This is a genomic window from Longitalea arenae, assembly GCF_016924755.1.
GTDB lineage: Bacteria > Bacteroidota > Bacteroidia > Chitinophagales > Chitinophagaceae > Niastella > Niastella arenae.
Genome location: NZ_JAFFJX010000017.1, coordinates 1 through 113738, shown reverse-complemented (window position 1 = coordinate 113738; position 113738 = coordinate 1). Strand labels below are relative to the sequence as shown.

Annotated in this window: 69 protein-coding genes; 21 read left to right on the top strand and 48 right to left on the bottom strand. The window is 45.8% G+C overall.

Annotated features, from left to right (window positions below; translation table 11 throughout):
• Positions 1 to 67: 67 nt before the first annotated feature.
• The gene (locus tag JT717_RS24200) at positions 68 to 433 is read right to left on the bottom strand and encodes a nuclear transport factor 2 family protein (protein WP_205513621.1); all 366 of its coding nucleotides are present in this window, start codon (positions 431 to 433) and stop codon (positions 68 to 70) included.
• A gap of 22 nt (positions 434 to 455) precedes the next feature.
• Positions 456 to 1238 (bottom strand): SDR family oxidoreductase, encoded by a 783-nt coding sequence (locus tag JT717_RS24195; protein WP_205513620.1) that lies wholly within the window; start codon positions 1236 to 1238, stop codon positions 456 to 458.
• Between the two features lie 133 nt (positions 1239 to 1371).
• Here JT717_RS24195 and JT717_RS24190 point away from each other — a divergent pair, with 133 nt between their 5' ends.
• Positions 1372 to 1785 (top strand): winged helix-turn-helix transcriptional regulator, encoded by a 414-nt coding sequence (locus JT717_RS24190; RefSeq protein WP_205513619.1) that lies wholly within the window; start codon positions 1372 to 1374, stop codon positions 1783 to 1785.
• Between the two features lie 402 nt (positions 1786 to 2187).
• On the opposite strand, the gene JT717_RS24185 is transcribed toward JT717_RS24190, so the two are convergent.
• The 3 genes from JT717_RS24185 to JT717_RS24175 are packed head-to-tail and all read right to left on the bottom strand — an operon-like array spanning position 2188 to position 5681.
• Positions 2188 to 2871 carry a LytR/AlgR family response regulator transcription factor gene (locus JT717_RS24185; protein ID WP_205513618.1) on the bottom strand — a complete coding sequence of 228 codons (684 nt, stop codon included), beginning with the start codon at positions 2869 to 2871 and terminating at the stop codon, positions 2188 to 2190.
• Positions 2868 to 3893 (bottom strand): sensor histidine kinase, encoded by a 1026-nt coding sequence (locus JT717_RS24180; RefSeq protein WP_205513617.1) that lies wholly within the window; start codon positions 3891 to 3893, stop codon positions 2868 to 2870. Before JT717_RS24180 ends, JT717_RS24185 begins: the two co-directional genes overlap by 4 nt.
• A gap of 3 nt (positions 3894 to 3896) precedes the next feature.
• On the bottom strand, positions 3897 to 5681 hold the full coding sequence (locus tag JT717_RS24175; RefSeq protein WP_205513616.1) for a serine hydrolase: 1785 nt from the start codon (positions 5679 to 5681) through the stop codon (positions 3897 to 3899).
• A 667-nt stretch (positions 5682 to 6348) separates the two neighbouring features.
• Between JT717_RS24175 and JT717_RS24170 the strand changes: the two genes are divergently transcribed.
• Both JT717_RS24170 and JT717_RS24165 read left to right on the top strand, forming a co-directional pair.
• Positions 6349 to 7587 carry a cation:proton antiporter gene (locus tag JT717_RS24170; RefSeq protein WP_205513615.1) on the top strand — a complete coding sequence of 413 codons (1239 nt, stop codon included), beginning with the start codon at positions 6349 to 6351 and terminating at the stop codon, positions 7585 to 7587.
• A gap of 86 nt (positions 7588 to 7673) precedes the next feature.
• On the top strand, positions 7674 to 8570 hold the full coding sequence (locus tag JT717_RS24165) for a diacylglycerol/lipid kinase family protein (RefSeq protein WP_205513614.1): 897 nt from the start codon (positions 7674 to 7676) through the stop codon (positions 8568 to 8570).
• Between the two features lie 110 nt (positions 8571 to 8680).
• Here the strand turns inward: JT717_RS24165 and JT717_RS24160 are convergent, their stop codons facing one another.
• The 8 genes from JT717_RS24160 to JT717_RS24125 all read right to left on the bottom strand — a co-directional run bounded on the left by JT717_RS24160 (position 8681) and on the right by JT717_RS24125 (position 25991).
• Complete coding sequence (locus tag JT717_RS24160) at positions 8681 to 10276, bottom strand: GH39 family glycosyl hydrolase (protein ID WP_205513613.1); 1596 nt, start codon at positions 10274 to 10276, stop codon at positions 8681 to 8683.
• A 120-nt stretch (positions 10277 to 10396) separates the two neighbouring features.
• Positions 10397 to 11608, bottom strand: a complete 1212-nt coding sequence (locus JT717_RS24155; RefSeq protein ID WP_205513612.1) for a glycan-binding surface protein — start codon at positions 11606 to 11608, stop codon at positions 10397 to 10399.
• Between the two features lie 85 nt (positions 11609 to 11693).
• A complete protein-coding gene (locus JT717_RS24150; protein WP_205513611.1) occupies positions 11694 to 13265 on the bottom strand; it encodes a RagB/SusD family nutrient uptake outer membrane protein in 1572 nt (523 codons plus the stop codon).
• 11 nt (positions 13266 to 13276) lie between these two features.
• Positions 13277 to 16459: a SusC/RagA family TonB-linked outer membrane protein gene (locus JT717_RS24145; protein ID WP_205513610.1), complete on the bottom strand. Its 3183-nt coding sequence runs from the start codon at positions 16457 to 16459 to the stop codon at positions 13277 to 13279.
• A gap of 18 nt (positions 16460 to 16477) precedes the next feature.
• Positions 16478 to 19333: a TIM-barrel domain-containing protein gene (locus tag JT717_RS24140; RefSeq protein ID WP_205513609.1), complete on the bottom strand. Its 2856-nt coding sequence runs from the start codon at positions 19331 to 19333 to the stop codon at positions 16478 to 16480.
• A 287-nt stretch (positions 19334 to 19620) separates the two neighbouring features.
• The gene (locus JT717_RS24135; RefSeq protein WP_205513608.1) at positions 19621 to 23727 is read right to left on the bottom strand and encodes a hybrid sensor histidine kinase/response regulator transcription factor; all 4107 of its coding nucleotides are present in this window, start codon (positions 23725 to 23727) and stop codon (positions 19621 to 19623) included.
• A 167-nt stretch (positions 23728 to 23894) separates the two neighbouring features.
• On the bottom strand, positions 23895 to 25556 hold the full coding sequence (locus tag JT717_RS24130) for an alpha-L-fucosidase (protein ID WP_205513607.1): 1662 nt from the start codon (positions 25554 to 25556) through the stop codon (positions 23895 to 23897).
• A 51-nt stretch (positions 25557 to 25607) separates the two neighbouring features.
• Entirely contained in the window at positions 25608 to 25991 is a 384-nt protein-coding gene (locus tag JT717_RS24125) for an L-rhamnose mutarotase (protein WP_240348398.1), read from the bottom strand.
• A 126-nt stretch (positions 25992 to 26117) separates the two neighbouring features.
• On the opposite strand from JT717_RS24125, the gene JT717_RS24120 reads away from it, so the two are divergent.
• Complete coding sequence (locus tag JT717_RS24120; RefSeq protein WP_205513606.1) at positions 26118 to 26996, top strand: helix-turn-helix domain-containing protein; 879 nt, start codon at positions 26118 to 26120, stop codon at positions 26994 to 26996.
• Between the two features lie 10 nt (positions 26997 to 27006).
• Here the strand turns inward: JT717_RS24120 and JT717_RS24115 are convergent, their stop codons facing one another.
• From JT717_RS24115 to JT717_RS24075, 9 genes are all read right to left on the bottom strand, one after another.
• A complete protein-coding gene (locus JT717_RS24115; protein ID WP_205513605.1) occupies positions 27007 to 29439 on the bottom strand; it encodes a glycoside hydrolase family 2 TIM barrel-domain containing protein in 2433 nt (810 codons plus the stop codon).
• 10 nt (positions 29440 to 29449) lie between these two features.
• Positions 29450 to 31408 (bottom strand): sialate O-acetylesterase, encoded by a 1959-nt coding sequence (locus tag JT717_RS24110; protein ID WP_205513604.1) that lies wholly within the window; start codon positions 31406 to 31408, stop codon positions 29450 to 29452.
• Positions 31409 to 31420: 12 nt separating this feature from the next.
• Positions 31421 to 33634: a glycoside hydrolase family 3 C-terminal domain-containing protein gene (locus JT717_RS24105; RefSeq protein ID WP_240348397.1), complete on the bottom strand. Its 2214-nt coding sequence runs from the start codon at positions 33632 to 33634 to the stop codon at positions 31421 to 31423.
• 116 nt (positions 33635 to 33750) lie between these two features.
• Positions 33751 to 35688 (bottom strand): glycoside hydrolase family 97 protein, encoded by a 1938-nt coding sequence (locus tag JT717_RS24100; protein ID WP_240348396.1) that lies wholly within the window; start codon positions 35686 to 35688, stop codon positions 33751 to 33753.
• 76 nt (positions 35689 to 35764) lie between these two features.
• On the bottom strand, positions 35765 to 38974 hold the full coding sequence (locus JT717_RS24095) for a T9SS type A sorting domain-containing protein (RefSeq protein ID WP_205513602.1): 3210 nt from the start codon (positions 38972 to 38974) through the stop codon (positions 35765 to 35767).
• Positions 38975 to 39062: 88 nt separating this feature from the next.
• Positions 39063 to 40511, bottom strand: a complete 1449-nt coding sequence (locus JT717_RS24090; protein ID WP_205513601.1) for a cellulase family glycosylhydrolase — start codon at positions 40509 to 40511, stop codon at positions 39063 to 39065.
• Positions 40512 to 40791: 280 nt separating this feature from the next.
• A complete protein-coding gene (locus tag JT717_RS24085) occupies positions 40792 to 41616 on the bottom strand; it encodes a hypothetical protein (RefSeq protein WP_205513600.1) in 825 nt (274 codons plus the stop codon).
• 31 nt (positions 41617 to 41647) lie between these two features.
• Complete coding sequence (locus JT717_RS24080) at positions 41648 to 43237, bottom strand: RagB/SusD family nutrient uptake outer membrane protein (RefSeq protein WP_205513599.1); 1590 nt, start codon at positions 43235 to 43237, stop codon at positions 41648 to 41650.
• Positions 43238 to 43255: 18 nt separating this feature from the next.
• Positions 43256 to 46468, bottom strand: coding sequence for a SusC/RagA family TonB-linked outer membrane protein (locus JT717_RS24075; protein ID WP_205513598.1), 3213 nt, complete (start codon positions 46466 to 46468; stop codon positions 43256 to 43258).
• Positions 46469 to 46704: 236 nt separating this feature from the next.
• Here JT717_RS24075 and JT717_RS24070 point away from each other — a divergent pair, with 236 nt between their 5' ends.
• Positions 46705 to 49089, top strand: a complete 2385-nt coding sequence (locus JT717_RS24070; RefSeq protein ID WP_205513597.1) for a glycoside hydrolase family 127 protein — start codon at positions 46705 to 46707, stop codon at positions 49087 to 49089.
• Between the two features lie 75 nt (positions 49090 to 49164).
• On the opposite strand, the gene JT717_RS24065 is transcribed toward JT717_RS24070, so the two are convergent.
• From JT717_RS24065 to xyl3A, 9 genes are all read right to left on the bottom strand, one after another.
• Positions 49165 to 50205, bottom strand: coding sequence for a DUF5627 domain-containing protein (locus tag JT717_RS24065; RefSeq protein WP_205513596.1), 1041 nt, complete (start codon positions 50203 to 50205; stop codon positions 49165 to 49167).
• A gap of 70 nt (positions 50206 to 50275) precedes the next feature.
• The gene (locus JT717_RS24060; RefSeq protein WP_205513595.1) at positions 50276 to 52027 is read right to left on the bottom strand and encodes a RagB/SusD family nutrient uptake outer membrane protein; all 1752 of its coding nucleotides are present in this window, start codon (positions 52025 to 52027) and stop codon (positions 50276 to 50278) included.
• A 22-nt stretch (positions 52028 to 52049) separates the two neighbouring features.
• Entirely contained in the window at positions 52050 to 54863 is a 2814-nt protein-coding gene (locus tag JT717_RS24055) for a SusC/RagA family TonB-linked outer membrane protein (RefSeq protein ID WP_240348395.1), read from the bottom strand.
• 33 nt (positions 54864 to 54896) lie between these two features.
• Positions 54897 to 56711, bottom strand: coding sequence for a RagB/SusD family nutrient uptake outer membrane protein (locus JT717_RS24050; protein WP_205513594.1), 1815 nt, complete (start codon positions 56709 to 56711; stop codon positions 54897 to 54899).
• Between the two features lie 11 nt (positions 56712 to 56722).
• Complete coding sequence (locus JT717_RS24045) at positions 56723 to 59893, bottom strand: SusC/RagA family TonB-linked outer membrane protein (RefSeq protein ID WP_205513593.1); 3171 nt, start codon at positions 59891 to 59893, stop codon at positions 56723 to 56725.
• A 321-nt stretch (positions 59894 to 60214) separates the two neighbouring features.
• Positions 60215 to 61558: a family 43 glycosylhydrolase gene (locus JT717_RS24040; RefSeq protein ID WP_205513592.1), complete on the bottom strand. Its 1344-nt coding sequence runs from the start codon at positions 61556 to 61558 to the stop codon at positions 60215 to 60217.
• 77 nt (positions 61559 to 61635) lie between these two features.
• On the bottom strand, positions 61636 to 63558 hold the full coding sequence (locus JT717_RS24035; protein ID WP_205513591.1) for an alpha/beta hydrolase-fold protein: 1923 nt from the start codon (positions 63556 to 63558) through the stop codon (positions 61636 to 61638).
• A gap of 33 nt (positions 63559 to 63591) precedes the next feature.
• Positions 63592 to 65124: an alpha-L-arabinofuranosidase family protein gene (locus JT717_RS24030; RefSeq protein WP_205513590.1), complete on the bottom strand. Its 1533-nt coding sequence runs from the start codon at positions 65122 to 65124 to the stop codon at positions 63592 to 63594.
• A gap of 63 nt (positions 65125 to 65187) precedes the next feature.
• Positions 65188 to 67800: a xylan 1,4-beta-xylosidase gene (xyl3A, locus tag JT717_RS24025; protein ID WP_205513589.1), complete on the bottom strand. Its 2613-nt coding sequence runs from the start codon at positions 67798 to 67800 to the stop codon at positions 65188 to 65190.
• A 168-nt stretch (positions 67801 to 67968) separates the two neighbouring features.
• On the opposite strand from xyl3A, the gene JT717_RS24020 reads away from it, so the two are divergent.
• The 4 genes from JT717_RS24020 (at position 67969) to JT717_RS24005 (ending at position 74250) form a co-directional block, all read left to right on the top strand.
• The gene (locus tag JT717_RS24020) at positions 67969 to 72060 is read left to right on the top strand and encodes a hybrid sensor histidine kinase/response regulator transcription factor (RefSeq protein ID WP_205513588.1); all 4092 of its coding nucleotides are present in this window, start codon (positions 67969 to 67971) and stop codon (positions 72058 to 72060) included.
• Positions 72061 to 72271: 211 nt separating this feature from the next.
• The gene (locus tag JT717_RS24015; protein WP_205513587.1) at positions 72272 to 72805 is read left to right on the top strand and encodes a DinB family protein; all 534 of its coding nucleotides are present in this window, start codon (positions 72272 to 72274) and stop codon (positions 72803 to 72805) included.
• A 2-nt stretch (positions 72806 to 72807) separates the two neighbouring features.
• Positions 72808 to 73608: a helix-turn-helix domain-containing protein gene (locus tag JT717_RS24010; RefSeq protein ID WP_205513586.1), complete on the top strand. Its 801-nt coding sequence runs from the start codon at positions 72808 to 72810 to the stop codon at positions 73606 to 73608.
• A 96-nt stretch (positions 73609 to 73704) separates the two neighbouring features.
• The gene (locus tag JT717_RS24005; RefSeq protein WP_205513585.1) at positions 73705 to 74250 is read left to right on the top strand and encodes a dihydrofolate reductase family protein; all 546 of its coding nucleotides are present in this window, start codon (positions 73705 to 73707) and stop codon (positions 74248 to 74250) included.
• 359 nt (positions 74251 to 74609) lie between these two features.
• Here the strand turns inward: JT717_RS24005 and JT717_RS24000 are convergent, their stop codons facing one another.
• Positions 74610 to 75695, bottom strand: a complete 1086-nt coding sequence (locus JT717_RS24000) for an SMP-30/gluconolactonase/LRE family protein (RefSeq protein ID WP_205513584.1) — start codon at positions 75693 to 75695, stop codon at positions 74610 to 74612.
• A gap of 217 nt (positions 75696 to 75912) precedes the next feature.
• Here JT717_RS24000 and JT717_RS23995 point away from each other — a divergent pair, with 217 nt between their 5' ends.
• Positions 75913 to 76785: an alpha/beta fold hydrolase gene (locus JT717_RS23995; protein ID WP_205513583.1), complete on the top strand. Its 873-nt coding sequence runs from the start codon at positions 75913 to 75915 to the stop codon at positions 76783 to 76785.
• 5 nt (positions 76786 to 76790) lie between these two features.
• Here JT717_RS23995 and JT717_RS23990 read toward each other — a convergent pair whose 3' ends face one another.
• From JT717_RS23990 to JT717_RS23965, 6 genes are all read right to left on the bottom strand, one after another.
• Complete coding sequence (locus tag JT717_RS23990; RefSeq protein ID WP_205513582.1) at positions 76791 to 77582, bottom strand: SDR family NAD(P)-dependent oxidoreductase; 792 nt, start codon at positions 77580 to 77582, stop codon at positions 76791 to 76793.
• 54 nt (positions 77583 to 77636) lie between these two features.
• Positions 77637 to 78122, bottom strand: a complete 486-nt coding sequence (locus JT717_RS23985) for an SRPBCC family protein (RefSeq protein ID WP_205513581.1) — start codon at positions 78120 to 78122, stop codon at positions 77637 to 77639.
• A gap of 228 nt (positions 78123 to 78350) precedes the next feature.
• Positions 78351 to 82106, bottom strand: a complete 3756-nt coding sequence (locus JT717_RS23980; RefSeq protein ID WP_205513580.1) for a T9SS type B sorting domain-containing protein — start codon at positions 82104 to 82106, stop codon at positions 78351 to 78353.
• A 178-nt stretch (positions 82107 to 82284) separates the two neighbouring features.
• On the bottom strand, positions 82285 to 84240 hold the full coding sequence (locus JT717_RS23975) for a T9SS type A sorting domain-containing protein (protein WP_205513579.1): 1956 nt from the start codon (positions 84238 to 84240) through the stop codon (positions 82285 to 82287).
• 475 nt (positions 84241 to 84715) lie between these two features.
• Positions 84716 to 86914: a B12-binding domain-containing radical SAM protein gene (locus JT717_RS23970; protein WP_205513578.1), complete on the bottom strand. Its 2199-nt coding sequence runs from the start codon at positions 86912 to 86914 to the stop codon at positions 84716 to 84718.
• An 82-nt stretch (positions 86915 to 86996) separates the two neighbouring features.
• Complete coding sequence (locus tag JT717_RS23965; protein ID WP_205513577.1) at positions 86997 to 87290, bottom strand: hypothetical protein; 294 nt, start codon at positions 87288 to 87290, stop codon at positions 86997 to 86999.
• Between the two features lie 238 nt (positions 87291 to 87528).
• Between JT717_RS23965 and JT717_RS23960 the strand changes: the two genes are divergently transcribed.
• From JT717_RS23960 to JT717_RS23940, 5 genes are all read left to right on the top strand, one after another.
• Positions 87529 to 88116: a biliverdin-producing heme oxygenase gene (locus tag JT717_RS23960; RefSeq protein ID WP_205513576.1), complete on the top strand. Its 588-nt coding sequence runs from the start codon at positions 87529 to 87531 to the stop codon at positions 88114 to 88116.
• On the top strand, positions 88100 to 89623 hold the full coding sequence (locus JT717_RS23955) for a GAF domain-containing protein (protein ID WP_205513575.1): 1524 nt from the start codon (positions 88100 to 88102) through the stop codon (positions 89621 to 89623). Before JT717_RS23960 ends, JT717_RS23955 begins: the two co-directional genes overlap by 17 nt.
• Entirely contained in the window at positions 89620 to 93741 is a 4122-nt protein-coding gene (locus JT717_RS23950) for a chemotaxis protein CheB (RefSeq protein WP_205513574.1), read from the top strand. Before JT717_RS23955 ends, JT717_RS23950 begins: the two co-directional genes overlap by 4 nt.
• A 12-nt stretch (positions 93742 to 93753) precedes the next feature.
• Positions 93754 to 94158 (top strand): response regulator, encoded by a 405-nt coding sequence (locus JT717_RS23945; RefSeq protein ID WP_205513573.1) that lies wholly within the window; start codon positions 93754 to 93756, stop codon positions 94156 to 94158.
• Positions 94159 to 94252: 94 nt separating this feature from the next.
• Positions 94253 to 95452: a hypothetical protein gene (locus JT717_RS23940; protein ID WP_205513572.1), complete on the top strand. Its 1200-nt coding sequence runs from the start codon at positions 94253 to 94255 to the stop codon at positions 95450 to 95452.
• A 25-nt stretch (positions 95453 to 95477) separates the two neighbouring features.
• On the opposite strand, the gene JT717_RS23935 is transcribed toward JT717_RS23940, so the two are convergent.
• From JT717_RS23935 to JT717_RS23925, 3 genes are all read right to left on the bottom strand, one after another.
• The gene (locus JT717_RS23935; RefSeq protein WP_205513571.1) at positions 95478 to 96602 is read right to left on the bottom strand and encodes a hypothetical protein; all 1125 of its coding nucleotides are present in this window, start codon (positions 96600 to 96602) and stop codon (positions 95478 to 95480) included.
• Between the two features lie 128 nt (positions 96603 to 96730).
• Positions 96731 to 97954: a hypothetical protein gene (locus JT717_RS23930; protein WP_205513570.1), complete on the bottom strand. Its 1224-nt coding sequence runs from the start codon at positions 97952 to 97954 to the stop codon at positions 96731 to 96733.
• A 400-nt stretch (positions 97955 to 98354) separates the two neighbouring features.
• The gene (locus JT717_RS23925; protein ID WP_205513569.1) at positions 98355 to 101204 is read right to left on the bottom strand and encodes an NACHT domain-containing protein; all 2850 of its coding nucleotides are present in this window, start codon (positions 101202 to 101204) and stop codon (positions 98355 to 98357) included.
• 203 nt (positions 101205 to 101407) lie between these two features.
• Here JT717_RS23925 and JT717_RS23920 point away from each other — a divergent pair, with 203 nt between their 5' ends.
• Positions 101408 to 102517, top strand: coding sequence for a glycoside hydrolase family 18 protein (locus JT717_RS23920; protein ID WP_205513568.1), 1110 nt, complete (start codon positions 101408 to 101410; stop codon positions 102515 to 102517).
• A gap of 1 nt (position 102518) precedes the next feature.
• On the opposite strand, the gene JT717_RS23915 is transcribed toward JT717_RS23920, so the two are convergent.
• Positions 102519 to 104474, bottom strand: a complete 1956-nt coding sequence (locus JT717_RS23915) for an ulvan lysase-like protein (RefSeq protein WP_205513567.1) — start codon at positions 104472 to 104474, stop codon at positions 102519 to 102521.
• Positions 104475 to 104841: 367 nt separating this feature from the next.
• On the opposite strand from JT717_RS23915, the gene JT717_RS23910 reads away from it, so the two are divergent.
• On the top strand, positions 104842 to 105519 hold the full coding sequence (locus tag JT717_RS23910; RefSeq protein WP_205513566.1) for a hypothetical protein: 678 nt from the start codon (positions 104842 to 104844) through the stop codon (positions 105517 to 105519).
• Positions 105520 to 105623: 104 nt separating this feature from the next.
• Here JT717_RS23910 and xth read toward each other — a convergent pair whose 3' ends face one another.
• The gene (gene xth, locus JT717_RS23905; RefSeq protein ID WP_240348393.1) at positions 105624 to 106397 is read right to left on the bottom strand and encodes an exodeoxyribonuclease III; all 774 of its coding nucleotides are present in this window, start codon (positions 106395 to 106397) and stop codon (positions 105624 to 105626) included.
• Positions 106398 to 106469: 72 nt separating this feature from the next.
• Positions 106470 to 107315 (bottom strand): class I SAM-dependent methyltransferase, encoded by an 846-nt coding sequence (locus tag JT717_RS23900; RefSeq protein WP_205513565.1) that lies wholly within the window; start codon positions 107313 to 107315, stop codon positions 106470 to 106472.
• 198 nt (positions 107316 to 107513) lie between these two features.
• On the opposite strand from JT717_RS23900, the gene JT717_RS23895 reads away from it, so the two are divergent.
• Both JT717_RS23895 and JT717_RS23890 read left to right on the top strand, forming a co-directional pair.
• Positions 107514 to 107717 (top strand): hypothetical protein, encoded by a 204-nt coding sequence (locus tag JT717_RS23895; protein WP_205513564.1) that lies wholly within the window; start codon positions 107514 to 107516, stop codon positions 107715 to 107717.
• A gap of 223 nt (positions 107718 to 107940) precedes the next feature.
• A complete protein-coding gene (locus JT717_RS23890; RefSeq protein ID WP_205513563.1) occupies positions 107941 to 108096 on the top strand; it encodes a hypothetical protein in 156 nt (51 codons plus the stop codon).
• A gap of 410 nt (positions 108097 to 108506) precedes the next feature.
• Here the strand turns inward: JT717_RS23890 and JT717_RS23885 are convergent, their stop codons facing one another.
• From JT717_RS23885 to JT717_RS23875, 3 genes are all read right to left on the bottom strand, one after another.
• A complete protein-coding gene (locus JT717_RS23885) occupies positions 108507 to 109334 on the bottom strand; it encodes a formylglycine-generating enzyme family protein (protein ID WP_205513562.1) in 828 nt (275 codons plus the stop codon).
• Between the two features lie 137 nt (positions 109335 to 109471).
• On the bottom strand, positions 109472 to 110203 hold the full coding sequence (locus tag JT717_RS23880; protein WP_205513561.1) for a glycoside hydrolase family 11 protein: 732 nt from the start codon (positions 110201 to 110203) through the stop codon (positions 109472 to 109474).
• Positions 110204 to 110414: 211 nt separating this feature from the next.
• Positions 110415 to 111374 (bottom strand): App1 family protein phosphatidate phosphatase, encoded by a 960-nt coding sequence (locus tag JT717_RS23875; RefSeq protein ID WP_205513560.1) that lies wholly within the window; start codon positions 111372 to 111374, stop codon positions 110415 to 110417.
• A gap of 51 nt (positions 111375 to 111425) precedes the next feature.
• On the opposite strand from JT717_RS23875, the gene JT717_RS23870 reads away from it, so the two are divergent.
• Together JT717_RS23870 and JT717_RS23865 are read left to right on the top strand one after the other, a co-directional pair.
• The gene (locus JT717_RS23870; protein WP_205513559.1) at positions 111426 to 112313 is read left to right on the top strand and encodes a diacylglycerol/lipid kinase family protein; all 888 of its coding nucleotides are present in this window, start codon (positions 111426 to 111428) and stop codon (positions 112311 to 112313) included.
• A 63-nt stretch (positions 112314 to 112376) separates the two neighbouring features.
• Positions 112377 to 113315: a YihY/virulence factor BrkB family protein gene (locus JT717_RS23865; protein ID WP_205513558.1), complete on the top strand. Its 939-nt coding sequence runs from the start codon at positions 112377 to 112379 to the stop codon at positions 113313 to 113315.
• A 52-nt stretch (positions 113316 to 113367) separates the two neighbouring features.
• On the opposite strand, the gene JT717_RS23860 is transcribed toward JT717_RS23865, so the two are convergent.
• On the bottom strand, positions 113368 to 113738 hold a 371-nt coding region (locus JT717_RS23860), incomplete at its 5' end, for a putative sulfate exporter family transporter (RefSeq protein WP_205513557.1).

The window sequence follows — 113738 nt, the reverse complement described above, 5'->3', positions numbered from 1 at the left end:
CAACAGGCACAAATACCTTAAGTATCTCCTTTTTTTTAATTACTCCCATTCCAATAGCTTCAAAGAACTAATGCAAATGTATGCTCCTTGGTAATTGCTTTGGTAATGTCGAGGACCGAATGGTTACAGTTTGAATAAGTCCATCTTTTATATCAAAATGAAATTTTAAGATAATTGGACTTCCATCAAATGTTCCTGAACACTCTGCAGATAAAACGCTTGTTTTACCTTCATGAGCTATTGACAGAGGCTTCATTACCGATTTATACTTTTTATTTGCTTCTTCTATCCACTTCTGGATAGCTTTTCTTCCAGTATGCGTTTTCCCTTCGTCAAACGCAACAGCTGTTTCAGTAAAACAGTTAGCATAAGCTAGACTGTTGTATTGGTTTTGAGCCGTTATTAAGTCAGCTATTACTTTTGGTAAATTCATGATTTGTTATTTTTATTGGATATTAAATTGTTGGTAGTGTGCCGCCATCGATGACGAATTCTGTCCCTGTTAGATAGTTCGCTCTCGGAGAAACCAGAAACCCAACCAGTTCAGCTACTTCTTCGGGCTCTGCTGGTCTTCCGAAGGGTATTCCACCCAAGGCATCTATAACGCTTTGTTGAGCCTCCTCAATAGAACAATTTGAACTCTGGGCGATCCGTTCCAGAAAATATTTAACATTTTCAGTCCTGATCCATCCTGGAGAAACTGTCAGTACCCGCACCCCTTTAGAAGTCACCTCTTTCGATAACCCTTTGCTGTAATTGATCAGGCCAGCCTTAGCTGCCGCATATGGAAGCGTTGCATCATATAAGGGAAGCCGCCCCTGGATAGAAGCAATATGAATGATCACCCCGTTTTTCTGCTCAAGCATTTGCGGTAAAAATCCCCGGTCTAATCTCACTGGTGCCAGCAGATTTGTTTGCAAGGTTTTCTCCCAGTCTTTATCGGTCAAAACCCCAAAACCACCTCCCGGGGTTTCCGATGCTCCCAGGTTGTTTACAAGGATGTCGAGCTTTTTGTGTTTTGACAAGACTTCGTTCACCACTTTTTGTGTTCCCGATTCCGTACTCAAATCTGCTGAAATAAAATGCAGATCTTTGGTGAGATTTTCAGGTGCGTTTCTTGCAGTAATAATAACAGATGCGCCAGCCTGTAGCAGCCTTTCTGCAATTGCCCTTCCGGTTCCCTTTGTTCCTCCTGTTACCAATGCAATTTTACCATTTAACTCATTGTTGTAATTCATACTGTTTTCTTTATTAAATTGATACTGCAATTTCAGACGTATGAGCTGCTTAAACAATTACGGGGAATCGAATTGCATAGGGATAAATTTGTCCCATATTGTATTTATAAGAACATTAGGTTACTTTTATACAATGCGCGAAAGAAAAACTCCTTTAAATTTGAATTGCGGCCTTGACCTGATAGGCGAGGTTTTGTATGGCAAATGGAAGATCCGTTTACTTTGGTTTATTAACGAAGGGCATAAGCGTCCGAGTGAATTACAAAGAAAAATCCCAGATGCTTCACGAAGAGTTTTGAATGTACAGCTAAACGAACTCGAAGCTCATGACTTAATTAAAAAGAAAGTGTTCGCAGTGGTTCCTCCAAAAGTGGAATATTCTTTGACACCTTTTGGAAAAACAATAATTCCTATCATTGGGGCTTTAGGTAAATGGGGCAATGAAAACGAGAAAAGATTACGTGATCTTATCCTAAATAGTAAAACAAAACTGCATGCAGAGAATTATAACAGTATTAAACAACGTAAAGCCATCAAACATGATTAAGCAATTTAATGCAAGACTCCATCATTACTGCTCCATATTAGCCACACAAACTGGTTGAAATTCAGGCAGCTATTGCCCCTGGAAAAATATCAATCTTGCTGCCCTGATTAAAACGTCCGAATTGTACGGCCTTGCCCTCCCCAGGTATTTCAATGACAACATCCACATTGTGCATGTATTCGTTCGCTCCTCTGGCCGAACCGGTCTCCTGGCATTACATATTGATTACTACTTAAGTCTTGAATTTCAACAAGGGTTTCTATAAACTGGTTCGACATTTGTCCAGCCGCCCGACTTAAATCTATTAGCCCCTTCAAGTCATTGGATTTTAAGGGGCTTTTCGTTCGAAGTATTCTTGTGAAGCTCTTTATTCTCCTCTAATATTATCTGTTCAGCACAACACTACAAAAGCGCCTTATAAAAGGCTTTCCGATAGGTTTCAGAAACAGGAATTCTTTCCTTGCCTATGAGAATACGATCGCCCTCTACAGCTTCTATTTTGGAAAGCGATACTATAAATGATTTATGAACTCTGCAAAACACAGATGAGGGTAAACGTTCCTCCAGATCACCGAAGGTTTCAGACGTTAAAAGTTTATCCTTTATACAGTAAATTTTCCGGTAATCCCGTGCACCTTCAATAAAAAGAATGTCTTCCAGGTTAATTTTTTCCAGGCGGTAAGCAGTTTTGAAAAACAAATAGCCTGGTATATTTTTTAAAGAGGGTTGTATCCACTTCTGTGCTTTCAATACCGCAGATAAAAATCGTTCAAATGAATAAGGCTTAAGCAGGTAATCAACCACTTCCATTTCAAATGCTTTAAGCGCGAATTGCTCATAAGCTGTAGTTAGAATGACCCGCGGAGGCTGAGGTAGCGCTTGTAGCAACTGAATACCAGTGAGCCCTTCCATTTGAATATCCAAAAAGAGAAGATCCACCTCGTTTCCCTGCAGTACAGGCAACGCTTTCAAAGCGCTGTCGTAGGTTTGCAACAAGCGCAAAAAAGGGATCTGCTGCACGTACTCCTTTGTACGTAGCATTGCAAGCGGTTCATCCTCGATTATAATACAACTCAATTGTTTCATAAGTTGATGCTGCATTTGACAATAAAGGTATTTTGCAGGGGCTGAACTTCCAAGCTGTAACGCCCGGAATACAGTAATTCTATTCTTTGCCGCACCAGGGGCAATCCAAGGCCGCTACCCACGGCTGAAGTAACTTTATTGACAGAATAATTATTCCGGCAATAAAAGTTTACCATTCTTTCTTTTGTCTGTAATTGTATCAGGATCGGTTCCGCCCCTTCGCTTGTAACTCCATGTTTTAAGGCATTCTCTATAAATGGCAGAAATAATAAGGGGGCGATCCTGAGGTCGCTCATATCGCCTTCAACCTCCAGCTTTATCCAATCATCGGAAGTTTTTCGGATTTTCTGAAGTTCTATATAATACCGGACGAATTGTATTTCCTCTTCCAGGGGAATACTATCCAGTGCCCCCTTGTAAAGCATGTATCGCAACATCCCGGAAAGCTGTTGAAGATACATAGATGCCTTAGCTGGTTCCTTTCCAATAAGCACATCTATATTGTTAATCGTATTGAACAAAAAATGAGGTTGCAATTGCCCTTTTAATAACGCCAATTCTGTTTCAAGATTCTTTTTTTGAAGCGCCTCTTTTGCGCGCAGTTCCAGGTACCAGTGAAAAAATCCCCTGAGCGCGGTGGCCGCAATGCCATGCACCAGGGAATACAGGAAGAAGACGATTAAAAAAGGCCATATCAATCCTTTTTCTATGACATTCGTAAAATAATAAAGGATACCAATAATGAGGACTGTCATGAAGAGGGAAACACAGGCACCCGTAAGCAGGCCGGCTATTATAAATGCATTCAATTTCCTTAACGCCAGGTAGCGCAGGAACCATATCCGGTAAAATGGATAAAACGAAAGCATGGCGGTTAGAAGACAAACAAACAAATAAGCCAGCACATCTTCATCTAAAAACATATTCTTTCCGCCTCGGCCAAGAAAGAGGAGAAAAATACACAGGCATCCATATAGCACCCAGTAAAGCAGGTGGCCAATAAAAACAGCATATCGATTCATAAACTATTTGATTAGCGTGGCTTTTAGCGTTTCTTTCGGCAGTTGTAACAAAAAACCTGTTACCGCATTTTTCCTGTCCTTTAAAAACCTGATCGAGCTTCCTTTTTCACCGGAAAGTATAAAAACGTTTTCCTCTATGGGAAGCAGCTGATAGTACTCCGTCGCAGAAACCGACAGATTTAATTTGCCATTTTCTTTTAAAGATACATTGATAGTATCCCCTACCAATTCATAGCAACCTGTATAAGTCTTAAATGCTGGTTGCGCTAGGGGTTGCGATAAAACCTGTTTCATAAACCGTATTGGTGCTAAAGTTGGCTCAAAAGGTATGGAAAGACTTTCAATATATCCATTCGGGTGCATCTGGAATTGCAAAAGCTGTGTTGGCTGGTTAAGATCGGGCAACTCTTCAATGGTAAATTCTACTCCCCGGAATGCGTCATACTGCTGTGGCCATAGCCACCATGTGTGGGTGCCCAAGTAGGCAAAAAGGGAGTCAGCCCGTTGCGAAATAGTGAGGTGGCCATAACCGGGATGTTCATAAGAACCAGCGTAACACTCCAACGGATGCGTAGGAGGAATGACTTCTTCTGCAGCGGACGTTTTTTTTGAAAGATTTTTGTAATTGTTCCTGCTTGGTTTCGATGCTGTTGATCGGCTTATGGCAGGCAATTGCAAAAAATAATCGGCGATCGTATTGCGCACGAGAGCGGGCAACTCAGACCCGTCACGGTTGCAGAGCACTATTATACCCAGGCTGTCTGTAGGAAAAAAACAGGCATTGCTTGTAAACCCATCAATATTGCCGCCATGCTCTACCCTGTAATGTCCCCGGTAGTTTGACAACCACCATCCAAAACCATAGTTGGACAAATACGAGTCTGGCTGATCTTTCGTGGGTAGTGCGGCTTTCGTGACAATTTGCGATGAAATGGCTTGTGCACGAAAAGGAGCCGGGATGATGGCATTGCCATTTATCCAACATGATAACCAGCGTGCCATATCCAGCACCGTACTGTTAAGCCCTCCTGCCGGAGCCATCAGTTGGATCGTAGCATGGTAAGGTACTTGTCTTATTTTGTTATTAACCGTTTTATAACCAAGCGCTGCTTCTTTGTCCTGTAACAGGCTGTCGCGCCAGAAATAGCTTCTTCGCATTTGCAAAGGTCCTAATATGTATTGCTGGATGGCCGCTTCATAAGGCAGACCGGAAACTTTCTCAGCAATCATACCCAGCAAAAAGTAACCCCAGTTATTGTACTGCCACTTTTCCCCGATCCTTGCATTGGGTTCAAGGTATGCCAAACGTTGGATCATGCTATCGCGGGTGCGGGCTGCCAAAAAATACCAGGAAAACTCATGGCGTGGAAGCCCGCTACGATGACAAAGCAGGTCTCTGACTGTTATTCGCTCATTCATCTCTTCGTTGTAAAATCTACATTCCGGCAAAAGATTGCGCACCGGAGCATCCAGTGTAATGTTGGGGCTCAGGGAGCCTATTAAAGCGGCCGTCATAGCTTTGGTTATGGAACCAACCGGGAAAACCGTTTCACAAGTGACGGGTAGGCGCCGTTGAAAATCGCGGTACCCAAATCCGCGGGCATAAATTAAACTGTCTTTTTGTATAACAGCAACAGCAATGCCCGGCTCTCCCCTCTTTTGCACCATGCGCAGTAATATGCTGTCGAGGCCAATAGTTGATTGCGCCGTTGTGCATTCATTACAAAATAAAAAAAATATACTTGCTATAAAGCTTTGAAAGAAAGGTTTGGCATTGGAAAGTCGCATATCTTTATTTTGCAACAATTTGGCTCACGGAACCGATTGTGCAAACTTGCTTCTGCGTATAGTTCATTATTTCCTGCAAAAAGAGATTATCAGCCTGCAAAATTTATCGATGGCAGCCTGTAATTGCAATGATCTACAGGCTTTTTTATACTTCCTCGTATTAAATACTATCAGAGAAATCAAATTTCGGTTGACTGTCGCTGGTCTCCAGCCAATAAGTATACCCCACTCCCCTGACCAGCAAACGGCAACGGGCACTTGTCGATCCATATTTTTCAGTGATCCAAAACGGCTAATGCTAACAGCGCCTCTACCATTTTTAATATTTGCTCACTCTCATAAAAAAAGAAATTGTCCAAGTTTGATTTCAGCGGCAAAAAAGCATTTTTCTCAACAAAAATATATCCTGCGGTTTAGACCGCATATTCGTTCGGGTATGTGGTCGCGGGCGTTAACCGTTAGCTCTGTGCCAAGCTGTACGGAAAGATAAACTACCGCCATCGCCAGCCCAAAACGAAAACAAAAAGACAACCTCCATAAGCTGTAGCAGATACATACCGGTATAGAGGGAATAAACCGTTTAATTCAATTATTATTGAGTTTTTTCGGAGAGATTCATATTTCATGCGTGGCCCATTTTTAGCATAAATACGTATTAAATAAATAAATGGAATACCTGGTATGGGTGGTGACAATAGGTATTGCTGCTTTAGGTATGGCCTGGATGCCGACCGTCAGTAACCTCATTCGTATTTCCTACTCAATAGTGTATATCCTTTTGGGTATCTTACTGTTTTCAATAGTACCCATGCTGCCATATGCAGATCCACTCTATTATTCTCAGTTTACCTTGCATTTAACCGAAACCGTTGTTTTAGTTGCACTTATGGGATCGGGACTCAAGATCGATCAGCCATTCTCTTTTAAGGAATGGAGGTACCCATTAAGACTGGTAAGTGTGGGTATGATAAGCTGCATTGCAGTTACGGCTTTGGCAGCCTGGGCAGTCACCGGTATGGATCTTGCCTCGGCCTTGCTGCTAGGCGCCATACTTTCACCTACTGACCCTGTGCTTGCTTCTGATGTTCAGGTTGAGCCCCCACATGAAGGAGTAAAAGATACTGTAAAGTTTACCCTTACTGCTGAAGGCGGAATGAACGATGGAACAGCCTTTCCTTTTGTATGGCTCGGCATTTTAATGGCCACCGGTTCATTTGCCGAACCAGGCGCATGGATGGAATGGACTGGCTTTTACTTTCTGTATAAGCTGCTTTGTGGTTTGGCAGTTGGGTTCCTCCTGGGAAAGGTGTTCGGGTACGTTTTGTTCTCATTACCAGAAAAATACCGGGCGGCACGCATCGAGGACGGGTTTGTGGCTCTTTCCATTACGATGGTTGTATACGGCTGTACCGAGCTATTGAACGGGTATGGTTTTATTGCCGTTTTCACATGTGCCGTAACGCTTAGAAATTATGAGATGGGCCACGCGCTGCATCGCACTTTGCATGCTTTCAGCGACCAAATTGAACGTATGCTGGTGGCCATTGTACTGCTACTTTTTGGGGGAAGCCTCGTAAACGGAATACTGAACCACCTAAGCTGGCCTCAGGTTATTCTGGGAGTAAGCTTTTTACTCATTATACGCCCAATAGTCACATGGCTTACCCTTAGCAGAACAAAACTGAAATTCCGGGAAAGGTCTTTCCTTAGCTTTTTTGGGATTCGCGGTGTTGGCTCATTATATTATATGAGCTTTGCGACGCAACAAATTTCTTTGCCCTGGCTTACATCAATGTGGTCAACTGTTGCATTCGTTATTCTGCTCTCTGTTGTTATCCACGGCCTTACTGCTTCTGCAGCGATCAGCAAACTGGAAAATTTTCGAAAAAAAAGTAAGATCAATTGAGGGCACCTATTTTTTATCCGGCAAGGACACACTAACAGTACTGAGTGAAGCCTGGTATGCTTTTATATTATGTAAGTATAAAGACAATGAAACAGGTAATACTGATACACAATCCTTCAGCAGGAAATGAAGAGCATAGCCGCGAAAAGCTGGTGGAACAGATCGAAAAAGGAGGTCTTTCGTGTAGATATTACTCTACAAAGGAACAAGAGTGGAAGGATATTGATTACCATGCTGATATACTTGCCATTGCGGGCGGCGATGGAACTATAAGAAAAGTGATAAAGCAAGTGCTTAAACAAAAGCATAATATCCCGATAGGCATTCTGCCACTAGGAACGGCCAATAATATCGCCAAATCACTTGAGATAAGCGGCGCTACCAAACAAATCATCCGGTCATGGAAATCGGCCTCCATAAAAAAAATAGACATTGGCTGGTTATACAATGTGCCGGAAGAAAGTTTTTTCCTGGAAGGTTTTGGCTTTGGCATCTTTCCCTACCTTATGAAAGAAATGAAAAAAAGGGATATCCAGTACAAGGCTCCGGAAGACGAACTAAAAGGAGCATTGAAGATCTTATATGAGATACTGTTATCTTATGAGCCCCGCAAATGTCATTTGGAAATCGACGGCACAGACCATTCCGGCAAGTTTTATATGGTGGAAGTAATGAATATTCGGTCCATTGGGCCGAATCTGGTATTGGACCCTTACGCAAATCCTGGTGACGGAGAACTGGAGGTGATCCTGATCTCAGAGGCCCATAAGGACAAATTTGCTGCATATCTTTTGCAGAAGCTGGCGAATGGTGAGGACGAATACCAGTTCCATACATTAAAAGGTAAACAGATAAAGATCAGGTTTGACGGCAAACATCTTCATGCAGACGATAAACTCCTGAAGGTAGAGAAGGAGACCGACATCCTTATTGAGATAAAGGAAAAATTTCTGGAGCTGCTGGTTCCCACCGGTAATGTTTAATTCATTGTGTAAATTGGTTAAGTAACTGTTTTAAAGAGAACAGTCCGCAGGCAACGTGAATCGAAGTGAGACGGAGTTGACCCGCAGGACCGATGACTTATAGCCGGGTTTTACAACCTCACCACATTCACAAAATAAACATCATTTTCTCTCAGCTCCAGCTCCTTTAAAAAAATCATCCCGCTGTTTACTGAAATGATCTCTGTGAACACCGGTGATCCATTATTTTCTTTCTTTATTTGTTCTACCTGCTGCCTGTTAAGCTGCGAAGGCTTTTGCATCGACAAATAGGTGGAATAAGCATCATTGCTCCGGTAACCTACTTTATACACTTCAAGCGAATACATACCGGCCGGGAGATTCGCAATATTGACCTTTAATTTTCCCTTAGTTTTTGCGGGCAGGTCGCGGATATAATAATCCTGGTTATGAACTGAATCGCCGGGATGGGTGTTGGTGAAATCCCAGGCCAGTATTTGCATATTCCCGGATGCATCTTTGCATACCCAGGAAGCGGAATCCGTATTCAGCAATTCGATATTCCCCAGCCGGTTCAGGAACTGATAGGCATAGAACACCGGCTTATTAATGCCCTGGATGGTCAACATGCCAAAGCCGCCATGAAAAGGGGTAAAGCGCGGCCCGGCTTCTTCAAAAATATCGGTGAACACCCAGTACGACATGGAGTTTGCTGCATTGCCAACCTGTTTCAGCTTTTGCAGCACATAAGCCGCTTCGTGATAGCTGTCGTGAATAGGATCTGCCGGCGTATAGGATGCACTCCATTCCGTGTAATGCAGTTCCAACTGCGGCAATGGTGACGCTGCGATCTCTTTGCGCGACTGTAGCACATCTGCACTAACGCTCATAGGATTTTTATCGAGTACGGTTCCTGAGTTACCAAACTCATCCAGGTATCCCTGTTTTACTCCATAGGCATGGGTGCTTATAAAATCGATGGGTACATTATTCTTATGACAATAGGCAATCAACTCAGGTTCCCAGGCGGCGCCAGCCGTTCCTGGTCCACCAACGCGGTATTCCCTGTTCACATCTTTAACTGCCAAGGCGGTATACTTGTACAATTTGAAATAATCTTCCTGGGTTCCGCTCCAGAATCCGGGTGATAAATTGGGTTCGTTCCATACTTCAAAATACCAGGTCTTTACCTCATCGGCACCATAACGTTCTGTGAAATGTTGGGTAAGCGTTCGAACCAGGCCAGCCCACTTTTCGTGATCTTTCGGCGGCGTTACATTCCCCCGCCACCAAAAAATTGTTTGATCACCGCTGGCAAGCGCTCCGGGCATGAAGCCCAGTTCTACAAAAGGCTTCATGCCTATACTGTGCAGAAAATCGAACAGCGCATCGATGTACATGAAATTGTACTCCGGGTTCCCCCGTTTATCTTCTTTGTAAACAGCCATATCGTCTGTTAAAAGCCCATGCATCCGGATATACCTGAATCCACATTCTTTTTTCACATATGCCAGTTGCTGCTGCCAGTCGGCCCGCAAACCTTCATTTGCCCGGCCGGCGCCTACACATGCTTTGAACATCGTGTTCAAAGGGCCTTTTTGCCGGTTGTAATCAATACTGATTCGCCTTTCGGGTATTTCCACCTTTTTGCCAGCTCTGTTTTGGGCAAAAGCAAAATTACCTGCCACAGCGGCAAGCACAAATAAAATGATCCTGTTTTGTTTCATATAAAACCTTTATATCTTCTATTGCAATTCCTGATCGATAAAAGCGCCCCGATTACATCGGGACGCTTTACGATCTCCTTTTTTTCAGCGTTCATAGGGGTACAAAAATGTGTTCTTATATTACCTGATCTTTACAACCCTGATATTGTCAAATGCAGCGTTGAATCCCGTGGCGGTGGCCGAAGGGGAATTATTGATCAGCCAGATATTTACACTGCCAGAAGCGGAACTGCCTAATAGCGCTGTCAACGAAGCCGCTGCTGTACCGGTGCCATTATTCGTAAGGAACATCGAGAGCGGGATAGTAACGGTTTGCCAGCCTGTGGTCGAATAATTAAAGTTGTTTCCGTCTGCATCTTTCCAGGGCTCATAGCGGCCTACATAGGCGGTATTATAGTCCTTTACAACAAAAATAGACCCGCCATTCCAGGGACCTGGAACATTCACTTCAAACTTCAACGCATAATCACCTATTGGCACATTCAAACTATCGGTTGGCACCCATTGAACGCTATTGGTGTTGATGCTCCTCCCGCCATTCCACCAGCTCCACTCGTTCGGATTTAATGGCGGATCGGTCATGATCGCATAATTACCCCTGTTGCCGGTAAAAAGCGAGTTGTTGTTGCTGGTACTCGTGGCTCCCCAGCTATAGGTGTTTACATCATCAAAATTGCAAAGGGCGCCGGTCTTAACATCGTTCATATTATATACAGTAGCCGCAGTACCAGATGCCGTGGTGATCACCAATGGTGCGCTTTGGCTGAGGGAAGGCACAATAAACCCTACCGATGTGCCGTCATTGGCTTCCTGCCAGGCGGCTACGGGCGAACCGGCGAATGTGATACTTTTTATAAAAAAGAAATTCAACCCATATACGCGAACAGAATCACCGGCATTGGCATTCTCGTTTGAAACGCTTTCTATAGTGGGTGGCGGCGCCACTATATCGAATGAAAATGTAGTAGATCCGTTGGGCGTAACATACCGTATTGTATTGAGCTGATCAGCAGCAATGGAAGGAAAAGGGATCACCGCTGGCACCTGTACGGCGGCGCTGGTGTCTGAGAACAGGGCACTGTTGAAAGAAGCAGGCACGCCATTGAAAAATATTTGCGTAGCCCCCTGCAAATTATGCCCCAGCAACACGATCCATTGCCCGGGTATCATGCTGTTGAGTATTGAGTCGCCGGGAGCAAGCGCAAAATTGCGTACGCCCGTTATCACCGGCGTATTCGAGGTTTCTTTTTTGCATGCCGGCAGCGATGCAGCTATTACCAGCAGGCATAACAGTAAGCAGCAGTGAACAGATCTATATAATATCTTTTTCATTATTATCACTTTTTTTGTTTGACAGGAAAACCCACCGAGGGATGCCACACACTTCTATCCGCATAGTACATGTGTGGCCAGCTGGTTAATAATAAGCCACCGGCGGCTCCGACAATTTCGGATTGGCCGTTAGTTCGGTAGACGGAAGAGGCAATGTAAATGTGTTGACAGTGGCTGGCGTAATGGCTACATTGTAAGGGGTTGGTGTAGCAATGCCATTGCTGTAGGTAAACAGTTGCCGCTTCTGGTTATTGATAGCATCAATGGCTTTTTGCGGGTTGTAATAGGAAAGTCTTACCAGGTCGAACCAGAAGTGGCTTTCATAGGCCAGTTCAATCCTTCTTTCCCTGAACAGCGTATCGGCCGTGATCAATGGTGCCGGATCTACGCCCGCCCTGGTCCTTACCTTATTGAAGAACTTCAGGGCTTCCGCATCGGTGGTAGAAGCATTATTGCCCAAAATGGCTTCTGCATATACAAGATACACATCGGCTAAACGCAGAATAGCATTATGCTCGATAGACGACCAGCCATCCATGGTTGGTGAATTGTTATCGGCAGCGGTGCCCACAATATGTTTTTTAAGATTGCATCCGGTTGCTTTGTAGCCACCACCGGCTGCATTCAGTTCGGGATAAAAATCGCCGGTGAGCATAAAAGACGCTTTTCGCCGTATTGAATCCTGTTGTGTATATAAAGTATACAGGTCGTAGGTGGGCCCGATGGCGCCGCCCCAGCCGCCACTGCCTGTTACCAGGTCGCTGCTGGGCGCAAATTGCGCCTGGAGCGCATTGCCATATGCATAACCAACGCCCGGCGACCATTGCAATGCAAATAAAGATTCCGGGTTATCGTTGTACTGGGTTCTGAACAAATTATAATAGCTGGGCAAAAGCGTTAAACCGCTTTTATTGCACACATTGCCTGCATATAGCTTCGCGCTGTCTAACAAAGCCTGGTCACGGGTTATATGCTGGTCGAGACCTGCCCAGGTTAAATACACTTTGCTCAACATGCCCTGGGCCGACCAGGTAGTTAGTCTGCCTGCTGCATCTGAAGCGGGCAGATGTTGCGCCGCAAAGGTTAAATCGGAAGCAATGAACTTATATACATCGGGCACCATATTACGGCGTAATAATGGGGAATCTATCAATTTGGTATTGTCTTCTATTACCGGTACTGCTCCCCATAACTGTACCAGGTGAAAATAAGCGGTAGCCCGAATGAACCTGGCTTCGGCCAGTGCCGCATTCACATCTTTAGCAGGAATGCTGGCAGGCGCCTTTGCGCTGATGGCATTGATGGTAACATTGCATTGCGCTACGATCTTAAAAAAACCACGCCATGTATTGGCAAGCTGGCTGTTGTCGCCTGTAATGGAAAAGGTAGTGAACTGTACGAGGTCGGCATTATAAGGCTGCAGCAGATTGCCGCTTAAGATATCGCCAATTCCCAGGTAAGGGAAATAATTCCAGTCGAACCAGATCGGACCGCCATACAGGGCGGCTGTAGCGAGCCTTAGATCAGCCGTGGTCTTATAAAAATTATCTGATGTAACCTGTGAGAGCGAGGGGCGGTCGAGAAAACGCTTCCCGCAACTTACTATACCTGCCAGCACAAACAGCAGTGGAATAAATATCTTATATGTTGATTTCATCTTGATCTTGTTTACTTGGTTAATGCGAGGTTTGCTCCTATTGTAAATACACGTGGCTGGGGATAAAAGCCATTGTCTACACCTGCCAGGAGGGGGTTCCAGGAACCGATCTCGGGGTCCATACCTTTATAGTTTGTAATAATAAAGGCATTGGTCACATTCACGTATACCCTCAGCGAATGCATATGCACTTTTTCCAGCAGCCTGGCGGGCAATGTATAACCCAAAGAGATGTTTTTACACCGTACGAATGCACCATCTTCAATGAACCGGTCAGAGATACGCTCGTTGTCGTTACCGCTGCTCTGGCTTATTCTTACAATTTTTGTTGAGGGGTTCGCCACGTATACATTATTCACATCAGTTGCAGATCCGTTCGGATCGATCATTTCGAGCCGCGCATAGTCGAGCACCGATTTAAAATAACCGAAGTTCTGATTGGGATTATCGCCGGTGATGCGCAATGTGTTCAATACCTTGTTGCCGATATTGGCGCTGAAGAAAAGGTTCAGATCAAAATTCTTATATGAGAAAGTATTATTAAAACCCAGCTGGAATTTCGGGATCGGAGAACCTAAATAGGTTTGATCGCGCTGGTCAATAAGGGTATCGCCATTGAGATCGCGGAATTTAACATCCCCTAACCAAACACCACCTGTAGTGGGCGTTATAGGTATTTTTACGCCGGTAGTAGGGTTCACCGGAATAGCGGGATGGGTTTTAAAGTCTTCTGCGCCGGTAAATAGTCCGTCTGTCTGGTATCCCCAGAATTCCCCTATGGAACGGCCTACTACCGATTTCGCAGCGATCGTATTTCCATAGTAGCCATACAATGCCGCTCCCTCTGAATTAAGCGCCAGGATCTTATTGGTGTTATGCGATACGGTCACATCGGTTTTCCAGGAAAAATGATTGTTCCTTACATTCACGGAACTGATGCGCAGATCAAATCCTTTGTTGCTGACCGCTGCAATGTTCTTGTAAGGGGCCGACAGCGAGCCGGGCGACCAACCGGTAGAAGGTACGCTGCCAGAGTATAAAGGCAGGGGCAGGCTTAATAATAGGCCATCTGTTTTGCGGTCATAATAATCTACTGAAAAGCTGATCCTCCAGTTAAACAATGCACCATCGAGACCGATATTTGAATATTTAGTTTTCTCCCATTGTACCAGGGGATTTGGTAGATTTCCCGCCAACTGGGCAATACCCGATAAACCGGTGGAAACGGTGTTTAAAGAAGCTACATAGCTGTTATCGGCAATATTCTGGTTATTGGTGAGCCCATACCCTACCCGCAGCTTCAGTTCATTCACAAAGCTTACCTGCCTGAAGAAATCTTCGTTATTGATCTTCCAGGCCAGGGCGCCAGACCAGGTAGCTACCCAGCGGTTACCAGGTGCAAATTTCGAAGAGCCATCGTAACGGATATTTCCCGTAAACAGGTACCTGTCGTTATACGCGAAATTAAGCCGCCCGAAATACGACTCCTGCGCGTTTTGCCCTTTATCGCCGGTATTGGTTGCCGTGGTGGCATCGCCGCTGTTGATCGCCTGCACATTGTTTGAAGGAAAGTTTTTGCGGGTGGCCGAAACATTTTCGAATGTGCTTAACTGTGCTTCGTGCCCCAGTAAGGCATTTACATTATATTTAGTAGCAAAGAGACGGCTATACGTCAAATAGTTCCTGAGTGTGGTGTAATAGTTCTGCCCGTAATTGTACGTGGAGAAATTAACTTTATTCACCACATTGCCCATCGTGTAAGTAGGCGTAAAGTGATCCTGCGTTCCAAAATCAAAACTTCCCGATACTTCGTTCCTCAGCGAGAGGTCGCGGGTAAAGCTTATTTCAGCATACGCGTTTCCAAAAATCTGGTTCCTTTTTTTCTGATCTTTTATGATAAGCGCTATTGCATAGGGGTTCTGGGCATAGGCGCCATATATGTTGGGGTCATTACCACCCCAGCTTCCGTCGGCGTTCTGCACATTTACGTCAGGCGTTTGCATAAGGGCTGTTTGTATGACGTTCGAGTTGGTAGTGTTCACCTTTTCTCCTATACGGGCTAACTGCAGGCTGATGCCGGTCTTGAGCCAATTGGTAGTTTTATTATCGAGGTTCAGGCGCACAGATGTGCGGGTGAAGTTGGATCCCAGCGCAATACCTTCCTGTTGGAAATAAGAACCGGACAAGAGGTATTGTGTTCTGCTATCGCCACCGGCTACCGTAACGTTATGATTTTGCATAGGGGCATTTCTGAATAACACCTTTTGCCAGTTGGTGCCTTCGCCGAGATATTGCGGATTGGTAAATTGCGGCCGGAGATCATAACCGATCACCGCCGATTTTTCGTTCATGAACTGCGCATATTCGCGAAGGTTCATCGTAGCATAGTCTTTCGGCAATTGCTGTTGGCCGGCATATACATCGTAGGTTATTTTTGGCGGACCGACCTGGCCTCTTTTCGTGGTGATAATGATGACCCCATTGGTGGCCTGTGAACCATAGATGGCTGTGGCCGAAGCATCTTTCAACACATCGATCGATTCAACTTCAGAAGGATTGATACCGGCCAGGGGGTTACTGCCGCTTCCGCTGACACCGGTTCCGCCGATAATAACGCCGTCTATCACATACAGCGGTGGATTATTGCCAAAGGAAGACAAACCGCGGATCTGGATAGAAACTGCACCACCCGGTTGTCCGGATACCTGTTGCACCACAGCGCCGGGCACCTTTCCCTGCAGGGCCTGGTCGAGGGTAACCGGCTGTACTTTTCTGATCTCATCGCCGGTAACGGAAGATATGGCGCCTGTAATGTCTTTGCGTTTTGCTCTGCCATAACCAATAACCACCACGTCATCCAGCTTCAATACATTTTGTTCGAGCTTTACTTCCAGGGTGTTATTCTTACCTACCCTTACTTCTTTCTTCTGGTAACCGATCATGCTAATGATCAATACATCGCCTTCTTTTGCTTCAATGGTAAAGAAGCCGTTGTGATCGGATGTGGCACTGGCGTTTGTTGCGGTGATGAAAATGGTGGCATCCTGAACAGGCTTATTGCCGTCGGAAGTGACTATTTTTCCGGTGATCTTTTTGGGGCGGCCAGTTTCCTGGCCCAGGCTGTTTATTGTGATCAGGCAACAGCAAACCCATAGCAGCAGTTTTCGCAAGCGAATCGTTTTGGTTCGTTTCATATGTAAATGTTTACTTGACTACATTCTTATCGTTAGTTTTTTTCCTTCATAGATCACTTCCTTATCGCCCCTTAGATCAAAATCAAGGTCCTTTGCCTTTGCGGGTGTTATGAGGTTGATCCGAAATGTTCTTTTCTGCAGCATTCCATTGAACGATCCCTCGCGATCGCCAATGGTAACCGTTCTGGCCGCTTCATTATATTTTATAGATATAGTGGAAAATGCGCCTTTTTCGTAACCATAATTCGTTCCTTCATCTTCATACAGGTTGAAAGAAGCATCTGCGCCGGCGTATACGTTCAGGGTAATGGTGTCGGCCGGTTTTTCAGACGTGTACTGCAGCGCCGGTCCGAAAGGAAGGATGGATCCCGCTTTTACCAGCACAGGCATACGTTCATATGGCGCTTCAACGTTTATTTTACGGCCGCCTGTATAATACCTGCCCGAATACAGGTCGTACCAGCCTGCGCATTTTGGCAAATACAATTCGCGGCTGCGTTGTTTATAGTTGTACACCGGGTTAACCAGCAGCGAAGGACCGAACAGGTACTGATCACCCGTATTAATAACGGATGTATCCTTTGCAAAATCCATTACCAGTCCGCGCATGATAGTGCCATTCTCATGGTAGGCTGCACCTGCCAGGGAATAGATATAAGGCAGCAGCCGGTAGCGCAGTTTATTATAGTACAAAATGCTTTTATAAGCGGCATGATCATCGGGAGCGATGTTGAAGATCTCGCGGTAAGGGAACTGGCCATGTGCACGGAACAAAGGAACGAATGCACCGAACTGGTACCAGCGTGTATTCAACTCGCGCCATTCTTCCAGGTTTTCAGCATCGGGTCTTTCAAATTTTTCGGGCACTACAAAACCGCCAATGTCCATGGTCCAGTAAGGAAGGCCCGACATGGAAAAATTGATCCCGGCGGCAATCTGGTTCTTCATATCCTGCCAGGTAGCGCCGATATCACCACTCCAAATGGCAGCAGCATACCGTTGTGACCCTGCAAAACCGGAACGGGTGAGCAGGAATACTCTTTTATCAGGATCCTGAGAACGTTGTCCTTCATAAATACCTTTTGCATTTTGCAAAGGATAGGCATTCAGGTATTCGGCTGCACTGCCCAATGCCGTGGGCGTCATTTGCCATTTTCTTTTTTCAGGACTTACGTTGGAAACTATGTCGGGTTCGCTTGCATCCATCCACCAGGCGTCAATTCCCTTACTGTAAATCTTATCGCTGATCAAATTCCAGAATCCTTTCCTGGCATCTGCATTGAATGCATCGTAAAACGTGGAAACATATCCTTTACCGATCCAGTCTCTTTGCCGGTCGGCGATATTCCGTTTGTAAAGCCATCCTTTTTTGTCGAACTCATTGTAGGTTGGCAGGCCTTCATAAAATTTGGGCCATACCGAGATCATAAGCCGGGTATTGTACTTTTTGTGCAATACATCGATCATGCTGTCGGGGGAAGGGAAACGGGCTTCATCGAATTCCTGGCTGCCCCAGCCGGCTTCTTTCCAGTAACTCCAGTCGAGCACTATATTGTCGAGGGGGATCTTTCTTTTACGAAATTCATCTACGGTGGCCAGTATTTCATCCTGCGTTTTGTAACGTTCCCTGCTTTGCCAGAAACCCAGGGCCCATTTGGGAACGATCGGCGCCCTGCCTGTAAGATGCCGGTACCCGGAAATCACTTCATCCATATTGGTGCCATAGATGAAATAATAATCGATCTGCTGACCAGCTTCGGAGGAAAACCCAAAGCTGTTCTGTTCGGCTGCGCTCAATGGTTCCTGCCATTTCAAAGAACAATAAGATTCGCCGCCTTCGGGTATCCATTGAATTTTGACAGGTATTTTTTCTCCTTTTTTTAATTGGACAGGGATCAGGGCCGGCGCCGGGTTCCATGCTTTTCGCCAGTGATCCAGCACCAGTTTTCCATTGAGCCATACTTTCAGCGAGCCGCCAAATGTGAACCGGAACTGATGGCAACCTGAAAGATTGCTGGCAAGACTGCCTTCCCAGCTTACGACGCCGGTTCCAGGCGCAAACATGGCAGGAAGCTGAACCTTCGATTCGCCCAGGAACTGCATATCGATGTTTGTCTCCGCTCTTTCTGTGATTACCTGCTGCGGATGTAATTTGTCATTGGCATAGGAAGCGGTCAGCCATCCCGCCTCTCCGTTTTTTGAAAACAGCTGTAAGGCAGAAAGCTGGTGTAAAGGTTTGGTATCCCCTGCCCGCGTAAGTGAGTAGTTATCCCAAAGGATACCATAATTCCTGCGGGAGATCAAAAAAGGAATGGCCACTTCTGTATTGTTTTGAAAAAAATCAACCTGGTGACCCCGGTAATTATAGATCCCATCCTGGTGCTGGCCCAATCCGTACCATGCATCATCCGGGGTGGTTTGAAAAATTTGCTCCAGTTTAAAAGAGCGTTTGCCTTCAAATACTGCAGGTTGAAAATGCCGGCCCAGCGGCTGTTTTTCTGCGAGTATTTTTTCACCTTTCGAATCGCGGAAAGAAACGGCGCCTGTTTTCAGATCTACGACCGCTGTGAGGTTTTTTGTTCTGAGGAGGAGGCTGGTTTTTGAAGAAATGATATTCCAGGAAAGACCTGGCCTTTTGGTGTAAACAGTAACAAGGCTCTGCGTGGCAGCTATTTCATTGCCCGGGGCGGCAATTACCCTGATAATATTATCTGATACCACTTCAAGTTTTACGGCATTGGAGGTACCGGTGAAAGCCGGGTCAGTAAAAACAAGTACTCCGTCCTTTGTTTCAATATAGGATGGAGGCGCTGCCAAGACGTCATTAATAGCAAAAACAAATAAGTAGCTAACCAGTAGCAGGTATCTTTTCATATACAGCAATCTTTGGTCTAAACGAATGCTGTAAAACTATTGCAGCACCAAAGAAAACATGGGAGCCAAATGATGCAGATAGCGACCTGCAATGATGCAGGCAATTGATTCTCAAAAAATCCAAAGAGACTTTCAGGGCGCCCGTGCAGCTGCGGGATAGCAGCAGGCCCGCCGTTTAACGGTTTTTCAGGCCGGCCGGAGATGACGGGCAACTGATGGCCTGCTCTGCCGAAATGACTGCAAAAAGCGCCGGCGCCTGAATGGCCAGCCCGCTAATTCTCCGGTAACTATACGTCTTCTTCCTTTTTGCTGGCTATAAATTGTGAAGGCGTAACCTTAAACTCTTCTTTAAAAGTTTTCGTGAAGTTCTTGGGGTTATTGAATCCCACCTCATAGGCAACCTCGGCGATGGACATACCGCTTTTCAGCAGTAACTGGGCAGCCCTTTTTAATCGTATGGAACGAATAAACTCAATGGGCGTTTTGCCTGTCAAAGAAAGAATTTTTCTATACAAGGTGGAACGGTCCATATGCATGTTCGTACTGAAATCCTCTACTGAAAACCCGGGGTTATCCATGTTTTTTTCAACAACGGTCAAGGCCTGTTTAAGGAACTTTTCGTCAACAGAGGTTACCGTTATTTCTGCCGGGTTTACCTCGATTTGTTTATGGAACTTTTTCTGCAATAGCTGTTGCTGGGCCAAGAGGTTCCTGATGCGTGAAGCCAGGATATCGAAAGTGAAAGGTTTCGTAATGTAATCATTCACGCCGGCTTTCAGGCCTTCGAGCTGTTTTTCCTCACTTCCCATGGCAGTAAGCAGGATGACGGGAATATGCGCCGTGAGGGTTTCGGTTTTAATTTTTCTGGCCAGTTCAACCCCATCCATCAGGGGCATCATAATATCGCTAACCACCAGATCGGGATACAGTTGTTTGGTTTTTTCCCAACCTTCCTTTCCATTGGTGGCTTCTTCAATATGATATTGCCCTTTCAGATTATCTTTTAAATAAAAGCGCAAATCCTCATTGTCTTCCACTATCAGGATCGTTTTCCTCTTACCGTTCTTTGGACTTTCTTCCGGTATTATTTGCTTCCCCTCCTCTTCAACAGTTGGGATAGTGGCAGTTCGGTTGATGGGCCTGTAGATCTTCCTGGCAGGAAGCATCACTGAAAAACAGGTCCCCTTCTCGGGTTCGCTTTTTACGGTTATGATACCGTTATGCAATCTTACAAATTCTTTGGTGATCGCCAGTCCGATTCCTGTGCCCTGGTTCACCATACTTTCCGGCACATCGGTTTGAAAGAACCTTTCGAAGATCTTCTCCTGCTGATCTGCAGGGATGCCGATGCCTGTGTCCTTTACTTCTATGACAAGTATTCCATCGCCTTCGCCGTTTTCAGCCGGGTTGTACACAAGGTTGAGGCTTACCATTCCGTTATCATGCGTATATTTAAACGCGTTGGAAAGCAGGTTGAACAAGATCTTTTCGATTTTATCTTTATCAAAATAAATCTCGAGGCTCTCAATGTTCGTCGAGAAAGAAAACCGGATCTTTTTCTTTTCGGCAATATCCAGGAAAGATTGGTTGATATCCCTGATGAATAAAATGATATCTCCTATTGAAGGGTGCAGTTTTATCTCCTGCACCTCCATCTTCCGGAAATCGAGCAGTTGGTTCACCAGGTTCAATAAGCGCTTTGCATTACGCTGCACGAGATTCAATTGTTTTTTCTGTTCTTCGTCGGCAGCCCGGTCAATGATCTTATCCAGGGGGGAAATGATCAGGCTTAAGGGCGTACGGAACTCGTGACTTACATTGGTAAAAAATTTTGTCTTTAGCTGTTCCAATGCATGCGCCCTTTCCGCTTCCATCCGTTGCTGCCGAACTTCAAAGCGCATACGCATTCTGTCCAATGCTATCTTACGCCATAAGAGCAAGAAGCCTGCAGCGCATAGTGCATAAACAATAAAGGCAAGCGGAGTTAACCAAAATGGCGGTTCAATATTAATGCGCAAAGTATTCACATCACTCCATGAACCATTCCGGCCTAAAACTTTTACTTTGAAAGTATAACGGCCCGGGCCAAGGTTTGTGTAGGTGGCCCTTCTTTGATTGCCGCTGGCGTATAACCAGTCTGCATTGAACCCCTCGAGCATATAGGCATACTTTTCACGGGCGCCATGGCCGAAATCGAGTGAGGCAAATTCTATAGAGAATACATTTTCTTTATACTTCAGGTTTATACTTTCCAGGTTGGGTAAAGATTGCGGTAGCAGAACGCGGTCATTGATCAATTCACCGGGTTCGATATCCTTATTCAGTATCTGCAAACCGGTGAAAACTATTTCAGGATGATCCGGCGGCATCTTTATTTTATCCGGATCAATGATATTGAAACCGGAAGGCCCCCCAAAGATCAGCTCACCTGCTTTTGTTTTAAGTGCTGCATTATCATTGAACTCATGGTTTTGAACATTGTTCATTTCATCGTAACAAATGACCGAATAAGCCGTCCGGTTACCGTTTTGTTTCGGAATGAGATTACACAAACCGCCGGGCGTTGACAGCCAAAGTGTTCGATTATCATCTTCCAGAATATTCAGGATCAAATTATCTGGTAAACCATCCGATGTGGTGAACGCCTGAAAACTTTTCGTTTGCTCATTAAAGCGGTTGAGGCCTTCGCGGGTTCCTACCCAGATATTTCCCTGGCTGTCTTCCAGGAGGCAAATAACATTACTGCTGCTTAAGCCATTTGTATCATTTGTCTGGTGATAAAAAGCCGGCTTGTTTGTACCGTTTTCAATAACAGCAACGCCGTTTTCTGCACCTATCCACAAATTTCCTTTCCGGTCCTGAAGAATGGCCGTAATATACCTGGATGGATAAGGGGGTTTCCCTCCTATGATAGGGTACTGTTGAAACCGGTTTGTTTTCCTGTCAAAAAGGTTGAGCCCACCGCCTAAGGTACCGATCCATAAATTATGTTCCCTGTCTTCAAAGATCTCCCACACGTTATCATTTGCCAGGCTTGAAGAGTCCTGATCATTATGCCTGTAATGCCTGAATTCCCTGCCGTCGAAACTGTTAAGGCCGCCGAAATAAGTGCCTATCCAAAGCAAACCCTGGTGATCGATACACAAGCTGACGATCACATTATTACTCAGGCTTTTTTTATTGCCGGGATCGTGCAGGTATTGTTTGAATGTATTGTTCTGCCTGTTGAAATAGATCAACCCGCCTCCATTGGTCCCGATCCAGATATTCCCCCACTTATCTTCAACGAAGCGGTTTACATCGTCAAAGGGAAGACTTTTTACATTTGATTCCTGGTTACGATAAAAAGGAAACTGTACGATATTGCCATTGAAATAGTTAACCCCCTTCTTATACGTTCCCAGCCATACGATGCCTTTATCATCCTTATATAAGGCCGTGATGGAATTTTGACTCAGGCTTTTCAGGTCTTTCGGATTGTTCATGAGGTAACTGGCTCTGAACTCATTTGCTTTGTCGATCAATGTGACACCACCATGGTCGGTGGATACCCAGATCAGGCCTTTGTCATCCTGAACTATTTGACTGACCAGGTTGGAACTTAAACGGCAGAGACCGGAACTTTCGTTAAATGCTTTAACCTGGCCATTTTCAGCATTGAACAAAAAGGCGCCATGGCCGTAAGCCCATACCCATACATCTCCATCACTGTCAGTAAAGAGACCATTAACATTTTCGCCTTTAGTCAATTGACGGATAGGAAAACCTGAGAATATGGTTTTACCGGAGCTTAGATCGTATCCCTGCAATAGCCCATTTCTGCAGACGAACCATAACCTGCCATCCCTGGTTTCTTTAAGCGAAGAAATTTTATCAGTGGGATTTATATTTAATTTTTGTCTGAACGGCATTGCTTTTTTTTCCGGAACCGAATACAGGTATAGCTCAAGATTATCGTACAAAAACCAATACCGCCCGTTATGTCCTTTTACTATATTGATAATAATTCCGGAAGGCAAACCAAGGGCTTGTAAATAATTATTATAACCGGCAATAAATTTATCGGTTTTCGAATTATAAATGCAGGGGCCGTTCCTGGTTTCCACCCACATTTTTTCATCGGGAAGTTCGTACAAGGAGAGGATACAATTATCGTACAGCGAAGTGCTGTCATTATGTTTGTTGCGGTATACTTTAAAAGAATATCCGTCATAACGATTCAGTCCCGACATGGTGCCAAACCATATAAATCCCCTGGGATCTTTCAAAATTGCGTTAACCTGGTTATGTGAAAGACCGGTATATGTATCGAGTTTGGAAAAATTATAGTGCTCGCTTTGAGCATACACAGAAAGCGAAACTACGGCCAACACAATCGATATAAGCAAACGCATCACAAAGGGTTTAACTCAGGAAAAACATTTTGCCCCATGCAGCCGGGAATCAGCACTGCATCGGGCAAAACCGGCCATCAAGATAATAAAATTACAGAATAAAGGATTTGGTTTTATACCGCGTACTATTGCCTATGCCAGCAGGCAAGTTTCTTGAACTCTGTACGCTATGAAAGGATCTTTATCACATTTGCGTACATAAGCTCATCGGAAGTTTTTTCCGGCAGCTGAACTATCAGGGCGTCCTCCCTTCTTTCGAAGGATAATGATCGTTTGGTGCTTAACCATTCCACTTTCTGAATGGTGTTTGGAAAATGCTGAGTGCCCTTTGCCAGGCTTTTTATAACCATCTTCCCATCCTGGGGCCAACCCATGGCAGTGGCATAGAGCACATCCCCTTTTATCGCAAAGCGAATATCCTCATGGGTAAATGGCTTTCCTTTTCCTTCATTAAAACCCTGTGCACTCAATTGGGCGGCGGCCTCCTGTGCTGGTCCTTCTCCAAATATTTTCCATGGTCTGGTACCATAAATGCTTTCACTGTTCACTTTCATCCATGCTCCTATTTCATCAACGATCTTTCTTGCTTTTTCGTCGATGGTTCCATCGCCGCGAACAGGTATGTTCAACATTAAATTACCATTTTTGCTCACAATATCAACCAGGGTTTGAATCACCGTCTTCGCTGTTTTGTAACCATTGCGTTCATACAATCCACGATCATAATGCCAGTTTCCTATGCAGGTATCAGTTTGCCATGGCAGTGGCTGGATCTCGTTAGCCTGCCCCCTTTCAATATCCCATACCATCGCCTTGCGTTGGTTATCATCCAGGATCTTTCCGTTGATCACTGCGCGGAGCACTCCATGTTCCTTAATGCTTTTATTATACAAATGAGCGGCAATGCGCAGGCCGGCATCACTCACCGGCCATAAAGGCAATTGCGAATCATCGAAATAGAGTACATCGGGATCATACCTGTTTATGAGATCTATTGTTCTGTTGTAAAATTTTTCGATGTAGGCTTTACTGGGTGGATAAGCGCCATTGCCCCAGTTCCACTGTTTGTGGATCGAATGGTCCTGTAAACTGTCCTGGCTCAAAGGATGGTCTTGTGCATATAATTCCTGGGGGTCCAGTCCTTCCCACCATTTGCCTTTGCCATCTGCTTTGGTAAGCTTTCCATCATAAGGGATGCCTGCATACTCACCGGTTCTATCTGCCCGTTGCGCCACTTCAAACCAGCGCCATGCATGTGATGCATGTACACTTACACCAAAGGGAAGTCCATTGTTCCGCGCTGCCTTTGCCCAACCACCGATCAGATCTTTTTTAGGGCCCAATTTGGTAGCGTTCCAATGCTTTTGATACTTGCTATCGTACAGGTCGAAATTGTCGTGGTGATTGGCCATGGCCATAAAATACTGCGCACCGGCACTTTTATATAAACGCACTAATTCCTCAGGATCCCAGTTTGCTGCTTTCCATTCGTTGATGACGTCTTTGAATCCAAATTTTGAAGGATGCCCATATTTTTGCAGATGGATCTTGTATTGCCAGGATCCTTCTTCGTACATGCCCCTGGCATACCAGTCACCCGCTTCGGGTTGGCATTGCGGCCCCCAGTGCGCCCACATACCAAACTTGGCGTCCCGGAACCAGTCTGGCGTTTTATAATTCTGCAAAGATTCCCAGGTGGGTTTGAATGGCCCTTTGGCCATAAGCTCACCCCAAAAAGCTTCTTCAAAAAAATTGTCAGCTAATGCCCGGGAAAACCATAAAGATGGCAAACTGGCGGCCATCCCTTTTATTAATGTTCTTCTTTTCATATGTGCAAGATGTACATTTATGTAAAGTGTATTGACAGTGTAGTGTTGTAATTACAATTGAAAGATTTTATCCATTACTATCCACTTCTCACCCTTTTTTGCCCAGGGCAGGGGTTGTTGAAACTTCCACATCAATTGTTCCCATTCCTGAACCTGGGGATTGTCATTATCCATCGCCGCTTTTCGTTCGAAGCTGAAACTATCATCAGTTTCCATGATCATGAACAAGCGGTTGCCTGTTCTATAGATCTCCATATTGATAATGCCCGAACCGGCGATACTTTTTGTGACCGCGGGCCAGGCATTTTCTTTTTTGTGCCAGTTTTCGTATTCAGCAATTAATTGCGGATCATCGATGAGGTCAACGGCCAGGCAGTACTTCTTGATCTTGGAAACATGAGCAGCTGTGAGATCTTCAGGCAGTGATGTATTCATATGGCAATGCGTTATGATGGAATGGAACCAGTAACAAATTTATTCGCCGGCCACCCGTTTTTCATTGCTCTAAAAAGACTTTGTTTTGTTCAAATCCGACTTTTTCCGAACTTTAGGTTTTCCAAAATGAGCAGAAGATTCCCAGGATATAATTTCTCGCTGTTACATGTAGACTATGTCAAGCTCAATGAAAAATGGAACTATCCCAATGTGATCAGTCCCTACTTCCGCATCTATTATATTGATGAAGGGGATGGAATTATTTCAACCAGGGAGGAAAAAATAAAATTGGAACAAGGCTATTTGTACATCATCCCCAGCTTTACTGTGTGTCACTTGTTCTGTAAACAGTATTTAAGCCAGTATTTCCTTCATTTTTTTGAAGAATCGGCAGAAGGCATTTCGCTTTTTGAGCAGAACAGAAAAGTTATAAAAGTGGCCGCCTGCGATACAGACATTGTAAACTTCAAAAGATTACTGGAAATAAACCCCGGCAGGGGCATTAACCGGTCAGACAACCCAACTGTTTACGAAAAAAATGCCTATTACAAAAGCTACCAGGAACTTAATACTACAGTTAGCGATGCGGTTTACTTTGAGACGCAGGGAATAATGTTCCAGTTAATTGCCCGCTTTTTACATTCAACCCGGTTCAGGAACAATAACCCTGATCCAATACCTTCAAAGATCGTAGAGGCCATCAGGTACATCCAGTTAAACCTGAAAGAAAATCTCACAGTCGCCTATTTAGCTGGCCGGGCCAACCTCAACGAGGATTATTTCTCGCGGCTGTTTTTCCGGTATACCGGACAAAGGCCATTGACCTATTTACATGAGAAACGAATAGAACGCGCCCAGTATCTGATTGCCACTACCTGTTTGTCATATACGGAAATTGCCGAAAAGACCGGATTTGAAAGCCTCTCCTACTTTGCAAAAATTTTTAAAAGGGTTACCGGTCTTACCCCTGGTGAATATAAAAAGCAAAACGGGTTCATCTATTAAACGGGACCAGTTATTCCGCTTTCAAAACAGTGCTTGCTACCGGAAGCGATCCGCTCCTTGCCGTAATGGTGATTTCGCCTTTCCTGTCTGTCGATTGTATAATAGCGATACATTTTCCCTGCCAGGCTTCTATCTGGTTTCCCTTTAAGGGAGTATGACTTTGCTGATCGCCGTTTCCTACTGCTGCCAGTTTACCTGCCCCGCTCACTTCGAACCTGATCTTATTATTGGCAAAAGGCACCGGCACGCCATTGGCATCTACGAGCTGTACTGCCACATAACTCAGGTCCTGCCTGTTCGCCTTCAGCACTTTCCTGTCGGGCGACAGTTTTATTGCCGCTGGTTCGCCGGCGGTTTGCACAGCAAAGGAAACTGTTTTTCCATCCGTTGTTCTGCCGATGGCTTCCAGCCTGCCCGGTTCGTAGGGCAGTTCCCAGAAAAGAAAAGCTTCATTGCTCAGGTTCCATTTGCGGGTTCCCAATGACCTGCCATTCAATTTGAGCTCTACTTCAGGAACATTGGTATATACATGTACGGCCAGGGTATCGCCTTTTCTGTCATGATTCCAGTGCGTTTCCACCTTTGGCCAACTCCAGAAAGAGCAACGGTTTCTGTCCCTTGCCGATGGATCGGTTTGTACAGCAAGGTGTACCATGGGCTCTTTATTCCAAAGCGCTTTTCTGAACCAAAACGCGGGTTTGGGAAAGCCGCACATATCGATCACGCCGCAATTGGCGCCACGCCAGGGCCATGTAGGCCATTTCTCCCAGAATTTGCAGCCCGTGCCTACATCGCCAATGCCCGCTTCACCGATGTAATCAAAGCCTGTCCAAAGGAATTCGCCGGCCACATAATCTTTCAGCTGACCTTCCAGCCATTGCTCATAAGAACGCAATTGCCAGCAATCGCCGGGATGGTAAGGATAGATCACCGTTTCAGACCCAAAAATCACCCGGTTGGGATATTTTTCGTGATCTGCTTTATAATAGGCCTCCTGGTAATTGTAACCAACTATATCCAATAGATCTGCCATTCCAAAGGAATTGACGTTAAGGATCTCGTTACAGGCTGCGGTAAAGGGACGTGTCGTATCATGTTTACGCGCCGCATCGATCAGCATGCGGGTGATCTTTAATGCATTTTCCTTATTATACTGCTCTCTTACCTCGTTGCCAATGCTCCAGGCAATAACAGAAGGATGGTTGCGGTCGCGCCGGATCCAGTTCTCCACATCCTTCTCGTACCACTCTGAAAAATGAGGCGCATATCCGGCCGGCGTTTTCCCGTCCATCCATTCGTCGAAGATCTCGTCAATGACCACAAAGCCCATGCTATCGGCAAGCGCTAACAATTCCGGCGAAGGCGGGTTGTGGCTCATGCGGAGTGCATTACAGCCCATACTTTTCAATATTTCCAACCGGCGTCTATGCGTAGCAGGTAAAACGGCGGCGCCCAATGGTCCCCCGTCGTGATGGTTGTTCACCCCTTTTAATTTCACTTGTTTCCCATTTAACAAAAAGCCTTTGTTGGCATCGAAATAAAAGGTTCTGATGCCAAAAGGCGAAACATACTTGTCGACCAGTTTTCCGGCCGATCTTACTTCTACCTCTAACTGATATAAACGGGGTTGGTCAACAGACCATAACACTGGTTTCTCAATAATTATACTTTGGTCGATCGTCAGCGTTTGGCCGGCTGTAAGCTTCAGATTCGATGCAGCCCTGCCGGTTTCCTTACCTGCCGCATCAATGAGCTTTGTGCTCACGGTGCAGGACTGACCGGCCGTATTTTGGTTGCGCAATGCGATTGAAATACCGACGCTGGCCCTTTCATTGGTTGCAACTGTTGTGCGCGCAAAAACGCCCCATTGATCAATGTGCAGCTTGTTTTTTGTTACCAGCCATACATGCCGGTAAATTCCCGAACCGGTGTACCATCTTGAATTGGGCTGTTCGCTGGTATTCACTTTTACAGCGATGATATTGTCGAGGCCTGCTGGTTTCAAATAAGGTGTCAGGTCATAATAAAAAGAAGAATAGCCATAAGGGCGAATACCCAGGTAATGCCCGTTGATCCATACTTCGCTGTTGCGGTAAATGCCGTCGAACAGAACAGAAACCTGTTTGCCGGAAAACTCCGGCCCTGTTTTGAAGTGTTTCCTGTACCAACCTATGCCACTATACGTATAGCCCCCACCCGCTCCTGTTTTGTATGCAGAATCGAAAGCATGTTCGATACTGTAATCATGAGGAAGGTCCAATAGCCGCCATTTGGAATCATTAAAAGCAGGGCGCTCAGCGCCGGGATGGTCGTTTAAAGCAAAGCGCCAGTCAAGATCGAAAGGAATGCTGTTCTTTGCAATCACCTGCGCTCTTGCACCTGAAACACTGCCTGTAAAAACCACCCATAGTATAAGCCACGAAGTCCTGATGATATTCAACATTTCAACCGCTTTATTTTTGAGTAATTCCCTTCCAGGTATCCGTTCTGAAAGGAATGGCAGGCAGGTTTGCTGAATTTACGAGATTACAGTCGGGATTGTCGGCCCAGGCATAACGCACGGCTACCGGTTCAGCCACTTTATCGGAAGACACGATCACCTGGTCTCCTTCAATAATGGCTTTGGCCCAATAAAATTTTTTGTCTTTCCCTGCAATGGCAAAACCTGTCAGTTCCTTTCCATCTTTTGTTGAAAGGCCGGAACCCGTGTTTGTAAAATTAATGCGGATACGATTTCCCGATTTCCGAAAACCCGAATACATTGGGCCTGATGCGATAAGCGCTTGTTTGTACACCATTTTATTGGCAATCAATGCCAGGCGGCGGCCGACCTCCTGCTTGTTTTTGGGATGAATATCATTTGCTTCACCTATATCTATGGTGCAGGCCATGCCGGTATTGGGTTGTGATAATGTAAGCGTTTGCGCTTCTCTTAATTCGGCCCAGTCACTCTCGCCGGGAAGCGGTTCTGCCTTTTTGAAATTCGCCAGCTGAACAAATAAAAAGGGAATATTGCCCTGTTTCCAGCGCTGCCGCCAATCGGTGATGAGCATTGGAAATAATGTTCTGTAATGGTAAGCCGCCCCTGCATTCGATTCGCCCTGGTACCAGATAAATCCTTTGATGCCATATGGAATAAGCGGGTTGATCATGGCATTGAAGAGCACGCCGGGATAATGCTGATAGTTGTGTATTTTCGGAAATGCGGTTTCAAGGTCTTTCTTATACAACCATTTTCCGGCCAAAGAAATGGTTGACGCACCATCGGTAAGATAAAGGTCATCGGCCGGAGGATTCAAACCGCCGCCGCCCCATAACATGGCCACCCTCAGGGCAATAGTATTCTCTCCCGGCTGTACCAGGGAGGCCGGAATAGTATAAGTATGGCTGGGATTGGCATTCCAGATATTCTTACAAATTTCCTTACCATTGAAATAGAGTGAATAGTTCATCTCCGGATGGCCCACATTCAAGGTCAGCTCTTTGCCGGCAAAAGATGCGGGCAAGGATAGCTTTTTGCGTAGCCAAACCATTCCTTCATAATATCCTATTCCGAAATCCCTTAGCACATTGGGCATTTCAATATTTGTCCAGTCAGCATCATCATATCCCGGAGCCGGGATGATCTTATCCGCGTCAGACTGCGGATTTAAAACAATATCCCAAATGCGGATCCAGTTCAAACTATCGGCCACAAAATCTTCACGATCCAATTTGAGCGTATCATTACTGAGTGTTCTTGCTCTGGTGATGGGCGATGTAAGCAACATGTCGCGGCTCGTCCAGGCTTCTACCGGTGTTCCGCCCCAGGTGCTTTGAATAATACCGACCGGAACCTTATGGTCACCATGCAGCTTACGCGCAAAATAATATGCAACGGCGGAGAACTCCTTTACATTGGCGGTATCACAAAGTTTCCATTCGCCGGCATGGATATCGGACTGTGGCGATAATTTTTTGTCTTGCTTCACCACCAGAAAACGGATCTGAGGAAAACCAGCATTCTCAATTTCCATGCGTGCGTCCCGGGCCTGCTGCACCTGCCATTCCATATTCGATTGTCCCGACGCCAGCCATACATCGCCGATAAGGATCCCTTTCAGTTCAATGCCGGTATCTGGTTTTCCTGCTTCCCCTATTTTGAGGGTGTAAGGACCTCCTGCTTTACACTTTGGAAAACGAAGCATCCATTTTCCGTCTTTACCGGTTTTTGCAGTGGCACGTAAACTGCCCAGTTCTCCTGTTATCAGTGATCCGGGAACCGCCCTGCCCCAAACAGGTATTTCCATCTCTCTTTGTAAAACCATATTGTCGCCAAAGACTTTTGGCAAACTGACCTGGGCATAACAGAAAGCACTGCATAAAAAGAAGGCTATAAAAAGCGATGTACTGATTGCTTTATTTATGTTCATGGAAGGATCGTCTTACTTAACTGAAATTTTTATTTTTTGAAAAATAGCGCGCGAGGAATTACCTAACTGCAGGATGTATTCGCCCGCTTCTGTGTTCCATGCTTTTTTTGATTCATCATAAAATGCCAGATCGGCCACTTTCACGGGTATTTCTACCGTTTTTGTTTCACCGGGTTTCAAAAAAACCTTTTGAAAGGCTTTCAATTCTTTCTCCGGACGCAATACGGAACAAACCGGGTCGCTTACATATAACTGTACTACTTCAGCTCCATAAACACTGCCTGTATTTTTGATGGTGAATTTCACCCGGATGGTTTCATTTTTTCCATAGCTCGTTCTATCAGTTGAGAAATGGCTGATGGAAAAGTTCGTATAGGAAAGCCCGTAACCAAAAGGGAACTGCGGCTGGATCTTCTTGGTATCGAACCAGCGGTAGCCCACCAGGATATCTTCTTCATAATTCACTTTCAGATTGCTGCCGGGAAAATTACCCAGCGCATGGGCAGGCGATTGTGCAAGGGATACCGGCAGCGTGAACGGTAATTTACCGGAAGGGTTTACTTTGCCACTCAGCACATCCACAACGGCATTTCCTGCTTCCATTCCCCCAAACCAGGACCATACAATAGCCGGCACGCGATGAACAATGCCTGCCAGTTCTACCGGAGAGCCGGCAATAATAACCACTACTGTTTTCGGATTTGCTTTGGCCACTTCATGGATCAAAATTTCCTGGCCGTACGGCAGATCCATATTTTGCTTATCAGAAGATTCGGTATCAAAATCATGGTTTAATCCACCAAAAAACAGCACCAGATCCGATTCCCTGGCAAGGGCCACCGCTTCATCGATCAGTTTCCAATTCACTTTGGAGGAACCGGACTGGCCAGAGTTATTGCCTTCCCTGAATGTCGATTGCTTTTCATACCCCTGCGCATAGTTTATTTTTACCTGTGCGCCGAACTTTTGCTGCAGGGCCTGCAGGGGCGTTATTTCATATAAGGTCTTTACCTCTGAACTAAGCCCGCCGCTGCAATGTTTACGGGTAGCGTTGTCGCCAATGACGGCAATTGATCTGATCTTATCAAAATGCAAGGGAAGCAGTTTACCATTGTTCTGTAATAACACAGCCGCCTCTGCAGCCGAATTATACGCGGCCTGCTGATGCTCCGCGGTATTCATTATTCCTTTTTCGCGCTTTTGTTCATCAAAGACCTTTGTATGGAACATCACCCGCAATACATTCGCCACTTTTTCATCAACCACCGATACAGGTACTTTTCCTTCTTCCACTGCCTTTATCAAAGGGTCGGCGAAATACCATTCGTTGTAATCTTTTTTATCGGTGCCCATTTCCAGGTCGAGCCCCGTTAAGGCCGCTTTCACGGTTGTATGGGCGGCAGACCAGTCAGTCATTAACACCCCTTTGAAATCAAATTCTTTTCTGAGGATCTCCCGGTTCAAATAATCATTTTCTGAACACCATTCGCCCCTGAACCTGTTGTAAGCTGCCATCACCGTATAAGCGCCTCCTTCCATTACCGATGCTTTAAATGCAGGCAGATAAATTTCCCGTAAAGCTCTTTCGCTCATGGTTACGTCAACAGAATCGCGGTGTTCTTCCTGGTTATTGGCCAACCAGTGTTTTACGCTGGCCGCCACATCTTTTGACTGCAACGCTTTTATATAGGCAACGGCCATCCTTGAAACCAGCAAAGGATCTTCGCTCATGTATTCAAAGTTCCGGCCACACAAGGGAGAACGGATGATGTTGACGCCGGGGCCAAGTAAAATATCTTTTTTGCGAAAACGGGCTTCTTCACCCAGCACCAGTCCCTGCTTATAAGCCAAAGCCGGATTCCAGGTAGCTGCCAGCGCAGTTCCCGGAGGGAAACAGGTAGCAGAATCATTTGTCCACCCGGCATAAGCCCAATCGTGGCGGTTCACTTCAGCACGTACGCCATGCGGCCCGTCGCTCAGCGCCCATTCCGGAATGCCGAGTCTTTTTATGCCTGATACATTAAACTTCGAATTGCCATGCAGCAGGCTTACTTTTTCGCGCAATGTCATTTCGCTTATCAGGGCACGGATCTTTTGCTCGGTAGTTATACCGGCTTTTTCAGACCGCTGCGCATAACCAGCACATACCATCGATAATAAAAGGGCGGAAAAGAAAGTTCTCAGGGAAAAACTCCGGAACAGCGCCGGCAGGGATAGTAATTTCATACAACGAACAGTGGTTAATTGAAAGCAGTAAAAGTATTACCGGGTTATTGCTAACCAGGGAGGCAAATGTTTCAAAATGGGTGATCAAATGTTGCAGGATGCTTTACGATCAAATATCACTCAAGCACCATTACAAATCCGCTGTTTGCGTTCAGGAGCAGATCAAGTTTCTTTTGTTTTGTTGTATTCAGGATCGTTTTTGAGAACAATTCACTTTTTTTGCCGTCTGTGAACAGCGTTGCCTTGCTCTTCCTGAATAAGGCCATGTCAAGATCAATTTTCTTTTCGGTTTTGTCTCCATTAATACCCGCGATGTACCACCGGTTGCCGCTTCGCCTGGCAAAAACCGCGTATTTGCCGGGATAACCTTCCAAAAATTTTACATCGTCCCAATTTTCAGGAAGTTTTCTTAAAAGCGCTTTTACATCATCCGGTACCTGCAGCATTCCTTCCGGCCCCTGCGCATAATGTTGTATGCCGGACAGGAATAATACCGAAAGAGCCAATTCAAAAGCGGGCGAAGTTTTCCGGGTGCAATTAGACGAGGTAAGCCCCGTAAGGTTCATGGGGGTAAAATCCATAGGGTCGAATGCGTTCCTGGTGAACGGCAGCATGGCGCAATGGTTGGCCTGTTTATCGGCTGCCTGCTGGTCAAATGTGACCATCTCCATTCCGTAAATTGCTTCGGCGGTCATTAAATGAGGATATGTTTTTTGCCAGCCTCTTGGCAATGTAGCGCCATGGAAATTTACCAGCAGCTTATATTTTGCAGCATCATTCAAAATGTCAATATAGTATTGGATCATGCTCTGGCCATCTCCACCGAAAAAATCGATCTTTACACCTTTAATGCCCATTGCCTGCAGGCGGCTGAATTCTTTTTCCCTTCCTTCCTTAGTGAGCAATTTATCCTTTGGGTGATATGCGATCGTGTTCCAGTCACCTGCAGAATTATACCATAACAGCAATCCGACATTCTTTTGTTTTGCATACGCCGACAGTTCAGCTACTTTCTCATATCCGATCTTCGTATCCCAGTCTGCATCGATTAGGCAATACTGCCAGTGCATGTCACAGGCATAGTCAATATATTTTTTTTGCTCACTGAAAGTGATGCTGTCATCCTTGCTATTGATCCAGCTCCAACTGGCTTTTCCGGGCTTTACAAAAGAGGCATCCTTTACCAGGGCGGCCGGCGCCAGATCGGTACCCAATGTTGATTCTGCAATGGTTTTTAAACTGCCGATCGTTATAATACGCCAGGGTGTAAACCAGGGTTTGTTATTTTTCGGTAAATAGCCGCCGCCTGTAAACACTTCTCTCGGATCGGCAAAGCCGATTGAATACACCGGCGAGGCAGGATCATTGATCAATCTTGTGCCGCAATAAGTGCCATCAAGTGCTGCTTCGGTGATGAGGACCCATGTATCATTTGTTTTAAACAATGCGGGGTACACCCAACCTGATTTTAGCGGCGATGGGGTGCCAGCAGGAATGTCCTGCAAATAATGTTCTTCATAAGATGGATGACATTGCTGCCAACCTGTTTTTGCTTCGCTCATCGGCTGCAACCAGGCGCTTGTGTTTTTGTCGAATGCAAATGAGGAAAGTTCTTTAACGATCGTTTCATGATCGTTTATCCAGGGAAAATAATAGCGGAAAGCCGCCCCATCGTTGGACAGCCGGAAAATGAGATCCATTTTTTTCTCTTCTCCATTGGCAAAAGACATCACCAGCTGATTGGCCTGGTAAAGAATGCTGCTTTTTTTTGCATTCCTCGTTTGATAGTTCTCGGTTATACGTACCGGCTTTGATGTTTTGAGCAGCTTCAAAGCTTGTGTAAAATCATGCCCTTTCATCATTACGCCTAAAGCGGAAGGCTGAATCACGTTAACACCGGATCTTTGTATCTCGTATTTGATCTCACCTGCAGCAGATAAGAAGACCTGTAGCGAAATGGACTTGTCCGGACTTTCTAATTGAGCAAGCTGCTGTGCCTGTAACTTATTAAACGTTCCAATAAAGCCCCAAACTAAAAGAATTGCGTTTTTCAAATTCATTTTTAAAACTATCATTATTAATAAAAAAGGAATGCTTCCAGTGAAGCATTCCCATATGGTGAAAGATCTGTTATTTAACGATCAGCTTCCTGGTGATAGCAGATCCTTTCGAATTTATTCTGACATGATACAGCCCTGCCTTCAACCGCGCATCGATCTCAATCCTGTTATTACCTTTAGCGACCTTTTCGTAAAGCATTCTGCCCAGGTTATCATAAATTCTTACGACCGCATTTTCGGTAATTTCTGGAAGAAGGATCGTAAATCTTCCCTTGCTGGCGGGATTCGGATACAGGCTAATACCAGCTTCATTCATGTTCACCTGCGTTGATATTCTGGCAGTACCTTCTGCGCCCGGAATAAAGGGTGAAAGATAGTTTGCGGCAATTACCTGGCGTGTTATACCGGGACCCTGCCAGGCTACAGCTACATTATCTCCCCCGCTACCTTCCTTGTGAAGCACTTCAATGTAGTATTTCTGTCCGGCAACCAGGTTAATGGCGGCGGACTGCTGTGTGCTGTATTTAGTCCATTCTCGCGAATTGGTCCATCCATTAACGTAGGCTATCCTTGCTGCGCCAGCCGGGTTGTCGCTGGTGCTCAGGTATAATTCCGTGTTGTCATCGCCCGCTAGCCAGAAGGTGTAGCTTCCACTTGCAGTTGGATGGATATATCCGCGGACCCTGGTGCCATAGTTATCCGCCCAGTTGGTTGGGCATTCGAGGCTGGTTAGCTGCTGCGTACCTGACGGGTTGTTTGGATAATTGGTATTGGAGGTGAGGTTGCTGATCGCAGTTCCGCTGATTCCTGTCCAGTATTGCCTGAGTATAGAGCCCGTCACGGTGATGTTAAAGGTCTGTGTACTTTGGCACCCGCCGCTATTGGTATAGGTGGCCACATAGTTCCCGGCCTGGTTCACCTGGATATTTGAAATGCCTGCTTCACGCGTAGTGGCGCCGAAATTATTCGGACCGCTCCAGCTCCACGAGCCTCCCTGTACAGGCTGGGGGCCAAACAAAATGCTACCCCCTGCAGCTACAGTAGCATTGGCTGTCTGCTGCCAGGTTCCGCCATTGAGTTGTACGTACGGGGTAATGGCGGTAGGTGTACAGGCAGCAGGCTCCCAGTAAATCAAACCTCTTCCGCCGCCGGCGCTCATGTATACCCTTCCGGCAACGTTCATGTCACCGATGAGCAATGGCGCGCCTGCGAACTGATGGGCGTCATCATTTAACTTGAGCCAGGTAGCCCCCTGATCTGTTGATCTGAAAAGGCCTGTTACGCCAGACACTGTTCCCCAGATAAAGACGGTAGGATAGCTGGCCCCGGGCATCGCCTTTCCTATTCCGATGGCTTTGCAATAAGTTACATTGGTAAGAGTTGTATAAGCCACCCCGCCGTTGGTGGAATATTTTAATCCATTGCGGCCCAGGGGTATCCAGATATGGCCTTCAAGACCGGGTACGGTTCGGGCCAGGGCTGATTCCCAGGGATGGTTTGCGGTTGATGCGCCCGGCGTGCCTGCTACGGTAAAGCTCACGCCCTTGTTGGTGCTTCTGAACAGCTGCCCGGTGGATGGATGGTATATATAGAAATGATTTGAATTCACCTGGTCAGCTACCGGAGCAGCGTCTGCCAGTGATACACCTGAACAACTGGACCAGCTGGCTCCGTTATTCGACGTATAATAGGTCGTTGAGGAACCTGCTGGGCAATGCAATATGGTGCCTCCGTCTGCACTGACGGCCACCCTTCCTGCTGCACCCATATTGGTAGCGGCTGCTGTCCATGTGGCGCCCTTATCGTTGGAATAGTAAACAACGCTTCCCTCGTTAGCAACTCTTACTACTTTGTTTGGGTTGGCGGCAGCATAAGCAATGCTATTGTTATTGTAACCACCTACAGGAGAAAGTTTTGATGCCGGATAAGCAGTCAGCGGCTCATGCACAAAGCCGGATACGTCGCCGAAAGAGGAAATAAACGGCCCGCCTGGAATGCTTATACCGTCGAGCAATGCTGTTTCTTCAATGCCGATGACATCATATTTCCAGGTAGGATTTGCGGCGGTGATGTCGGGACAGGTAAATACGCCGCCTCCGCCTATTACCCGCACCCTGTTAACATTATCCTGGTCAAACTCGATACAGTCCATCCAGTTGATCGCACCTCCCCTTGACCATTCCATGCCGTTGGCATCATAGATAGCGTTCGTCCCATTCTTAAGGGTCCAGGTCGATCCGCCATCGGTACTTAGAAAAATAAAGTCGGCCCAGCCGGTACCAAACTGGTTGTTCCAATATATGCCACTGGTAGAAACGATTACTCTGTTCACATTAGTAGGGTCTATACTTACTCCGCCGTAGCAATAATCCTTTGAATGAACAGGGGTAACGTTTGTCCATACACCGGTAGCGGTGTTGAGCTTATATACCTTGCCATCTCCATTAGTAGATTGCGGACCCTCATTATCAGAATAGGTAACATACATGGTAGTCCCCTGCAAGGCTGCCCGGTGTGGCATAAAACCGGTGGTAGCGGTAATGTCGGTAAAGGTGGCGCCACCGTCGGTGCTCCTGTAAATATTCCCGGCGCCGGTGCGGGAAACACCGATGTAAATGGTTTGAGTGGCTCCATTCACTACGCTGCTTGAAGGGTCAAAAAGCACGAAACAAATACCGTTGCCGTTGGCAGTGGTAGTTACACCGCTCCAGGTCTGGCTCCAGGTTACGCCGGCATCTGTACTCTTCCACAATCCGTTCGCCCTTGTTCCACAGAATAATATATTACTATTTTTGGGGTCAACTGCCAACCGTTCACCGTTACCGCGCCCACTTCCATTTCCATGCACTTTAAACGTAGCGGTAAGGTCTGTATAAGTGAACGTATTTCCTTTATCGGTGGACTTTAATATAGCCGACTTCCCGTCGCCAACATAATTGGTTCCGCAGAGCATATACACATTATTCGGATTTTGCGGATCAAGCGCCAGGGCCTCAACTCCATAAAGGTCACTTTGTGAATCGCCAAGCCAATCGAGCAGTTGAACCCATTTGTTGTTCGCGGCATCCCAGCGGTAAGCGCCGCCCACATCGGTGCGGCAATACCTGTCGCCCGATGTTTTGTGGGTAACGATGCCGGTTACAAATCCGCCACCGCCAATAGGTGCATGCTTATATACATATCCTGTGGCTTGCGAGAATACGTTAACGCACATTATGAGTCCGGAAACAAAAAGTAATGTTACTTTTTGTTTACATAGTGATAGTAATTTTTTTTTCATAAAGTTTCAATCGTTTAAGTGAAATAAGCGCATTGCAGCACTGCCAGCCGTCTGATGCCCTGGCAGCAGCATCGTTTATGAGATATCTCTATTTGGCGCCTGCCAAAAGAGCGTCAATCGTTCGTTGGTCCTTTACTGTGTTGGTTCTTCTATCCAAAGCGCCGCCGGTATCCCACCAGAAAGGTTTTACGCCATGGGCCAGTGCTTCTTTTGTTGTAAACGTTATCCAATAATCCACTGAAGCGTTATGCAGGGCCAGCTCTTTGGGCACATGTGCTGAATTATCGCGCCTGTAAGCGCCATACTCACCCATGATAACCGGGATGCCTTTATCAACAAATTTTGTTTTCAGCTTATTGTAGTCAGCGATGTGGGCGTCTTCTTCTCCGTATGTAGCGTTACGATCGGTTTCAATGGTTGAATGATACCCTTTGCCCCAGTAGTAAGCCATTTTACCCCAGCTTACGTCCTCATTCAGGATACAGAACTGTGATGGCGTATAGTTATGCACTTCCACCATGAGGCGATTGGCAGTGGGGTCTTTAGGAAGTGTGTTCATCAATTCAGCAGTCAAAGTTGCGTTTGTATTTGGCCCCTGAACGATCAGCACGCGGTGGCTGTTCTTTCCACCCGTAGCACGAACTGCGTTAACGAAGGTTTGGTGGTATGAAGCCAGGACTGCCATTTTCTCGGCATTATCAGCAGCCGGTTCATTGGCGCTGGCGAACATCAGATGCTCATCAAAGTCGCGCATAGTGGTAGCAATTTGTTCCCATAATGCTTTTTGTTTCGCATTGACAGAATCATGCTTCAGTTTGCTGATGTTATTTTCCAGCCAGCCGCCATCCCAATGAATATTCAACATAACATACATGCCGTTATTGACACAATAACCAACGACCTCTTTTACCCGGTTCATCCAGTTTTGATCTATGTGTGCCGTGGCTTTATTGTCAAGATGGATATCCCATGCACATGGTATACGAATAGCAGTAAAGCCCAATTGCTTCACCGCTTTTACATAGGATTCGGTGATCTGGGGATTGCCCCAGGCCGTTTCTCCGCCAATCGCTTCCAATGTGTTACCAATGTTCCAGCCTAATTTAAACTTAGCAGCCAGTTGCACAGCGGTACTCATGCCTATTGAATCAGGCGCCTTAGGGGAGGTATTATATGAGGGATACAACTCGGCAGCTTGTGAAACCCTTACACTTCTTGCCTGACCGTTCTGAGCAGTTACTGTGAGTACTGCCGAACGCGAGGCACCCGTGCCATTAAAACCTGCGGTTAATTTGACTGTACTGCTGCCGTTATTGCCGGATGATTTGTTTAATTGCAGCCAGAGCGCAGCGTTGCTGATGCTCCAGTCTGCATTACCCGTAATTGTGAGATCGGCCGTTCCGCCTGCTGCGGGAAGATTGATCTGTGATGGAGCCGCGGAGAGTTCCGGAGCGACCGGATTCGCCTTTTTTTGGCAGCTTGATATAAACAGTACAGCAATGAGAAGCCTTAGCGTTGGCAGCAATCGTGTTTTCATACAGTATTCTTTTCTTAATTGAATGCTGTAAAGCTAGCCGGATGTTCTTTCAGTCAGGGTTCCGGATTGTTGCAGATGATGGTAAAAAATGTTGCCGGATGCTGATTTTCATCACTTTCACGGGTCTTTTTCTTTTTAGCGGTAGGCCGGCGCCGGGATAAATTCTTATTTCAGGGTTATCCTATTGCTGCCGTCCGTACTGAAATGACCCTACTCCGGAAAAGAAAATAAAAAAGGCCGCCCAAAATTACTTTTGAGCAGCCTCCTTACCTGAATAGCTCTAATGTGTGTCGTAGTACTCCTTTGTTATATAATTGTAGATGTACCAATTACTGGCATCCTTTTTAGCAATAAGTTGCATTGTACTGTCGGTAAGTGTTTTCACTGTCATTTTTGCAAACCAGTTGGCAACCTGGCCACCTTGTGCTTTATCATGTAAAACCTGGGCATCAACAGTTGACAATTCATTCGTAGCCGGGTACACCATGAATTTACCCGTACCTGACAGGTCAGGAAACATTTTATTATCAGATTTGAAATTTGCATTACCTACCAAATCAAAAGTCATGGTGCCATAATCGCCTGCAGAAACGCCAGCCCAGGGAATATCTTTAAATGCAGGGTCCCATACCCATCCCGGACCTGCAAAGTAAAATGGACCTTTAAAATATTTGCTCACCCCGTTTGCATCCAGATCCAGCACCCATGTTCTCGATTTTCCTAACCCACCACCTGTGAGTTTAATCCACATCGGGTCGCTTACGGTCTTTTCATCAATAGTAGTTATAGTTACGACAGTTGTATCAGTGACAAGACCACCTGCACTTTCAACACCATACACAAAGTTGTAAGTTCCGGGGAATGGAACATTGGTAGTATCTTTTGACTTTGTGGATGGTCCGTAAGGAGTAATCCAAAATGGAGTAAGACCCGGCGTTAAACTTGTTAAAACAATATCATTAGGGTTTGTGGGCGAAGGTGCAATGGTGAATTTCAGATCAGCCTTGTTGCCTAATGCACCTAATTCAAATATTTCAGGCCTGCACGAAGAATACAGCAGGGCTGATCCTAAACATGCAAGTGCAATTATTAAATTGATTTTCATTTCCTTTAATTTTTTGGTTATGACATGTCTGTTACCAGCCGGCATTTTGTTTCAGCATACCTGAGGATAAAGTGATTTGGTCGTTAGGTATTTGCTGAAAACCGCGGGTCACTTTAATATTTGCCGCTAATTGTGAGGCAGAGGGTGGATTTGCAGTACCATCCTGGAAGAATGAAACAGTTGTATTTGCAGCAATGGTGGAAGCCGCTACATCAATACCCTGGCGCAATACATCCCAGTAACGAATACCTTCACCCGCAAATTCCAGCCTGCGTTCGGCTAAAATATCAGCTTTGGTTACAGCGGTGGCCGGGGCAGTTGAAGCATCTGCCCGATGGCGTACCTGGTTGTAATAACTTACCGCGTTGGGACTTCCCAATTCGGCAGCCATCAATAAAACATCTGAATAGCGAATAACGAAAAGGTCCTGGGATTGACCTGTCATAAAATTAGAAGCAAGGGAATTTCCATTCTTATCACATTGCATCGCATATTTTTTCATAAAATATCCTGTGTAACTGCGGCAATCACTTGATTTGGTGTAAGCAAGATTTTCGTCAGCTATAGAAATGATGGTGGCAAAACGCCGTGTATCAGTTGAACGATAAACGTTCCAAAGCTTAGGATCAACAGTACACGCACCCCATCCAGCCTGGTAAGGATAAATGCTTTGCGAACGTATTCCTTCCATTACCATCCACCTGTTCCCGGTAGCGTCTGCAGACCAGTTATCGGTTGATGAATATTTAATGGCAAAGACCACTTCCGGATTATCTTCACCCGCATAAGTAACATTTTTTGCTGTTGAAGCTGCCGGCCATAATGTGGTGAAATCGCTTACCAATGAATGTCCGCTATGGGCAATTACATCTTCTACGGCAGCCAAAGCAGTAGCGGCTGTTTCGCCGGCAATAGTACTTTTCTCATAAAAGCCAGCGTAGAACAGATAAGCACGTGCCAATAAAGATTCGGCAGCCCATTTGGTTATTCTTCCGCTGGGTACGCTTTTGTAAGAAGCTGAAGGAAGACTATCCGCAGCTTCCCGTAAGTCCTTCATGATCTGGGCGAATGTTTCATCCGGATTGGCTTGCGGCACATTGGCTAAGGTGGGGGTTGTCACCAGGGGAACATTTTCGAACAATCGAACCAGATCCAAATAACAGTAAGCACGAATGAATTTCGCTTCGGCAGCATATTTTTGTCTTAACGCAATACTGTCGCCCCATGCTACCTTATCGATGTTCTGCAGTAACACATTGCAGCGGTAGATGGTCTGGTAATACGCTTTCCAGCCTCCACCATGAAAAGAAACATCCGAAGGGGAAATCGATTTATCAAATTCATCTACCATTGCCCATCCATACCCGTCGAAAGTGCCCGTACCGCCAAAACTGTTGTCAGAGAAAACTTCCAGCAAAGCAGGAATCTGATCATTGTTATAGATCTGGTTAAGTCCGTTATAGCAACCTACCAGGGCAGTATAAGCTTCAGAAGGCGTTTTATAATATGAGAGTGTTGTCTGCTTGGCATCCGTCAATTCACTCGTAAGAAATTTTTTGCACGAACTGAATGTTATTATCGTAGCAACTGCAGCAATGATAATTCTATATCTTTTTTTCATGATTTTTCTTTTTCTCAATTAGAAAATAATGTTCACCCCTGCCATGTACACCCTGGGGCGTGGATAAAACCCATTATCAACACCCTGTCCAAAAAAATAAGTACCGCTTGCATCGGCAGAAGAAGCACCAACCTCAGGATCCATGCCGCTGTATTTTGTAAACGTGATCAGATTTTGAGCGGCCAGGTATAAGCGGAACTGGCTCAAATACCTCCATCTGATAACCTTTGCCACATCGTACCCAAGCGTAATATTTGAAACTCTTAAATAGCTTCCATCATGAATATAGAGATCAGAAAATTCTACCCAGTTAGAACTGTTTTGAGTTATGCGGGGCATCTTATTCGAAGTGCCCTCACCATGCCAACGGCTAAGAATATCAGTTGTTGAGTTAGCCCACTGACCAGGCGAACGATAAGACTGAACGATCTTATTACCTGCTACCCCATTGGTTGTAACAGAAAGATCGAAGTTTTTATAGTTGGCTGAAAACCGGAAACCAAAAATATGATGCGGATTGGGATCACCGATATTGGTTTTATCTTTCACGTCAATGACTCCATCTCCATCAACATCTACCAATTTCAGGTCACCGGGTTTTGCATTGGGCTGAAGTAATCCGTTCTTACCCTGCCATGCCTGAACATCGGCGGCATTCTGAAAAATCCCGGCGGTTTTATACCCCCAGAAATAACCGATAGGATTTCCGGCAGCAGCCCGGAAGAATTCAGGGCCATTAACATATAAACTGTTTGTACCACCGTGAATGATCCCATCGGCAGTTGGAATATTGTTCACCACATTTTTATTGTAGGCATAAGAACCGGAAACGTTGTAGGTAAAATCTTTCCCTACATTTCCGTTATAAGCCAACTGCACTTCGATTCCTTTATTGGTAACATCTCCACCATTAATATATGGGTTTCTGCTTACACCTGCAGTTGCTAATAAAGGGGCTGCAATTAACCAGTCTTTTGTGGTCTTGTTGTAAAAATCAAGATTGACGCTCAATTTATTATTTAAGAATCCCGCATCAATACCGATATTGGTTTGACGGGAACTTTCCCATTTGGTGTTTTCTACCCCAATTGTTTCAGGATATGAACCCTGGGTTAAAGTGGTATTATCATTCCCAAAATTGTATCGGGCATTTGATAAGGAAATTAAATACAGGTAATTAAAAGGAGAAATACCATCATTACCATTAGAGCCCCAGCTTGCTCTTAGTTTCAGAAAGTTGAGCCAGTTTTTAGTGGATGCCATGAAATCTTCATTGCTTGCTACCCAACCGGCAGAAAATGATGGAAAATATCCCCATTGATGACCGGGCGCAAACATGGTAGAACCATCAGCACGGAAAATAGCAGAAGCCAGGTATTTTTCTTTAAAACTGTAATTTATTCGACCGAAAAAAGAAGATTGTGCATACACTGCATCGGCATTTCCGCTAAGCGACATGGTATTAGTGACGGTTTGCCTGTTGGCTGCCGAAGTATCCGCACTCATTGTAATAGTAGTTACCATGGAATTACTCAGATAGCCACGATCAAAAGAACCGAATAAAGTAGCACCTGTATTACTTACGTTCAGCCATGTTCCCTGATATTTTCTGACTGCGCTACCGGCTAAAACATCAAATTTGTGCTCTTTGATGTTGAAAAGGTAGTTGATCGTATTATCAAAGTTCCAGGTGTAACCCTGGGAACCACGCTGGCTGATGTTTTCATAATCGTTAAAAGCATATATTGACAACTTACCGTATACAGGCCTGTAGCTATGATAAGCCGAAGAAGAATAGTTCAAACCGATAACTGACCTTATTCTTAAGTTTTTGATGGGCTGAAGCTCTGCATAAATATCTCCCACCAACCTCTGTGTTTTGGTCTGATTCTGATTATTGTATTGCATCAATGCATAAGGATTCGCTTCGGTATTATTCCAAACGCCGCCATTATATACTGTAGCATCGAGACTGCTTAAATATTTGCCCTTTTCATCGTACATAGCTAACAAGGGACTTGTACCTATAGCAGCGGCCAGCACATTACCTGAATAAATACCACCATCAGCAACGCCTTTCTGATCAATAAATGAAAAAGTGAGATGCTCACCGATCTTCAAAGCACCCTCGTACATTTTACGTTCAGAATTTGCCCGTAAGTTGATACGTTTATAATTTGAAAGCTGTGAACCACCGATGATCCCACCCTGTTCGGTATATGACCCACCCAATGAATAAGATGATAGGTCAGATCCGCCATTAGCAGCTATCGTGAAATTCTGAATGGGCACATCGGATGAAAACATTTGGTCTAACCAGTCGGTTCCATGAGCGGGCAAAATGCTGCTTCCTTTGGCCAACTCGTCGATCTGTGCCTGGGTGAAGAGCGGTGCTTTGCCACTATTAATGGCGGCTTCATTTTGCATGGTAGCATATTGCTCAGCATTCAGTAAAGGCAGTTTACGGGCAATGTTTTGAACACCGTAATAAGCATCAATTGAAATTTGCCCGTCTTTTTTACCTGATTTTCCACTTCGTGTGGTGATCAAAACAACACCGTTTGCACCATTGATACCATAAATGGCGCATGATGCTGCATCTTTTAGAATGTCAACGGAAGCAATATCAGCATTGTTTAAGTAGGTAATGTCGTTGGTGATCACCCCATCTACGACATAAAGGGGATTTGAATTCCCAATAGTTCCTGCACCGCGGATGTTTACCTTAAAACCGCCGCCAGGCTGCCCTGAGGTAGAGGTAATGTTAACACCGGCTGCCTGCCCCTGCAATGCCTGTAAAGCATTCGTTGTGTTCAATTTAGCAAGGTCTTCCCCTTTTACCTGGGAAGTAGCGCCTGTAACTAATTTTTTCTTTTGTGTGCCATAACCGATCACGATGACGTTTTCGAGCTGGTTAATGGCTTCCTGTAAACGGACCGTCAGGTCGCCGGAACCAACTTTAATTTCCTGGCTGGTAAAGCCAACAGCACTGATCTCAAGAACGTCATTAGGTGATGCATCGATCAGAAATTTTCCGGCAGCGTCTGTAACAGTTGAACGGTTGGTTTTTTTTACCGTGACCGTTGCCCCCTGAACCGGTGCGGCATGTTTGTCTAGTATGGCGCCACTCACCTTTGCTGATTGCGCAAAAGCATGGGTGTTTGCGAGGAATACCAGTAAAATACTCCACAGCATCAATTTTCGCAAGCGAATCGTTTTGGTTGATTTCATATTTGGTTATTTAGCTTAACTGCAATCTTTCCGCTGTCTTTTGGCCGAATATTGTAAAGCTATCGCCATGGGGTGTAAACCAGGGGCCACAAATGTTGCAGATTATGGTAAGAAATGTTGCAAGCGAGTGGTTTTCAAACTTTTTCTTCTGAACATTTGAAGCAGAAAAATATTGAAATGTACCATGCCATACAGGAAATATGCGCGATTTTTACCGGCTAGCTAACGATTTAAACATGAATAGATCTCTCAACGCTGTGAAACTTATCAGTTTCATACTCTTATTACCTTATACCGGCATTTGCCAGCCCCGCCTTTATTCCAACACCTTTCCTTTAGCGGATGTAACCTTATTGGACGGCCCCTTCAAACAGGCGCGTGACCTTAACATTAAAACCCTGTTACAATATGACGTAGACCGGCTTTTACACCCTTTTTTGAAGGAAGCCGGACTTACACCCAAGGCAACTGGTTATGCAAACTGGGCCGGGCTCGATGGTCATGTGGGCGGGCATTATCTATCAGCCCTTGCCATGAATTATGCAGCCACCGGCAATGCTGAATGCAAAAAGCGTATGGAATATATGCTCGGGCAACTTAAGACCTGCCAGGATGCCAATACCATTAATCAGCCCGATTGGGGCGCCGGGTATGTTGGCGGCGTTCCTGACAGTAAGAAAATCTGGCAGGCTTTAAAGAATGGGAACCTTGGGCCATACCGGGCGGCCTGGGTGCCCTGGTACAACGTACATAAATTATATGCAGGGCTGCGCGATGCCTGGCTATATGCCGGTAGTGAAGATGCCAGAAAGATCTTTTTGAAATTTTGCGACTGGGGCATTGAGCTAACCGCCAAACTGCCTGATTCACAAATGCAATCGATGCTCGATGTTGAACATGGCGGAATGCCGGAAGTATTTGCCGACGCCTGGCAAATGACCGGTGATGCCCGCTATATGTTAGCAGCAAAACGGTTCTCTCACCATATGTTGCTCGATGCAATGGCTGCCGGTAAAGATGAACTGGATAATAAACATGCCAATACCCAGGTGCCAAAAGCAGTTGGCTTTCAGCGCATAGCCCAACTTTCACAGGATAAAATTTACAGTAAAGCAGCCGGCTTCTTTTGGGAAACGGTTACTAGAAATCGCAGCCTGGCTTTTGGGGGTAACAGCCGGCGTGAAATTTTTCCTGCGGCGGCCGCCTGCAGCGATTTTATCAATGATGTGGAAGGGCCGGAAACCTGTAACTCCTATAATATGCTAAAGCTAACGGAGGATCTGTTCAGGACGGAACCGGCAGCAAAATATGCTGACTATTACGAAAGAACCGTATACAATCACATTCTTTCAACGCAACATCCTGGTCATGGCGGTTACGTTTACTTTACGCCTGCCAGGCCCCGTCATTACCGCGTTTACTCTGCTCCCAACCAGGCTATGTGGTGTTGTGTTGGCAGCGGCATGGAAAATCACGCTAAATACAACCAGTTCATATACACTCATCAGCACGATTCGCTTTTCATAAACCTCTTCCTTGCTTCGTCCCTGCAGTGGAAAGAAAAAGGGATCGTAATAAAACAGGAAACCGGATTTCCTTATGAAGAACAAACCAGATTAACGGTAACGGAAGGCTCGGCGGCTTTAGCGCTGATGGTTCGCTATCCGGCATGGGTAAAAGAGGGCGCCTTACAAATTACAGTGAACGGAAAGAAATTTATCCATAAAGGGCATCCATCATCCTATGTAAGCATAAGGCGAACCTGGAAGAAGGGGGACGTAGTTGAAGTGCAGTTACCCATGCATACCACTATTGAACATTTACCCAACTTACCTGATTACATAGCATTTATGCACGGGCCCATTTTACTTGCCGCCAAAAGCGGCACAGAAGATATGGCAGGCCTTGTTGCCAATGACAGCCGCTGGGGTCATATCGCCGGCGGGAAACGTTTGCCGGTTGATAAAGCGCCCATCATTATTGAGAATGATGTGGCTGGCAAGGCTACGAAGCTGGTACCGGTAAAAAACCAGCCATTACATTTCAGATTCCCCGGGCTCAGGATCATTAATGGTACAGATATCCAACTGGAACCTTTTTACAATATTCACGACGCCCGGTACATGATGTACTGGATGACGCTTACTAAAGAACAGTACCAGTCGTATCTTGATTCCCTGGCAGCCGCCGAAAAAGAAAAACTGGCTTTACAGCAGCGTACCATCGATTTTGTAGCCCCCGGTGAACAACAGCCGGAAGCCGATCATCAATTGCAAAAAGAGAACTCGCATACAGGCAATCACCTGAACGAGTTCTGGCGCGATGCACGCAATGAAGGTTATTTCAGCTACCGCCTGGCGACCAACGGAGAATCAGGATTGTCGTTACTGGTTCGCTACTGGGGTGCAGAATGGGGCGACCGGAAATTTGACATTTATATTGATGACGAAAAATTACTGACTGAAGATAATACCGGCAAATGGAACCAATCCAGATTCTTTGATGTTACGTACAAAATACCAGACGCAATGGTTAAGGATAAAAGCAATATCCGGGTTAAATTCAAGGCATTGGCAGGCAGCGCTGCCGGCGCGGTATACTATATTCGGCTACTTCGATAGCTCACTGCCATCTGCACAAACCGGATGATCTTATTTCCCTGCGGATCGACCTGATTTTCTAAGAATACTATTTTTTCAATTGACAATAAAGGGGGTGAAGGTTTCCATTTTCACCCCCCGGTCACGCAATACAATGGTATCCTTAAAGGAATGGGTGGTAGCGCCAAAATCTGCCTGGTACTGCAGGTACAGCACATCTCTTTTTTCATTGCCCCACATATCGCCTTTCTTCACCAGTTCCCCTGTTCCGGTAATGGTGTAGGAAGCGGCAGCAGGATTAGTTACCGTACACCTGCCCTGGTTGTCGAAGCGCAGCAGTAACTGAAAAGGCAGATCTGTGTTGCCACGGTTCTTGGCTTTCAAGGAGACGGTTACTTCGTTCAGGGATCTTGTTACCATATTACACAACTCATCCTTTTCCACATATTGGGCACGGTACACTACTGTTGTATCGAGCGCGGTGTTGCCGCCGGTTCCTTTTACATGATCAATCCCCCTGCGTAAATACGTACCATGATATGAGTTTATATACTTGATGGCATAAAGCACATAATCTTTCGGGGGGGTGATCCACTCACCCGCATTGCGCCGGTCGGCATTTTTATAATCGCTTTTCCCACTGAGCACAGAATCGGCATTGACGACGCCGGTAATGCGTAAAGGAATAACAAATGTGTTTTTTACAGAGCGCGGGTCCTGGAAGAATGCATCTGTCAATTGCAGTTCCAGCCCGGCCATCAGTTTTCCGGAGGGAATGACGATCGTTTGCTCCTTCTGTGCGGGCAGCGTGTAATAGTTGTCTGGCATAGGAACAACATGGTCGCCCGTAGCCGCTTCAAACCGGAGGCGGTGGGCAAGCAGGGTATCTATTACAACACTTATCGTTACGTTCTTTTTGTTCTCATATACGCCGCCCATGGTAGCCATAATAAGGCATTTATGCTCGTTGTCGAGGGAATTGTCAAAAATATCCTCTCCCAGCACCAGGGTCTTTACAGGCGACTGGTAGGGAAAATAAACGGTCGTGTATTTATAGTCAGGAAAAACGGAATCTTTATTGGAACATGCATAACAGATCACCAGCATAATTGATGACAGCAATATTGTCTTTTTCATCTGTAAATTTTTATGGTGTTTTGGCCGGATGGAACTTACCATTTGTCTTTGTTGGGTTTAAAAACACGCTTTACCATCCGTTATTTTGTAACAGGTCTTGTTTCAATACATCGTTGTAAGGCAGGGGACCATAATACATATAACCGGCATACTGCCTGTTCTCAACAGCAGTAACCGTGTACATATTGTTATTTATACTAACCCCTTTTGCAGGCTCGGTAAGGTTTTCCTTCCATCGCCGCAGGTCCCAGAACCGGAATCCTTCAAAACAAAGTTCGAGGCGCCTTTCATTATGGATCAGCTTTCTCATTTCTTCTTTGCTGCTGATACCCGACAGATAATTATCGGGCTGGGTAATGCCTGCTCTTTTGCGGATTGCAGCAATGACCTCGCGAGCTGAATAGGTATGTGTTCCCTTGCCGTCGGGCCCCCAGGCTTCATTGGCAGCTTCAGCATAGGTGAGGAACAGTTCTGTGTATCTTATGTAGGGCACGTAATGCCGTTGGGTGTTTGTGCTTGCCGGGTTAAGGTTTACATCTTCACGCAACAACTTGCGCATATAAAAGCCGGTTCGGGTGGAAGTAGAAATAGCATTCAATCCATCATTTGAAGTGCCAATGCTGGTATAAATGGTAGACCCGCCCGGCCCCATCTTACTTCCATTCACCACGATGTATAGCGCTAAACGCGGATCGCGGTTATTGTACGGATTGTTCGGATCGTAACCGCTGGCGGCATCTGTAACAGGATAACCATTGGCCATAGGGAAAGCATCCACCAGGTTCTGGGTGGGGTTTACCCGCCCATTGCCATACAGCGTTGGCGGATAATTGTCTCTTTCCAGGTTATTGCCATCACCTACATTGCCCCGCCAAAGCACTTCCTTCGGATTTTGCCCTGCCGCCAACCCGTTTATTTCACCTGCATTGCGGCTGGCATACCAATACACCCCGTTATTGGCCATACCCCCTATTCCTCCAATGAGGTCAAGCACCGCTGCTGCATCATCTGCCGCTTTTGCCCATGTAACGGTTGTTCCCTGGCTGAAAGCAGGACTGGCAGCCAGTAAGGACAGTTTCGCCCGGATGCCTTTGACGATACGTGCAGTCATTCGCTGCGCATTATATGCTCCGAACACGCGATTGTAATCTGACAGGGTTGTTTTACCGGCATATTTTGCCGGTATGCTGCTCACCGAAGTAATATTCACGAAATCGAGCGGCAGATAGCTTTCGGCCAGATCCAGGTCTTTATAGATCTGCTGAACGCATTCTTCAAATGTATTACGGGGCAATTTGAAATCAGATCTACCATGCAGCGGCTCCGTTAAAATGGGCACGCCCAACAAGCTGTTGCCGGTTGACCAGCCACCATGTGCCTGCAATAAATAATACATAAACAAGGCCCGCAGGCCATAAGCTTCTCCTTTAACCCGGTCATTGAACATTTCTTTGGTGTATTGTCCCGACGTGGCCCAGTTTACCTGGTCGGCTTCCTGCAGTATCAGATTCAAATACTGGATGGCAGCAAAAGCACCCGTCCATTGTTCCATTGGGTTGTTAATGGACGACCAGTTGCCGGTAGCCATTAACCGGTAATTATTGTTTGGGTTATTTGATACGGCATCGTCTGTAGCTACATCATTGAATGAATAGCTGCCCAGCGGAAGTCTTACATACCCATTCAATAAAAGCCCTTCGGCAAATGCAGCGTCATTATAGATATCGCTTAACGCACGGTTATTTTCATCGGCGGGAGACAGTATCTTTTTGCAACTGCAAAAAACTAAACTTAACGCCAACATGTATACTATAGCTTTCATATAATTTTTTTTCAGTAAAAGCCTAAAATTCTCCTTTAACACCAACATTGTAAAAGCGTGTTTGCGGCAGGGAACCGATGTTCAATTCCAGGATGCTCCTGTTTTTGGCTATGGTGAGCAGATCAGTGCCACTCACATAGAAGTTCAATCCTTTTACAAAAGATTGCTGCAGTAATTTTTTGGGGAAGGCCCAGGTTAACTGCACCTTTGAAATATTGAACCGGTCGGTGCTGTAGGTCCAGAAATCGGAATTCCGGAAATTGTTACCACTGCCGAGCGTTGACAAACGGGGATAAGTGGCCGTATTTTTTGTATTCTCCGTCCAGCTATCGCGAACCACTGCAGAGTATTTAACGGCGCCGGTTACCCAATAATAGTCGCCGCTCCTGATGGCTGTTCCGCCCAGGGATGCGGTTCCCAATACAAAGAGGGTAAGATCTTTCCATTGCGCTGTAATGTTTATACCGCCGGTGAAAGGACTGCCCCAACGGCCTATCATTACCTCGTCACGCTCGTCAATTACCTGATCGCCATTTTGGTCTATATACCTGATGTCGCCTGCTTTTACCGTTCCGAATTTTTGCGTTTCATGATCATCTATTTCCTTTTGATCGGCAAACAGTCCCTGACTGAGCAGGCCAAATATGGCATCTACCGGTTTACCTGCACGATTTCGATAGCTATCTGTAAACAGTTCATCGCGTTTCAGGGCTTTTGTATTTATATAAGTGCCGGCTGTTCCGATAGTGAGTTTAACCGCGCCTACCCTTTTATGGAAGTTTAACTGAAAGTCAAGTCCCTGGTAACGGCTGGCGGCAAAGTTGGTGTAGGGCACGAAGGATGTTTCGGGGAAAACTGTAAAAAAGTAACCGGGATACAGGCTATAGTTCTGTACCGGCATTCCATCTTTTTTAATATAGAACAAACTGGCAAGGAAGTCGATCTGGCCTTTAAACAAAGCGCCTTCGATAGCCAGGTTCACTTCTTTTCTTTTGGCATAGGTCAGATCCAGATTTTCGCCCCGCGAGATGGTGGTGGTGCGGTTGGTATAAGTGCCATCGGCCCATGAAAAAAAAGCGGTTGGTGAATAAACGGCGTTATACAAATAGTAACTGTTGACAGCAAAATCGAGATCGGTATTTACAATACCCGCAGCTGCCGTTAATTTTAATCGGTCAATCGCGCCCCATCCTTTCATGAAATTTTCTTCACTCAGCAGCCATCCCAGGCTTGCAGTTGGCGAGAAGGCCACGCGTTTGCCAACCGGCAACTTCGTAGAATTAACAACAGCGCCACTAAATTCGGCGTAATACCGATGGTCATAATTGTACCCTAATTGCAGTCCTGCATTGGCATTGGTGCGGTACTGGTAATCGCCGGTTTGCCGGCGCCGCAGGCCATCTGCCATTAACATAGCCGACAGGTTATGCTTTTGCCTGAAAGTATTTACATAGTCGAGGTGCAGGTTGAAATCGATCAGTTGGTCGCTCCATGTATTACTCAGGTTCTGGGTACCCGTTTTACTGTCTTTATTATACCTGGATAGTTGCATGATAGTATCTACACCTGCAACATTACTCCATGCAGGAACATAAATAGCGTAGGTATTATTAACAGATTCGTTATAGGTATTGGAGTAATCGATGCTCATTTGCCCATGTAAAGACAGTCCTTTCGTTACATTCCTGAGATCAACATCGATGCCGCTTGTATATTGGAACTGGCGACTGGTAAATTTATTATAGCCGGCTGCATATACATCGGAAATGGGATTGGTAAGGAACTGCTGGGTTCCGCTCAGCAGATACTGGCCATCGATAATATTCCGGCTGCCTTTCACCAGCGTCTGTGCCTCCTTTGCATCGGGTGAAACAGCACTTATTGGAATCAGCGGCGCAAACCGGTGGGGCTGCAAGCTGTCGGCGCGCTGCCAGTAATTGCCCAATGCATTTCGATTGGTGTAAAAAACCGTAGATACGTTGACATAAGTGCTTATGAGATCGTTCAATTTCAGATCAATATTACCCCGTAAGTTGAGGCGGGTATTGTGCTCATTTTTGCCTTCCCCGAAATTGAGCAGTGAATTCTGGTTTTGAAAACCGGCCAATGCATAAAAACGAGCCCGCTCAGTGCCACTCGAAAATTCGGCATTGGCAGAATGCGTATTATAGAATTTGCGTAAATATTGCGGGGAAAAATAGTTAATGTCAGGATAACGATAGGGATTGGTATGCGCGGCATAACGTGCAATGGTTGAGTCGGCATACAATGCGGGCAAACCATCGTTTCGCAGCGCCTGATTGTAGTAATCCATGTACTCCGCCGACCCTAAATAATCCGGGTATGATTTCGGCACATTTATTCCGCTATTGGCGCGTACATTGATCTGGCTCAGGCCTGGCTTGCCGCGTTTAGTACTTATCAGCATTACGCCGTTTGCCGCCCGGCTACCATATAATACAATGGCATTTGCTCCCTTTAAAAAACTAATTTGTTCAATTTCGTTTGCTGTAATATCATTGATTGAACGGGGCACCCCGTCTATGAGCACCAGCGCCGTACCCATATTCCAAAGATTACTGCCTCCTACAAACGCAGCTGCTCCTTCCAACGCATAGGTTCCGTAATGTTTGTCGAGGTATTGAGGCGGATTCAATATGGAGACAGCAGCAGGCAGATCTTTCCTGTGAACGCTCTTATACGCCACATGCACCAGGGAGTCGCCGGCAGCCTCGGTTGAATTGTTGTTGCTGACTGCCCGCTCCTGAGCCTGAACATTCATATTCAAACTCAATCCGAAGCTGATCAGCATTGCAAGCAGTATAGTGTTTTTCATTATTTTGCTTTTAAGCTTTAGGAAGAAAGGCGATCAGTACCCGGGGTTCTGGCTGAACGATATGTATAGATTTACATCGTTTATCTTCAACGGTAACCAGTAATTCTTATCTTCAAATTTGCGCGTCACCAACACTCTTTCTCTTATGTTCACCGGTTTGCCATTACCATCCCGATCGAAGTCTATTGCAGTTTTTTCCCTGTACTTCAGCTGCCCGGCAAGCAGCCACCTGCGCAGGTCGTTATAGCGGAACTCTTCTTCAAAGCCCAGTTCCATGGCACGCTCACGAATGATCTCACTCATGAACTTATCCTTATCAGCCACATACTTTGCAGCAACCCTACCGGCGCCGCAACGGTCCCTTATTTTGTTGAGTGCATCTTCGGGAGTAATATAATTAGGGCCCGTGCTGGTTGCAGCCCCATAGCCCTGTAATACGGCCTCAGCATACATCAGGTAAACATCGGCCAGGCGCATATAAGACAGGTGCATGTAATTGTTGGGGAAATTGTCGATATTATTGGCTGTCATTGGCGTAAGCTTCCTCAGCAAATAACCGGTTCGTCCGATCGCCGAATGATCACGGCTGAATCCGGTATTAGACAGGTTGGCATAGCGGAACTTTTCTTTATCGGCGGGTGCAGACCCTTTTATTATCTGGTCTTTATCAATCACAATGTCATGATAAAAACGTGGGTCACGATTCACCCAGGGATTGGCAGGATCGTAACCAGACTGTGGATCATCGATCGGCAAACCGTTGGCCATACCATAGTTCTCAACAAACCTTGCATTCGGTGAGGCATAACCTCCGCCGATATTTCCTTCGGCAAAAATGGAGCTTGGCCCCCATGGACAACCGGCAAACCAGGCGCTATACACGGGATTCTGAAAAATGGCTTCGGGGTAGCCGGGAATAAAACTTCCGCCATTGGTATAGAAAAGATCACTGTAACGGCTAAAATCAATTAACCTGATCCAGGTCGCACCATTATCGACCAGTTTCAACAAGGCAGCAAATGCATCGGCCGCTTTCCTGCAATAATCCACATTATAACCTGCGTTTCCTGTGGATGCCCGGTTCATTAAGGGGCTGCCAGCATAGAGGTAATTCTTACCCAGGTAGCCCAGTGCAGCCACTTTTGTTATTCGCAGTTGATTTTTACCCAGGGTTGCCTTGCCTGCTTCTGTATTATCCCAATTCACAGGCAGGAGTTCGGCTGCTGCTCTGAGGTCTTCAGCTACGCGTTCAGCCATCTCCTGGTATGGCAGACGCGGCAAATTCAATTTCGAACTGGGCGACAAAACCGTATCGATGTATGGGAGCCCGCCCCAATAGGTCATTAACTCAAAATGAAACCAGCCGCGGAAAAACAATAACTGCCCTTTGATCAAATCCTTTTCTTCCTGTGTACCTTCCAGTTGATCCAGGTTAGCCAATCCCAGGTTTGCTTTATGAATGCCATACCAGGAGTTCGGCCACAGGCCTTTGCCAAAACCCGTGGTTGGGTCGGGATTATAATTTGGTGCATCCAGCCATGAGATCCATTCGCCGGTAGTCCAGGACCAGGAATCGCCATTATCCAATTGTTCATTTAACCAGGTCACCCCCGTTTTATGAATGATCTCGTCGCCCAGGATCCAGTCACAAGCCCAGGTTTTGCTCGTGTATTCGGGAACCAGGGAATATATTTCTTCCGTAAAACCCTGGAAGTTTGTAAAATTTATAAATGCATCGGTTGGTGAAACATCTGCTGCCGGCGCCCGGTCAAGGTAGCGTTTGCAGGCAGGCAAGGCCGTTACTGCAAATAAGATACAGGTTATAATTACGTATGAAGACCTTCTCATATAGCAAGCTTTTAAAAAGTGAAATTACATCCCAGGTTGAAGCGCCTGATAGTGGGATATGCAGTGGCTGCGCCCATACTTACTTCGCGATCGTCGGGCATTTTCGTCCAGAGTATCAGGTTATCGCCATTCAGGTACATTCTTAAGGCGTTAATGCCAATACGCTTCAGCTGCGACAGCTTAAACGTGTATGCGATCTCTGCATTCTTCAATCGCAAATAGGAACCATCGTATAAATAGGTGGTGCCATAATAGGGCATTACACTGGCATAACGCGGCATGGGCACATCGGCATTTGGATTATCTTTCGTCCAGTAAGAGCCCTGTTTATATACATTGTCGTAATGGTACTGCCCCGAGAAACTGACCAATTGCAGATAGCGGTTAATGTTATTTACTCCATAGAACTGAACAAAGGCGCTGAATCCCTTCCATTCAACACCAACGGTAGCATTATAGGTGTTTTGGGGCCGTTCGGGATAACCATAAGGCACTGCATCTTTATTATCGATTACGCCGTCGGCATTGTAGTCTATCATATTCAGGTTGCCGGGCAATTTCTGATTGTCGTACGTATTCAGTCTTGTACTGCCATAAACTTCATCCCAGGTATTATAAAAACCGCTGCTTACATAGGAATAAGCCTGGCCAATCGACTTCCCCGCCCTTTTCTGGTAATCATCCAATAAGAGAGCATCTTCGCCTTCTATGATCTTATCCCTGGCATGTGTCATGGCAAGATTTGCCCATAAGCGAATGCCTTTGGGCAAGGTCTTACTAACCCGAATTTCAATTTCATAACCTTTGTTACGCACCTTACCTACATTGGCAGTAGCTGGTTGAACGCCGAAATAAGAAGGCACCGACCTGGAATTACCGGCTAAAAGGATATCAGTGCGATAATCGTTAAAAACCTCTACACTGCCCGACAATAAGCCGTTCCATAATGCATAGTCGAGCCCGAAATTGGTCTTTGTTACTTTCTCCCAATGAATATCGGGGTTACCAACGCTTGCCCTTGCCTCAGACCACCAGGTATAAGGACTGTTCTGCCCTGCAGAGGATCCCAATGGCGTATTGCCACCATAGGTCCAGGTGGTCATATAGAGCCAGCGGCCATTCACATTATCGTTGCCCACCTGCCCATAAGAAGCCCGCAGCTTCAAGGTATTGAGAAAGGTCTGGTTTTGCAGAAATCGTTCGTTGCTGATCATCCACCCTACCGCTGCTGAGGGGAAAAAGGCAAAACGGTAGTTGGGACCAAATTTCTCGGATCCGTTATAGGCGCCATTGAATTCGGCAAAATACCTGCCATCATAATTGTAGGTAATCCGGCTCACCCAATCTTCGCGAAAATGCTCAAACTCACTTCCGGTCGCATATTTGTCGCGGCTGAACATACCCATGGCTGTTACATCGTGTTTGCCAAAGCGGCGCGCATAGTCGATCTGTAACTGGTAGAACAATTTCCGGTATGTGGAGCCGTTTTGCACGGCATCAACATTAGGATTCCACCGTGGAGAGATCCAGTCGAACTGATTTGTTCCTAAATACTGGCTATATTTTTTTTCACCGGTTACCGGATCAATGTATTCCTGTTGAATATTGCCATTGTCGTAAATGCCGCCTTGCGAAACGAAAGAATTATCGAAAGAAAGTGTACCCTTTGCAGCCAGTCCCTTCAATAATGCACCCAGGTCCTGCCTAACCGTAAAGTCTGTTGTAATGCGGGTAGTGGTCGTTTTGCGCACCCCATTATTACCCATTACGGCCAATGAATTAATGGTAGATACCGTCTCTAAGGGAAAGTAGCCCCATCCGCCATCTGAATAACGGGGATAATAAATATTGGGCGCATTATTGTAAATACTTTGCCAGATGCGGTACTCCCAGCTATCCTGCCCATAAGCATCCTGCTTTACGCCGTATGAACCGGCTACGTTAGCGGTGAGCACCGTTGTTTTGGTCAAATTGAAATCTAGGTTGGTACGGGCATTTACGCGGTCGAAACCATAACCGGGTTTATATGATTTCCCATTGTCTATCTTCTTGATAATATCGCCTTCATGCAAATAGTCTACAGCAGTGAAGTATTTCACGAGCGGAGAACCGCCGGAAACATTCAGACTGCCATTATAAGACATTACATGTTTTTTCACCAATTGATCCTGCCAGTCGATATTTGGATAACGCTCTGCTTCTGCCTGGTTTGCCGGATTGCGGTATTTCTCAAGTTCTGCATAGGGAACATAGCTGTACCAGGAAGCGGGTGAAACGCCTAATTCACGTTCAATGGCCAGATCACGGATCCTGATGGCATCGTAAGCATCGTGTTTACTGGCCAGTTTGGAAGGAACTTTCACGGTAGCGTTACCGGTAAAACGAATCTCGGCTTTCCCTTCCCTGCCCCGTTTGGTGGTGATGAGAATTACTCCATTAGCGCCTTTAACGCCAAAAACGGCAGTAGCGGAAGCGTCTTTCAAAACGGAAATAGTTTCCACAGAACCAATGTCTACGCTGTTCATCGGCCGTTCAATACCGTCTACTAGGATCAGCGGATCGCTGTTATTCCAGGTACTTTGGCCCCGGATATAGATCTTCGGATCTTCGGCACCCGGCGTGCCTTGTGTTGCAACGGTTATTACGCCAGGTAAATTTCCCGTTAATGCGGCGCCGAGGCTCGAAACACCCCCGGTTCTTTGCAAAACGTCTCCTTTTACCTGTGAGATGGCACCTACCAGACTTTGTTTCTTCTGTTTGCCGTAACCAACCACAATGGTACTGTCCATTGAGAGGGAAGAAAGCACTAATCTCACCTCCAGATGTTGCCGGCCTTTCACAGCAACTTCCTGTCCTGTGTAGCCGACATGGGAAATAACGAGTACCGCCTTATCATTTACAACCGTTATGGTAAACGTACCATCTGCTTTCGACATAGTGATATTGTTGGTACCTCTTTCGGCGATGGTGACCTCGGCGAGCGGTAGGCCTTTGTCGTCAGTTATTTTGCCGGTTATGATCAGGGAAAAGCGGTTGTTTGTGTATTTATCGTTGAGCCCTCCACCTGCCTTGAGGCGAAGCGAGATCAATGTGAGCGGCAGTATGTACAGGGTAATCGCCAGCAGGTATTTGAAGACAAAGCAATGCCTCCGGGACGAAAGGCCCCGTTTAAAATTTTCCATATCGTAGTTTGAAGTATTAAATAGGAGCCCTCCTGGCCCGGGCGCAAGAGCGCCAGGCCAGTAAAGACTGTCTCAGGTCTTCGCAATGATGTGAAGTAGTAACTAAAAAACGATGGGAAAAGATGTTCAGGTAAGTTTTTTCATATAGCAGCAGTTAATGGTTAAAAGATAGTTTTGGCATTATGATCGTTAGCAGCTAACCAGTATCAATCCGGGAAAATTTGTACAATCGTCACTTTCAAAGTTAGTTACGCAGGAAAAAAAGCAGGGGCCCATTTGTCGGAACCTTTGGTAAATATGTTCAATCGAAGGATTTTTCCACTATTCGAAACGCATCCAGTCAATGGCTGTCTGATGGTTATCCTTCAATATAACGAACAGGTTTTGCATACCAGGCTTAAAGCGTAACAAAGACACTTTTACCAATTGCCATTCATTACTGGCACTGATAGGAATATCTGCCAGCACAGGACCATCTATACCCTGTACACGGATCTGCAAATGGCCACCTGCGGGAGAAAGCGTCCGTACCGTAACCGATTTAAGTTTCTTCTTTCCATAATCTACACTATTATATTGCACCCAGGCCCCGGCTGATTCCAGCACCATTTTCCAACCCTGAAACTTGTTGGCTGTATCCAGAAAGGCAATGGACGCGCCTTTATCGCTTATACGGCTATACCGGTCAAGCTGTATCTGTGTATTGGCGTTCGTTACACCTATTCCTCTATAGGAAGGCAATACTTTTTTAATGGTGCCGTCTGTATTGAAGAACAGGCTGTCGGCCATGATCGATCTCGCCTTATCAAACGCAGGTGAATAATCGTTATGATGATAAAAGAGGTACCATTGATCTTTAAACTGTATAATGGAATGGTGGTTTGTCCAGCAGCCGGCAGGCGACTCGTCCATAATAACGCCTGTTACTTTAAAGGGGCCCAGTGGATTATCCCCTATCGCATACTCAAGCCGTTCGGTCTTGTTTTCCACATGCGGATAGGTGAGATAGTAAGTTCCGTTCCTTTCAAACAGGTAGGGACCTTCTTTCAGTCCTTTGTCGGGCAAGTTACCCAATACGACCGGTTCCGAAGCAAGCTCCACCATATTCTCTTTCAGCTTTGCGCCATATATATTTCCCTGCGACCAGTAGAGGTAGGCCTGTCCATCTTTGTCGATAAATACATTGGGATCGATGCCCCGCACATTGAGAATGGGTGCAGGCTGCGGAATAAAAGGACCTTCCGGTTTGTCAGCAATGGCTACGCCCACCGTAAACCCGCGTGCATAACTGGTATCTTTTGGCGTAGAAGGAAAATAGAAATAATACTTTCCGTTCCGGAAAATGCAATCCGGCGCCCACATACTATAGCTGTCTGGCTTAACCCAGGGCACATTGTTCTGGTGAATGATCATACCGTGATCCGTCCAGTCGGTAAGATTCGATGAAGAGAACACATGATAATCTTCCATACAAAACCAACCCATCCGGCCACGCCCTTCGGTGGCCAGGATGTCATGAGATGCATATACATATACTTTGTCGCCAAATACCCGGGCAGAAGGATCGGCGCTGAACTGGTGACGAATGAGCGGGTTCTGCCCCTTCAGACCTACACTATTTATAAGCAGTGCATGTAAGCATGCCAATAAAACAGATTTACGCATAACAGCGGATTTTATTACTTACCAGATCGTTTACAGCAGCCGGCGAAGAATACAGGAAGCGCAACTCTTCGAAATGATCATTTGAACAACTCCTGGGCAAAGTTGTACAGGTTATTCCGCCATACCGGCCAGGTATGGCCGCCCGGATATTCGCTGTATTGATATTTAATATTCATTTCATCGAACTTGGAAAGCATGATCTTGCAGTTATTGTACGCAATATCTTCTTTGCCCCCCATCGAGATCCATAAACGCTTCAGGTTATTGTTAATGGTAGCCGCATTGCTTTTCATGAACTCGTATTGCGGTCCTGAAAGTGCAGGTTGATTGGCCCACCAGCCGGAACTGAAGACCCCCAAATAAGAAAACAGTTGACTGTTCTTTATTCCTGCATACAGCGTTTGTAAACCACCCATCGACAGGCCGGCGAGGGCTCTGGCCGAAGCATCTGTAGCTGTGCGATAGTTCTGCTCGATAAATGGGATCACTTGCTGCTTCAGATCGCTTTCAAATGCCTTTAATGCCTGTTCGTTAAATCCGGCGATGCCTGTGCTGAAGTTCCCGTCCATCATTACCACCAGCATGGGCTTTGCCTTTTTAGCTGCAATGAGGTTATCCAAAATAAGGTCAGTTCGCCCCTGGGCAGACCACCCGCTTTCATCTTCACCACCACCATGCAAAAGGTATAATACCGGGTATTTTTCATTGGTATTTACATCATAGCCCGGCGGCGCGTAAATGAAGAGGCGGCGCCACGAATTGGTAATTGCAGAATAATATCTTCTTATTCTTATATCTCCATGCGGCACATCTTTAACAGCATAATAGCCGCCTCCCCGGAACGGGATCTCAATGCCACTGGCCATGCGCCCCATTCCATAAAAGGTCAAACTCGCCGGGTCGGCCAAGGCAACACCGTCGATCAGTAAAGAATAATAATGAAAACCTTCGCTTATTGAATCGGTAGTGACGGCCCAATATCCACCGGTATCTTTTACCAGGTCATACTTCTTAACCAGGTCTATCTGCACTTTTTGCGCATGGGGCGCTTTGATGCGGAAAATAACCCGGTTATCGGGAAGCACCTGCGGGTAACTGGCCGATCTTACATTGGTAGCGGCCGGTGTTCCCAAAACATCATACTTCATAAAAACGGAAGTATCCACCGGTTTAAACAGGAATTGGGAAAACATATACAGCCCGTTCTTCCAAACCTTGAAATCGTGAACGCCGGGTTCTATATAATAGATGTGCGGAACATTATGCTCATACAGGTAATCATGGGTGCGTTTGCTGAACGAGATCAGCCGGTCGTTATCACCGCAGGAGATCCAGAGCAGCTTCAATTGTTTTTTTGCCGTTTCAGGATCTGGCAGCAGTTCTTCCGGTTTTTTGGTATTGGGAGCAGAAGAAAAGCCGCCCACCCAGGCAAATTTGTCGAGGTTGCCCAGCCCAAAGTTCAGCGACTGTCCGCCTCCCATTGACAATCCTGCTATGGCGCGGTGCTCGCGGTCAGTAAGTACCGGATATTTCTTTTCGATAAAAGGGATAAGATCATTCAGCAGGTCTTTTTCGAAATCGGCAAATGCCTGCACTTTTTCGGGCGCCATGATATTGCCGGTTGCGCGGTCGTCCTTCATGGCTCTGCCATTGGGCATCACGACGATCATTGGTACTATTTTGCCTTCCGCATACAGGTTATCGAGGATCACCTGTGGCTTTCCGCCATTCAGCCATTCCTTTTCATCACCACCTATACCATGCAGCAGGTATAAGACCGGGTACTTTTTCTTTTTTGAAAATCCAGGTGGTGTATAAATAAGTGATCTCCGGGTTACTCCAACCGTTTTGGAAGCATAAGTTATGGTATCGATCTTTCCGTGCGGTATAGCTGCACGCAATGAATCAAAACCGGCGGGCGCCTGTTTAACCAGTTCCTGTGCGTTGGCAGAGAAAGCAGGCAGCATTAAAACAGCTATGGCAAACAATATATATTTCATATATGGTGTATTTTCATTTAAGACCGGACCGGCTTATTTTACATTAATGTTCAGTTTTATCTGCGTAAAGGAATGCGGCGGGAACGTATAGGTACATTGTTTGCCCTTCGTGTCTATAAGTTTTTTTACGGGCACATACTGAGCCTGTTTATCGAATTCATACACTTCATTTAAGGAACTGCCTGCAATAAAGCTGGCTTCAGCTTTACCCATGATGTTCCCGCTAGCGGCTACAATGTCGGCTGTAATTGCTTTATCCTTGTGCCGGTTCACGACATTGACGAAGACTTCATTTGTTTCTTTAGAGTAGGTGGTGGTGACATCCAGATATGGAATACCCCGCGCCTTTGGTGTGTTGAAAGTGTCGCAGGCAACATATGTATCTATTGATCTGCCGCGACAGTTGTTCGAGAATGCCTTGAAAATATAAAATAACGGTGTTTTAAACGTTCCCTTCTTTTGATCATTGCCAAGCAGTGATGTAAGAAGCGTAAAATTTGCCATCTTCACCACGTCGGCGTGGCGCAGGAAGGAATTAAAACATTGTGCTACCGGCAGAACGGATAATGTATTCCTTGACATGATGCCCCATTCATCTACGGAAATGTAAATCGGATTTTTGAAGCCATTCTTAATGCGTGCTGCTTCTATCTGGGCCGCCGGCACCCGAATTTTTTCTTCAAAGTCTATTGCACTTTGCCCCATGTAGGTATAGTAATCATCCGATCTTTCCCAATACCGGTGTATGGATAAATAATCGATCTTGTCACCCAGCCCATCCAGCACCTTACGGTTCCAATCGACCCATATTCCTGTGGCTTCATAGTATGAAGAACCGGACGCCACGAGCTTAATGGTGCTATCGACGGCCTTCATGGCTTTTGCTGCTTCCCTCCCGATCTTAACATAATCCTCGGCGGTTTTGTAACCCAGTTCCCAAGGATAGCCGTCTACTTCATTACCAAGGTCCCATATTTTAACATTATAGGGCTCTTTATGTCCGTTCCTGGCACGGAGGTCTGCATAATAGGTTCCCCTGGGATAGTTACAGTATTCCAGCCAGTAAGCAGCATCTTTGATGTCGCCAAGACCCAGGTTAACACATACCACATTTTCACTTCCTATGGCTCTATTCAATGCCATCCATTCATCTGTGCCCACGTGGTTGTTGTCTATTTCACCCCATGCCAGATTAATACGGGCCGGCCGTTGATCTTTGGGACCAATACCATCCTGCCAGTTATAACCCATTAAAAAGTTCCCGCCTGGCCAGCGCATATTGGTGATCTTTAATTCTTTCATTGCCTCTATATAATTCTTCTTAAAGCCGTTCTTGTCAGCCAGTGGTGAAGAAGGGTCGTATAAAGTTCCATATAATGTATTGAACTGCACAGAATCGGGCAAACCAAAACGTCTGCCACTGAATTGAATAGGTTCCATAAAAACGCCGTAGATCAGCGGGTCAATTTCACCAATGCTTCTTTCTACATCAATTTTTATGGTGGCATTTTGCGCTGCAATTAGTGTTGGCAAAACAATCAATAGCGTGACAAGTGCTTTTTTCATTTAACACAGGTATTTATAATGGGTATTTGATCATTGCTCTAACGCACTTAAACAGGCAGCGTATTACCTGATCGAGATCTTCACCATCTTCAGGTCTTTCTCTGCAGAGCTGTTACCATATAATAATTCATAGGTGCCAGGCATTACTGCCATTTTCCCAGCGTTTGCATCGTAAAATTCAAATGCTGATGGCGGCAGACTGATAACCGCCGTTGCGGTTTTACCCGCAGGTACAGCTATTCTTTTAAATCCTCTCAGCGTTTTCAGCGGCCCGTCGCTGTCTCCTGTTTTGCGCACATACACCTGTACGATCTCAGTTCCTTTGCGCCTGCCTGAATTGGTTACCGGTACTGATATATCAATACTTTCGGTATTGCTGATTGCTGTTTTGCTCACATGCGCGGCGCCAATAGAGAAGCTTGTATAACTTAAACCAAACCCGAACGGAAAAAGCGGGTCGCTCATGTAGCGGTATGTTCTGCCCTTCATGGAATAGTCTTCAAAATCGGCCAGTTGCGTAGTATCCTTATAAAAAGTAACGGGCAATTTTCCTGAAGGGTTGTAATCGCCAAACAACACGGCTGCCACTGCCTGCCCACCCGATTCTCCTGCATACCAGGCTTGCAGAATGGCATCGCAGCTTTCTGTTTCCGGCACCAGGCCAATGGCAGATCCGGAACAATTTACAAAGATCACCTTTTTCCCGGCTGCTTTCAATGCTTTCAAACAGTTGCGTTGTACTTCGGGCAATTGAATATCTGTACGATCGCCCCCTTTGAATCCGGGATAAGATACGGGCATTTCCTCCCCTTCGAGCAATGTAGAAAGGCCGCCGACAAATACGACCTCATCAATTCCTTTCAGTTTATTGATCAGGCCGCTAAAATTGATATCCACTTCTTTACCAAAATCGAATTCAATATTCGCCTGCCAATTGTTCAACTGGGCAAAGCGTATTTCTATTTTATATTTCTTGCCAGTTTCCACTTTGTAGGGAACTCTTGAAAGCAGGGTACGCCAGTTATTGGTCCTGGTCACCAATACGCCGTTTACATACAATTGCATGGAACCTGTTGCTCCGCATTTGAACACCAGTTCCTCGGTGGTGGCAGCAACAAACTCCGTTTCATACAATGCAGAGAAATTTTCCAGTTGAACGCCCGATGCAAACTCGTGCTGACCGGCAGTGGTCAGTTTCAGCGGATTGGTTATTTGTTCTGTAATAACAGGATCGCCTTGCATCTCCCGGTTGTTCCAGTAAGTCGCTTTAAACCCTTTCTTTCCGTCGATGGAAGATTGTGAAAAATAACTTTGCGTGACCTTATTTTCCACCAGGTCACATGCTTTGTCATACAACACCGTGTTAGCTGGCATTGCAGCGCGAATGCCTTTTAGAATATTAATCGTTCTTACCGGCTTTCCATTATAATTTCCCCAAAGCATGGGATCATTGTCTGCATTCGGTCCAATAACAGCGGTCTTTTTAACCGTTCTTTTTAAAGGGAGGATATTATTCCTGTTCTGCAGGAGCGTCATTGATTCCAGCGCCATATCCAGCGCAAGCTTTCTATGCGCCTCATTATTGACGACCGAGATGGGAATGGCAGCCCAGGGCACCAATGCATCGTCGTCCATATCGCCCAGATCGAAACGCCCGGTCAACACGCGCAGCAGGTGTTTGTCGACCTCTTTTTCGGTGATCAATCCCCGCGACACGGCCTCCGGAAGGCTTTTATATGCATAACCTTCCCACACACATTCCACATCGGTACCGGCCAAAGCGCCTTTTGCAGCAGCGTGTACGGCATCGGACGACACTTTATGGCTGGTATAAAAATCGGTGATGGCGCCGCAGTCTGAAACCACTATATGTTTAAAGCCCCAATCGTCGCGCAGGATGGTTTGCAGTAAACGGTTGTTGCCGCAGCAAGGCTCATCATCGAGTCGCTGATATGCGCACATTACCTGGCGCACATCGGCATCCATTACCAGCGATCTAAAGGCAGGCAGGTAAGTTTCGTGCAGGTCGCGGGGCCTTAGCTGGTAAAGATTCAGCGTATGCCTGCTCCACTCAGGTCCTGAATGCACGGCATAATGTTTGGCACAGGCCAGTAATTTGCGGTATTTTGAATTGGCCGGCCCCTGCAGCCCTTTTACTACTGCAACGCCCATACGCGCCGTGAGGTAAGGATCTTCCCCATAGGTTTCCTGGCCGCGTCCCCAACGCGGGTCGCGGAAGATATTGACATTGGGTGTCCAAACCGAAAGACTCAAAAAGCGCCGGTTCTCTTTTCCACTTCGTATGGCCTCATGATATTTGGCGCGTACCTCATCAGATGTTGCATCAAAGATCTTATACACCAGGGAATCGTCGAATGAAGCAGCCATGCCAACCGGTTCGGGAAAAACCGTAACATTGTCATTATTGGCCAGGCCATGTAATGCCTCACTCCACCAATTGAACTTTTTTATGCCCAGCCGGGGTATCGCAGGAGATTGATCGAACAGTAAGGAGGCCTTTTCTTCCAAGGTCAGTCGCGCTATGAGGTCGCGGGCCCTTTCGGCCGAAGACAGGCCCGGGTTCTGGTAGGGCAGCTTTTGCCCAAAGCCTTTTAATGAAAAAATCAATGCCGCTACAATGACAACACCTGTTGTGGCCGTTCTATATGAGTTCATTATAATAAGTCAAATAATTTTGTACGGAAATCAAAAACGTCAGTCGTACATTTAATTACAAAAATAGCCATGCCGCACTGGAGGGATTGCCAACTTTGTAGGAAATTGTAGCAATTTTGTTCGATCCTCCGGTGATGTTATATTACCTTACCAAAACGATTGCAAGACATGCGAAAATATATTTATATATTTTTAGGTTACCTGTTAATCACTTACCTCAAAGCCCCCGCCCAAACAGGTCATATCAACTTTACCTCGCTTTCTACCCGGGACGGTTTGTTATCCAATTCCGTGAATGCTATCTTAAAGGACCGCTATGGGCTGATGTGGTTCGCCACTGATGACGGTTTGAATAAATTCGATGGAACAAATTTTACCGTGTACCGCTATCGCCCCGGCGACAGCACCAGCCTGCGTACCAATGAAGTGCTTGCATTACATGAGGACAGATCGGGTAGATTATGGATCGGCACCAGCGGCGGCGGGCTCAGCCTTTACGACCGGAAGCAAGACCGGTTCTTACATTACCCGGTAAGAACAGGATCCACCACCCTCTCAGGCAGCGATGTTATCAGGGGCATTTGCAGCGACTATCGCGGCAAAATATGGATTGCACAGTTTGAAGGTTTGTATCTGCTCGATCCGGCGACCCAGTCCATTTCAAAACAGCTTTTGCGCGATGGAAGCGGAAGGCCGGTAAGAACCACCCTGCTTTCGATCTACGAAGACCGTAAGCAACGGTTATGGATCGCAACCGATAACGGTCTTTTTCAATATAATATTCCAACCAACACCTTCAAACTGTATGAGCACAGCCAGGCAGACCCAAATAGCTTACCTGTAAACAGTATAAAAGCCGTAGCAGAAGACAAATGGGGAAATATTTGGGTGGGAACTTCAACCGGCTTAAGCAGACTGAAACCCGATGAATCGGGATTCATTCATTGTAATTATTTAAACGGCATAGAAATTAATTACCTGGCCAGCGACGACGAGGGGATCTTATGGATAGGCAGCAATTTTAAGGGCTTGTACGTTTACGAGGTACAGGCCGACCGGTTTTCCGTTTTTACACATGAGAACCGCAACCATCAAAGTTTAAGCAGCAATGCAGTGCGATGTATATATGTCGACAAAGAAGGCATTTACTGGTTTGGCACATCGCAGGGGGGCATTTGCAAATATGATAAAAATCTTAACCTGTTCAACCTAACGCTGAACAGCAGCTTTCAGGAAAACAGGCGCAATATTGCTGTTATCACCGCCATGGCCGAAAATCATAATGGCCACTTGTTACTGGGCACGAACGGCAATGGCTTATATACATATGACCGTAAAAAAGAACAGGGATATCCTGTGAAGCTTGCGGTGAAAAACGGGGCTGGTGAGTCGCTGGCTATTCTCGCTTTGCTGCGCACCAAAAGCGATAAACTGTATATCGGCACTTTTTCAAAAGGCGTGATCATCGCAGACCAGCGAACCGGAACATACAAACAACTGCTGAAGGGGCCTGGTCAAAATGATCTTACCAGTAACGACATTTTCTGTTTGTTTGAAGACAGTAAGGGAAATGTTTGGATCGGGACCAACGGTGCAGGCATTATCAAAATGAACAATGAGCAGGTAATTGCCAGGTATTCTCCCCAACCCCAGGGCAATGGCGTGAACCTGTTGCCTATTAACGGGTATATACGGGCCATCGAGGAAGACCATAACGGTAATATATGGGTTGGCACGCATGGCGGCGGTATCGCGGTATATGAACCCGGCACCGGTAAATGGACCATTTACACGCAGGAGAACAGTCAGTTGCCCAGCAATAAAATACAATGCCTGCATCGCGACAGCAAGGGAAAAATGTGGATCGGAACTTTTAGCGGACTGGCCGCGTTTGATGCAGACAAACACCTGTTTACCCATTATTCTGAAAGGGACGGATTGCAAAACACCATGGTTTATCAAATTGTGGAAGATGCCATTGGTAAACTGTGGTTATCAACCAATACCGGCATAAGCAGATTCGACACGGGTACAAAAGATTTCTGGAATTTCACCCATTCAAATGGGCTGCAGAATTCAAACTTCGTACGCGGGGCAGGTTTGCGCCTGGCAGATGGTGAATTGATTTTCGGCGGCCTGGAAGGGTTCAATCATTTTTATCCCGGCCAACTGACTGTTAATCGCAATCTGCCGCGTGTAGTATTAACCGATCTGAAGATCTCGAACAAATCTGTGCCGGCCGCTAAAGATGCTCCCATCCAGGAACATATTTCAGTAGCCAGTGAAATCCGGTTGAATTATAAGCAGAATTTTGCGCTGGGTTTCGTTGCTCTGAATTATACCATACCAAAGCAAAACCATTATGCCTATAAGCTGGATGGTTTTGATAAAGACTGGAACTATATCGGCAAAGCCAATATGGCCTCCTATACGAACCTGGACCCCGGGGAATATACTTTCAGGGTAAAAGCCAGCAACAACGATGAGATCTGGAGCACAAAAGAAACCACCATAAAGATCTTTGTAAAGCCGCCCTTCTGGCGAACTACCTACGCCTATATATTTTATGTACTTGCCATTGCAGGCTTACTGCTGTACAGCAGATACAGAGGTATCTCAAGATTGAGAAAAAAGTTTGCTTTGCAGCAGGAACAGCAGGAAGTTAAACGCGTACAGGAACTTGACCGGATGAAATTGAAATTCCTTACCAATCTCAGCCATGATTTCAGAACGCCTATTTCATTGATCATGGGGCCGGTAGACCAGTTGATTGAAAGTGAAGGAAACCCGCGAAAGCTGGAAAAACTAAGTATGATCAGGCGTAACGCTAGAAGGCTGCTGAACCTGGTGAATCAATTGCTCGACTTTAGAAAAATGGAAGAACATGAATTAAAGTTACAGCTATCGAAGGGCGAGTTTGTTTCATTTATAAGGGAAGTGTCTGAATCTTTCAGGGATCTGTCGGAAAGGAAAAATATACAGTTCACATTCAAAAGCGGTGTCGAGCGGCTGGATGTTTATTTTGACCGGGATAAAATGGAACGGATCCTTTTCAACTTATTATCCAATGCATTCAAATTTACTTTGGCAGGCGGGCAGATCACGGTTGATCTCCAGAAAGCCGAAAGCCCGGATGAGCAGGAAAATACCTGGGTGTCCATCCATGTAACGGATACGGGCATTGGCATTCCCGCAGATAAAAAAGATCTGATCTTCGACCGCTTTTTTCAGAGCGATACCAGCACAGCTATCCTGAACCAGGGCACCGGCATCGGTTTGTCGATCACAAAAGAGTTCATCAGGTTACAAGGGGGAAAGATCCGGGTGGAAAGTGAACCTGGGAAAGGAGCTGCCTTCATGATAGAAATTCCACTAAAACAGGCACATGAAACCACCATTCTTAACGAAGGTGTGCCACAGTTCCCCGCCGCTGCAGATGAAAGTGCGGGCCTAAACGGTTCACCGTCGATCCAGGAAGACAGCAGCATGAACAATGCACTATCAGTACTGCTGGTGGAGGACAATGATGACTTCAGATCGTATATGAAAGATCATCTCCGGATCAGGTACAAAGTAATAGAGGCAACTAACGGAAAAGAGGGATGGCAAAAAGCACTATTTAATCATCCGCAACTGATCGTAAGTGATATAAGCATGCCTGAAATGGATGGCATTGAACTCATTAACAAAATAAAAGCAGATAAAAGAACAAGTCATATCCCGGTGATCCTGCTCACGGCCATGACTGGTCAGCAACAGCAACTCGAAGGATTGGAAACAGGAGCGAATGACTATATTACAAAACCATTTAATTTTGAAGTATTAAATGCCAAAATAAAAAACCTGCTTCACTTAAAGAACACCATGCAAAGTACGTATTCGAAGCAGATAAAGCTTACGGCCCCGGAGCCAGTCATAGAATCGGCGAATGAAAAGCTCTTAACTGAAATAGCCAGCTATCTTGAAAGCAACCTTACCAATCCGCAACTGTCTGTAGAGAACTTAAGCAAACAGTTTGGGATGAGCAGGAGCACATTATATACCAAACTGCTCGAGTTGACCGGTCAAACACCGGTAGAGTATATCCGTTCCTTCCGCCTGGAGAAAGCTGCCGCATTGATGGAAAAAAGCAATATGACCATCTCGGAAATCTCTTACCAGGTTGGTTTTACAACATCTAATTATTTTGCCAAATCGTTCAAGAGTAAATATAATATGTTACCATCAGAATTCATTGCCAGGGTTAGAAAAGCAAACTGAAACAAAACTTCATTAATATTTTTCCGGCTTAAATAACCGTTAGCCCCTATATTTGTCTAACGGTCTTCACTTCTTAAAAAGGAGGTGATCATGAAAAAGTCCCATCTTAACATACAAGATAAGTAGTCCCCCATTCCCAGGGGTTCCTACCTTACGGTTGCCAGTTTCAGGCAACAGGCGGTATTCCTTTCTATTAACTCAACTATTTGAAATGACAGACAATCATTCGCTGTTCATGTATGAATATCATACATGGGCCAATAAAACTTTGATAAGCCATCTGCAGGATCTTCCCGATGGCAGCTGCCGGGCTCCCATTAAAAGTGTATTCCCTTCTATATTTGAAGCACTGATGCATGTATACATCATTGATAAAGGGTGGCTATCCCTTCTTATGGAAGAATATCAGCCCGATGACTACAATGCGATCCAGGCCTCAGTCAATGATTTGATCGCATCTACAAAGAATAATTCATTGCAGGAACTGGAAGAGAAACAACAGGTACTGGCCGAAGCGACAGTCCGGTTTATCATGAAGAACGATATGGCAGATAGCCGGGATTTTGCCGGTGTGCGAATGTCCTATGCCGATGTAATTCAGCATATCGTCAATCATGGTACGTATCACCGCGGCAATATTACGGCCATGTTGCACCAGTTAGGCCATAAAGGTGTACCTACAGATTATGGTTTGTACCTATACCATACCGCCGCCGATAAACATAATCATACAAAAAAGCAGTAGACATGAATTTTCATATAATTCCGGCTCCACCTATGCTGCAAAAATACGTTCGCTACTTCTGGTCGGCGGAAAACGATGGGTCAGCCGGTTTGCACCAGGAAATCAATACGATCGTAGATGATTCTTCTGGCATCATCATTCAGCATCATAATGGACACAGTTCTTTTCTTGATGAGAACAAAGAGCGCGTGAAAACAGCGCTTGCCTATGGCAAACGCACGCACCCTACCAAATCCATCTCCGACATGCCCTTCTCTGCCACAGGAGTAAATTTCACATCGCAGGGCATTAGAATGATCTTCGGAATAAACCCGATGGCATTGACAAACACCCTGGTTGGTTTGGATGATATAAAAGGCAAATATGTTGCGGAGCAATTAATGGATCAACGCAATCACACAGGCAGGATTCGTGTTCTCAGCAGTTTCATTTCGAGGCAGGCCAAAACGGCGAAAGAGGAAGATAAGTTGGTGCAGCATTGTAGTTCATTGATCAAAGCAGGTGCTTTTAATATGCGGATTGCTCATTTGGCCAACAGCTATGGTATCTCAGAAAGACAGCTGGAGCGGCGTTTTAAGGAGGCAATAGGGTTGCCTCCCAAACTATTTATGCGAATGATGAAATTTCAACATGCGCTGAAGCAGATTGCCGGGGGAACCAGCAAAAACTTCTGCGATATAGCCTACGAATTCAGCTATAGTGACCAATCGCGGCTGATCAGTGATTTCAGGGAGTTTACCAATTACACACCCAGGCAGATCAGGCTGAACCTGCAGAGAATACTATTGTTGAATGAAGAATAGCGAATTTACAAATGTCGGATTTTGTCTATTTTCTGGCTGGCAGCTTCTATAATTTGGCAGTATAAAATTTAATCAAAAATCAATCACGCACAATTTATGAGAAAGCTTAAACTACAGGTGCAACTCTCTGTTGATGGGTATATTGCCGGCGTCAACGGTGAAATGGATTGGATGACCGCGAACTGGGACGATGCGCTCAAAGAGTTTGTTACGCGTTTAACCGATCCTGTTGACCTGATCCTATTAGGCAGGAAGCTTGCCGAGGGCTTTATTCCATTTTGGGCCTCTAATCCTGCTTTGGAAGGCGCCGCGAAAATGAACAACACCTTCAAGATCGTATTTACAAACACCATCGAAAAATGTGAATGGAACAACACAGCACTGGCAAAAGGAAAGCTGGTTGATGAAGTTACCAGCTTGAAGAAAGAGGCCGGTGGCGACATCATAGTATATGGTGGTGGCAGTTTTGTTTCCAGCCTTATCAGGTCAGGCATGATCGATGATTTTTATCTGTTCATCAACCCGGCTGTTCTGGGGAAAGGAATGCCGATCTTTAATCAGGTCGAAACCACGCAAAACTTAACCCTGGTAGAGAGCCGGTCTTTTCCCTGCGGAATAACATGCCTTCATTATCACAAATAGCTAACCCTTATCGATTGTGACAAGGTTAATACCATCAAGCCTGTAATTCCGGAATGATTTACAGGCTTTCTTATTTCTTCTGATATGGAATTGTTTCAAAATCTGAAGATCCCATCAAGTAACTATTTTGCGGAATAAACCTTTTTTCTGTATGATAAAAGTTCATTGCTGTTGGTGAAATGCCCTTTTTGACCGTTTTTCATGGAAAAACCAGTCCTTTGATCCATCAAAGGTTTTATTCTATTGAAATAAGTTCTTTTCCTGTGAAAACCAGACCCCTTCTGGATGAAATACAGCTTTTTAGAAAAAGTGGCTTATGTCCAGCGCGGTAAAAAGCCTTATTCTCAATTTGCCGTCGCCTAATAGAATTTCTCTACCCCTTTCACAGTCATTTTTATCGCCGTTAATTTGTCTACAGGTCCGGTAATAAACAAGGTCTTATTGTTATTACCACCAAAAACATTGTTGGTTGCTCCCCCACCCGTAGGAAGATTAAAGATCCTCCTGCCTTTGGGATCAAAAGCGGTTACTCCATAGGAGTTGCTGATATAAATATTCCCACGTTCATCCATCGACATGCCATCACCTCCCATATCGACAAACCTGCGCATATTGGTGAGTGTACCATCGGCTTTAATATCAAAGACCCAGGTACCTGCGGTATTGATATCGGGCGCCCATTTATTCACGTAAAGCTTTTTTCCATCAGGCGTTCCAACAACCCCGTTCGGCCAACCATCAGCATCCCATCCCATCGCCTCTGTAGTCACCCTTACCAAAGTACGGCTGCCGGCAGCTAAATAATAAACATAACCGCCTTTGCCGGTTTTGGCTTGTTCGGAATGCGTTGGAGGCCATGCCTGCTGACGGGGATCACCGGCATCCCAATAACTCCTGGGAAATATGGGGTCGGTAATGTACATACCGCCATTTTTGGGGTTGATCCATACATCGTTCGGTCCATTTAACAATTTGCCATTGTAATTATTTACCAGCACAATGTGGCTGCCATCGGGCGCTATTTTCCATAACTCTCCATGCATATCGGCACAAGTAATAAGATTGCCATTTTTATCGAAGGCCATGCCGTTGGAGCGGCCTGTACCCGTTAAGAATGTAGTGATCGTGCCGGAGTTTACCGACCATTTATAGATCTTATCATTAGGTTGATCTGTAAAGAAAATATTGCCTTTTTTATCAACGGCCGGCCCTTCGGTGAAACTGAAACCCTGCCCCAAAATTCTTAATTGCGCGTTTGGCGCAACCAAACAGGTGGGATCGAAAATACTTGAATCTGCCGGTTTACACTGGCACCCATGCGCGTTGAATTCTTCATAAGCGCCTTTGGCAACCAGTTCCTGATCTCCCACCTTGTTTTTTGAACATGCGTAAAATGTGATGTAACATAGCAGTCCCGTACAGAGAAGCATTATAATTTTTTTCATAGCAGGCAATTTTCTACAAACTACTTTAACCCGCCTGGAAAAACTACCAAAAATAAACGATGTAGAATATTGAACAAGCCGGCACAAGCTGGTTCATACATGATCCTCTTTATTGATCTAATGCATATATGTACTAACTAACCGTTAGGAAAACCCATAATAATATTCCAGATGTATAATAAGAAGACAAGGCACAAAATTTGAAGCTCGAATGATCATGAGCAAGCAAATTTTTAACAGGTCAGTAAATGTTGATGGTATCGACATTTTTTACCGCGAGGCCGGCGACAGAAAAAATCCATCCTTATTCCTCTTACATGGATTCCCTACCTCGTCTGTAATGTTTAAAAACTTAATGGTTGCACTTGCCGACAAGTACCACCTAATTGCTCCCGATTACCCGGGCTTTGGCTTCAGTGCTTTTCCCGGCAGCACTGAATTTGAATACTCATTTAAAAATATATCTGCCTGCATGAACAGGTTCATGGAAGTAATAGATGTAAATAAATTCACCATCTATCTGCATGATTTTGGCAGCCCTATTGGGATGAGAATATGTGTAAATCACCCTGAAAAGATCGAAGGGATCATTGTGCAAAACGGTAATGCTTATCTTGAAGGCATAGAGCAAATATGGGATGAAATAAGAGATTACTGGGACCATCCTACCGAAGCAAAAAAGAAAAAAGTGTATGCATATTTAAGTGCAGAGGGCACCAAAATGCAATATTATGCCGGTTTAACTGAAGAAATGACCGAGCGCGTGAGCCCGGAAACCTGGTTGCTTGACTGGGAGCGGATGAGCAGGCCGGGCAATATTGACATGCAATATGAGTTGAGCTGTACATACAAAAGCAATATAGAAATGTTTCCCGCCTTCCAGGAATATTTCCGCACGCATCAACCTCCGGCCCTTGTCATCTGGGGAAAAAATGATCCGTTCTACAACGAGAAGGAGGCTTATTGTTATAAGCGGGATCTGCCCAATGCCCAAACCCATATTATCGATGGTTCTCATATGGTACTCGAAACAAATTTCGACGAGGTGCTGGATCTTATCAGTCATTTTTTAAGCAGAAAGGGTGCTTAGCCTCCTCAATGCACAACCAGCCCTGCTGTAAGATTCAAAACAGTTCCCGTGATGGATCTTCCTTCATCCGATGCTGCAAATACAGCCGCATTGGCCAGGTCTTTTATAGAACTCAATTGCTTCAGATGTGTCTTGGCCTCCATGCCGGCATGAAACTGCTTATAATCGATGCCATATGCATTCGCATGCAGGTTATACACCTCATCAATTAAGGGGGTATCGGGCATAGCCGTGGTAAGTATGCAAACTGACCTTACTCCATGCACACCACATTCTGCAGAAATGGTCCGGCTCAGCGCTTCTATAGACGACCAGGTCGATGGCATGCCGCCCATAAAAGGAACACTGATACGGCTTGGGCTTGGTGTATTCATCAAGATCACCCCATGCCTTTGCTTCACCATTTTTCTTACTGCGGCCCGGGCGGTTATAAAATGGGACCGGGAATAGGTTATTATCGGCTGCACAAAATTATCAATCGTAAGCTCGGCCAGGGCCGTGCCCTGGTGACCGGTTTGGGGCAGGCCGATCGCATTAAATGAAATGTCGATGCTGCCCGCTTCTTTTTCCACTTCATTAATATGTTCTTCAACGGCTGTTTCATTCAACGCGTCGAGCTCAAAGACCTCAACTTGCCCGCCGTTTGCTTGGATATCCTTTGCGATTGTGTCAAGCTTCCATTTTGTTCTTCCGGTAAGAAAGACTTTTGCGCCTTCAATTGCAAAAGCTTTCGCCACAGCCCCTCCTACGGCGCCATCGCCGTAAATGACCGCCACTTTATTTTTTAATCTGTCCATTTTCGTTATTCTTCTTGATTCTTTATAGCATAAAATCCATGCGCGTTAAAAAAGTTAATTGCCCGATAGCCTTTTCTCAGTCTCGGTTTGCGGGCTTCCGGTCATATTTGGCTGCCCTTCCCCTGTAGTAATATACTTTTTCAGACTGTTTTGAATGTAATGGGTCCAGCCCTGATAACAAGCGTCATAACACTCATAGTGCGCTTGCAAACCAATGTGCGTAAATGTGACCCTGGTCTTTTCTCCTTCAAGGTTGATATCAAAAACCACCTGGGTGTCGACCCATTCGGTTTTGTCTTTTGTAAAATTGAAATCATTTTCCAGAATATGCCACACGACTTTTTTACCCGGAACCAGGTCAAGCACCTTCAGTTTACATGCATGGATGTCTTCAAAGTGATAGTCGAATATATCATTCACCTTGTCGGTTGAGCCAAGAATTTCTTCAGACCACCAGGCACGCGGGTTATTAATAGCATTAAATACTTCCGCAGGTTTTTTGCTTACCATGAATGTTGTTGTAAAATCGGTATTCGTCATAAATAAATTTTTAAATGATCACGCTATCCTGATCTTTCCATCAATAAACTATATGCAGACACAAACCTACTGTCTAATTAATAAAATCTCCGGGTGTAAACTGGACTTTGTCGAGGGTTGATTTGGACAAGTTATATTCTACATCCAATGACGGGATGTTTTCGCAGAAGCTAAGGCCTGCGATCAATGAATATTGCGGCTGCGCAATGGCAGGCCACTGCTACATGGTTACCTGAGCAGGTTGAAGCTTCCTTTTTTAACGGCAGTTGTGTTATCGCTTAATACAATGGAAGCCACATAAACATAAACACCCAGCGGTTGCGGTTTGCCTTTATAAATACCGTTCCAGCCTTCATTGGGATTGCTTGTTTCAAACACCTTTTCACCCCATTGGTTAAAGATGATCAACCGCATGGATTGAATAACGTTGCTGTATACCTTGAATACATCATTTTGCCCGTTGTTGTTTGGTGTGAACGTGTTGGGAAAGTAGATCTGGTCGGTAAGCGTTTGGCCTATAATTCTTCCTGAAAATGCGGATGGACAATCATATCTTGATCCAAGTACCTCCACCATCAGTCCCACGGTATCGCGGCCCAGCAGCCCGCTGATGGTATGCGTTGTGCCGGTGTCGCCCGATGAAGGGCTGGTCCAGTTAAGGCCGTCACGCGACACCCGGTAACCGGTTGCGTTGGCAACAGGCGTCCAGGCAAAACGAAGCACAAATCCCCCCACCGAATCTACGGTGAGCGCCGGCACCGTGAGCGGGTGACAAATGGTAAATTCTATGGCGCCTATATCGGGTTTTGCAGTGTTTCGCGGATTATTATTGATATCGGTGCTTATACCAATATAAGCTCCTTTATCGTCATAGGGTATACTGGTAGGCGTGAAGTCGCTGTTCAAAGAATCTGCGATCAAGGGATCGAGGCAAATCGAGTTGGAATCTTTTCTTACTGCCAGCCAGTCCTTCAGTTGGGCATAATGAATGCCACCCATAGATCCGGTATATACAGTACCACTGTCTGCAGCAATTACATAATTATTGTGATCTGCTTTAAGGGCACTATCCCTTCCAGCGATGAAGATACCGGTTTTTGTTCCGAGTCCTCCCCTTCTGATGATCACATTGTTATTCCTGAATTCATTGTTAACCGTCAGGTTACCCAGGACCCCGTACCCGCGGGTTACGATAGCGGCAACGGTAGTGCCTGTGGAATCTTCCAGTGAAATGGTGTTGTGGTAGATCTTCAGGTTATTTGTATTCCTGGAATAAACACCGTACTGGTTCCCAACGCCTCTGAAGTTATACAGCAGGTTGTTGGCAACGATGTTCGGAGAAGCAGGCATACCCGCCACCGTTTCAAAGTGAATACCGTGCGTTTCTACGGTCGTTACTTTACCACCATTTATCAGGTTATGGATCCTGTTCCTGGTGATCTGGTTGCCGTTAGGCGTAATACCAAATGACACGGATTGTTTAACATAAATGCCGTTAAAATTGGTAAAAACCGTACGGGCCTGCTGGCTGATCTCATTGCTGTCGACCACTGTTTTTGCTACGCCGTCCAGATAAATGCCAAAGCCACAGGCATCGGTTATTTTATTTCCACTAATAATATTCCCTGAAGGGATGGGTGAAGGCGCAAGGGCGGTGCGGGATGTATGGGTTATGCCATAATAACCACCAGTGATGGTATTGTTCACTATTGTATTGCTGTCGCAGTAAGAAAAGCCGGAAAAATCTATGGGGTTTGTCGCGCTGTTGTTCATTACTATGCCGGCATAACCGGTAGCGGTTACATTGGTACCCAGGGAAACGGTGCAGTGCTGGATGGTGTTATGATCCGCATCGCCCATCAACTGTATGCCAAAACCAAATGATGTGCCCATTACATTTATCCGTAAGCTATCAATGGTCACATAATCAGTACCATTCAATTTTAATACGGCTCTTTCATTGGCGTTGGTAGCCGCAAATGCGAGTGTTGCCCCATTACCTCTGAAGGTGACTGTTTGTGTGGGCGAAGTAGCAACGGCAGGAATAATTACCTGCTCATTATAGGTACCAGGCGCTACATTGAACACGATGGATCCGGTGATCCCGCATTGCATGGCCAGTACCGCATCGTTGAATGAATTAAAGTTAATGCCGCCGGTAGGTTGCGCTGAATTGATCGTGTATGTACCGGCAGATAGCTTGGTATTCACGACCACGCGGATAGGCGCAGAATACTTCGTGTCGCCAAGGCAGGTTACAGCAGCCCGGTAATATAAGGTGGTTGCCGGCAGTAATTCCATTGACGGATAGGCAACGCCGCTGCTAATATTGGTATAGGTTCCATTTGCCGTGGTAGCACTTTGCCAGGTATAGGTTTGGCCAACACCCCAGGAATTACCTGTTAATCCCAACGCTATTTGCGGGCCGTAACATAATATGGAATCGGGTAATACAGTAGTGGTTCCGGGAACTACCGGGGTTTGACAGGCAGGCGTTACAAACTCATAACAACCAGGATCGGGATTGAGCGAACTACGTGTTGCGCCTGCAATATCAGTAGTAAGATTTACCAACAGCGCCATGTTATCAATTGGCTGCGCTGTAGGCACAAAATTGGATGCGGCCAGATTGGTGTACTGGGGGTGCATGTACACCGATGAATAATCCTGCCCACTCGCCTTTTGCCAGTCGGATAATAATTTCAGGTCCACATTCGACAGCGAGGCAACTGCATTGGAAAAATCGGAACCGGTCACATAGTACACATTCCGTTTACAGCTAAGCCCCGGCATCATTTTTTCAAGGGTAATACAATAGTTCCAGTCGCTGGTAGGTCTTGATATGGTGATGATATTATTAAACACATTCACATTACTAACATCGCCAAAATAGATCCCATTGCACTCCTGGCCATAAATGTTCTGATCGTCCAGCGAAATCGTATTGTTAAATATATTAAAGTAGGAAGCGGTTGCAAAACGTGAGGCTATGCCGTATTGTATCCCGTTTGAGCTGAAATCGTAAATAAGATTGTTTGCAAAGAGGTTTTCTTTACCGGCAACTGCCTGTGCCGAATTCAAAATACCATAAATATTGCTGCCCCAGATAAATTCATCAATATGAAAATTGTGGATCCTGTTATTGATCACCTGTACGTTCTGATCAAACAGGTGCAGGTAAACGCCCACCACCGTATTCGTGGCATGGGGTCCACCCTGCAGGTCATTGCCATCTATGATGGCATTTTCATTATAATTTAATTGAATACAGTTACTGTACGAGTCGGAAATAAAATTGTTGAGGATCTTATTTCCCTGCATGAATACGGGCGTTCCGGAAACCGGCGCACTGTTGAGCGTGATGCCCGTTCTTCCGCCGGAAATGGTATCGTTTTGAATGAGGTTATTATCGCAAAGGCTGGTGCCTGCAGCGGTGGCAGCGCCGTGATTACCATTGATCACGATCCCTTCGTTGTTGCCGGGCGTAGCACCGGTTGGAAGAATGATCCGGCAATTCCTGATAATATTATTATCGGCATTGTTGAGCAAATGAAAGCCATATCCATACTGACCGGCTGCCTGAGGTATGATCCGGATCTTATCAAAAGTAACATAGCTGATGTTATCCAGCTTTATACCAGCGCGGTTATTGGTATTGTTTGAAATGAATGACAGCGTTACACCATTGCAATTAAAAGTAAGGGTGTTGGCTGCCGTTGTTCCGATCTTGTTATCAAGGTAGATCTGTTCGTTATAAGGCCCGGTATTAGGCGCTACATTAAAAGTGATGGGGCCGTTCAGTCCGTTCTGCATGAAAGCCACCGCATCGGTAAATGATTGGAAATTGCTGCCACCTGTAGGCAACGTGGAGTTGATCGTGTAAGTACCTGACACCTGCGCCCGTGCTCCATAAGAGAAAAGTTGTACAGAAAGGAACAGCAGCAATACTTTAGTTAGTATTTGCACCTGCAAAGTTTTTTGCATAGATGATAAATGGATTTAACTTTTCACAGGACATGTCAGGTTATCAGTGAACGGACAGTAACCAAATAGTGAGTGCTACGCACACACATTAAAAAACGACAGCATGTATGTTTGTATTGCGCTATTATTAGATAAAGAGATGAGCTTCCAGAAGAAGCCCATCCCTTTGTTTAATGATCTATTTTGTCAAAAGCATTCTTTCCACCAACACATCACTGCCTGACACCACTTTTACCGTGTACATACCTTTTGCCCAGGTATCGAAATCATTCATTTTAATAGTTGAAAATCCTTTTTGAACATGGGTGTTCGTTGACCGCACCAGGTTTCCGGTGATATCGTAAATAAACACCTGTACATCTTTATCAGCCTGCGATGCAATATTTATGAATAATGTATTCTTTACCGGGTTAGGCGTCAACTTCATGGATAATGCATTTACGGTCAATGATAATTCTACCGCTTTACTGTATTGCACTTCCCCATTGTAGCCGGTTGCTTTTATTCGATAATAGATCCTGGATGATCTAACGCCAAATACTTCGTCGGTGGCCTTATAAGCGCTGTACGTTAATTTCGGATCTGCATGCTGCTCGCCGGCAGCTGTATAATGAACCCCATCGGTACTTCTTTCAATAGTAAAGTTTTTGATACTTTTATTAGATGTCACCGACCAATCCAGATTGACCAGGCCATTATTGAGCGAACCGGTAACCGTTATTCTATTATTGCCGAGCACCGAACAGGCCGGATCATAAACAATGGTTGCACTGTCGATTGCATAAGCAGGACAATCGTTCTCCAACACCTGCGTAACTTTATAAGTACCGGGTTGATCCACTGTTATAGAAGTTCCGTTATTAACGGCAATGGAGCCATCGGTTGTCGTCCAGTTGTAAATGGACGTAGAATAAGGATTGGTAACCGAGATAGTGCTCACACCTGAGGATCCGCAAAAGACGGGTATATCGGCCGCAACGTCTACACTTGGTGGTAAGAAGAGATCGAAAGGTGCAATAAAGTCTTTTAATTCAGAGGTAAATGATTCTGAACTTCGGGTTTTAACCATTACTTTACTGAATGGTATGCCACAGGGCGTTTTTCCCATCAAACTAACAGGATCCAGGCCAAGCACCGTAAGATTGATCCCGAATTCCATAAACTGGCCTGTAGCATATGACTGTACCAATCCGCCATTGGCGCGCGGCACCCACCATGGACCGCCCCAGGTAGGAGCGGCATTTTCGACACCAAAATAAAAAGGGTCGCCGTTCTTTGGTTGAATGCCTGCGTAGCCATATTGCGTTTTACCGCCACCAAAGGTGCCGGTCCAATCGAAGGTTGCCGGTATTGTATTTAATAATTCAGCTTCATCTACCCAAATACGCGCTTCAATGGATTCAAGTCCGCCGCTGTAACTGGCTGCAAAGATCATATCTCCTACCTGCGTTACATTGCCGGCAGCATCAAATTTCCAGGCAGTATGTCCTGCGTCAGGGCCAAAGCCGGTAAAACCGGAAGTGCTGCGGGTATAAAATATATCTGTCTGGTAGAGCTCAAAATCGAACCAGCGGCTGCCGTTGGTGCCTTCAATGGCAACGGCGCCAAAAAGCCAGAGTTGGTCTGTAGGATTATAATTGGGGCCTTCCCGCCTTAAATGCAGGAAGACGTCCAGAATATCATTTTTGGAAAGCATATTACTGGATTCGCCTGTCCAGTCTTCCGGACTATCACCGTTCTTATTAGAGCCGGCAGTAAAGGCCGTTTGATCATGGTCGTGGTAATCCCTGACAAATACGGCATCGATTAAAGTCCTTTGATTTGTTTGGTAAAATGAAGGGTAGCCCATCTTCCGGTAGAACGGAATGTTTCTCGTGGCTGCATTCGACTGATAACCCGCAAGGATTGCGCCGGCACCTGTGGTGTCGATCACAAACATACTGTTATTGCCATTGGGAACTTGCTTGAAGAACCAGTCGTCGCAATCATTACAAGAGCTGGAAGTAGTGACGAACATGTTCGATTGTGCATCGGCGTCTATCCCGAACTTTCCCTGCACGGTGGGTGTTATAACCTGGGAATAACCCACATATGCGCACTTAGCCATCAATAGGATGAGTACAATTTTTTTCATAAATACGGATTATATAAAATAGTACTAAACCAATTGTCAATAGCCGGGTACAAGAAACTGGGAAAAAACATTTGCCAGTAAAACAACAGACTGGCTGACTCTTATTTATTGAAAAATGGTTTAGACTACATTCACGCTCACTTGCTGATGGTTTTCATCCTAATATAACGCTCACGAACTCCTGTTTGCACACCCATCTATTGAATATAAAACAAATATATTAATTAAACCATACAATCAAAAGCATTTATATAATTTAATATTTATTTTTATTTACACATAGGTGTATACTCTTGCTTTAATGCTACATGAATATTATTACATTATTTACTTTGTTTGTGCAGTTAAGAGCGGCCTGCGGTCAGCTGCATGGCCTGTACGCTTATGCGAGTATATTTACCAGAGAGAAATGAGTTCGTAATACGTAATTATACGTTTGCAGTCTTGGCCCGTCGCGGCATCGCAGGGAGAACGTTTACAACTTCAACAAACCCACCTTGTGCAAAGTATTCACCGGCTTATTGTCCCAGAAGAGCTCAAAGTCTTCCAGTCCGGCGGCTTTGTAACTGTCTATCACATCCTGTAACGTGTGAACTTTCGCATTCGTTACCGATAGCGTCTTCAGCATGTCAGCCAGCCAGTCGCCCTGTTCACGGGCCACACTGATGCTGTACTTACTGCGCTTATCCTGGAAGGTAAGGGATGTCATTTCCCAGCTATTGCCTTTTTTACTTTTGGTGAAATGTTCTACGACCGGAGGCCTGCCCAGGTATACGATGCGGGTAGTAGGTTTAGGCGCTGTATACAGATCCTGTTCCAGGACCTTCTGAATATGATCAGGCGCTATATTCGTCTTGGGCACTTTAAAATCGAACCATTTTTGCAACGGGTCGTTGAGCCCGATGCCATGCATGTAATTGAACAGTGATTTCTTCAGTCCAAACGCAAATTCCTCATGGTCGGCGCCGGTTTCATCGATGTGTACAAGGTCATTGTTGGCAAAACTTCCTACCAGGGCCGATGCTTTTTTCACTTTGAATTTTTCTGGTTCCATTCCAACGGGACTGTGCACAGTCATAGTGAACAAATGCCAGAAAGCCGACTGCAGCACACCGGCAGCGAACATCTGCCGAACCATTTCGAGTGAATTGATCGTTTCCTGTTCGGTTTGCGTAGGAAAACCATACATCAGGTAAGCATGCACCATGATGCCGGCTTCTGTGAAGTTCCGGTTCACCTGCGCCACCTGTGCTACGGTGATGCCTTTCTGAATAAGCGCGAGCAGGCGGTCGCTCGCCACTTCCAATCCCCCGGAAATAGCAATACAGCCGGAATGTTTCAGCAGCAGGCAGAGATCGCGGGTAAAACTTTTTTCAAAGCGCACATTGGCCCACCAGCTCACCGTCAGTTTGCGCCGGATGATCTCGAGCGCCAGTGCACGCATCATCGCCGGAGGAGCTGCTTCATCCACGAAGTGAAAACCATTCTGCCCTGTCTGCTTCATCATTTCCTCCATGCGGTCAACCAATAGCGAAGCGGCTATCGGCTCATAAATTTTTATATAATCGAGTGAGATATCGCAGAAGGTGCATTTGCCCCAATAACAGCCATGCGCCATGGTGAGTTTGTTCCACCGGCCATCGCTCCACATGCGGTGCATGGGGTTTATCACCTCTATGGCGGAAATATATTTATCAAGCAGGAAATCGCTGTAATCGGGTGTGCCAACCTGTGATTGTTTGTAATCGGAGCAGCTGTTGTTGTTGATGTATGATACGGCGCCATGCTGCAGGATAAAAGTTCTTTTCAGTTCCGTCACCGTACATTGGTCTTCTACCAGTTTCACCAGTTGTTCGAGGGGCGCTTCACCATCGTCGAGGGTGATGTAATCGTAGTATTCAAATACCCGCGGATCGCTGAGCGAACGCAATTCAGTATTGGCAAAACCGCCGCCCATCGCCACTTTCACTCCGGGATAATGCTGTTTGATCCATTGTCCGCAGCGCAGCGAAGTATACAGGTTGCCGGGAAAGGGAACAGAGAGCGCCACCAGTTTGGGTTGCAGGTTTTCCATATGCGCTTTCAGCAACCTGATGAGCAGCTCATCGATAAAAGTATATTCCTGCTGAAGGGCATTGTACAGTTCGTCGAAGCTGTTGGCTGAGCGGCCGAGTTTTTCTGCATAGCGGCTGAAGCCAAAATGCTCGTCCACGCATTCGCTGATAAGATCGCTCAGATCTTCGAGGTACATAGTGGCCAGGTGTTTGGCCTTGTCCTGTATTCCCATGGAACCGAAAGCCCAGTCGAGCTCTTCTAATTGCGCAAAACGGTTTGCTTCGGGTAAAAAATCGCGTTTGCAGATGCGGTGCGCCAATGTAGGATTGTGCCCCTGTAAAAAGAGGATCACATCGTTGATGGTGTAGATATAATCTTCCTGCATGGCCAGCATGCGGGCGGCATTGTCAGACAATGCTGTGCTCAGCCGGTTGATCCGGTTGAACAGTTCCTGCAGCCCTTCCTGGCAGAACAGGGCCAATGTAACCTCGATACCAAGATCGCTCTGAAAAGAACGGATATTTTTGGTGTTCAGAAAGCCCTTCAGGTAAGCCGTTGCCGGATACGGAGTATTAAGCTGCGTAAAAGGCGGAGTAATCAAAAACACAGGAACGCTCAAGATCGAATAATTTGCTGCAAAATTAGGCTAAAAAACCGGTTCCAGGTGTTGTTCAGGCGCTGGATGCCCGGCATGACAGGTATTACCAGACCCGGTAGATTTCCCTTGAACCCGTCAAATACATTTCCGTATAACCGGCCATTTTTTCCTGCATCTTTTTTGCTTTTTCGGGATCCTTGCCCATGTCTTCCCAGCTTTTGTCGAAAGCGGTGAGACTATCGTATCTGCTTACCATAATTACTTTGTTGTACTGGCCGGTCATATCGGTCATTACATCCACAAATTCCTGGTTATCGGCCATCACTTCCTTGAACAGCTTGGCCAGTTTGGAGGCATTACCTGGTTTGCAGATAAAAATATCATGTACAATGATCATGGCTTAAAATTTAATAAAAAGGTAAGCCCTTTTTGGTAGCAAACCATCTTATGAAATTTGATATCGATTAAGAAATTACCTCCTCTGTACGGGCACCTGTACACTACTGCAGGATATATGAAGACATACAAAACGTCATTAGCGACTATAGCGAAGATTATATATTATATCTTTGAATATTTCACCTGCCAGATTTTAAATGACGCCTTCGAATTATCTTGCAACTCAAATAGTGAACGTGACAGATCTCTCATTTCCTGAATACATAAAATTGCACACGAAAGCAGAACATGCTGCGCTGGAGAAACTATTGATCGGCATCATTAAAAATATTCGCCATCAGCACCAGTACATACAGTTGCTGAAGATGTTCCATGGCTACTACCACGCCCTTGAACCCGTGATGGAACAATATTTGAAAAAAGAGCATATTCCGGACATCGAACAGCGCCGCAAATCAGCTGCGCTGCTGCAGGATATCCGGGACCTTGGCGGGGAGATCCGGAAGCAGCAGCTAAAACTTGATATACCGGTGATCGACAGCTATGCAAGGGCGCTGGGAGCCGCATACGTGCTGGAGGGATCAACCCTCGGTGGTATGATCATAGCGAAAATGATCAGGACGCAATTGCCGGAAATTCCTGCCGGAAAGGGATTTTCGTTTTTTACTTGTTATGGGGAAAATGCATCCGAAATGTGGAATAAATTCCACACTTATCTGCTTGCGCTTACGCGAAAAGAAGACCAGGAAGCAAGTGCCGATACGGCCCGGCAAACATTTTTAACATTCAAAGCGTGGATCAACCAGTATGAGCCAGTTTTCTAAATACGACTCCGAATTTTGCGGCACTATTCCCATTCATATTATTAATACCACGCAAGAGTACGGCGTTCTGCTGGTGCTCGACAGGCACTCCCTCATCATAGAGCAGGTAGGCGAAAATGCCGGGGCCATGTTTCAATTACCTTATAAAACTTTACCAGGCACACCGGTGCACGATGTAATTGGTGCATTGGCCTTCCGGGTATTACAGGAGCACCTGGAAAAAGGGAATGGCAAATATGCCACTACATGGGAAATAAACGGGCAACGCCATTATACCCTGCTGCATGTAAAAGAAAATATGGTGATCGTTGAAATAGAAACTCACCCTACAGAAGATACCGAAACCTCTTTCACCACATTATACCAGTCGCTTCGAACCACCATCCAGAAAGTTGAATCGGCGCCCGATATCCAGCAGGTATGCACCATTGCAGCGGAAGAATTGAAAAGGATCAGCGGATTCGATAAAGTGATGATCTATGCATTCGATTATGAATGGAATGGCAATGTACTGGCCGAAGCCATGGAGCCCGGCATGGAATCGTATCTGGGCTTCACCTTTCCTGCATCAGACATTCCCAAGCCCGCGCGCGACATGTACCAGAAAAATCCTTACCGCTTTATTCCCAACCGGGAATTCAAACCGGTAAAACTATACCCGGTGATAAACCCGATCACCAACACTTTTCTCGACATGACGGAATGCAATCTTCGTGGCGTGGCCGCCGTGCATGTAGAATACCTGAAGAACATGCATGTGATGGCTTCCATGTCGGTCAGGTTATTAAAAGACGGCGCCCTCTGGGGCCTTATCGCCTGTCACCACAAAACATCCCGGCATATCGACAACCAGTTGTGCACCGTACTGGAGTTTCTGTCGACCATTATTTCGGCCCGCATCAACGTGCTGCACCACCAGAAATTCCTTGACCTGAGCGCCCGGCTCAACGGTCTTTATACACAGCTGATCGAGAATATTTATCAAAGTAAAAATCTCGTTAAGGGTCTGCTGCATGAAAAACCGTCGGTTATGGAACTGTTCGAAGCGCAGGGCGTGGTAGTGACTTATAAAAACAAGATCGAAAAAGCGGGCGAAGTGCCCAATGCATCACAACTCGAAGACCTCGTATTATGGCTTCACCTGAAACAACTTCGCAAGGTCTTTCATACCGATTCGCTCTCGGGCGTATATGATATGGCCATGGATTACCAGGAGACTGCCAGCGGTTTACTGGTCATACCGATACAATCGGCGCAGGACGAATACCTTATTCTGTTCCGGAAAGAGTACATCCGCACGACCAGTTGGGGCGGCAATCCGGAAGAACGCATTTTTTTCGACAAAGATCCAAAAGTCTATCACCCGCGCCACTCTTTCAAATTGTGGCAGGAGCATATGCAGGGATTTTCGAAACCGTGGCTGCCCGAGGAAGTGATGGCTGCAGAAAATCTGCGTAGTTTTATATATGAATTGATAAACCCGGAACCATTGGCATATCAGCAATGAAAGAGACCCAAAAACATTATGTGATTACGGTAGGAGCTTCTGCCGGTGGCCTGGAAGCCATCCAGGAGTTCTTTGACCATATGCCGCAGACCGGCAATATGTCTTTTGTAGTGATCCAGCACCTTTCGCCGGATTATAAGAGCCTGCTGGTTGACCTGGTGGGCAGAAGAACACATATGAAAGTGCTGGAAGCGGCCCACAATATGCCGGTATTGCCCAATAGCGTATACGTGATCCCCAATAATAAACAGATCCGTATGCAAAAAGGGAAATTGCTGCTGTCTGATAAAGTGAATGACAAGGCGCCCAATAATGCGATTGATGTATTCCTGCATTCCTTGGCCGCTGATAAAAAAGACCAGGCGATCGCCGTGATCCTCTCGGGAACAGGCACCGATGGTACCAGGGGCATTGCCGCCATTAAAGAAAATGGCGGTTGTGTGATGGTACAGGACCCCACTTCGGCCAAATTCAATGGCATGCCGAACAGCGCACTGGCCTCAGGTTACGCCGATGTAATAGACACGCCGGCCGGTATTGCCGAAGCGATCGTAAAAGAAATATTCCAGACGGAACAACACATCAAAGCCAAAGAGCCCGACGAGCAAACCCTTTTACAAATATTTGAGCTGATCTATAAATACGCGGGACAGGATTTTCATTATTACAAAACACCTACCATACTCCGGCGGATCAATAAACGAATGCTGCAGCACAGCATTGAAGAACCTGCAGACTTTGTGAAACTGCTGGAAAGCAACCCGGCGGAATGTAAGGAACTGGCGCATGATTTCCTGATCAGCGTTACGAAATTCTTCCGCGATGCCGAAGCTTATAAAGTGCTTTCGGAAAAAGTGCTTCCTGAGCTCATCGCTTCCAAAGAAAGTGGCGATCAGCTCAAAGTATGGGTTTCTGCCTGCAGCACCGGTGAAGAAGCTTATTCCATTGCCATGGCCATTGACCAGGTGTTGGAAGAAACAGGCAAAGAGATCGAGGTTAAGATCTTTGCTTCTGACATCGATACCGCCAATCTCGACATCGCTTCAAACGGCATCTATCCTTTTTCGATAGAGAATGATGTACCGCAGCATTTGCTGAGCAAGTATTTCACAAAGAAGGCCAAAGGCTGGAGCATTATACAAAGACTGCGCAAACAGATCGTATTTGCGCGGCACGATATTACCAAAGACCCGCCCTTTATCAAGAATGACCTGGTCACCTGCCGTAACATGCTCATTTATATGAACAGCGTGCTGCAGGACAGGATCTATGCCATGCTGCAATTCTCCCTGAACATCGACGGCTTTCTTTTTCTTGGCCCCAGCGAAAACCCGCCGTTCAGCAAAAGCAGCGCCATACAACAGATCAGCCTGAAGTGGAAGATCTACAAGAAGCTGGCCGACATCAAGCAGCGCGTTACCTTTGGCGATAATGTAGGCAGCCCCGTTAGAATGCCGCGGCAAAACGCTTCCACCCCGATAGATATTGGCACCAAAGGCCAGAAAGACCTGTGGAAAGAGATGCGTACCGCCTTTCTGGAAGACCTGGGCTTTATCGCTTTTTATATCGACCGCAACTTTGAGATCCATGAGACCATGGGCAATTACGAGGAACTGCTTTCCCTGCCCAAGAAAATGCTTAACCTGAACCTGATCCGCATGCTGCCGCAGGACCTTTCCCTGATCGTTAACCGGGAAGTGCGCAAAGCATGGAAAACGAACAGGCCTGTTCACATCAACTATGTGGTTTTTGGCAAAGGAGAAAATACCCGTGCCGTGAACGTGCTGCTGAAACCATCTGAAATGGCGGTCGGCCACGATTATACCCTGGTGATGTTCAGCAAGGCGGCGGTGCAGGCAGAGCCCCATACTGCAGTAGAGGAGCCGGAATATGATTACGATTATGTAAGGAACCTGGAAGCGGAACTGGCCGAAACCAAGAACAGCCTGCAGCTGGCCATAGAGGACCTGGAAACAGCCAACGAAGAGCTGCAGAGCTCGAACGAAGAACTGCTTTCCTCGAACGAAGAGCTGCAAAGCTCGAATGAAGAACTGCAATCGTTGAACGAAGAGTTGTACACACTCAATACTGAACACCAGCTGAAGATCAAGGAACTGGTAGAGCTGAATGATGACCTGAACAACTATTTCCGCAGCACAAACATTGCCCAGATCTTCCTGGATGCGCAGTTGAATATCCGGAAGTTCAATCCGGCGTCGACCGAGATCATCAATTTTATTGAGTCAGATCTTGGCCGCCCGTTCTCCGACATTTCAAATAATTTCAAATACGACCAGCTGATAAATGATATCCGCCAGGTAGAACTTACACGCACCGTGGTGGAAAAGGAAGTCAGTTTGCACGAGGGAAAGAACTTCCTGCTGCGCATCATGCCCTATATCACCCGCGAGAAAAAATACGCCGGCATCATCATCAACTTTGTAGATATCACGACCATTACGAACCTGAACAATATCATCCGCAGTGTGTTCAATGCCACTACAAGCGCTATATTAGCCCTGCATACCGTGACAGACCAGCGCGGAAAGATCATTGACTTCACGATAGATGCAGCGAATGAAAAGGCGCAGCATTGGTTCGGCACCCAAGATCTTGCGCTCACCGGCAAAAGCCTGCGCAGCGCAGCGCCGTTATTGAGCACTGCCGAGCTGTTTTCGGAGTACCTGTCGGTAGTACTGGATGACAACAAACTGCACCGCGACCTGGTATTGGAAGGAATGGATATGTCGTTTGAACTGACCGGGGCCCGGATGCCTGACGGACTTGTTATAACCTTTACCGACATAACAGATAAAAAGAAAGCTGTTCAGAAGATCCGCAAGAATTATAGCGAGCTGAACGAAGTGAAAGAAAATCTCCGCAAGCTTAATAAAGAGCTGGAAGATAAAGTAAGGGACAGAACCCGGGAACTGTCTTTTAGTGAAGAACGCTTTCGCCTGGTGGCGCGTGCCACAAATGATACGCTGTGGGACTGGGACTTTACGGCAAACAAGGTATGGTGGAGCGATGCCTTCCGCAAGACCTTCGGCTATGAAGAAACAGGAATGACGCGGCAAGACTGGATGCAGCATATACACCCCGATGACCGCGAGCGGGTAAAAAGCAGCATTCATACCGCCATTCATGAAAATCACCACCAATGGAGCCAGGAATACCGCTTTCGAAAGGCAGATGGCGATTATGCCAATGTGCTCGACAGGGGGTATATTCTGCATAACGAATTCAGCGTGCCTTACCGCATGCTGGGCTCCATGCTCGATCTCACGGCGCTTCGCAAGGCAGAACAGGAGATCAAACGCATGAACGAAGAGCTGGAAGAAAAGGTAAAACAGCGTACAGAACAGCTTCAGGAAATGAACCGGGAACTGCAATCGAGCAACCGGGATCTGCAACTGTTTGCTTCCGTAGCCAGCCATGACCTGCAGGAGCCGCTTCGCAAGATCCACATGCTGACCAAGATTGTAAAAGACCGGCACGAAGGAAACCTGCCCGCTGAAACCGTGGTCTATCTGAACAAGATCATGCAATCTGCGATGCGCATGAAAGCGCTGGTGAATAATATTTTGCACTTCTCTAAACTATCCAACGAAGTTTCCGTTTTCATTAAAACCGATGTGGCGCAGATCATTCGCGAAGTGCGGGAAGACTTTGAAATGGTGATTCGTGAAAAGAATGCAGAGATCAGGGTAACGGAAATACCACCGCTGGAAGTTATAAGGCCGCATATTCAGCAGGTGTTCCAGAACCTTATTGGCAATGCGCTGAAGTTCTCCCGTAACGATGTGTCGCCCGTGATCACGATCTCGGCATGGCGTGTCAATGAAAAATCACTTACTGCTCCACGCGATGAAAATGGCCGCTGGTGTCATATCGAGGTGAAGGATAACGGTATCGGGTTTGACGAACAGTTCAAGACCCGTATCTTTGACCTGTTCCAGCGTTTGAATTCAAAAGACAAATTTGAGGGTACTGGTATCGGTCTTGCCATCGTAAAAAAGATCGTAGAAAAACACAATGGCCTTGTTGCTGCAAACAGCCGGGAAGGGCAAGGGGCGGTTTTTTCAATTTTACTTCCGCTGGAACAATCTGCCAGGTAAAACGGATATAAAATGACAGTATTTAAGCGCATAATGTTAGCTGAAGATGATGAAGATGACAAATGGATCTTCACAGAGATCATGAATGGCCTCAGTGCCAACAGCAATATCCGTTTCGATGTAGTGGACAATGGTGTCCAGATCATTCAGGCGCTGGAAAATACATCCAGGTTGCCCGACCTGGTGATCCTTGACCAGAACATGCCCCAGCTTAACGGAAAGGAAACCCTGCAGCTTATCAAAAAGAACGACCGGTTCACCCATATTCCGGTCGTGATCTACTCTACCTATAACGACAGCCGTTTATCCAATGAATGCTTCCGGATGGGCGCCACCCAGATCATTACCAAACCCGATACCTTTGAAGGATTCAGGGAAATGATAGAAATGCTGGTACAAAAATATTGCAAGGCCTGAGCTTCCCCACCCTATCACTTAAAATCACCTTTCATACCATCCTTTAAAAAACAATGCCTTTTTGTAGTAACTTATAAGAAAGTGCAAAAAGCCGTTGAAGAAGTTTGGTCTTATATTTATTCTTTGGCTCTTCACCTTTCTATCAAAGGCGCAACTAGACAATTGTACCTTCAAGCCACCCCAATTCACCATACACTTCGGATCTGGTAATGTACGTGATCCCAATAGCGCGGGCCTTTCCAGCTATTGGCGGGTTGCAGGCTCCTGTCCTACCGACGGACATTATTCTTTTGTTTCCTATACCAGTGGATGTTTCCGGGATGACTGGCATACGCTTACCAGCGATCATACCGCAGGCGATGCCGATGGCAATATGTTATTGGTAAATGCAGCCCCGGATGGTGGGGTTTTTCTGAACATGCCCGTCACCGGTCTAAAGAGCAATACCATTTATGAACTTGGCTTATGGGTGATTAATTTATGCAGACCCACAAAGAAATGCCCGTCGATATTATTGCCAAGTCTCAATATCCGGTTAGAAACACCTGAAGGCAAACTGGTGGCCAATATTGTTACCAGGGATCTTCCGCGAATAACTGAGCCGGTATGGGGTCAGCACCGGGCTTATTTTACTACCCCTGCAACCGTTTCAACGCTGCGTTTGGTAATGGCCAATTATGCACCGGGCGGTTGCGGGAACGATTTTGCCATAGATGATATCACCTTCCGCGAATGTGTGAAACCAAAACGGCCACCGGCTGCCACGAAAAAAACGCAAGCAACGACAAAACCTTTGACGGCTTCAAAGCCAGCCAGCCCCCGGGTAACCACACCTCAGCAGAAAAAGGTTCCCTCAACCCCGGTGATCAAACCGAAGCCGGTGATCGTTGCAAAAACTATTGAACCGGCAGGATCTACGATAATAATTCCGGCGGCGCCGCTGGTGTTAAAGACCAGGGAAAATGCATTGGTGAAGAAAATTGAGACCGAAGCCGGCAAGATCAGTATCAGTTGCTACGACAATGGTGAAATAGATGATGATACAGTTAGTATCTATCATAATAATACATTGATCAAATCGAAGATGCGGCTGTCTGATAAGCCGATCTCTTTTACGATTGATGTGAATACCACTCAAAGCCATCATGAATTGATCATGGTGGCGGAAAACCTTGGTTCCATTCCGCCGAATACTTCTGTAATGGTCATCAACACACCAGGCAACCGCTACGAGGTTTTTATTTCATCGAGCAGGCAGAAAAATGCCAAGGTCGTTTTTGACCTAAAGCAATGATGCGAGAGCGCCGGCATATGGGAGATCAGTTTCCTCCCAGGTACTGGCCTATTCTAAAAACATTTCCACCGATGATCACAGGCTTACCGGGGGCAGACTGGCACCGGATGGTCATCTTTCCACCGTCGAAAGTAAGTTCGTTTCTTACAACAGCTGACGTTTGCGGACAATACATTGGCCAGTAGCCCATATGAACCTGCGAGCCGATGAGGGCTTGTTCTTCCGGCGCGAATGCAGCATCGGAATAAATGGTGAGTGAAATACCGTCTACGGCGACCACAGCTCCTATAGCGTAATTCAGGCTGCCATCCTGACCAAAATATTTATCCCATCCGGCAGCGGAATTCCATGGTGGAACCGATCTGGACGCCAATGCAAGATGCAGGAGGCCTGCATGATACCAGGGGCCGGGGGTAACGGCAACTACTGATACGTGTTCAAAGCATGCGGCTATTGAAATGGGATGCTGTGCGAATTTTTGGTTAAGTAAGAATCCACACCAGCTCCCTGTCCATAATCCAAACAGGTTGGGGTCATTGGCAGGTACCCATGTATTCGATACATCAGGTTTGCCATTTATGGAGTTCCATTCAAACGCAACGGATGGCGATGCCTGTAAGGTGCTGATCAGATCGGCATAAGCCGGTAAAAGTTCCGGTGATCTGGCATTGGGCCCCTGATAAGCCCTTAAAGCCGCCAGACCACTTTTAATAAGCAGTTCGCTGGCAAGGGCGGAGCGACCGGTATTGGCAAGTTCCGGCGCATGCAGGAGCGCCCATTGAAACCAAACGGTTGGCAAAGTATGATCGGGTGGTGATTGGGCTAATCCCTGCAGGTAAGTTTTCCATTTTGTGTAAACAGCCTCGCCTATACTTTCTTCAAAGGAGCTTTCCTGAAATCGCAATTGATTAACGATTGCCGCATATTCACTGAAAAAACGGGGCTGATCATAATACCAGGAATTATATTTTAAAGTTTTAGGCGGAACCGAATGAATACGCGCCCAAAGATCATCATTGTTTTGCGCTACCAAAACCGGTTGGAAGAGTTGAAAATGATTATATGACAACTGCAGGCTTTCGCATAACTGATTGTACCAGGCATTTGTGATTGCTGTCATTTGATCACAGGCAAACTTGTTGGGCATCATAATGAATAGGTTGGTTTTATAGGCTGGTTCAGACAATTGCGCAATGAATAAGCCAAAAAGAAGAGGCAGTGCCACTTTACCGGGCTGCCTCTTCTTTCGAAAACAAGGATGAAATGAAGTTAATGCTTTTAATTGGCGAACTCCCCGGCCAGTTCCGGTTTTGGCGCTTTGAAACTCTTTGCAGCTGCATACAAAGAGTTGCTCATGGCTGCGGAGTGACCTACAAATTGATTAACAGGCAACACATTTACGCCAAGTACCACAGGCACCCCTTTTACACTTGAGGTAGTAATGGTCATTTGTCCCTGTTCATTGAATGTTATCGTATTTGTAGTGGAGCTGCCGCTGCTGCCGGAATAGAATGGCCAGAAGCCTGCATGCCCGCTGGAAGTTATTGTTTGCTGATCGAGTGTGGAATAAGCAGCGTCGGAGGTAACGGTGACAGACATGCCGGATGCGATGATCAGGTTTGCTGCAAAGCGTTGCATGTTCCCATTTGTTCCGAAAGTATTATCCCAGTTGATAGATGATTTATCGCTCCATGGATTGCCGGTTTTATTGGCATAAGCCAGCGCCATGGCAGCCGAATTATACCAGAGGCCGGGCGTATTGCTATACACCAGCACATTATCAAAGGATGCAGTGACCTTTACATGGCTGGCAGCGAACTGCTGGCTGATGGACGTGTTTGTAGTGCTTCCGCCCCAGAGTCCAAAGAGGCCTGCATTTGACCCTTTTGCCCATGAGGTGCTAACGTTGGTATTCATGGAACTGCTGTCGAAGTTGAATTGTCTGGAAGGACTGGAATTCAATTGCGTTACCATATCATTGTAGTTCAATGACCAGGTAAAAGGACGCGGGAGCCCATTGATATCGGTGTAAATTAATGTCAGTTCGTTTTGAGCGGTAGCAATAGGATCCAATAAGATGGAAGCATAATCAGAAGACCCTATATTGGCCACCTGTGGTGCAAAGATCATTGCCCAATTCCGAAATAAAGTAGGCATCTGGTTCATGCTGGGCGGGGTTGACAAACCCAGGATATATTTTTGCCATTCTTTGAAATTGTCGGCCCCGATATCGCTTTGTACATTAACCGTCCTTGATGGAAGCAGTGCAGACATCAATGCCCTGTAATTACTATAAAACTGGTTACCGCCGCTGGCCATAAATTGTTGGGTGAGTGACAATGGGGGGATATTGTTGTAATAAGCCCAGAAGGTAGCATTTGGTGCGGTGCCGCTTGCTATGGGCGGCGCCGGCTGAATGATCTGAAATGAATTCGGGCTTTGATCCATTCCCTGTATGAAACCATTATACCATCCATTTTGTAAGTCTAAGAACGTACTCATTTGAAATGTTTTAATAGTTTGCTCCTACTCGTATGGCTTTTCGGAATTTGCCCCCGCTGGTATCTGCAGCAGGACAGATCGTTTTTAAAGTGGTATCTGAACTCCACATCATTAAAAGCGTATGGTGTCTTATTTAATTACCAATAATGCAGAAGCCTTTTTAGAAAAACGCAGGAAGGGTTGACAGTTACTAAACGAAGCTCAAACCAGGCTGGAAATTGATATCAATTGAATAAAATGCTTATGAGCGATTAGGGAATGCCAAGATAGTAAATTATTTCATATATGTTATACCGTTATGAACATAAATTTTCCTGTTCATAAAAAAAGGTGTTTTAACGGTATGGCTTATGGGTTAGTTTTGGGCCGCGTGCAGGCTTTCACTTTACTAAGGAAGGGATCAGCGGGTATGTTTTAGCTCATACACAGTTCTTTCCAATTCATTCATTACATCATCCTCACTGTCTCTATAAGACTCCAGCCGGTTGATCAATAATAAGGGCAGGGCCTGGCGGCGGAGCCTTCGTAAAATAAACTTTTTAATGGCAGGCCAAAGCCTGGGATGGGTAACCATGGCTACCAGTGTTTCCATATCGTCTTGTGATCCCTGCTGCCGGTACCGGCGTAACCTCATAATAATGCGCAGATAATAAAAACAAGTTATGATGTAAGCGATTATACTCATAACACCAATGGTACCGCCAATCTTTATTACAACCGGTGCAAGATGCCGGGTCTTCACATCATTTACGTCGATCATTATGTTTGTAAAACGTGATACCGAATCAAATCTGACCTGAGATTGGATACTCTTACCCTCCGAGGGTGTACTGCCGAAACTTATGTCTTTTGTCCAGGCCGGCCCATAGACCTGGAATAAGAAGGCTGCGCTTATGACAATGGTCAGAATGCCTATAAACCCACCTTCCCTTATCAAAACGGTAATGAAGCGGGCGATGTTCCGGCAATTCTTCAGCAACAGGTAAATAACCCATCCCAGATAATAGCAAGCCCCGAGGAACAATAAGACTAAAACTGTTTCAAGGGTCTCGCGCCCAAAAAACCAACTGGAAATGATAAGCACCATTAACACTATTTCGGTTGTTCCGATAATATATTTGAGAGATCGAAAGTTCAGTGGGATATTATCCTCGCGCAGATATTTAATATTCTTCCGGACCAGGGAAGCCACTGCAATAGCTAATATAAGCGCATTGCACCTGCTCACAAATACAAAAGGATCGAGATTCGTATAAACCGCTCCCCTATAGATCAGTCCCACCATAAGCACCGGAATAAAGAGGAACCCAAATTGCCAGATCCTGTCTAACAAGGGCAGCAATACCTCCGCCCGCATCTGGCTTCTGATGTAAAGCGATAGCCAGGTATTAAAGGGCAAAAAATACCTTGCCTGGAAGAAAGCTTCGAAGGACTTTACATCTTTCATGCAAAGCTTCAATTGCGCTTTGGCCGCCTCGCTTTCAGATTTTCCGAGGATCTGAATACAAAGCTCCCTGATCCATCCGGTTGACGTGTATAAAGTATATGCAATCATGTCAATCGACTTTTCGTTCTCCAGCATGGCCAGGGCCTTTAAAGCTTCTACCTTTGGTATGATCTCATACCCGTCAAAAATGGTTCGCGTTAATTCAATTGTATCATCAACGGATTGCCGGTCAATTTTTCCAGAATTAACGGAACACAATTTCAGCGCGAGGCATAATTTCCGGATATCCTTTTTTTCTTCGAGCACCTGTTTCAAAAGTATTTGCAGATCTTCCACAATGCCACCCCATACAAGCACTATTTCTTCCCATGCAGGTGATTTTAGGTACATCTCGTAATTCTCTCCATTATTGGCGAGATCATCGAGCACCAATGCAGAAAAATATTCCTGGAATATCTGGTGATAAAACCTGAACTTCCCATGCAGGGAGTGGTCTATGATATTGACTTTTGCGCATTTTTTTAAGAAATCTTCTGAAATATCAATATTTAATTTTTCGCTAAGGGTCTTTATATCGGCATAACCGGCAAAAAGCCCTTCATTTGACATACAGAAGGAGATCTTTTTTAATTTATTGAGGAGCTCAAACTGTTCGTCTTCATACTGGGCAAACTTGTCATTAATGTATTCGGAATATAACATTGCCAGCGAATCAGGAGCGCTTCGTCTGGTATCTCTTTGCAAATAGATCCTTAATATAAAGGGATTCCTGAATCGCTTGAATGCGATGCCATGGGATGCTGAGATCTGATCGAATACAGGCTCAACCCATTCTTTCCCTAAATACAGCTCGATAAATTTCTGTATCTGTTCATTGCTGAGTTCATTTATCTCAAGTGTCTTATAGTCAACAGACGTAAACTGAATATTGCGGCAGGTGATAAGACATTTGATCCGTGGATAATCTTTGCCAAAGAAATGCTCGATGTTCTTTATTCTTTTGACGTTATCATCTGCCGGCATTTCATTGAGCCCGTCCAGCACTAATATTATCCGGCCCTTACTTAACAGCTTCTTAAGATTATTGACAATATAATCGGCAAACTGATATTCCGTTTTAAGGTGATCCCTGATGAAATCGAAAAAAGCGATTGGTTCTCCTTTTGTGTCAACGGCGTTATAGGCATTCAGGGAAATAAACACCGGCAGCAGCGGCTCGAATGACCACTTTTCATTGAGGGCTTTTTGAGCCATGTCTGCCGTAAAGCGCCTCGCCATCATGGATTTGCCGGAACCAGGTTCACCTTTAAGCATTAAAGCGCCACCCTTAACTACTTCCCTTTCCAGGTAAGCCCTGATAGAGACCTTTGACCGCAGCTGTTCTTCCATCAATTCGGATCTGCCTTTTAACCAGGATTTCTTTTTACGCGTTTTACTTTTTCTGCCATAAGGCTCTATGCCCGAATTCAGCGCTTCCAGTTCAGCGAATTTTTTAATTTCCCAGGGTAACTCACCATTCAGCCTGGAAAAAAGATTGTTCAGGTATTCTTTTTCATCTTCTATTGCCTGTAATAAGGTTTCCTTATTCTGCCCTTTTAAAAAAACAGATACGCGAAGATCGATCTGATCCTTAAAAAGCTTGTAAACAAATCCCAGCATTGCTATCAATCCGGCAATCAGATAATAAGCATTTCCCAGCCGCGCAGGCATTTCCGGTGAAGAAAACCATGATTTAGCTATAAAAATGAGGAGTATTAAAACAGCGAACAGTAATACTATCTTATAGCTTCTATTTAATTTCATACTTGCGATTTAAAAAGTTTAAATCTTTCCAAGGCTGCTTTTCGATATTACACAAATTAGCTTTCATAAAAAGAGGTGTTTTTCCCGTTTTTTATGTCCCTGTTTCACCAGGAAAAGACTCTTAAATGCAGCCTTTCATTTTGCAGAAAATGGCGCCCTGCATCCTTGAAATAGCTGGCACAGGAATTTAAAGTGGGTACATCATGCGGTTTTTATTATTGTTGCTTGGCATTGGTTATTGCTTATCCGGTGAAGCAGCGGATACCACCCGCCGGCGCTTTTCTGTTATAGCTTATTACAGCGGTAATGGCGCTGAAATTGATCGCTACGATATACAGTCGCTTACACATATTATTTACAGTTTTGCTTTGCTAAAAAATAACCGCCTGCATGTGAGTGCTGCTGCCGGCAGTATTTTGAAGAAACTGGTTTCATTAAAGAAAAAGAACCCGCATTTAAAAGTGGCGCTCGCCTTTGGTGGCTGGGGTGGTTGTAAAACCTGCTCCGATATTTTTGCGGTGCCCGCCAACCGAAAGGCTTTCGCCGAATCGGTATTGGCGATATTACAGCAGTATCAGCTGGATGGCATCGATATCGATTGGGAATATCCTTCCATCGATGAAGGACCGGCAGGACATGCTTACAGTTCTGCCGATAAACAAAATTTCACTGAACTGATCAAAGCCGTGCGGGAGGTGTTGGGCAAACGTTATGAGTTGAGCTTTGCAGCCGGTGTTTTCCCGGAATACCTTTATAACTCTATAGCATGGAAAGAAGTAATGTCACTGGTTGACCGGGTACATTTAATGTCCTACGATATGGTGAACAGAAAGAGCCCTTTTACCGGTCATCATGCGGCTTTGTATGCTACACCGTTTCAAACGATTTCTATAGATAACACCATCCGCTTTCTGGATTCCTTAGGCATTGCACGCAATAAGGTGGTTATCGGGGCGGCCTTTTATGCACGCACCTATATAACAGCCGATACCAATGACCATGGTTTATACCGGCCCGCCAAGTTCAACGGTTTTGCTGTATTTAAAAGCTATGCGCAGCGATTTACTGCCAAGAATGGCTTTACCACTTATTGGGATGAGGCCGCCAAAGTGCCTTATGCTTTCAATCCTGCAACAAGACTGTTTGCTACATTCGACGATGCGCGTTCCGTTGCCCATAAAACAAGGTATGCCATGGATAAAGGGTTAAATGGCTTGTTGATCTGGGAACTGCGGCAGGATGATCACCAGCAGCAGTTATTAAATGCCATTAGCACAACGCTAAAAGGCGCCTCGCCGGTTTCTGCAAAATAAACTACACATAATCACGAATACCAAACACGATCGTTCCCTCTGGCTCAGGGATGACAAAAGGAACAGCTTCCAGCCCCGGTACAAAATTGAAAAGGCGTTCACCCGTTGTTGGTAAAAGGTTGAGTGGCTGGTCTGCACTGATGCTCACAAGCACCTTGCTTTTATGGATAAGGAACCGGTTCTCCCCCACAGGCTGCACTGTTTCTGTTGATTCGGCAATCACCGGTACGACAATGCGAACATCGTTTAGATATGCCTGGGCTGTGCTCTTGCACTGAAGCGAGACGCTGATCCTTTCCGGTGTAAATACATATTCTGCCTGGCAATAGACGGGCGCCTCAGGCGGATCATTCTGATCTTTATCTACCAGCCTGGAACTGGTCTTTATGACTATGCGATCGCCGTCTTTACTGGCATCGATCTTTGCATCCAGGTAAGAGATGTTCATATAAGTAAAGCCGCCAACGGTCAATTCGGCCCGGAAGGTCAGTGGCATCGACAAGGGGTCGGCATCTGCCTGCATATTACCAGCCTCCACCAGTTGGTAGGCATTCATACTGGCGACGAGGAGCGGACCGGTTTGTTCATGCCATAACATGGTCAAAGCCCCTCCGGAGGCATGACCGTTGCGCATGGCCTTGTATTCCCGGTCGTAACCGGTTACAGTGGCCCTGAACTTACCGGTGGCCACCAGCCAGGTTTGAATGTCTTTAAAAAAGCGCAGGCCGTAGGCAGTTTCCCGGGGAATGAGGGTTTCAACGGCGGGCCCACCAGACCGGATGGTTGTTTTCTCCCGGTAATGGTTATTAATGCCATGGTCAAGGATGGTTGTTAGTGCTTTTAAATGACAGAAGGTATGATGCACACCTGGCTGTATTTTATGCGAGCTGTAATGCGGACCTCCGGCAAGTAATCCATCGATGGTGCACTGTTGCAATAACAGGGTATTCTTTACGGCCACCCGGTAAAAACGGAGATCGCGGTAGGCCAGCAAGGCATAAGCAGGCTGACAACCGTCGGAAGTGCGGCTCCCCCAGTAAGTCCATTTATAATTGCGCGTTCCCCAGCTATTGTCCCAACCACCATCGGGCAGCAAAAATTCCATGTGCGTTTGTAAAGAAGCAGTGACCCGTTGCAGAATTTCTTCCTCTTTATTCAATAATCCGTATAATGCCAGGGAAGGCAGTGACTCTTCTACATTGTAACCCAGATCAACGGAATAAGAACCTTTCCTGCTGGGCTGATAATAAGGTGTGCCTTCCCCAAAAATAAAACGGTCTTTGCGGGTAAAGAATTTCATTGCCTGCTGCACCAGCAACCGGCCTTTTTTCCTGTGCGCAGGTTTATCCTGAATAGTACCGAGCAGTGATAATGCATACGATGCCGCTATGGGATAATTGATATTGCCGTAATCTATGGTAACATTGGCGTTGATCCACTCGCCGGCCTTGCTGAGCCTCTCGTGCAAGGCGTTTTTAAAGTTTGGCTCCATCAGTTCGCCATGAAAACGCAATGCTTCGCAAAGGGCAATGACAGTAAAAACGGTGGTGCCTTTCCATTTGTCGTTTATTTCGTTCAGCCACGACCCGTCGGGCTGGCTCACATTAGCTTCCATCCAGCGAAAAAGTTGTACAGATGCGTCGAGATAACGGTTATCGCCTGTGCGGCGGGCCATATGCATAAAGGGATAGATGGTGTCGCCAATGCGGCCGTGGATGCGTTCGGTGCCGGGGCAACGGATGCCGCCGAAACGGGAAGGCGCCGCATCCTGTAATTGCAGGCCAAGCAGTGTGCTGGCCCAGGTAGCCGAAAGAGATTGGCTGAGCGGATACAGGTCCCCTTCATCCTCCTGCCGCGCAGTATTCGTAGCAGCCATCAGGCGGTTGATCCGGGCGGTGGCCACTGCCAGGCCACTTGCGGTGAGAATAAAATTACGTCTGGATACTGCCCTCGCCATAATTTTTAGACGAACTTAATAATTATCGGCGGATCCATTTGCAGCGTAACACTTGTCCGTTAACGTTTTTTAACAACATTTTCAAAAATTAATCGAATTTTTAGAAGCACTTCAAAATAAAGTTATTCACTGGTATCCTCCGTTTCCGTTTATCGAAGAAATACGCCCGGTTATAGCACATTTCCGGGCGTTTAACTGCTAAAAACGCATCTTGGATATTAGCTGCCCATAGCATCTTCCTCCCATTTCTAACCCTTTCGAACAGCCTGCAAAGCGCTACAGTAGCCCTTTAGCCGCTTTTTATGCTTGCTTCAATACAATACATCTTGTATATTTACGTATTATATAAAATCCAACTAGAAAAACCATGGCTTTATTAAGTATTTTTAAAAAGGCTAAGGAAGAGACCGTATCTGTCCCATATGCCGAAAGAACCCAGCTGGAACTTGACGACTTTCGTTTTTATTATCTCTACGGGTTTTCAAACGATCCCAATCGCAGCTCGCATGACATGCAGGGCTTTCATAACCTGTACCAGCTGGTAATAGGAAATATCGGTGGCGTATGCATCACCAACTCGCTTCATCCTTATTTTACGATCAATGCCAAAGGGGTTACCACCTGGACGGATGCCTACATTAAGATGGCCATCAAAAGCAATAAGGATGAAATCTTCAGAATGATGAAAAACGAGCGGGCTGTTTATACAACCAGTGCCTCTCCTGCTTTTAATGAGCTGAACATCTGGCCCGATACCAGGCTGACTTACGAAGCCAATCCGGCATTAAGTAAATATATTCCCTTTATTATACCGTTCCTGGTGTTAAGATCAGAGGATCAGTCGCCCTACTTTGAAACGGCGATCAATTCCAGCAGAATTACCAATGGTTATGCAACGGAGTACCTGGAAGAAGTAACGAATGCGATCCGTTTTTTCATGCCGGCGCCCGCATTTGTAATGGGCTTTGGTGAATTTGAAGGCGCCTACTGCCCGGCGCTGATCGATAAATTCATCGCCTGTAAGCCGATATTGGGAATACAGTAAAAGCTGGTAGTCAGTGGTAAAAAGCTGGTAGGGCTTTATCCGTTACTCACTATCTTTTCTGATTTCCCTACTCGCCACTCTCTATTCGCCAATTGCTTTTTCATTCACCGCAATGCTATCCAGGCCGGTGCATGATCACTTGCTTTCTGCCAACCCCTTACATGTTTATCAACGCCACCCTGGCGTAAGCGGCTGGTAAGGTGTTGGCTCAGCAGAAAATGATCGAGCCTGAGCCCGGCATTGCGTTCCCAGGCGAATCGTAGATAATCCCAGAAAGTATAAATCCTTTCCGTCGGAAATAATGTGCGCAATGCGTCGGTGTACCCCTGTTTCAGCAATTTCGCATAGGCGGCGCGGATCTCTTTTCTGAAAAGGGCATCATTTATATACTTCTCGGGTTTGTAAACGTCCAGTTCTGCAGGCATCACATTAAAATCGCCCACCAGCAACACAGGCACATCGTGTTTCAATAGCGATTTTGCATGTGTGTGAAGCCTTTTGAACCACTTCACCTTAAAATCAAATTTCTCCCCGGGGTATGGGTTGCCATTCGGCATATAGATGCAACTGATCACCATTTTACCAACAATTGCTTCCAGGTAGCGGCAGCTATCATCTGTTTTATCGCCCGGCAATTGCCGCCTGAGCTCCTGTATCGGCCAGGAACGGGAAAGAATGGCCACACCGTTATACGCTTTTTGTCCATGCCAGATAGCCTGATAACCTGCGGCCTCAATGGCTGCTTTTGGAAACCGGTCAGCAGGCGCTTTCAGCTCCTGTAAACAAACGATATCGGGCCTGGCTTCCTTAAGCCAGCGAAGCAGTACAGGCAAACGGCCATTGATGCCATTTATATTATAGGTTGCGATCTTTATCATACGAAACGAATTAAAAAAGCCTTCTCGGTGTTAATGGGAAGGCTTCTATAGTGACAGGCTTAGCTGTTTACGTCAGCGCCTGACCGTTACCCGCAGGAAGGTAGCCGGAATGGAAGTGCTGTTGGCATCCCCACTCCTGTTTTCCCGGTTGAACAATTCTTCCAGTTCCCGCTGCAGATCGGCGGCTCTTCCTTCTTTTTCCGCCGCTTCAAATGCATTCATGGTAGGTCCATAATAGTTCTTGAACCTTTCCACCAGTTCAGCCGGTGAGAAGGTAGCCATAAAAATATAGGTGTCGCGCTCAAAAGAAATGTTTTCCGGTGGAATACCGGCTTTGCCAAAGCGGTCGATAATATGGCTTTCCACTCCCCATAACATGGGACTTACAAATCCCTCCGGTGGTGGTGGTGTGTATGTGGCACTGATCTTCAAAATCTGCGCCACGAGGGTAGGATCATTGGGAATCCAGTTGCCCATTACGATCCTTCCTCCGCGACGGGTCACTCTTACCATTTCTTTGGCAACATCAAATGGTTTTGGTGCGAACATGGCGCCGAAGATGCTTACCACCAGGTCAAAACTTTCATCGGGGATCCCTTCCAGGTTGGTGGCATCGCCCTCGCGCACGGTAATATTGGTGAGACCTTCCTCCTGAATGCGTTTATTGGCGGCAGCCACCAAATTGCCGGCAATGTCTACACCTAATACATTGGCGCCAAGCCGGGCCTCCGGAATGGCGGTAGTGCCATCTCCGCATCCAAGATCCAGTACATCCATTCCGCTGGTGATACCTAGTTTTTCAACGAGCGCCGCGCCGCTTTCACGCATGGTTTCTGCTATGCGGGTAAAATCGCCCTTTTCCCATAATGCTTTGTTTGGGTTCACCGCAGTTGGTTGCATGGTTGTTGATTCATTCATGGTAAACTTTTTTGAAGTTAAGAATAGTGTTGGTCTTCAATGGTGGTAGCGAACAAAGGCGTTGTATAAGGCAGGAGCCAATGAAGATACAAAGTTTGATTTGTTAAATGAGCATTTCAATAAGCTATTTTAACAGTGCAATGGATTTCGTGTTATAAAACCGGCAGAAATAATAAATTGTACATGAAATTGAAACCTATGTCCCGAATTGCCTGCCATACTGCTGTTGCAATCATCCTATCGCTTCTCCTATGCACTGAAACCCTTCAATCGCAATGGCCCGAGCTGCCTGACGTAGACCTCTCGAAATTCAAACCTGCCGATTTTACTGATGAAGAACTGGACATACCTTATTACCTGAAGCATTTCCATACGTTCGCCAACAGCGTAGTGGCAACATGACCCGTAAAGGGTTTATCAATATATCCGTTTGGCGTGCGCCGGTTGATAACAAACCTTATAATGCCCGGATCATGGAGAACATTCTTTCGCTGGCTTATTTCTACTGCACCAACCGGCCGTGGAATGTATATTATGCTCCCCCGCCCTTCGAGCCAGGTTGGAAGCAGCTTTGACTGCCTATTGCGGAAATTGGTGTAACTTTAATAGGAAGAAAAATTGGTTTATGGATAATAAACTAATATACTGGATACCTATTGTTGGGGTGTTTGTCAGCCTGGCGCACTATGACAAGGAAAATGACATGGGCGCCTTCTGGAGTTATTATCAGGCAATGATGATTTTGGCGACGATCTGGATCATTACGTTTATCTACTTCTGAAGCGGGCGTTATATACCTAACGGCGGTTTGACCCTGATCAAGATAAGGTATGATGCCAGGTTTAGCTCCGAAAAAAACTGACATATAAATTTAAATGTTATATCTTCGGATAGAACCTGAGATCGTATATAGCATCCCGTACGTACGACCACCTCTTTGATCCACAATAAATAATTCATTGCTGCAAAACACTTAAGGCATAGGGTAATATTGTCCTTAAAAAGAAAAACCAAATAACAATTGTTTCTTACCATGCAAGGTGCCCCGTGGGTTTCGGGGTGCTTTTGTCATTAGCGCAAAGACAGTTATGCCCATGAACAAAGCAGGATTAAAGAAGTCTGATGAACCTGCAGCTTTTGCTGGCGCATAAAACGGCCGCAGGAGGAATGATCGTCGCCTGTAGATAATCGTTAATAATTGCGACAAATGCGTAGTCCCTGGTCGGGGCCTTTGCCATTAGCCTGATGACCGGCCCGGAAGGATGGTTCACAGCAAAACTCAGCGCCCATCCAGCCGCCGCCTTTCCAGATGCGTCCCTGTGGAGTATTGGCGCCATCAAGCAGATAAGGATCCCAGCACCATTCCCTTACATTGCCCGACATATCATACAAACCTAACTCGTTAGCGCGCTTGCTTCCGACCGGATGCGTTTTATTGTTGTTCTTTTCCAGCGCAGCCCATACCCAGTAGCCAGTCAAATATTCTTTACCCGAATTTTTCCAGTACCAGGCAATTTCATCTACCTGGTTACTGCCGCTATAAATAAAGCCTTTGCTTAGCTGGCCGCCATTGGCAGCATACTCCCATTCCGCTTCGGTTGGCAGCCGGTAGCCATTGGCATTCGCACGAATGGTCACCATCCATTTCATATCATCAAGCTCATCCCTGTTATCCGTATCTTCTCCCGCTCTGCTTATAATGTAATAGGGTTCGAGCCCCTCCTGAATACTTCTTTTGTTGCAGTATTCAATACAATCGTACCAGCTAACTGTTTCAACGGGTAAAAAGTCACCTTTAAAATTGGACGGATTGCTGCCCATGACATGCTGCCATTCCTTTTGGGTGACTTCATACCTGCCAATATAAAAGTCAGGGATATGCGCTTTACCGTAATAGTTACTCTTCTTATTTTTGAAGGCGCCGCCTTTGACATGTACAAAATGCTCAGGCTTTTTATGCGCACAGGCGTTTACAGCAACGATGGTTACCGTTGCAATTACCGAGAACAGTTTCTTCATTTACATGCTGCTTTAAACTAAGAGAAAAGATTGCAGGCCGCCACGGGCCTGCAATCGGTGAGCATTGCCGAAAGCTGATCTGCTTTATAAAAGGCCGTCTGGCTGGGGCCTTAGCATCTTAGATGAGTTAGCGGAAATTATTGCTGCCATACGGTAGCGTTTATATATCCGCTTCTGTTACCCCAGGCTTCTATAGCAAGGATCTGGTAGTTGTGATTACCAAAACCCTGGCCACCTCTGCTGCGCCAGTTGTTGATGTGGTTGCCCATGGTAACCCGTTGGTTCGATCCGGTAGGTGCGCCGCCCCAGGTATCTTTATACTGCCAGAATGTAGCTGTACCAATGATGGAAGGAGCATTCACGCGCTGGCTCTTGTAACAGCTATACGTATGGCCGTCGCTGCTTACGCTGCCGAAAGAAGTTCCGCCCGTCATAGAACCTTTCTCGGCCACATAATACTCAATAAGCGGGTTTGTAGTCCAACCATAAATACCTACAAAATTGTAGCTGCCACTAAGGGCGCCTACATTGTAACCAATGGTGCGGGAAGCGCCGGTGCTCCATCCTTTTCCACCCACGACGTCATTGACATTGCTGTAACTGATGGCGAAATTACCGCCCGAGCCATGGCTGATACTGGCTGACCCGCCTTCACGGTATAACGACCAGAACCAACCGTTAACGGTACCCTGGTCTTCGGGCGTAGCATCGTCTTTTACGAATCCCGTGAGGCGTTCTGCATCCACGGAGGGCGCTGTTTTGTTTTTACTACAACCAGGCAAAATGGATGAACCGGCAACGATCAGCAGGGTCGTTGCGCCGAAAGTAACCATCCGGGTTACTTCCGATAGGAAAGTGTTTGATTTCATGATGGCAAAATTTGTTAGATACTAAATTTAACAAAGTCAATCCATTAATGTAACCGATTACAGAACTAAAGTTAATAACAAACGGAACAATGCAGTATACTAACGGCACTTATAATATGTAACCGTTTACATATAAATTGCTATTTATAGCAAAAATAATATCCCTCCAGGCCTATGGTGGTTCAAACATGAAAATTATCTGCTATGTCAGTCAGGAGATGAGACCTATTTTTTCCGAATGAGCCCTGGCTTCGGCGGTGCGTTCAAAAACTAAGGTATGAACGCCCTGTTGCTGTGCTTTCTGTAATAGCTCGCGTGTTATGGCGGCTTTTTCGGGCCGTACATTGCGTATGTAAATAGCGAAGATGCGGTTAGGAAATTTAGCGGCGATCCCTGCATAAATAAAAGGATCCTTCTGCGAATTATCGCCCAGCAAAATGAATTGTTCTTTGGGAAATACCTTGAGCAAACGTTCAATACGAACTTGTTTGCCGGCATGTTTGGTTTGTCCGCTCCGGAATAATTCCCATATTCTTTTCAATTCACTTAATAAAAATATGCCTTCGGGTAAGCGGTTATGCATAAAGAATTCGGTGAGGTAATCGTAGAGATTCCACTCACTGCTCGATACATAAAAGAAAGGATTAGGTATTTCTGCATCTGTATGCGCTAATGAAAGCTCCTTATAGTAAGCTGCCAGGTGTTTGAACTGCCGGCGTGAATGGGGATGCCTGAGCAATACCCACATTCTGCGGAAGGTGGTCGCAGAATGCGATATCATCACCGTATCATCAATATCCGAAACAAAAACATACTGTGTACTATGGGGCACATATAAACGGCCGGTTCCGCTGGCAACAACCCCGCCGGTTTCGTTGATGCTATCAACGGTAACATTATGCCAACCTGCAGCCAATTCGAATTCCGACTCCCATTCAAACTTGAAAAAACCTTCCGCATCCGTTACTGTGAACAGTTCCTGGCTGCCCCATCGCAGTTTAACCCGGGTTTGGGGAAAAGGTTTCACAAAAAACAAACGCAGCAAGTAAAGGGCGTTTACCAACCAGTTTTTGGAGTAATGGGTATGTTCCGCCGGTTGTTTCTTCAAAACGTGTCCGTACAAGACCAGGTTTTTCGTATGCCCGTACCCCTGGTATATTTTTATCTTCATCAGCCAAAAGGGTTGTTTTATTTGATCATTCCCTGCTAATCAGTCACCAATATGCATACCAATCCGCCGAAGAAACTATTGTTCATCATAAACTCCGCTGCCGGTAAAAACAAAACGGACTGGGAGAAAACTATCCGGTTATACTTCGAGGACAAACCTTATCTGATAGTTACCTATCATCTATCAAATCCCTGTACCAGGGCGGAAGTACAGGAACAGCTGAAAGCACACCGGCCCGACTGTATAATAGCTGTTGGTGGGGATGGCACCCTTAAACTGGTAGCTGAAAGCGTATTGAACAGTAATCCCTTACCTATTGGAGTATTGCCTGCCGGTTCAGCCAATGGCATGGCCAAGGAACTGGGCATCGCCACAGATGCTGAAAAAGCACTGGACATCATTACACAGGGGAACGTAAAAAAAATAGATCTTATCCGCATCAATGATGAATTGTGCATTCACCTCAGCGATATCGGTTTCAATGCCTTTGTGGTGAAGACCTTTGAAACCTTCAACAAACGGGGCATGTGGAGCTATATAAAAGCGGCTTTCCGCGTCTTGTTCCGGCATCGCCATATGGAAGTGATCATTGCCGGTGAAAAGCAAACGGTGCGACGGAATGCCGCCATGGTGGTGCTGGCCAATGCCACCAAGTATGGAACCGGCGCTGTGATCAATCCGAACGGAAAGCTGGATGATGGTCTTTTCGAGATTGTCATCATCAAAAAAATCGCTTTTAGCGAGATCATTAAAATGATGATCACCCATAAAGATTTTGACCCCGCTAAAACAGAGCTCTTTACCACTTCGGGGGTTGAAGTTCATTCCAAACACCGCGTGCATTTCCAGGTGGATGGCGAATATTTGGGCAAGGTTTATTCCTTACAGGCTGCATGTGTACCGGGCGCTTTACATATGATCGTTCCCGCCGGATCATAATAAAACCCGCCTCATGGTATGGATTTTTTAGCCAATTCACTGTTATAACTCAAGCTGGAAACAATGAACCGGTTAAAAAATATCTGGAAGGTGCTTGTGGAGTCTTTCAAAAACTTCATGGAAGATAAAATACTAAAATTCAGTGCGGCGCTGGCTTACACCACGGTGTTTTCATTCGGCCCTTTACTCGTAGTCATTATCTTTTTATGCAGCATTTTTTTGGGAGAGGAAGCAATACAGGGTGAGATCTACAGGCAGATGCAACAATTTGTAGGAAAGGATGCGGCCCTGCAATTACAAACAATGATCAAAAATGCGTCTTTGAGCGGTAAAGGAACAGTGGCTGCGGTGATTGGGGTTATAACATTACTGTTTAGCGCTACAGCCGTGTTTGCAGAGATCCAGGACTCAATAAATACGATCTGGGGCTTTAAAGCCAAACCAAGCAAAGGCGTATGGCCCATCATCAGGAACCGGTTCTTATCTTTTTCCGTCATAGTCAGTCTCGGCTTTTTATTACTTGTTTCACTGGCTGTCACGAGCGTTATTGAAGGCCTTAGTAATAGATTAAAAGCCAGCTTCCCGGATGTTACCGTAGTAATATTCTATATTCTGAATTTGGTTATTTCATTTGTCGTGATCACTGCTTTGTTTGCGCTGATCTTTAAAGTGCTGCCAGATGCAAAAACGAAATGGAAAGATGTGCTGCCGGGCGCCATCGCTTCCGGCATTTTGTTTATGATAGGTAAATTTGCGATCTCCTTCTACATTGGCAAGAGCAATGTCGGCAGTACCTATGGCGCTGCAGGCTCACTGGTTGTATTGCTATTATGGGTATATTACTCAGCCATCATCCTCTACCTGGGCGCTGAATTTGCCAAATCCTGGAGCGCCCAAAAAGGTTCTTCGCTTCAACCCAATGATTATGCGGTGGCGCTGAAAAAAGTAGAGATAGAGACCGATAAAGACAATAACACCAAAGTAAAAGAAAAAAAAAGCTAACCGTGGCACAGTTACCTTTCATTACACGGGGACCGTGGCACGGTTAGGCTGCTTACTCAATAGCGGGAACCTGGAACAAGACACCGCCAAACAAGAGGTAAGCCCATAAGAGGGTCCAGATAATATTAAATACCTGCGCCGCTATAAATGCCAGCGCCGGCCGCCCACCTTCCGTTTTTACCAGCTCGGTAAACCGGGCTTCCAATCCAATAGAAACAAAGGCCAGGGCAAACCACAGCGTGCGTAAACCTTTTAAGGGAGCAGCTACACTTTTAGTGACAGCGGTTGGGATCAGAAAGGAAAAGATCAGCGAAGCGGCTATAAAACCAAGCACAAACTTGGGAAAACGTTCCCACACGACGCCCAGGCCGGGTTTGCCGGCAGTTTGTTGGCTTGGATCTTTTTTATAGGTCCACCAAAGCG

Coding starts and splice junctions, on each gene's coding strand:
- JT717_RS24175 (WP_205513616.1), bottom strand. CDS start 5,681: ATGCGACTTTCCAATGCCAAACCTTTCTTTCAAAGCTTTATAGCAAGT.
- JT717_RS24050 (WP_205513594.1), bottom strand. CDS start 56,711: ATGAGAAGGTCTTCATACGTAATTATAACCTGTATCTTATTTGCAGTA.
- JT717_RS24060 (WP_205513595.1), bottom strand. CDS start 52,027: ATGAAAGCTATAGTATACATGTTGGCGTTAAGTTTAGTTTTTTGCAGT.
- JT717_RS23975 (WP_205513579.1), bottom strand. CDS start 84,240: ATGAAAAAAATTGTACTCATCCTATTGATGGCTAAGTGCGCATATGTG.
- JT717_RS23925 (WP_205513569.1), bottom strand. CDS start 101,204: ATGAAATTAAATAGAAGCTATAAGATAGTATTACTGTTCGCTGTTTTA.
- xth (WP_240348393.1), bottom strand. CDS start 106,397: ATGATAAAGATCGCAACCTATAATATAAATGGCATCAATGGCCGTTTG.
- JT717_RS23950 (WP_205513574.1), top strand. CDS start 89,620: ATGAAAGAGACCCAAAAACATTATGTGATTACGGTAGGAGCTTCTGCC.
- JT717_RS23945 (WP_205513573.1), top strand. CDS start 93,754: ATGACAGTATTTAAGCGCATAATGTTAGCTGAAGATGATGAAGATGAC.
- JT717_RS24115 (WP_205513605.1), bottom strand. CDS start 29,439: ATGTTGAATATCATCAGGACTTCGTGGCTTATACTATGGGTGGTTTTT.
- JT717_RS23955 (WP_205513575.1), top strand. CDS start 88,100: ATGAGCCAGTTTTCTAAATACGACTCCGAATTTTGCGGCACTATTCCC.
- JT717_RS24200 (WP_205513621.1), bottom strand. CDS start 433: ATGAATTTACCAAAAGTAATAGCTGACTTAATAACGGCTCAAAACCAA.
- JT717_RS23890 (WP_205513563.1), top strand. CDS start 107,941: ATGGATAATAAACTAATATACTGGATACCTATTGTTGGGGTGTTTGTC.
- JT717_RS24145 (WP_205513610.1), bottom strand. CDS start 16,459: ATGAAACGAACCAAAACGATTCGCTTGCGAAAACTGCTGCTATGGGTT.
- JT717_RS23930 (WP_205513570.1), bottom strand. CDS start 97,954: ATGAGTACGTTCTTAGACTTACAAAATGGATGGTATAATGGTTTCATA.
- JT717_RS24070 (WP_205513597.1), top strand. CDS start 46,705: ATGAATAGATCTCTCAACGCTGTGAAACTTATCAGTTTCATACTCTTA.
- JT717_RS23980 (WP_205513580.1), bottom strand. CDS start 82,106: ATGCAAAAAACTTTGCAGGTGCAAATACTAACTAAAGTATTGCTGCTG.
- JT717_RS23990 (WP_205513582.1), bottom strand. CDS start 77,582: ATGGACAGATTAAAAAATAAAGTGGCGGTCATTTACGGCGATGGCGCC.
- JT717_RS24090 (WP_205513601.1), bottom strand. CDS start 40,511: ATGAAAACACGATTGCTGCCAACGCTAAGGCTTCTCATTGCTGTACTG.
- JT717_RS24195 (WP_205513620.1), bottom strand. CDS start 1,238: ATGAATTACAACAATGAGTTAAATGGTAAAATTGCATTGGTAACAGGA.
- JT717_RS24185 (WP_205513618.1), bottom strand. CDS start 2,871: ATGAAACAATTGAGTTGTATTATAATCGAGGATGAACCGCTTGCAATG.
- JT717_RS23880 (WP_205513561.1), bottom strand. CDS start 110,203: ATGAAATCAAACACTTTCCTATCGGAAGTAACCCGGATGGTTACTTTC.
- JT717_RS24045 (WP_205513593.1), bottom strand. CDS start 59,893: ATGGAAAATTTTAAACGGGGCCTTTCGTCCCGGAGGCATTGCTTTGTC.
- JT717_RS23875 (WP_205513560.1), bottom strand. CDS start 111,374: ATGAAGATAAAAATATACCAGGGGTACGGGCATACGAAAAACCTGGTC.
- JT717_RS23920 (WP_205513568.1), top strand. CDS start 101,408: ATGCGGTTTTTATTATTGTTGCTTGGCATTGGTTATTGCTTATCCGGT.
- JT717_RS24065 (WP_205513596.1), bottom strand. CDS start 50,205: ATGAAAAAGACAATATTGCTGTCATCAATTATGCTGGTGATCTGTTAT.
- JT717_RS24005 (WP_205513585.1), top strand. CDS start 73,705: ATGAGAAAGCTTAAACTACAGGTGCAACTCTCTGTTGATGGGTATATT.
- JT717_RS24130 (WP_205513607.1), bottom strand. CDS start 25,556: ATGAAAAGAAGAACATTAATAAAAGGGATGGCCGCCAGTTTGCCATCT.
- JT717_RS23910 (WP_205513566.1), top strand. CDS start 104,842: ATGGCTTTATTAAGTATTTTTAAAAAGGCTAAGGAAGAGACCGTATCT.
- JT717_RS24105 (WP_240348397.1), bottom strand. CDS start 33,634: ATGAAATTACTATCCCTGCCGGCGCTGTTCCGGAGTTTTTCCCTGAGA.
- JT717_RS23935 (WP_205513571.1), bottom strand. CDS start 96,602: ATGATGCCCAACAAGTTTGCCTGTGATCAAATGACAGCAATCACAAAT.
- JT717_RS24035 (WP_205513591.1), bottom strand. CDS start 63,558: ATGAAATATATATTGTTTGCCATAGCTGTTTTAATGCTGCCTGCTTTC.
- JT717_RS23985 (WP_205513581.1), bottom strand. CDS start 78,122: ATGACGAATACCGATTTTACAACAACATTCATGGTAAGCAAAAAACCT.
- JT717_RS24160 (WP_205513613.1), bottom strand. CDS start 10,276: ATGAAACAAAACAGGATCATTTTATTTGTGCTTGCCGCTGTGGCAGGT.
- JT717_RS24135 (WP_205513608.1), bottom strand. CDS start 23,727: ATGCGTTTGCTTATATCGATTGTGTTGGCCGTAGTTTCGCTTTCTGTG.
- JT717_RS24015 (WP_205513587.1), top strand. CDS start 72,272: ATGACAGACAATCATTCGCTGTTCATGTATGAATATCATACATGGGCC.
- JT717_RS24180 (WP_205513617.1), bottom strand. CDS start 3,893: ATGAATCGATATGCTGTTTTTATTGGCCACCTGCTTTACTGGGTGCTA.
- JT717_RS24000 (WP_205513584.1), bottom strand. CDS start 75,695: ATGAAAAAAATTATAATGCTTCTCTGTACGGGACTGCTATGTTACATC.
- JT717_RS24010 (WP_205513586.1), top strand. CDS start 72,808: ATGAATTTTCATATAATTCCGGCTCCACCTATGCTGCAAAAATACGTT.
- JT717_RS24140 (WP_205513609.1), bottom strand. CDS start 19,333: ATGAAAAGATACCTGCTACTGGTTAGCTACTTATTTGTTTTTGCTATT.
- JT717_RS24040 (WP_205513592.1), bottom strand. CDS start 61,558: ATGCGTAAATCTGTTTTATTGGCATGCTTACATGCACTGCTTATAAAT.
- JT717_RS24075 (WP_205513598.1), bottom strand. CDS start 46,468: ATGAAATCAACCAAAACGATTCGCTTGCGAAAATTGATGCTGTGGAGT.
- JT717_RS24110 (WP_205513604.1), bottom strand. CDS start 31,408: ATGAACATAAATAAAGCAATCAGTACATCGCTTTTTATAGCCTTCTTT.
- JT717_RS24030 (WP_205513590.1), bottom strand. CDS start 65,124: ATGAAAAAAGCACTTGTCACGCTATTGATTGTTTTGCCAACACTAATT.
- JT717_RS23995 (WP_205513583.1), top strand. CDS start 75,913: ATGAGCAAGCAAATTTTTAACAGGTCAGTAAATGTTGATGGTATCGAC.
- JT717_RS23965 (WP_205513577.1), bottom strand. CDS start 87,290: ATGATCATTGTACATGATATTTTTATCTGCAAACCAGGTAATGCCTCC.
- JT717_RS24125 (WP_240348398.1), bottom strand. CDS start 25,991: ATGAATACATCACTGCCTGAAGATCTCACAGCTGCTCATGTTTCCAAG.
- JT717_RS24190 (WP_205513619.1), top strand. CDS start 1,372: ATGCGCGAAAGAAAAACTCCTTTAAATTTGAATTGCGGCCTTGACCTG.
- JT717_RS24020 (WP_205513588.1), top strand. CDS start 67,969: ATGCGAAAATATATTTATATATTTTTAGGTTACCTGTTAATCACTTAC.
- JT717_RS24055 (WP_240348395.1), bottom strand. CDS start 54,863: ATGAAAAACACTATACTGCTTGCAATGCTGATCAGCTTCGGATTGAGT.
- JT717_RS24165 (WP_205513614.1), top strand. CDS start 7,674: ATGAAACAGGTAATACTGATACACAATCCTTCAGCAGGAAATGAAGAG.
- JT717_RS24155 (WP_205513612.1), bottom strand. CDS start 11,608: ATGAAAAAGATATTATATAGATCTGTTCACTGCTGCTTACTGTTATGC.
- JT717_RS24120 (WP_205513606.1), top strand. CDS start 26,118: ATGAGCAGAAGATTCCCAGGATATAATTTCTCGCTGTTACATGTAGAC.
- JT717_RS23885 (WP_205513562.1), bottom strand. CDS start 109,334: ATGAAGAAACTGTTCTCGGTAATTGCAACGGTAACCATCGTTGCTGTA.
- JT717_RS23900 (WP_205513565.1), bottom strand. CDS start 107,315: ATGAATGAATCAACAACCATGCAACCAACTGCGGTGAACCCAAACAAA.
- JT717_RS23865 (WP_205513558.1), top strand. CDS start 112,377: ATGAACCGGTTAAAAAATATCTGGAAGGTGCTTGTGGAGTCTTTCAAA.
- JT717_RS24170 (WP_205513615.1), top strand. CDS start 6,349: ATGGAATACCTGGTATGGGTGGTGACAATAGGTATTGCTGCTTTAGGT.
- JT717_RS24085 (WP_205513600.1), bottom strand. CDS start 41,616: ATGAAAATCAATTTAATAATTGCACTTGCATGTTTAGGATCAGCCCTG.
- JT717_RS24080 (WP_205513599.1), bottom strand. CDS start 43,237: ATGAAAAAAAGATATAGAATTATCATTGCTGCAGTTGCTACGATAATA.
- xyl3A (WP_205513589.1), bottom strand. CDS start 67,800: ATGAACTCATATAGAACGGCCACAACAGGTGTTGTCATTGTAGCGGCA.
- JT717_RS23895 (WP_205513564.1), top strand. CDS start 107,514: ATGTCCCGAATTGCCTGCCATACTGCTGTTGCAATCATCCTATCGCTT.
- JT717_RS24095 (WP_205513602.1), bottom strand. CDS start 38,974: ATGAAAAAAAAATTACTATCACTATGTAAACAAAAAGTAACATTACTT.
- JT717_RS24150 (WP_205513611.1), bottom strand. CDS start 13,265: ATGAAATCAACATATAAGATATTTATTCCACTGCTGTTTGTGCTGGCA.
- JT717_RS23915 (WP_205513567.1), bottom strand. CDS start 104,474: ATGGCGAGGGCAGTATCCAGACGTAATTTTATTCTCACCGCAAGTGGC.
- JT717_RS23870 (WP_205513559.1), top strand. CDS start 111,426: ATGCATACCAATCCGCCGAAGAAACTATTGTTCATCATAAACTCCGCT.